General features: G+C 68.6%; 99 protein-coding genes and 3 tRNA genes. 49 read left to right on the top strand and 53 right to left on the bottom strand.

The features are described 5' to 3' along the window. Both GV790_RS16900 and GV790_RS16895 read left to right on the top strand, forming a co-directional pair. Window positions 1–801: MFS transporter (locus tag GV790_RS16900; RefSeq protein WP_163814298.1), on the top strand; the 801-nt coding region annotated here is incomplete at its 5' end. A gap of 93 nt (window positions 802–894) precedes the next feature. Beyond that, a complete protein-coding gene (locus tag GV790_RS16895; protein WP_218586428.1) occupies window positions 895–1,521 on the top strand; it encodes a helix-turn-helix domain-containing protein in 627 nt (208 codons plus the stop codon). On the opposite strand, the gene GV790_RS16890 is transcribed toward GV790_RS16895, so the two are convergent. Next, a complete protein-coding gene (locus GV790_RS16890) occupies window positions 1,503–2,078 on the bottom strand; it encodes a dihydrofolate reductase family protein (protein ID WP_163814296.1) in 576 nt (191 codons plus the stop codon). The two genes, GV790_RS16895 and GV790_RS16890, sit on opposite strands and share 19 nt — an antisense overlap. Before the next feature lie 276 nt (window positions 2,079–2,354). Here GV790_RS16890 and GV790_RS16885 point away from each other — a divergent pair, with 276 nt between their 5' ends. The 3 genes from GV790_RS16885 (at window position 2,355) to GV790_RS16875 (ending at window position 5,731) form a co-directional block, all read left to right on the top strand. Further along, window positions 2,355–3,029 (top strand): DsbA family protein, encoded by a 675-nt coding sequence (locus GV790_RS16885; RefSeq protein WP_163814295.1) that lies wholly within the window; start codon window positions 2,355–2,357, stop codon window positions 3,027–3,029. Window positions 3,030–3,142: 113 nt separating this feature from the next. Continuing rightward, the gene (locus GV790_RS16880; RefSeq protein WP_163814294.1) at window positions 3,143–4,114 is read left to right on the top strand and encodes a transporter substrate-binding domain-containing protein; all 972 of its coding nucleotides are present in this window, start codon (window positions 3,143–3,145) and stop codon (window positions 4,112–4,114) included. A gap of 12 nt (window positions 4,115–4,126) precedes the next feature. Further along, the gene (locus tag GV790_RS16875; protein WP_163814293.1) at window positions 4,127–5,731 is read left to right on the top strand and encodes a BCCT family transporter; all 1,605 of its coding nucleotides are present in this window, start codon (window positions 4,127–4,129) and stop codon (window positions 5,729–5,731) included. 65 nt (window positions 5,732–5,796) lie between these two features. On the opposite strand, the gene GV790_RS16870 is transcribed toward GV790_RS16875, so the two are convergent. Beyond that, window positions 5,797–7,386, bottom strand: a complete 1,590-nt coding sequence (locus GV790_RS16870) for a GMC family oxidoreductase (RefSeq protein ID WP_163814292.1) — start codon at window positions 7,384–7,386, stop codon at window positions 5,797–5,799. A gap of 29 nt (window positions 7,387–7,415) precedes the next feature. Further along, window positions 7,416–9,191 (bottom strand): aldehyde dehydrogenase family protein, encoded by a 1,776-nt coding sequence (locus GV790_RS16865; RefSeq protein WP_163814291.1) that lies wholly within the window; start codon window positions 9,189–9,191, stop codon window positions 7,416–7,418. 203 nt (window positions 9,192–9,394) lie between these two features. Here GV790_RS16865 and GV790_RS16860 point away from each other — a divergent pair, with 203 nt between their 5' ends. Then, on the top strand, window positions 9,395–10,603 hold the full coding sequence (locus GV790_RS16860; RefSeq protein ID WP_375139403.1) for a PucR family transcriptional regulator: 1,209 nt from the start codon (window positions 9,395–9,397) through the stop codon (window positions 10,601–10,603). A gap of 1 nt (window position 10,604) precedes the next feature. Here GV790_RS16860 and ppnP read toward each other — a convergent pair whose 3' ends face one another. Together ppnP and GV790_RS16850 are read right to left on the bottom strand one after the other, a co-directional pair. Further along, complete coding sequence (gene ppnP / locus GV790_RS16855) at window positions 10,605–10,916, bottom strand: pyrimidine/purine nucleoside phosphorylase (RefSeq protein WP_138446135.1); 312 nt, start codon at window positions 10,914–10,916, stop codon at window positions 10,605–10,607. Window positions 10,917–10,972: 56 nt separating this feature from the next. Next, window positions 10,973–11,710 (bottom strand): HD domain-containing protein, encoded by a 738-nt coding sequence (locus GV790_RS16850; protein WP_163814290.1) that lies wholly within the window; start codon window positions 11,708–11,710, stop codon window positions 10,973–10,975. A 284-nt stretch (window positions 11,711–11,994) separates the two neighbouring features. Here GV790_RS16850 and GV790_RS16845 point away from each other — a divergent pair, with 284 nt between their 5' ends. Next, complete coding sequence (locus GV790_RS16845) at window positions 11,995–12,876, top strand: universal stress protein (RefSeq protein ID WP_163814289.1); 882 nt, start codon at window positions 11,995–11,997, stop codon at window positions 12,874–12,876. A gap of 92 nt (window positions 12,877–12,968) precedes the next feature. Next, on the top strand, window positions 12,969–14,135 hold the full coding sequence (locus GV790_RS16840; RefSeq protein WP_163814288.1) for a thiolase family protein: 1,167 nt from the start codon (window positions 12,969–12,971) through the stop codon (window positions 14,133–14,135). On the opposite strand, the gene GV790_RS16835 is transcribed toward GV790_RS16840, so the two are convergent. Continuing rightward, on the bottom strand, window positions 14,136–14,720 hold the full coding sequence (locus GV790_RS16835) for a helix-turn-helix domain-containing protein (RefSeq protein WP_104897747.1): 585 nt from the start codon (window positions 14,718–14,720) through the stop codon (window positions 14,136–14,138). It lies immediately after the preceding gene. Window positions 14,721–14,811: 91 nt separating this feature from the next. On the opposite strand from GV790_RS16835, the gene GV790_RS16830 reads away from it, so the two are divergent. The 5 genes from GV790_RS16830 (at window position 14,812) to GV790_RS16810 (ending at window position 20,621) form a co-directional block, all read left to right on the top strand. Then, on the top strand, window positions 14,812–15,408 hold the full coding sequence (locus GV790_RS16830) for a class I SAM-dependent methyltransferase (RefSeq protein ID WP_163814287.1): 597 nt from the start codon (window positions 14,812–14,814) through the stop codon (window positions 15,406–15,408). Window positions 15,409–15,594: 186 nt separating this feature from the next. Beyond that, window positions 15,595–17,664 carry a CocE/NonD family hydrolase gene (locus GV790_RS16825; protein ID WP_163814286.1) on the top strand — a complete coding sequence of 690 codons (2,070 nt, stop codon included), beginning with the start codon at window positions 15,595–15,597 and terminating at the stop codon, window positions 17,662–17,664. 70 nt (window positions 17,665–17,734) lie between these two features. Further along, window positions 17,735–18,742 (top strand): adenylate/guanylate cyclase domain-containing protein, encoded by a 1,008-nt coding sequence (locus GV790_RS16820; protein ID WP_163814285.1) that lies wholly within the window; start codon window positions 17,735–17,737, stop codon window positions 18,740–18,742. Between the two features lie 71 nt (window positions 18,743–18,813). After that, window positions 18,814–19,584, top strand: a complete 771-nt coding sequence (locus GV790_RS16815) for an RluA family pseudouridine synthase (RefSeq protein ID WP_163814284.1) — start codon at window positions 18,814–18,816, stop codon at window positions 19,582–19,584. Between the two features lie 257 nt (window positions 19,585–19,841). Beyond that, entirely contained in the window at window positions 19,842–20,621 is a 780-nt protein-coding gene (locus GV790_RS16810) for a metallophosphoesterase (protein ID WP_163814283.1), read from the top strand. Between the two features lie 391 nt (window positions 20,622–21,012). Here GV790_RS16810 and GV790_RS16805 read toward each other — a convergent pair whose 3' ends face one another. The 3 genes from GV790_RS16805 to GV790_RS16795 all read right to left on the bottom strand — a co-directional run bounded on the left by GV790_RS16805 (window position 21,013) and on the right by GV790_RS16795 (window position 24,076). Next, a complete protein-coding gene (locus GV790_RS16805; RefSeq protein ID WP_163814282.1) occupies window positions 21,013–21,999 on the bottom strand; it encodes an Rpn family recombination-promoting nuclease/putative transposase in 987 nt (328 codons plus the stop codon). Between the two features lie 85 nt (window positions 22,000–22,084). Further along, window positions 22,085–23,134 carry an AraC family transcriptional regulator gene (locus tag GV790_RS16800; protein ID WP_163814281.1) on the bottom strand — a complete coding sequence of 350 codons (1,050 nt, stop codon included), beginning with the start codon at window positions 23,132–23,134 and terminating at the stop codon, window positions 22,085–22,087. Window positions 23,135–23,161: 27 nt separating this feature from the next. Then, window positions 23,162–24,076, bottom strand: a complete 915-nt coding sequence (locus tag GV790_RS16795) for a cation diffusion facilitator family transporter (RefSeq protein ID WP_280211116.1) — start codon at window positions 24,074–24,076, stop codon at window positions 23,162–23,164. 76 nt (window positions 24,077–24,152) lie between these two features. Between GV790_RS16795 and GV790_RS16790 the strand changes: the two genes are divergently transcribed. From GV790_RS16790 to GV790_RS16770, 5 genes are all read left to right on the top strand, one after another. Next, a complete protein-coding gene (locus GV790_RS16790) occupies window positions 24,153–26,255 on the top strand; it encodes an ATP-binding cassette domain-containing protein (RefSeq protein ID WP_163814310.1) in 2,103 nt (700 codons plus the stop codon). After that, complete coding sequence (locus GV790_RS16785; protein WP_163814279.1) at window positions 26,252–26,992, top strand: energy-coupling factor transporter transmembrane component T family protein; 741 nt, start codon at window positions 26,252–26,254, stop codon at window positions 26,990–26,992. Before GV790_RS16790 ends, GV790_RS16785 begins: the two co-directional genes overlap by 4 nt. Window positions 26,993–27,108: 116 nt before the next feature. Continuing rightward, entirely contained in the window at window positions 27,109–27,633 is a 525-nt protein-coding gene (locus GV790_RS16780) for a YbaB/EbfC family nucleoid-associated protein (RefSeq protein ID WP_163814278.1), read from the top strand. Next, a complete protein-coding gene (locus tag GV790_RS16775; RefSeq protein WP_163814277.1) occupies window positions 27,633–27,944 on the top strand; it encodes a WXG100 family type VII secretion target in 312 nt (103 codons plus the stop codon). The genes GV790_RS16780 and GV790_RS16775 overlap by 1 nt, the downstream gene beginning before the upstream one ends. A 234-nt stretch (window positions 27,945–28,178) precedes the next feature. Continuing rightward, window positions 28,179–28,829 carry an ammonium transporter gene (locus GV790_RS16770; RefSeq protein ID WP_163814276.1) on the top strand — a complete coding sequence of 217 codons (651 nt, stop codon included), beginning with the start codon at window positions 28,179–28,181 and terminating at the stop codon, window positions 28,827–28,829. Window positions 28,830–28,914: 85 nt separating this feature from the next. On the opposite strand, the gene GV790_RS16765 is transcribed toward GV790_RS16770, so the two are convergent. The 5 genes from GV790_RS16765 to GV790_RS16745 all read right to left on the bottom strand — a co-directional run bounded on the left by GV790_RS16765 (window position 28,915) and on the right by GV790_RS16745 (window position 33,765). Continuing rightward, window positions 28,915–29,097 (bottom strand): antitoxin, encoded by a 183-nt coding sequence (locus GV790_RS16765; protein WP_014348983.1) that lies wholly within the window; start codon window positions 29,095–29,097, stop codon window positions 28,915–28,917. A 63-nt stretch (window positions 29,098–29,160) separates the two neighbouring features. Beyond that, window positions 29,161–31,506, bottom strand: coding sequence for an ATP-dependent DNA ligase (locus GV790_RS16760; protein ID WP_163814309.1), 2,346 nt, complete (start codon window positions 31,504–31,506; stop codon window positions 29,161–29,163). 108 nt (window positions 31,507–31,614) lie between these two features. Further along, entirely contained in the window at window positions 31,615–31,860 is a 246-nt protein-coding gene (locus GV790_RS16755; RefSeq protein WP_163814275.1) for an antitoxin, read from the bottom strand. Between the two features lie 37 nt (window positions 31,861–31,897). Further along, complete coding sequence (locus GV790_RS16750) at window positions 31,898–33,040, bottom strand: MBL fold metallo-hydrolase (protein WP_375139402.1); 1,143 nt, start codon at window positions 33,038–33,040, stop codon at window positions 31,898–31,900. Continuing rightward, entirely contained in the window at window positions 33,040–33,765 is a 726-nt protein-coding gene (locus tag GV790_RS16745) for an enoyl-CoA hydratase (protein WP_163814273.1), read from the bottom strand. Before GV790_RS16745 ends, GV790_RS16750 begins: the two co-directional genes overlap by 1 nt. A 231-nt stretch (window positions 33,766–33,996) precedes the next feature. Between GV790_RS16745 and GV790_RS16740 the strand changes: the two genes are divergently transcribed. Next, window positions 33,997–35,181: an NAD(P)-binding domain-containing protein gene (locus tag GV790_RS16740; RefSeq protein ID WP_280212308.1), complete on the top strand. Its 1,185-nt coding sequence runs from the start codon at window positions 33,997–33,999 to the stop codon at window positions 35,179–35,181. A gap of 24 nt (window positions 35,182–35,205) precedes the next feature. Here GV790_RS16740 and GV790_RS16735 read toward each other — a convergent pair whose 3' ends face one another. Next, complete coding sequence (locus GV790_RS16735; protein WP_163814307.1) at window positions 35,206–36,090, bottom strand: aldo/keto reductase; 885 nt, start codon at window positions 36,088–36,090, stop codon at window positions 35,206–35,208. A gap of 70 nt (window positions 36,091–36,160) precedes the next feature. Between GV790_RS16735 and GV790_RS16730 the strand changes: the two genes are divergently transcribed. Then, window positions 36,161–36,436, top strand: coding sequence for a helix-turn-helix transcriptional regulator (locus GV790_RS16730; RefSeq protein ID WP_163814272.1), 276 nt, complete (start codon window positions 36,161–36,163; stop codon window positions 36,434–36,436). Continuing rightward, window positions 36,433–36,975, top strand: coding sequence for a hypothetical protein (locus GV790_RS16725; RefSeq protein WP_163814271.1), 543 nt, complete (start codon window positions 36,433–36,435; stop codon window positions 36,973–36,975). Before GV790_RS16730 ends, GV790_RS16725 begins: the two co-directional genes overlap by 4 nt. Before the next feature lie 91 nt (window positions 36,976–37,066). Here the strand turns inward: GV790_RS16725 and GV790_RS16720 are convergent, their stop codons facing one another. From GV790_RS16720 to GV790_RS16700, 5 genes are read right to left on the bottom strand one after another with little or no spacing between them, the layout of a single operon-like run. Beyond that, a complete protein-coding gene (locus GV790_RS16720) occupies window positions 37,067–38,674 on the bottom strand; it encodes a carboxyl transferase domain-containing protein (RefSeq protein WP_163814306.1) in 1,608 nt (535 codons plus the stop codon). Continuing rightward, complete coding sequence (locus GV790_RS16715) at window positions 38,674–39,276, bottom strand: GTP-binding protein (protein WP_171048002.1); 603 nt, start codon at window positions 39,274–39,276, stop codon at window positions 38,674–38,676. The genes GV790_RS16720 and GV790_RS16715 overlap by 1 nt, the downstream gene beginning before the upstream one ends. Further along, window positions 39,257–39,631: a DUF742 domain-containing protein gene (locus GV790_RS16710; protein WP_014981573.1), complete on the bottom strand. Its 375-nt coding sequence runs from the start codon at window positions 39,629–39,631 to the stop codon at window positions 39,257–39,259. The genes GV790_RS16715 and GV790_RS16710 overlap by 20 nt, the downstream gene beginning before the upstream one ends. Window positions 39,632–39,638: 7 nt before the next feature. Continuing rightward, window positions 39,639–40,058: a roadblock/LC7 domain-containing protein gene (locus tag GV790_RS16705; RefSeq protein WP_036533017.1), complete on the bottom strand. Its 420-nt coding sequence runs from the start codon at window positions 40,056–40,058 to the stop codon at window positions 39,639–39,641. After that, window positions 40,055–43,750: an ATP-binding protein gene (locus GV790_RS16700; RefSeq protein WP_218586427.1), complete on the bottom strand. Its 3,696-nt coding sequence runs from the start codon at window positions 43,748–43,750 to the stop codon at window positions 40,055–40,057. Before GV790_RS16700 ends, GV790_RS16705 begins: the two co-directional genes overlap by 4 nt. 317 nt (window positions 43,751–44,067) lie before the next feature. Here GV790_RS16700 and GV790_RS16695 point away from each other — a divergent pair, with 317 nt between their 5' ends. The 4 genes from GV790_RS16695 to GV790_RS16680 all read left to right on the top strand — a co-directional run bounded on the left by GV790_RS16695 (window position 44,068) and on the right by GV790_RS16680 (window position 48,878). Further along, window positions 44,068–46,140: an AMP-binding protein gene (locus GV790_RS16695; protein ID WP_163814270.1), complete on the top strand. Its 2,073-nt coding sequence runs from the start codon at window positions 44,068–44,070 to the stop codon at window positions 46,138–46,140. A gap of 108 nt (window positions 46,141–46,248) precedes the next feature. Beyond that, on the top strand, window positions 46,249–46,635 hold the full coding sequence (locus GV790_RS16690; protein ID WP_163814269.1) for a hemophore-related protein: 387 nt from the start codon (window positions 46,249–46,251) through the stop codon (window positions 46,633–46,635). A 70-nt stretch (window positions 46,636–46,705) separates the two neighbouring features. After that, window positions 46,706–47,425 (top strand): response regulator transcription factor, encoded by a 720-nt coding sequence (locus GV790_RS16685; protein ID WP_138446159.1) that lies wholly within the window; start codon window positions 46,706–46,708, stop codon window positions 47,423–47,425. A gap of 10 nt (window positions 47,426–47,435) precedes the next feature. Next, complete coding sequence (locus GV790_RS16680) at window positions 47,436–48,878, top strand: sensor histidine kinase (RefSeq protein ID WP_375139401.1); 1,443 nt, start codon at window positions 47,436–47,438, stop codon at window positions 48,876–48,878. Window positions 48,879–48,907: 29 nt separating this feature from the next. On the opposite strand, the gene GV790_RS16675 is transcribed toward GV790_RS16680, so the two are convergent. Further along, window positions 48,908–49,147 (bottom strand): DUF2530 domain-containing protein, encoded by a 240-nt coding sequence (locus GV790_RS16675; protein ID WP_163814268.1) that lies wholly within the window; start codon window positions 49,145–49,147, stop codon window positions 48,908–48,910. Window positions 49,148–49,207: 60 nt separating this feature from the next. On the opposite strand from GV790_RS16675, the gene GV790_RS16670 reads away from it, so the two are divergent. Continuing rightward, the gene (locus tag GV790_RS16670) at window positions 49,208–49,645 is read left to right on the top strand and encodes a MarR family winged helix-turn-helix transcriptional regulator (protein ID WP_163814267.1); all 438 of its coding nucleotides are present in this window, start codon (window positions 49,208–49,210) and stop codon (window positions 49,643–49,645) included. 8 nt (window positions 49,646–49,653) lie between these two features. Here GV790_RS16670 and GV790_RS16665 read toward each other — a convergent pair whose 3' ends face one another. Continuing rightward, window positions 49,654–50,070 (bottom strand): YccF domain-containing protein, encoded by a 417-nt coding sequence (locus tag GV790_RS16665; protein WP_163814266.1) that lies wholly within the window; start codon window positions 50,068–50,070, stop codon window positions 49,654–49,656. Window positions 50,071–50,135: 65 nt separating this feature from the next. Next, window positions 50,136–51,341, bottom strand: a complete 1,206-nt coding sequence (locus GV790_RS16660; protein ID WP_163814265.1) for a GNAT family N-acetyltransferase — start codon at window positions 51,339–51,341, stop codon at window positions 50,136–50,138. 94 nt (window positions 51,342–51,435) lie between these two features. Here GV790_RS16660 and GV790_RS16655 point away from each other — a divergent pair, with 94 nt between their 5' ends. Next, window positions 51,436–52,239, top strand: a complete 804-nt coding sequence (locus tag GV790_RS16655; RefSeq protein WP_163814264.1) for a TrmH family RNA methyltransferase — start codon at window positions 51,436–51,438, stop codon at window positions 52,237–52,239. Further along, window positions 52,236–52,538, top strand: coding sequence for a DUF2537 domain-containing protein (locus GV790_RS16650; RefSeq protein ID WP_163814263.1), 303 nt, complete (start codon window positions 52,236–52,238; stop codon window positions 52,536–52,538). The genes GV790_RS16655 and GV790_RS16650 overlap by 4 nt, the downstream gene beginning before the upstream one ends. 40 nt (window positions 52,539–52,578) lie before the next feature. Here GV790_RS16650 and GV790_RS16645 read toward each other — a convergent pair whose 3' ends face one another. Beyond that, window positions 52,579–53,358 carry a helix-turn-helix domain-containing protein gene (locus GV790_RS16645; RefSeq protein WP_163814262.1) on the bottom strand — a complete coding sequence of 260 codons (780 nt, stop codon included), beginning with the start codon at window positions 53,356–53,358 and terminating at the stop codon, window positions 52,579–52,581. Window positions 53,359–53,460: 102 nt separating this feature from the next. Here GV790_RS16645 and GV790_RS16640 point away from each other — a divergent pair, with 102 nt between their 5' ends. After that, window positions 53,461–54,339: an alpha/beta fold hydrolase gene (locus GV790_RS16640; protein WP_163814261.1), complete on the top strand. Its 879-nt coding sequence runs from the start codon at window positions 53,461–53,463 to the stop codon at window positions 54,337–54,339. 31 nt (window positions 54,340–54,370) lie between these two features. Here GV790_RS16640 and GV790_RS16635 read toward each other — a convergent pair whose 3' ends face one another. The 3 genes from GV790_RS16635 to serC all read right to left on the bottom strand — a co-directional run bounded on the left by GV790_RS16635 (window position 54,371) and on the right by serC (window position 57,782). Next, a complete protein-coding gene (locus tag GV790_RS16635; RefSeq protein ID WP_163814260.1) occupies window positions 54,371–55,117 on the bottom strand; it encodes a DUF6928 family protein in 747 nt (248 codons plus the stop codon). Window positions 55,118–55,305: 188 nt separating this feature from the next. Further along, window positions 55,306–56,433, bottom strand: a complete 1,128-nt coding sequence (gene sepH, locus GV790_RS16630; RefSeq protein ID WP_163814259.1) for a septation protein SepH — start codon at window positions 56,431–56,433, stop codon at window positions 55,306–55,308. A 224-nt stretch (window positions 56,434–56,657) separates the two neighbouring features. Beyond that, window positions 56,658–57,782, bottom strand: coding sequence for a phosphoserine transaminase (gene serC, locus GV790_RS16625; RefSeq protein WP_163814258.1), 1,125 nt, complete (start codon window positions 57,780–57,782; stop codon window positions 56,658–56,660). 63 nt (window positions 57,783–57,845) lie between these two features. Here serC and GV790_RS16620 point away from each other — a divergent pair, with 63 nt between their 5' ends. After that, window positions 57,846–58,631, top strand: a complete 786-nt coding sequence (locus tag GV790_RS16620) for a hypothetical protein (RefSeq protein WP_256673348.1) — start codon at window positions 57,846–57,848, stop codon at window positions 58,629–58,631. 83 nt (window positions 58,632–58,714) lie between these two features. Here the strand turns inward: GV790_RS16620 and GV790_RS16615 are convergent, their stop codons facing one another. Then, the gene (locus tag GV790_RS16615; protein WP_163814257.1) at window positions 58,715–59,842 is read right to left on the bottom strand and encodes a citrate synthase 2; all 1,128 of its coding nucleotides are present in this window, start codon (window positions 59,840–59,842) and stop codon (window positions 58,715–58,717) included. 112 nt (window positions 59,843–59,954) lie between these two features. On the opposite strand from GV790_RS16615, the gene pdxH reads away from it, so the two are divergent. The 4 genes from pdxH to GV790_RS16595 all read left to right on the top strand — a co-directional run bounded on the left by pdxH (window position 59,955) and on the right by GV790_RS16595 (window position 63,896). Next, window positions 59,955–60,674: a pyridoxamine 5'-phosphate oxidase gene (gene pdxH, locus GV790_RS16610; RefSeq protein WP_163814256.1), complete on the top strand. Its 720-nt coding sequence runs from the start codon at window positions 59,955–59,957 to the stop codon at window positions 60,672–60,674. A gap of 80 nt (window positions 60,675–60,754) precedes the next feature. Beyond that, window positions 60,755–62,038: an MFS transporter gene (locus tag GV790_RS16605; protein WP_163814255.1), complete on the top strand. Its 1,284-nt coding sequence runs from the start codon at window positions 60,755–60,757 to the stop codon at window positions 62,036–62,038. A 158-nt stretch (window positions 62,039–62,196) separates the two neighbouring features. Further along, the gene (locus GV790_RS16600) at window positions 62,197–63,498 is read left to right on the top strand and encodes a citrate synthase (RefSeq protein ID WP_104897758.1); all 1,302 of its coding nucleotides are present in this window, start codon (window positions 62,197–62,199) and stop codon (window positions 63,496–63,498) included. Window positions 63,499–63,536: 38 nt separating this feature from the next. Beyond that, complete coding sequence (locus tag GV790_RS16595) at window positions 63,537–63,896, top strand: FKBP-type peptidyl-prolyl cis-trans isomerase (RefSeq protein ID WP_104897759.1); 360 nt, start codon at window positions 63,537–63,539, stop codon at window positions 63,894–63,896. A 64-nt stretch (window positions 63,897–63,960) separates the two neighbouring features. Here GV790_RS16595 and GV790_RS16590 read toward each other — a convergent pair whose 3' ends face one another. Beyond that, window positions 63,961–64,338, bottom strand: coding sequence for a nuclear transport factor 2 family protein (locus GV790_RS16590; protein WP_163814254.1), 378 nt, complete (start codon window positions 64,336–64,338; stop codon window positions 63,961–63,963). Window positions 64,339–64,450: 112 nt separating this feature from the next. On the opposite strand from GV790_RS16590, the gene GV790_RS16585 reads away from it, so the two are divergent. Next, the gene (locus GV790_RS16585; RefSeq protein WP_163814253.1) at window positions 64,451–65,479 is read left to right on the top strand and encodes an RNA polymerase subunit sigma-70; all 1,029 of its coding nucleotides are present in this window, start codon (window positions 64,451–64,453) and stop codon (window positions 65,477–65,479) included. A 68-nt stretch (window positions 65,480–65,547) separates the two neighbouring features. On the opposite strand, the gene GV790_RS16580 is transcribed toward GV790_RS16585, so the two are convergent. Beyond that, window positions 65,548–66,714 carry a hypothetical protein gene (locus GV790_RS16580; protein WP_175585915.1) on the bottom strand — a complete coding sequence of 389 codons (1,167 nt, stop codon included), beginning with the start codon at window positions 66,712–66,714 and terminating at the stop codon, window positions 65,548–65,550. An 81-nt stretch (window positions 66,715–66,795) separates the two neighbouring features. Then, the gene (locus tag GV790_RS16575) at window positions 66,796–68,838 is read right to left on the bottom strand and encodes a neutral/alkaline ceramidase (protein WP_163814252.1); all 2,043 of its coding nucleotides are present in this window, start codon (window positions 68,836–68,838) and stop codon (window positions 66,796–66,798) included. A gap of 112 nt (window positions 68,839–68,950) precedes the next feature. Between GV790_RS16575 and GV790_RS16570 the strand changes: the two genes are divergently transcribed. Further along, window positions 68,951–69,577 carry a TetR/AcrR family transcriptional regulator gene (locus GV790_RS16570; protein WP_280211052.1) on the top strand — a complete coding sequence of 209 codons (627 nt, stop codon included), beginning with the start codon at window positions 68,951–68,953 and terminating at the stop codon, window positions 69,575–69,577. A gap of 9 nt (window positions 69,578–69,586) precedes the next feature. Here the strand turns inward: GV790_RS16570 and GV790_RS16565 are convergent, their stop codons facing one another. Both GV790_RS16565 and GV790_RS16560 read right to left on the bottom strand, forming a co-directional pair. Further along, a complete protein-coding gene (locus tag GV790_RS16565; RefSeq protein ID WP_163814251.1) occupies window positions 69,587–72,538 on the bottom strand; it encodes a sacsin N-terminal ATP-binding-like domain-containing protein in 2,952 nt (983 codons plus the stop codon). Window positions 72,539–72,585: 47 nt separating this feature from the next. Beyond that, window positions 72,586–73,674 carry a DUF3027 domain-containing protein gene (locus GV790_RS16560; RefSeq protein WP_309139008.1) on the bottom strand — a complete coding sequence of 363 codons (1,089 nt, stop codon included), beginning with the start codon at window positions 73,672–73,674 and terminating at the stop codon, window positions 72,586–72,588. A 17-nt stretch (window positions 73,675–73,691) separates the two neighbouring features. Between GV790_RS16560 and GV790_RS16555 the strand changes: the two genes are divergently transcribed. From GV790_RS16555 to GV790_RS16545, 3 genes are all read left to right on the top strand, one after another. Continuing rightward, the gene (locus GV790_RS16555; protein WP_163814250.1) at window positions 73,692–74,477 is read left to right on the top strand and encodes a glutaminyl-peptide cyclotransferase; all 786 of its coding nucleotides are present in this window, start codon (window positions 73,692–73,694) and stop codon (window positions 74,475–74,477) included. A gap of 77 nt (window positions 74,478–74,554) precedes the next feature. Further along, window positions 74,555–76,342 carry an MFS transporter gene (locus tag GV790_RS16550; RefSeq protein WP_163814249.1) on the top strand — a complete coding sequence of 596 codons (1,788 nt, stop codon included), beginning with the start codon at window positions 74,555–74,557 and terminating at the stop codon, window positions 76,340–76,342. Further along, window positions 76,339–76,848 (top strand): DUF2771 domain-containing protein, encoded by a 510-nt coding sequence (locus GV790_RS16545; RefSeq protein ID WP_163814248.1) that lies wholly within the window; start codon window positions 76,339–76,341, stop codon window positions 76,846–76,848. The genes GV790_RS16550 and GV790_RS16545 overlap by 4 nt, the downstream gene beginning before the upstream one ends. A gap of 74 nt (window positions 76,849–76,922) precedes the next feature. Here the strand turns inward: GV790_RS16545 and GV790_RS16540 are convergent, their stop codons facing one another. Further along, window positions 76,923–77,342, bottom strand: coding sequence for a cold-shock protein (locus tag GV790_RS16540; protein WP_171048022.1), 420 nt, complete (start codon window positions 77,340–77,342; stop codon window positions 76,923–76,925). A gap of 201 nt (window positions 77,343–77,543) precedes the next feature. Here GV790_RS16540 and GV790_RS16535 point away from each other — a divergent pair, with 201 nt between their 5' ends. Beyond that, complete coding sequence (locus GV790_RS16535) at window positions 77,544–77,786, top strand: hypothetical protein (RefSeq protein WP_163814247.1); 243 nt, start codon at window positions 77,544–77,546, stop codon at window positions 77,784–77,786. Window positions 77,787–78,173: 387 nt separating this feature from the next. Next, a complete protein-coding gene (locus tag GV790_RS16530; RefSeq protein ID WP_163814246.1) occupies window positions 78,174–78,812 on the top strand; it encodes a resuscitation-promoting factor Rpf1 domain-containing protein in 639 nt (212 codons plus the stop codon). Between the two features lie 254 nt (window positions 78,813–79,066). On the opposite strand, the gene GV790_RS16525 is transcribed toward GV790_RS16530, so the two are convergent. Continuing rightward, window positions 79,067–79,255, bottom strand: coding sequence for a hypothetical protein (locus GV790_RS16525; protein ID WP_163814245.1), 189 nt, complete (start codon window positions 79,253–79,255; stop codon window positions 79,067–79,069). Between the two features lie 310 nt (window positions 79,256–79,565). Here GV790_RS16525 and GV790_RS16520 point away from each other — a divergent pair, with 310 nt between their 5' ends. Further along, a complete protein-coding gene (locus GV790_RS16520; RefSeq protein WP_163814244.1) occupies window positions 79,566–81,851 on the top strand; it encodes a helicase-associated domain-containing protein in 2,286 nt (761 codons plus the stop codon). 139 nt (window positions 81,852–81,990) lie between these two features. Here the strand turns inward: GV790_RS16520 and GV790_RS16515 are convergent, their stop codons facing one another. The 5 genes from GV790_RS16515 to GV790_RS16495 form a co-directional block, all read right to left on the bottom strand. Continuing rightward, the gene (locus tag GV790_RS16515; RefSeq protein WP_163814243.1) at window positions 81,991–82,518 is read right to left on the bottom strand and encodes an LppU/SCO3897 family protein; all 528 of its coding nucleotides are present in this window, start codon (window positions 82,516–82,518) and stop codon (window positions 81,991–81,993) included. 390 nt (window positions 82,519–82,908) lie between these two features. After that, window positions 82,909–84,315, bottom strand: coding sequence for a M1 family metallopeptidase (locus GV790_RS16510; RefSeq protein WP_163814242.1), 1,407 nt, complete (start codon window positions 84,313–84,315; stop codon window positions 82,909–82,911). Between the two features lie 73 nt (window positions 84,316–84,388). After that, the gene (locus GV790_RS16505) at window positions 84,389–85,027 is read right to left on the bottom strand and encodes a LysE family translocator (protein WP_163814241.1); all 639 of its coding nucleotides are present in this window, start codon (window positions 85,025–85,027) and stop codon (window positions 84,389–84,391) included. A 27-nt stretch (window positions 85,028–85,054) separates the two neighbouring features. Further along, window positions 85,055–85,723 carry a DUF3239 domain-containing protein gene (locus GV790_RS16500; RefSeq protein ID WP_163814240.1) on the bottom strand — a complete coding sequence of 223 codons (669 nt, stop codon included), beginning with the start codon at window positions 85,721–85,723 and terminating at the stop codon, window positions 85,055–85,057. A gap of 40 nt (window positions 85,724–85,763) precedes the next feature. Further along, window positions 85,764–87,422: a DNA repair helicase XPB gene (locus GV790_RS16495; protein ID WP_163814239.1), complete on the bottom strand. Its 1,659-nt coding sequence runs from the start codon at window positions 87,420–87,422 to the stop codon at window positions 85,764–85,766. Between the two features lie 153 nt (window positions 87,423–87,575). Between GV790_RS16495 and GV790_RS16490 the strand changes: the two genes are divergently transcribed. Continuing rightward, window positions 87,576–88,220 (top strand): LysE family translocator, encoded by a 645-nt coding sequence (locus GV790_RS16490; protein WP_163814238.1) that lies wholly within the window; start codon window positions 87,576–87,578, stop codon window positions 88,218–88,220. Window positions 88,221–88,237: 17 nt separating this feature from the next. On the opposite strand, the gene GV790_RS16485 is transcribed toward GV790_RS16490, so the two are convergent. Then, window positions 88,238–89,416: a pyridoxal phosphate-dependent aminotransferase gene (locus GV790_RS16485; RefSeq protein ID WP_163814237.1), complete on the bottom strand. Its 1,179-nt coding sequence runs from the start codon at window positions 89,414–89,416 to the stop codon at window positions 88,238–88,240. Between the two features lie 200 nt (window positions 89,417–89,616). On the opposite strand from GV790_RS16485, the gene GV790_RS16480 reads away from it, so the two are divergent. Beyond that, window positions 89,617–89,820, top strand: coding sequence for a hypothetical protein (locus tag GV790_RS16480; RefSeq protein WP_138446200.1), 204 nt, complete (start codon window positions 89,617–89,619; stop codon window positions 89,818–89,820). 56 nt (window positions 89,821–89,876) lie between these two features. Here GV790_RS16480 and GV790_RS16475 read toward each other — a convergent pair whose 3' ends face one another. Beyond that, on the bottom strand, window positions 89,877–90,800 hold the full coding sequence (locus GV790_RS16475) for a sigma-70 family RNA polymerase sigma factor (protein WP_163814236.1): 924 nt from the start codon (window positions 90,798–90,800) through the stop codon (window positions 89,877–89,879). A gap of 98 nt (window positions 90,801–90,898) precedes the next feature. On the opposite strand from GV790_RS16475, the gene GV790_RS16470 reads away from it, so the two are divergent. Continuing rightward, complete coding sequence (locus GV790_RS16470) at window positions 90,899–91,501, top strand: GNAT family N-acetyltransferase (protein ID WP_163814235.1); 603 nt, start codon at window positions 90,899–90,901, stop codon at window positions 91,499–91,501. Between the two features lie 71 nt (window positions 91,502–91,572). Further along, window positions 91,573–92,109: a class I SAM-dependent methyltransferase gene (locus GV790_RS16465; protein ID WP_163814234.1), complete on the top strand. Its 537-nt coding sequence runs from the start codon at window positions 91,573–91,575 to the stop codon at window positions 92,107–92,109. Window positions 92,110–92,139: 30 nt separating this feature from the next. On the opposite strand, the gene GV790_RS16460 is transcribed toward GV790_RS16465, so the two are convergent. The 3 genes from GV790_RS16460 to GV790_RS16450 form a co-directional block, all read right to left on the bottom strand. Further along, window positions 92,140–93,231, bottom strand: coding sequence for a 3-deoxy-7-phosphoheptulonate synthase (locus GV790_RS16460; RefSeq protein WP_163814233.1), 1,092 nt, complete (start codon window positions 93,229–93,231; stop codon window positions 92,140–92,142). 255 nt (window positions 93,232–93,486) lie between these two features. After that, complete coding sequence (locus tag GV790_RS16455) at window positions 93,487–93,954, bottom strand: carboxymuconolactone decarboxylase family protein (protein WP_163814232.1); 468 nt, start codon at window positions 93,952–93,954, stop codon at window positions 93,487–93,489. Between the two features lie 89 nt (window positions 93,955–94,043). Beyond that, window positions 94,044–94,922 carry an oxidoreductase gene (locus tag GV790_RS16450; RefSeq protein WP_163814231.1) on the bottom strand — a complete coding sequence of 293 codons (879 nt, stop codon included), beginning with the start codon at window positions 94,920–94,922 and terminating at the stop codon, window positions 94,044–94,046. A gap of 170 nt (window positions 94,923–95,092) precedes the next feature. Here GV790_RS16450 and GV790_RS16445 point away from each other — a divergent pair, with 170 nt between their 5' ends. Beyond that, window positions 95,093–96,730, top strand: coding sequence for a (2,3-dihydroxybenzoyl)adenylate synthase (locus GV790_RS16445; protein WP_163814230.1), 1,638 nt, complete (start codon window positions 95,093–95,095; stop codon window positions 96,728–96,730). A gap of 157 nt (window positions 96,731–96,887) precedes the next feature. Here the strand turns inward: GV790_RS16445 and GV790_RS16440 are convergent, their stop codons facing one another. After that, window positions 96,888–98,201 (bottom strand): salicylate synthase, encoded by a 1,314-nt coding sequence (locus GV790_RS16440; protein WP_163814229.1) that lies wholly within the window; start codon window positions 98,199–98,201, stop codon window positions 96,888–96,890. A 175-nt stretch (window positions 98,202–98,376) separates the two neighbouring features. On the opposite strand from GV790_RS16440, the gene GV790_RS16435 reads away from it, so the two are divergent. Both GV790_RS16435 and GV790_RS16430 read left to right on the top strand, forming a co-directional pair. Next, complete coding sequence (locus GV790_RS16435; RefSeq protein WP_163814228.1) at window positions 98,377–100,830, top strand: glycerol-3-phosphate 1-O-acyltransferase; 2,454 nt, start codon at window positions 98,377–98,379, stop codon at window positions 100,828–100,830. Window positions 100,831–100,847: 17 nt separating this feature from the next. Then, entirely contained in the window at window positions 100,848–102,305 is a 1,458-nt protein-coding gene (locus GV790_RS16430) for an HAD-IB family hydrolase (protein ID WP_175585914.1), read from the top strand. A 109-nt stretch (window positions 102,306–102,414) separates the two neighbouring features. Here the strand turns inward: GV790_RS16430 and GV790_RS16425 are convergent, their stop codons facing one another. From GV790_RS16425 to GV790_RS16395, 7 genes are all read right to left on the bottom strand, one after another. After that, window positions 102,415–103,134 carry a polyprenol monophosphomannose synthase gene (locus tag GV790_RS16425; RefSeq protein WP_178128013.1) on the bottom strand — a complete coding sequence of 240 codons (720 nt, stop codon included), beginning with the start codon at window positions 103,132–103,134 and terminating at the stop codon, window positions 102,415–102,417. A 231-nt stretch (window positions 103,135–103,365) separates the two neighbouring features. Further along, window positions 103,366–103,551, bottom strand: coding sequence for a hypothetical protein (locus GV790_RS16420; RefSeq protein ID WP_163814226.1), 186 nt, complete (start codon window positions 103,549–103,551; stop codon window positions 103,366–103,368). Window positions 103,552–103,659: 108 nt separating this feature from the next. Next, on the bottom strand, window positions 103,660–104,970 hold the full coding sequence (locus GV790_RS31765; protein WP_218586426.1) for a trypsin-like serine peptidase: 1,311 nt from the start codon (window positions 104,968–104,970) through the stop codon (window positions 103,660–103,662). Between the two features lie 186 nt (window positions 104,971–105,156). After that, window positions 105,157–105,230 (bottom strand) — tRNA-Phe (locus tag GV790_RS16410). A 58-nt stretch (window positions 105,231–105,288) separates the two neighbouring features. Then, a tRNA-Asp gene (locus GV790_RS16405) sits at window positions 105,289–105,362 on the bottom strand. 30 nt (window positions 105,363–105,392) lie between these two features. Then, window positions 105,393–105,465: transfer RNA gene (locus GV790_RS16400), tRNA-Glu, on the bottom strand. Between the two features lie 95 nt (window positions 105,466–105,560). Further along, complete coding sequence (locus GV790_RS16395; RefSeq protein ID WP_048832707.1) at window positions 105,561–106,226, bottom strand: TetR/AcrR family transcriptional regulator; 666 nt, start codon at window positions 106,224–106,226, stop codon at window positions 105,561–105,563. Window positions 106,227–106,941: the final 715 nt, after the last annotated feature.

Raw genomic sequence — 106,941 nt, 5'->3', positions numbered from 1 at the left:
GCCGATGAACGCCACCCAGCCCCGCCGCACCACGCACCCCTCTCACGCCAAGCCCCACCGTCGCCCGAGCGGCCGACGCCCACGGCCTACCGCCGAGCCGTCGTCGCACTCAGCAGGCTGTTCACCCAGCGAAACTTCCTGGCACACGGGCTGATCGGATTCTTCTTGTTCGCCTCGTTCGGCACCCTGTGGAGCGGATATGCCGTGGCGCTGGCGGACGCACCGTGGCAGTTGAGCGAAAGCCGGATCGGACTGTTCGGCGTGGCCGGGCTGGTGGGTGCGCTCGGAGCGGCACGCGCGGGCCGGTGGGCGGATGCGGGCCGGGCGAAGTCGGTGACCGGCGCCGCGCTCGCCCTGCTGATTCTCTCGTGGGCGGCCATCGCGCAACTCCCGCACTCGCTGTGGCTGCTCGCGGTCGGCGTGGTGATACTCGATTTCGCGGTGCAGGCGGTCCACGTGAGCAATCAGCATGTGCTCACCGCCGCGTACCCGGACCGCGTCAGCAGCGTCATCGGCGCCTACATGGTGTTCTACTCCCTCGGCTCCGCCCTCGGCGCTGCCGCGACCACGGCAGTGTTCACCGCGTATGGCTGGGCGGGCTGCTGCCTGCTCGGCGCAGGATTCGCGGCGTGCGCACTCACCGTCCGGACCATCGCGGGACGGCAGGGGAAGGCGATCCGAACCCGGCGATACGAGACACCGACTCCGGGTTCGGCGAGCCCAGCGGACACCGGTGTCCCGCCACAGTCAGCCCGGAGCCTCGGCGCGGAGCAGGCCTGCGGCACGTGCCGGCCGACCTAGTATTCCCTTGTGGGACTGCTCTTCGAAACGCGCGCCTCCGATTCGCCGTGGGTCGAATCCATCTGGACGTGCCGTGCCGAGCAGGTGTCGACGATGACGTCCGTCGCGAGCGAGACCTGGGGCCTGGTGTTCTGGGAGCAGGCTGGGCAGCGATTCGCGGCGGTGACGGGGCCGGAGACGCGTACCGGGACGGCGCCGGTGCCCGAGGGTGCGGTCTTCACCGGTATTCAGTTCGCGGTCGGGACGTCGCTGCGCACCGTGGCGACATCGACGCTGCTCGACGGCGGGATCGCGCTGCCCGATGTGAGCGGCCGGACGTTCTGGCTCGACGGTGCGCATCGGGAGATACCGGGCCCCGATGACGCCGAAGCGCTCGTCGAACGGCTCGTGCAGGAGGGCGCCGTGGTGCGCGATCCGCTCGTCGCGGCCACCTTGCGGGGTGCACCGCCCGAGGTCAGCGAGCGGACGCTGGAGCGCCGGTTCCGGGCCGCGACCGGACTCACCCACGGCGCGGTCCGGCAGATCGAGCGGGCCCGCACGGCCGCGTTCCTGCTGATGACGGGCGAAGCGCCGGGCGATGTCGTCGCCAAGCTCGACTATTACGACGAACCGCATCTGGCGCGTGCGCTGCGCCGCTATGTCGGGCGCACCGCCGGGCAGCTGCGCGCCAAGGCCGGTGGCGCGATCGCCCTCGATCCCACTCAGCGCACCACGTCGTAGATCAGCTTGGTCACCCCGTTGGCGTAGCCGGCCGAATCCCGCAGCCGCAGCTGCTGCTTGTCCCGATCCGAGCGCGGGAACAGGTGTTTGCCCGCGCCGAGCAGCACCGGGAACACCAGCAGGTTGTACCGATCGATGAGTTCGGCTTCGGCGAGACGGAGGGCCAGCTCGGCGCTGCCGTGGATGAAGATGCCGCCACCGTCGGTCTGCTTCAGCTTCGCGACCTCGTCCTCGGACCGCAGGATCGTGATCGGCCCCCAGCCGTCGATCAGGGCGTCCTCGGTCAGGCTGGCGGACACGACATACTTCGGCAGGTCCCGATAGGCGGCATGGTCTTCGGAGTCGCGCCAGATCGGGGCGAAGGCCTCGTAGCTGCGGCGGCCGAACATCAGGGCCGCGGTATCGGCGAGTTCTTCGGCCTTGAGCGAGTAGGCCTCCGGGACGAATTCGGTCTGCATGACCCAGCCGCCGCTGCGGTGCCCCTCCGCCGTGCCGCCCGGCGAATCCACGACGCCGTCCAGCGACATGAAGCCCGTGTAGACGAGTTCGCGTGCCATCAATTCCTCCTGAATGTGTGCCTCGGCTTGTGCTCGACGCCAAGCCTAGGAACGGGCCGGCAGCGTTGTCTTGGACGAAACCGACACCGCGCGAGTTCCGCGGTCGACCGGGAAGTGACCGGTGGACTCGCGGCTTTCGCGCCGGGCACCGGGCCGACCGTTAGGCTGACCCGGGAATGTCCGGGCGAGCGGGGAGCATGGCAAGTGAACACCTATCCGGGCGGGTGGCAGCAGCCGCAACAGCCGCAGCAGAATCGTCGGCTTCTGGTCGTGCTCATGCCTTTTCTGGTGCTGGTGCTGGTCGCCGCCGCGGTCGGCATCGGGTTGCTGGCGCGGGGTGCGGTGACGACCGAGGTCACCGGCACAGCGACCGCGATGGCCGACGGCTCCACACCGAAGAACGTGCTGGCCGACGGTGCCGTGCGGGTCGGCGACGAGGACGCGAAGGTGACCGTCCGGGTCGTCATGGACCTGCAATGCCCCGCCTGCAAGGCCTTCGAGGAGGCCAACGGCTCGGTGCTGGAGGAGGCCGTGCGCGAGGGCACCGCCGCCGTCGAGTACAGCGTCATCACCTTCCTGGACACGATGAGTGAGACCGAATACTCCTCTCGCGCCGGAAACGCCTCGTTCTGTGTCGCCAGCAGCGGCCTGGACAATTACCAGAGCTGGCTCTCGGAAATGTATGCCAAGCAGCCCACCGAGGGCGGTGCGGGACTGCCCGACAGCGACCTGATCGATATCGCCGAATCGGCCGGATACACCGATTCCGCTGTAGCCGAATGCATTACCAACCGGCAGTACGACAGTTATCTGCGGACGAAAACCACCCGGGTGCTCGCCTCCGGCGTCAGCGGCACGCCCACCGTTTACGTCAACGGCGCGGAGGTCACCGACCGCAGCGCCCTCATGATCCAGGGTGGGCTCGCGGCGGTGATCGAGGCCGCGCGGTGAGTTAGCCGCGAACTCCCGCACGAGCCGCCGCCACGGGTGGATCATGAGGCGGACAACGTTGTCGGCGGAGGGATGGCGCAGCTATGACGCGAACCTGGTCTAGGCGACGATTCTTGCAGGTCACTGCGGCGGGAGGCGGTCTGCTCACGGTGCAGGGACTGATCGCCGGATGTGATGCGGTCGGGCTCGGGGACACGCTGGAGAAGATCAGAGACGCGGGGGTGGTCACGGTCGGGTATTCCGGCGAGCGGCCGTACGCCTACGACGACAACGGCGTCGTCGGTGCGATTCCGGCGGTCGATCGCGCGGTGTTCGAGCGGCTCGGCGTCGACCGGCTCGACGGCGTGCTGGTGCCGTTCCGCAGTTTGATCGGCGGGGTGAATTCGGGCGCCTTCGACGTGATATCGGCGGGCATGTTCGTCAACAAGGCCCGCTGCGAACAGATCGCCTTCAGTGAGCCGATCTACTGCGCGCAGTCGGCGTTGCTGGTGCGGCGAGGTAATCCGATGCGGCTCACCGATTTCGCTTCGATCGCCGGCACCGGCGCGACCGTCGCGGTACTGGCCGGCGCGGCCGAAGAGGGGTATGCGCGAGCGGCAGGCGTGCGAGACGAGAAGATCACCGTGGTCGGCGGCCAGGACGAGGGGCTCGCACGGGTCGCGCAAGCGCAGGTCGACGCCTTTGCGCTGACCGGCATTTCCTTACGCGCCATGCTCGAACGCGCCGAACAGTCCGAGCCCTCCCCCGACGGCGGCCCGGCGGAATGGGCGCGCGAGGTCGAGTTGTCACCACCGTTCACCGCCGTGGTGGACGGGAAGCCGCGCCTCGGTTGCGGCGCCGCGGGATTCCGGAAAACCGACGGCTCGCTGCGTGCGGCCTACAACGACGAATTGGCCGCGCTCCGCCGGGAAGGCCGGATACTCGAGCTCACCGCACCCTACGGATTCACCGCGGCCGAAATGCCGGATCCTTCGGTCCGGACCGACGATCTGTGCACAATCGACAGCGGCGTATCCGCGGCCCGCTGCCACGGTAATCCTCGAGCGACACCGACCCGAACGCCCAACGCAACTCACCTCGGCTGATGTGGGGAATCAATGAAAGATTCACGAGGGCAAGGACACAAACACCGGCGCGCAGGGATCGACGCACCGGTCACGATCACCGCCGCCGCACTCACCATCCTGTTCCTGATCGTCGGCGTGACGTTCTCGGACGAGATGCGGGTGGCAGGCGAACACATCTACGCGTTCATCGCCCGGCAATTCGGCTGGGTGTTCGTGCTGTCGACGGCCGGGTTCGTCTTCTTCATTCTCTATCTCGCATTCAGCAAGTACGGGCGGGTGAAACTCGGCGTGCCCGGCGACGAGCCCGCGTATTCGACGTTCTCGTGGATCGCGATGATGTTCGCCCTCGGCGTCGGTATCGGCTTGATCTTCTACGGCGCGTACGAGCCGGTGACATTGTGGGCGGAGCCGCCGCCCGGCGGGCCACAGCCGCGGACCGATTCGGCCGCCGTGGTCGCCATGCAGTATTCGATCTTCCATTGGGCGCTGCATCCGTGGGCGTTCTTCGGTGTCGCGGGCCTCGCATTCGCCTACGCGACGATCGTCAGGGGGCGTCCGTCGCTGGTCAGCGCCACCTTGAAGCCATTGATGGGCAAGGCTTCCGACGGGTTGGCCGGCCGCGGCATCGACACCTGGGTCATCGTCACCACGATGGTCGGCAATGCGGTGACCCTCGGGCTCGGCACGCTGCAGATCATCGCCGGACTCGGATTCATCTCCGATATCGAAAGCTCAACGCTGGTGCTGATCATCGTGGTCGGATTGCTCACCGCGGCGTTCATCTTCTCGGCGGTGGCGGGTGTGGACAAGGGCATCAAACGGCTCGCCGACTTCAACACGCTGCTCGCCATCGCGCTCGGGCTGTTCATCCTTGTGCTCGGACCGTTTTCGTTCATCTTCAATCTGCTGTCGCAGGCGATGGGCGGCTACATCTTCAACTTCCTGCCGATGTCATTCGAGACCGGCGCCTTCGCCGACGGACAGTGGATGCAGGACTGGACCGTCTTCTTCTGGGCTTGGGGAATCTCCTGGGCGCCCTACGTCGGTAGTTTCCTGGCGAAGATCTCCCGAGGTCGCACGATCCGCGAGTACGTCTTCGGCGTGCTGATCGCGCCGAGCCTCGCGACCATCGTCTGGTTCTCGATCCTCGGCGGCGCGGCCCTGGATCTGCAATTGAGCGGAGAACGCGATATCGCCGCCGTCGCCTCGGAGAGCGCTCAGGCGGCATTCTTCGAAGTGCTCGCGGCATTTCCGCTGTCCACCGTCACCAGTATCGCGGTGATCATTCTGGCCGGAGTGTTCTTCGTCAGCGGCGCGGACGCGGGTGCGATCGTGCTCGGCACATTCTCTTCGAAGGGCGCCGACGAGCCGAAGAAATGGCTGGTGATCGCCTGGGGGCTGCTGGTCGGCGCGGTCGCGTTGACGCTGCTGGTGGTGGGTGGGCTCGACGCCCTGCAATGGGGCGCCATCGTTGTCGCATCACCGTTCGTCTTGATCCTGGTGGCGATGTGCGTCGGGCTGGGAAAAGAGCTGCGCGCGGATGTGAAAGCCGGGCGGGTGACCATGGTGGGTAAACGCTCCGAACGGCCGCGGACCCACACCACCTCGGTACCCGGCGATGAGCGCGCGGACTGATCGGGCTACCGGCCATGGCGGGGGAACGCCGCACCCAGTCGGGGTACAGCGTTCGCCCGCACAGCTCAGTGGCCGGCGGCCTTGATGAGGTCGGCCGCCTTTTCAGCGATGACCACGGCCGGCGCGTGGGTGTGGCCGCGGATGATGGTCGGCATCACCGAGGCGTCGGCCACCCGTAGCCCCTCGACGCCGCGAACCTTCAGCTCGGGCGTGACGACACTGGCCGCGTCGGTGCCCATGCGGCAGGTGCTCGTCGGGTGGTAGAGGGTGTGTGAGTGCCAGGTGAGGGCGTCTTCGAGGGTCTGCTCGATGCTCGCCTGCTCGCGTTTGGGCTGCAGGAAGCGGCCGATCTTGGAGCCGAGCGGCGCGGAGGTGATGATGCGGTGCGCGGTGCGCAGTCCGGCCATGAGTGCGGCGCGGTCGGCGCCGTCGCTGTCGGACAGGTACTTCGGGTCCACGACCGCTTTGGCCATCGGATCACCGGAAGCCAGCGTCACGGTGCCCCGGCTGCGCGGCCGGAGCAGGATCGGACCGATCGCGATGCCGTGCCCTGGCGCCACCCCGATGCCTTCGTCGTAGAACGGGGCCGGGCCGAAGATGATCTCCAGATCGGGCAGCTCCACTTCGGGCGTGCTGCGCACGAACCCGTACGCCTCGCCCACATTGGAGGTGAGCATGCCGCGCCGCCGGACCAGGTAGTTGATCAGCTCGAGCGGCTTCTCCGCGGCGAACAGGGTGCCGGACTCGACGGCGACACCGATCAGCGAGATCAGGTGGTCGGTGAGATTGCGGCCCACCTCGGGAAGGTCGTGCACTACCGGGATACCCTGCGCGCGAAGCTGTTCGGCATCGCCGATGCCGGACAGTTGCAGCAGCTGCGGGCTGTTGATCGCACCGCCGCACAGCACCACTTCCTTACGGGCTCGCACGGTACGGGTGCCGCCACCCTGGCGGTATTCGATGCCGACGGCGCGGTTGCCCTCGAACAGCACCCGCGTCGCCTGCGCGCCGGTGATCACGGTCAGGTTCGGCCGTCTACGCGCCGGTTTCAGGTAGGCGTCGGCGGTGCTCCAGCGGGCACCGCGCTGCTGGCACACCATGGTCCTGGTGAAGCCTTCCGGCTGCGGCAGGTTGGCCCGCTCGGTTTTGAAACCGGCGTGCTCGGCCGCGGCGAGGAAGTCGGCGGTCCAGCGGCTCGGGCTGCGCTGGTGCGAGATGTGCAGCGGCCCATCCCGGCCCTCGTGGGGTTCCGCCGCACCTTCGACCGATTCGATGCGCTCGAAATACCCGACGACGTTGGCGAACGACCAGCCCTCCCCCGCTGCTCGAGCCCATTCGTCGTAGTCGGCGGCGAATCCGCGCACCCACATCATGGCGTTCATCGACGACGATCCGCCGAGCATCTTGCCGCGCGGCCAGAAGATCTGCCGGCCGCCGAGTTCGGGCTGCGGGGTGGTGAGATAGTTCCAGTCCAGATCGGTCTGGAACAGCTTGGAGAACGCGGCCGGAATGTGGACGGCCTGATTCTTGTCCTCGGGGCCCGCCTCCAGGGCGATCACCGAGTCGGACGAGCGTTCGCTGAGCCGCGCGGCGACCACCGCTCCCGAGGACCCGGTACCGACGACGACGTAATCGGCAATGCTGTTGGTGCTCATGTGTTTCTCCCGGTGTGGTGTGAGTCGGCTCAGCCGCGCAGCGCGGAGACGAAGATCGCGGGCAGACGGGTCCAGCCGGGATCGGCGCCGAATCCGGCGAGCAGCTTGCCGGTGCCCGCGGCGGTCTTGTTACCGACGAACCACGGCGGCTTCGGCGAGATCGCGAACTCCCCGTGCAGCAGCGACCGCGGAGCCGGCCGGAACGGACCGCGCACCACGGTGCGCTGCACCCGGTCGATCAGCCACGCGTTGTGCACCACACCGATACCGCTCTGGACGTCGTCGAGGGTGTGGCCGGGGAAGGCGCCCCATGCGGCGGACGGGGTCAAGAAGCCGACGCCGGTCCAGGCGTTGATCGCGATGGTGCCGTAACGCAGATCCGCGACCAATTCGTCGAAGGCCGCGCCCAGTTCGGAGATCGTCTCCGGTGCGGCGATGATGTTGACGCCGAGGGTGCCGGTGAAATCGTCGTTGGCCGTCCTGGCCGCGGCCCGGGCAAAAGTCGCTCCGGTCCCCGGTAGCTCGACCACACCGAGCACCGGCGCGAAATACTCCTCGGCCAGCAGCGGTTCCTGCGCGGACGGGTCGATCCCGGTGACGAGCACCCGCGTGCCGTCGGGGCCGAGACGTTCGGCCCGCGGATAGGACGCGAGCGCCAGGGCGACCCGGTCGTCGCTACCGGGGTAATAGGCGCGGCGAGCCGGCGCGTTCCCGAGGGCACTGCGCAGCGCGTCGAGGAACTGCTTTTTCTGCGGCCAATCGGCGGAGATGATCACCGCCTGCGACGCCACGCAGTTGTAGCCGCCGTTGTGCAGGCGCTGGGTCGCGACATGCTCGGCCTGGAACGCGATATCGGCCGAACTCCACGTGCCGGGCAGCACGATCGTCGGCGAGACACCGCCGAGTTCACTGGTGACCGGCTTGGTCAGCTTCGGCGTTCCGGCCAGTTTCCGTTCCGCGGCCTCGGCGCCGGTCCCCCACACGATCGCGTCGTGGGTCCGTGCGCTTCCGGTCATGTGCACATGCACGACGAGGTCGTGGCCGACCAGATAGCCGCCCACCTCGGCCCCGCCGGTCAGCAGCCGCACCGCGCCGAGCTCGATCAGCGGCGCGAGGATCTTGCCGAACACCGGCAGCAGCGGATCGGTGATGGGGTTGAGTTTGAGTGCCACGACCCGGTTGTGCGCGATCAACTCGTAGAGGGTGTCCAGTGGCGCGATCGAGGTGATGTTGCCCGCGCCCAGGACCGCGCCGATGCCATTGGTGCGGCGCGGATCGAGTTGGGCCAGGCCGGCATTGGCTTTCGCGGCGGCGCTGCTGACGCCGCGCTGCAACCACACCTGCGCGCTGAAGCCGTTGAGCAGCAGCGCGTCGAACGGGCTCGCGGGCAGCACGTCGACGGTGACGTGGTCGCCCGCTGCCCCGAAGGTCGCCTGCTCGAGCGGACTCTTGCCCTCGGCCAGCGCATCGAGGGTTTTCGACAACGCGCCGAGCGCAGCGGCGAACACATAGGGGCCCGACATCCATTCCTCGCCGATCAGCGGCGACGACGGCGCGAGCCCCTTGATACCGGCGGCGGCGTCCACCCACTCCTGCGCGTGCCGTCCGGTGAGCGCGCGCACCCGGTCGAGCAGTGCGCGCCGTTCCGGCAGCGGCAGCGCGGCCCATCTCTTCTCGCCCTCGACGAGCTCGGACAGGGCCGCGTCGACGGCGGCATGAGTCGATGGCGCCAGGTTCGTAACCACGTTCGGTCCTCCAGGGGATGAGCGGTCTGCGCGGGACTCCCGCAGACGAGACCGTCCCATTGTGTGACGCCGGACACTTCCGAGGCCAGGTGCGGAGGTTGCGGACCGGGCTGCCCCAGTTTGTGCTCGCGCACAAAGATCATGCCCTCGTGCGCGCGGTCATGCGAGGACAGTGCGCGTCTACTCGCACCGCTGGCGGGGTATTTGTGTCCGCGCACAAGTGGACGTGGCGCAGGACACGTGCGGGCGCGTAGGCTGCTGGCGTGAGCGCACCACCACCGATCGCCCCGACGCGCGCGCCCCGGCTCGCCCGGGAACTGCTCGCCGAGGTCGAGTCCATGGCCGACGAGCTGGTCCTCAGGATCACCGTCGCCGACCGTTCCTACGCCGACCCCGGCCTGCTCACCGCCGAGGAACTGCGCCACGCGTGCCTGGACAACCTCACCGAGATCATCAGCGCCCTGGCAGGCCGCCCCGCCCGGCTACAACCGGCGCGCGCGGTCGGACGACTCAAGGCCGAGCGCGGCGTCCCCATCGCCGCCCTGCTGCACGCGTTCCGGCTCGGCGGCCGGATGATCTGGGAGGAACTCACCGCCCGCTCCGCCACACCCGGCGATCCCGAACTGCGTGATCTCGCCACCGAACTGTGGGAACTCATCGACACCTACTCCGATACCGCGGTCGAGGCCTACCGCGAGACGGAGATCCTGCTCGCCCACGCCGATGCCCAGACCCAGAGCCGATTGATCCGCACCCTTTTCGACGACAACTCCGGCAATCCGGCCCGCGCGCTGACGGCGTTGCGGACCTTGGGGCTGCCGGAGAGCGGAACATACGCGGTCGTGTCGATCGAGCCCGACGATCCCGGTGCCGCACTGCCGGGCCATCTGGTCGCCACGATGAGAGATGCCGGGGTGCGATCGGTGTGGGATTCCCAGATCGATGCCCACGTCGGGTTACTGTGCCCGGCTTCGCCAGCGGCGATCGACAAGGCGGTGGCGAAGCTGGCCGATCTCGTCGACGGACGGATCGGCGTGAGCACGAATTTCACCAGTCCGCAAGGCATTCCGGGCGCCCTGGCCGAGGCCAGGCTGGCCGTCCGCAGCGCCCGCCCCGGCGCACGCATGGCCGTGCGCTACGGCGAGCAGCCCGTGGCGCACCTGCTGGTCATGCTGCCGGAGGCGAGCAGGCAGGCCGCCGCCCAGATCCTCGGACCGGTGCTCGGCCTGCCCGAGCCCGAGCGCGACGATCTGATCGCCGCGCTGCGCGCCTGGTACGACTGCGCCGGTTCGACCGCCGCGGCCGCCGAACAACTGCACTGCCACCGCAATACGGTGCGCTATCGCCTGCGCAAGCTGCGCGATCTCACCGGACGCGACACCACCGATCCCGTGCAGTCCGCCGAACTGCATCTGGCGCTACAGGCCGTCACCCTCCTCGGGCCCGGCCCCGCGCCGCGGACTCCGGCCTAGATCAGCCGTAGTGGCAGACGTAGTGCATGGTCTGGCGGACCTCGATGTCGAAGGAGCTGTCGCCCGGCACCGAGAACGATTCACCCGCCTTGTAGACCACGGCCTCGTCGGCGCCGGCGAAGGTGACCGCGCATTCGCCCTCGATCAGCTCCATCACCTCGGGCGCAGCGGTTCCGAAGGTCAGGGTGGCCGGCTGGATGACGCCCACCGACTTCTTGGTGCCGTCGGGCAGCTCGAGGCTGTAGCTGACGCACTTTCCGTCGAAGTAGACGTTGGCCTTCTTCGCGACGCTGACATTCTCGAACTGCGACATGATCTCTTTCCCGTGGTGAGCTGGAGGGCGTCAGCCTACTTCAGTAGATCCGCCGATCAGTCACCCCACCCGCCGGCATCGATGATCTCGTCCCAGGTCAGGTAGGGAAGGTCGGGGTTGCGCTGATGCACGACCTCGCCGGGCAGGGTGCCGGGCAGGGCCTTGCGCGGGTCGGCCAGGGCCTGGGCTTCGATGATGTCGGTGAGGGCGCGGGAACCGCCGAGCCGGGGGTAGACCGCGTGCACCTGATCGGCGTAGCCGGGTGGCAGGTCGGCGGGGCCGCCGCCGATATCGATTCCGATGCCGTCCACCGCGATCCAGATGGCGGCGGGCCTGCGGCGCCGGTAGACGGGTGAATCGCTGAATCCCGACGTGTGCGCGGCGATGGCGTCCCACACCATGTCGACGCGGCCGTCGGTGAGGCCGTTGCGTTCGAGGAATTCGGCCGCGTAATCGGCGCCGTCGACTTCGAATCGCTGGTGGCCGTTGGCGATATCGCCGAGGCCGATGTCGTGCAGGGCACAGATCAGATACATCAGCTCCTCGTCGTAGTCGGCGCCCGGCCGCAGTCCCTGCGTCTCGGCGAGGGCGCGGCCGAAGAGGAATCCCCGGATGCTGTGGTTACGCACCGGCGCGGTGAGCGCGGTGTCGATGAGTCGCTGCGCGGCCGCGGCTATCGGCGTCGATGGCAGTGCGAGCGCGGGCGGTTGCGCGGCGGCGGCCGCCCTCGACAGCGCGATGGCGGCTCCTGCCGTTGCGGCGGCGCCGAGCGCGGTACGACGTGACATTTCCATGAAAACTCCGATCCGGGTTGTCGGGTCGCTCCAGGCGAGCCCGGCCTGCGGGCTCCGCTCGGTGACCTTCAGGCATACTGAAGGCTAGCCGATGAGCTTCAGCCACGCTGAAAGATGTGACCGAACCGGCACGTTGGATGCGCAGTGTCGCGACGTGAAGCTGAACCCGCTGACCGCCTTGCCACCCCACGGCTAGGCTGAGCGCAAGCGTCACCGATGAGATCAACCGCGCCCGCCCTGGTCGGATGCTCGCCCGGTCCGGCCTCGACACCCGGAGGCCCGCCATGTCGAATCCCCGAATCATGCCCGCCGACGCTCCGATCGTGGTGGCCGTCGACGGATCGCCACAGTCCATGCACGCGGTGGCGTGGGCGGCGGCCGGCGCCGCGTCCAGGGCCAGGCCACTCGCCATCGTCGGCTCGCCGGAACTGCCTTCGGATATGCGCCCGAGTGTGCTGTTCTCCGCCGACGACATCGCCGGGTCGCGCCGCCGCGCCGAGGAGAGCCTGAGGCGCGCCGCGGAAGTGGCCGAGAAGAGTTCCGTGCCCGCGGTCTCGACCGAGTTGGTCGAGGGCCGCATCGTTCCCTACCTGCTCGCCCGCTCGGCCGATACCGTGATGATCGTCGTCGGCAGTCGCGGGCTCGGCGCGTACCGGCGCAGCCTGCTCGGCTCGGTCAGTACGGCGGTGACCAGGCACGCGAAGTGCCCGGTAGCGGTGATCCGTGATGTCTCGGCGCTGGACGTGGTGTCGGCCGCCAAGCCGGTGCTGGTCGGCGTCGACGGCACCCGCAACAGCGAGCCCGCCATCGAATTGGCCTTCGACGAGGCCTCCCGGCGCGGCGTCGGGCTGATCGCGCTGCACGCGTGGACCGATGTGACCGGCATGGACGTGCCCATGCTCGACTGGGTCGACAGCGAAGACATCGAGGCCGCGACCCTGGCCGAGGCACTGGCCGGCTATTCCGAGCGCTACCCCGACGTCGAGGTGCGGCGGGTGCTCGAACGCGATCGCCCCGCCCGGTCACTGTCGCGCGAGGCCGAGAACGCACAGCTGGTGGTGCTCGGCAGCCATGGGCGCGGCGGGTTCACCGGCATGCTGCTCGGCTCTACCTCCGAATCGGTGCTGCACTCGGTGGAATGCCCGGTGATCATCGTGCGCGCGTGAGCCTCCAGGCTGGCCGACACACGCGAATCCGTGTTAACTTACTGCGGAATGGTCATTAACTTGACCGGTCGGCCGGAAGTCAGGAGTTGGTCATGGAGACCGCGGTCATCGTCGACGTCGTACGCACCCCCTCGGGCAAGGGAAAGGCCGGTGGCGGACTGTCCGACGTGCACCCCGCCAACCTGCTGGCCGGGGCGCTCTCGGATCTACTCGGCCGCAACGACCTCGACCCAGCTCTCGTCGACGACGTGATCGGCGGCTGCGTCACCCAGAGCGGTGAGCAGGCGTTCAACATCAGCCGCACCGCGGTGCTCGCCGCCGGATTCCCGGAGTCGGTGCCCGCGACCACCGTCGACCGGCAGTGCGGATCCAGCCAGCAGGCCGCGCATTTCGCCGCGCAGGGCGTGATCTCCGGCGCCTACGACATCGCCATCGCCTGCGGTGTCGAGTCGATGAGCCGGGTGCCGATGTTCTCCAACGCCGCGGGCCAGGACGCCAACCGCGGACCCATCGCGCACCGCTATCCGGAGGGCCTTGTTCAGCAGGGCTTTTCCGCGGAACTGCTGGCCGCACGCTGGAAGCTCGATCGCGTACGCCTCGACGAGTTCGCCGCCCGCTCACACCGACTGGCCGCCGAGACCGCGGCGTCCGGCGGGTTCGACAATGAGCTCGTCACCGCCGGACGGCTGGACGCCGACGAAACCATCCGCGCCACCACCACTGTCGACAAGCTCGCCGGACTGACGCCGGCCTTCGTCGACGAGGCGTACCGGAAGCGGTTCCCGGAAATCGAATGGTCGATCACACCGGGCAATTCGTCCCCGCTGACCGACGGCGCCTCGGCCGCGCTGATCATGAGCGAGCGGATGGCGAGCAAGCTCGGATTGCGGGCGCGGGCGCGGTTCCATTCGTTCGCCGTCGTCGGCGATGATCCGCTGCTCATGCTCACCGCCGTGGTGCCCGCCACCCGCAAAGCGCTGGACAAGGCGGGGCTGAGCATCGACGACGTCGACGCCTACGAGGTGAACGAGGCCTTCGCGCCGGTGCCGCTGGTGTGGCAGCACGAACTCGGCGCCGATCCGGCCAAGCTGAATCCGCGCGGTGGCGCCATCGCCCTCGGCCATCCGCTCGGCGCGTCCGGCACCCGCATCCTGGCCACCATGGTCAATCACCTGGAGCAGACCGGCGGCCGGTGGGGCCTGCAGACCATGTGCGAGGCAGGCGGTTTGGCCAACGCCACCGTCATCGAACGGCTGTAGTCATTCGGGCCGGTAGCGGGCCCTGATGTGGAAGCGTTCGCCCTGCGGACCGTAGATGCTCAAGTACTCGACGGGGTGTTCGTCGGCATTGCCGAACCAATGCGGCAGGTGCGTGTCGAATTCGGCGACCTCGCCCGCGGTGAGGATCATGTCGCGATCGCCGAGGATCAGGCGCAGTTTGCCGTTGAGCACGTAGAGCCAGTGGTAACCCTCGTGCGTGCGCGGGTCCGGTTCGCGGTCGGCGGGGCGCCCGGCCAGGATCTGCTTCCAGGCCTGTAGCCCGCCGGGTTTGCGGGTCAGCGGGATGACGGTCTGGCCGTTGCGGGTGAACGGGCGCGCGTAGACGCGCGGATCGCCGGTCTCGGGGGCGTTCACCAGTTCGTCCAGCGGGACCTGATGGGCCTTCGCCAGCGGCAGCAACAGCTCGAGGCTCGGTTTGCGCTGCCCGGACTCCAGCCGCGAGAGCGTGCTGACCGGGATGCCGGTCAGTTCCGACAGCGCGGCCAGCGTGGTGCCGTTACGTCTGCGCAGCTCGCGCAGCCGCGGCCCCACCGCGTCGATCACCTCGTCGAAATCCCGATCCATACCGATATTGCAGTTCTGGCAAATTTGTTTGTCAAGTTCGCATGACTGCTCGCATGCTGGGCCGTACTACACCGAGGGACGGAGAAACGCGATGGACCAGCAGTTCTGGGACGAGATGTACGGCAGCAGGGACCAGCTGTTCAGCGGGCTACCCAATGATGTGCTGGTCGCCGAGGTGAGCGGTCTCGCGCCGGGGCAGGCCCTCGATGTCGGATGCGGTGAGGGCGCCGACGCGCGTTGGCTGGCCGAACAGGGGTGGCAGGTCACCGCGGTGGATGTGTCGCGGGTGGCGTTGGAGCGCGCCGCCGCGACCAGCGACGAGGTGGCATGGTCGCACGCCGATCTCACCGCGGTCCCGCCGCCTGCGGCCTCGTTCGACCTGGTCTCCGCGCACTACTTCCCCATCGAGCTGGAACCCGATCACGCCACCATCCGCGGGCTGATCGACGCGGTGTCCCCGGGCGGCACGCTGCTCGTCGTCGGCCACGATCCCGCCGACTTCCCGCCCGATCACGAGCACGGGTTCGACCCGCGCGATTACTACCAGCCCGAACAGGTCGCCGAGCTGCTCGGCGAGGAGTGGACGGTGCTGGTGAATTCGGCTCGCCCGCGCACCCGCCCGGGCCCGCCGGGAACGCACCACACCAGCGATGTGGTGCTGCGCGCTCAGCGCAAGCCGGCAAGCTGATCGGCGCCGATCCCCCGGAACCACCCGCCCGGTCGAGCCACACCGTGCACCTACCGCCGGCGTCGCGAGGCCAGTTCCTGCCATCGCAGACGGCCGGGCGAGTCATCCCCGCGTTTCCAGAGCAGATTGCTATGGTCTGGATCACATGTGCGCCGGATGCGTAAACCATGAGGCGGAGGGGTGTCGATGCGGTTGACCCGGCGGGTCCAGGGTGTGGCGGCAGCGTTCGTGATCCTGTTGACCGGCGGGGCGGCCGGGGTGGCGACGCTGACCGAGAACGCGGTCGCCTACGAGACGCCCGCACCCGCCGTCGCGCCGGACGAACTGGCACGCCAGTGGACACAAACCCACGACGGGCCGCAGCCGTACCCCGATGTGCACATCGACTGGGATGTGCCGATCACGATGAGCGACGGTGTGGTGCTCAAGGCGAACGTCTACCGGCCGATCCGCGCCGACGGCCAGGTCGAGACGGCGCCGCTGCCGACCATCGTCAACCTCACCCCGTACACGAAACTCATGACCAACCTGATCGATTCGGCTGTGTCCATGCCGGGTCTGCAGCAGTTGACGATGGACCTGGTGGGCCGGATCAACCTGTCGGGCACTCCGGTCAGCGGTTTCGAGGATCTGCTGCACGCCCTGGACGGCGGCACCATCCAGACCGTACTCGGCCTGGACCGCAAGCTGATTCGCAGCGGCTACACCCAGGTCGTCGCCGATGTGCGCGGCACCGGCTTCTCCCAAGGCACCTGGAACACCCTCGGCGCCCGCGAACAACTCGACACCCGCGAGGTGATCGATTGGGCGGCCACCCAGCCCTGGTCCAACGGCCGGATCGCGATGAGCGGCGGCTCCTATTCCGGCATCAACCAGCTGCGGGCGGCGGAGAATCCGCCGACATCGTTGCGCGCGATCTTCCCGGTGGAACCAGGCAGCGACCTCATGCGCGATGTGGTGGCGCCGGGCGGCGGCATCGGCACCACCTTCCTGCCGATGTGGCTGAACTCGGTGAACAATGCCAAACTGCTGCCCGATATCAGCTCGATGCTGAACGGCACTTTCGACTGGCGCTGGTTCAACGACCGCCGCCGCGACCCGCTCACCAACTTCGATCTGCTGGCCCAGGCCCTGCTGACACCTTCGCTGCACAACGTGCCACCCGCACTCTCGGCCGCGCTCGACGAGGACAGCGCCTTCCGGGAAGGGATCATGGGGCGTCCCGAGAAGGTCGGCGTGCCCACCTTCGTCTACGGCGGCTGGCACGACATCTTCGCCAACAGCGCCACCACCCTCTACAACGCCATCCCGCTGCCTGCCGACCAGAAGAAGCTGGTGGTCGGCGACACCTACCATGCGAATCCCGGTGCGGGAACCGGTGTTCCGGGCGCACCCGCGCGACTGGACGTCCTGCAGCGGGCGTGGTTCGACCACTGGCTCAAGGACATCGACAACGGCGTCACCGGGTTCGGCCCGGTCACCGTGTGGGAGCAGGGCGGCGGCTGGGTCACCCTCGCCGAGTTCCCGAAGCCGGGGATGACGCATCGGCGGGTCTATCTGTCCGGCGCACCCAGCGGCACCACCCGCGACAGCCTGCACGACGGCTCACTGGCGGCCGCACCCGCTCCCGAACCCACCCGCCTCACCGTCGCTCCCGGCCTCACCACCGCGTGCTCGCGCGATGCCGCGCAGGGTTCGGCGGGTATGACGGCGGTGATCGACGCCTGCGCCAAGGACTCCCGGATCGCCGAACGCAACGGGCTCACCTTCACCAGCGCCGAGATCACCGAGCCGACAGTGATTTCCGGGCCGATCAACGTCCATCTCAATACCGTGCACGACGCCGCCGACGGGTATTGGAACGTCACCGTCAACGACGTGGCGCCGGACGGGACGTCCACGGTGCTGTCCACCGGGCAGCTCACCTCCTCGCTGCGCGCCATCGACGAGGCCAAGAGCAGCCGCTCGGCCAACGGCGATCTGACCGCACCGCACAACCCGATCACCCTCGACAGCGTGCTGCCGGTGCCGCCGGGCGAGGCGATCACCCTCGATATCGCCGTCATCCCGACGCAGGCCATCCTGCAACCTGGGCATCGGCTGCGGGTGGACGTCTTCGCGGGCAATTCGCCCAAGGCGCTGGCCTTCCGGCCGATGCTCAATGCCAGCGAACTCAAACCGCAGCATCTGGTGCTGGATCCGAACGCACCGAGTTTCGTCAACCTGCCCACCGACCGGCCGATCGCCGTCCGGTGATTTCGTGTGACACCACAATGTCGTCGGAAGACCCTGCTTCGGCGGCGCCGGGACCCGTAGGGTTTCGGGCATGGTGTCGCCGGAGATGACGCAGCTGGTGCAGTCGGTGGTCGAGACATACCTGCTGGACGGCACGCGCCGCTACAACCGCGATGACGTGGCACGTCAGACCGGCGTGCCGGTCGAGGTGTCGCGCCGGTTGTGGGTCGCGCTCGGTTTCCCCGCGGGCGGCGACGAGGCGACGCTGGACTACACCGACGCCGATGTGCGCGCCATGCGCGAATTCCGGGAACTGGGCGTGCTCGCGTCGACGGATCTGCGTCAGCAGGCCGCGACCGCCCGCACCATCGGCCAGTCGATGGCCCGGCTGGCGGAATGGCAGGTGGATCTGGTGCTGGACGAGATCACCCGACGGGTCGCCGCGGCCGACCCGGACGCCGATCCGGCCGCCATCGCCCGCCGAGCCACCGAGGCGACCGTGCAGATCCTCGAGGAACTGCACGCCTACGCCTGGCGCAGGCACCTGGCCGCCGCCCTGGCCCGCTCGCTCGACGGAGCGGGCACGGCCGCCGATTCGACCAGAGAGCTCGCCGTCGGATTCGCCGATATGGTCGGCTACACCCGGCTGACCAGGCATCTGCACCCGGATGAGCTGTCCACCCTGCTGGAGGCGTTCGAATCCACCACCACCGCCGCCATCACCGAGAACGGCGGCTGGGTGATCAAGAATGTGGGCGACGAAGTCATGTTCGCCACCGAAACCGCGGTGCAGGCGGCCAGGATCGCCCTGGCCATTCAAGAAACCACCATGACCGTCGGCACCACTCCGGAACTGCGTGTCGCCCTCGCCTACGGTCCGGTGTTACAGCGGTTCGGCGACCTGTACGGATCGGTGGTGAACATCGCGGCCCGCCTGACCGGTGTGGCCCGGCCCGGCACCGTCCTCGTCGACGACGCCGCAGCCGCCGAACTCGCCGGCGAACCCGAATTCGCCATCCGGCATCTGCGCAGTGTGCGAGTGCGCGGGTTCAACCGGCTGCGGCCGCATGTGCTGCGGCGCAACGGCAAGAACCGCTGACCCGGTGAGCGTGGTACGGATCCCGCCCAGTGGCGGGGAGGCGGCGCTGACACTCCTCTAGGCTCGGCCCAGTGGATATCGACTGGCCCGACCTGCGTGAACGCTGCCGCATCGAGGAGGACGACGCGATCGTCGCGGTGAACAAACCCGCGGGAATTTCGGTGACCGGGGAACGTCACGACACCGATATCGTGCAGGCCGCGGCGGCCGTCGGCGAGACGCTGTATCCGGTGCACCGCATCGACAAGGTGACCTCCGGTGTGGTGCTGCTGGCGAAGGATCTCGCCGCGCACGGGCAGTTGACCAGGCAGTTCAACAAGCAGACCGCGCGTAAGACCTACCTCGCGATCGTCTCGACGCCCGAAGGCGACCTGCCGGACACCGGCACCATCGACCTGCCGCTGAGCGTCGGGCGGAAGAACCGGGTGCGCATCGCGGCGCCGAGGGAGCGCATTCAGGACTCCGAGGGCCGCTGGTTCGTGCACCCAGCCGACCTGCTCGATACCAAGAACTACCCCTCCACCACTCGGTTCGCGACGGTGCTGCGCGACCGCGACCACACCGTTCTCGCATTGCGCCCCGTCACCGGGCGGCGGCATCAGATCCGGGTCCACCTGGCGTGGATCGGCCACGCCATCGCCGGCGATCCCCTCTTCGACACATCGGGTGCCCACGAACGCACCTACCTGCACTCCTGGCAGCTGGCGCTGGCGGCGGATTGGCGGACGCCGCCGGAGTTGAACCTCGAGGCAGAGCCAGGCGCCGGTTTCTGGGCGCCGCTGACGGCCGAGCCGAAGGCCACGGCCGCGCTGTTGCACAGTGCCGTCGAACGGCTGGGATGACCGAGCACCTCGCCTGATCGAGGTGCGGTCAGCAGGCGTTCCTGACACAGCCGGCCGCGGTCACCAGCAGACAGCGCCGCTGCTCGCTGGGAAATCGACTGTGAGGCGCAACGCGGTCGCACGGTAACGGAAATCGTGGTGGTGAGCCTCATGACGACAACAATTCCGCTGGTCAACTAGCCTGAAACACGGCACTGCGGGAGGTGCGGTGCACTCTGTTTCGCATTGGAGCGATCCCCCAGAGAAAGCAGATGGGCATGATCCTGGTGGCTCAGGTCAGCGACACACACTTCGATCTCGGACCCCGCAACGTCGAACGCGCGGAGCGGGTCATGGCCTACCTGGCCGATCTACGCCGGCGACCCGACGCGATCCTGGTAACCGGCGACGTCACCGATTCCGGCAAAGCCGACCAGTACGCGGAAGCGCGGATCGCCCTTCAGGCCGACATCCCCGTCTACGCCCTCCCCGGCAACCACGACGATCGCGGCGCGTTCCGCGAGGTCCTGCTCGGGGTGCCGTCCTCGACCGAACCGATCAACCACGCTCACCGCGTCGGCCCGCTGACGGTCGTCCTGCTCGATTCCAGCATCCCCGGCGAACCCAGCGGTCAACTCACCGACGAGACCTACGACTGGCTGCGCGGCGTCCTCGCCGACGCCCCCGCGGGCGACCCGATCCTGCTGGCCCTGCACCATCCCCCCGCCCACCTCTACAGCCCGGTGGTCGACGAGATCGCCCTCGCCGATCCCGATCGCCTGGCCGAGCTGGTAGCCGCCGACGACCGCATCCTCGGCGTCCTCACCGGCCACGCCCACTCCGCCGCCACCACCACCTTCGCCGGCAAACCCCTGCTCGTCGCCCCGAGCACGGCGTCGGTGCTCGGCGGCGAATGGGAACTCGCCCTCCCCGACCACGTCATGGACTACGCGCCGGACCCGGCCGTCGCCCTACACGTCATCGACGAGAACCACACCCTGACAACACATTTCCGCAGCGTGCCGATGGGCGGCTGGATCGGCGTCGCGCCGTACTGAGGCAGTGGATGCCCTGCGGCCGTGATCAGCGGTGATCCAGGATCACAATCGGAATAGTCCGGTGGGGCGGCCTGCCGCTGGTAGAACCCGAAGTCAGGGAAGACCGCCACCAATCGCGGCCGCAGCGGAGATTGGCGACCTTTCTGTCCGCAGTTGCCAATCAGACGTCAGAGCGCCGCGCCGGACTGCCTCACATCGAACAAGCCCCGACTACCGTCCTCGTACGCTCCGGCGACACCACCTGGAACTTCACCCCGACCGAGTGGGCAGCCTTCACGGCCGGCATCGCTATCGGCGAATTCGCCGCCGCCTGAACGGCTTTCATACGATCACCCGGATCGCCCTTCGCGGACACCCGGCATCGCTGGGTTGTATGGACCCATGGTCCCGTTCACGCGAGCGTTTCGTCCGGGGTGCTCGCGGTCAGTACCCGCATCGTCCAGGCTCGCACCTGCGCCGGGCTGGCTGATCGGACTTTGTGGATCACCCCGGCGGGCAGCGGGCCGAATTTGGCGGTCATCTGCTCGAGTAGAGTTTCCGCGCGGCCTCGTGCTTCTCCCCGTGCTTCCCCGCGTGCCTCGATCATCTCCGCCGTCGTCACGATCGCCTCCTTCGCTCGTGGGCCGAGCCGTTCGAATACCGCCGCGATATCGGCCTCGGCGGTTTCGCTGACCGTCATGATGTAGGTCAGTACGGTCAGGTAGTCGCCAAGGGGGTCGGGCCCGGCCTCCAGGGCGTGCAGGTCTTCGAACCAGTCCAGCATATCGTTTCCCAGCGCGGTGTTCTTGGGTGCGATGCGTTGCAACACCAGCAACACCCTGGTCGCGGGGGTGAGGTCGCGGTCACGCAGCGCGGCCGGGTCGATAGCGGCGATATCGTCGAGCAGGAACCGCAACCGCGGCAGATGGGGGCCAAGGGCGTCGCGGGCGGCGGGGTCGAGATCGATCAGGTCGGCGACCTCGGTGGGGTGGGACCAGCGGGTGCCATCTGCGGCGTTGTGTACAACCAGCGGGATGATCGCCGGCAATGTGTTCGGCTTGGAGGTGCTGGGGTTCTGGGCCAGGTGTTGCCGCCAGATCGCGACCATGTATTCCAGCATCCGGAAGGCCATGAACCGGTCGCTGCTCGACTGATGTTCGACGAGCAGGTAGATGTAGGCGGGGTGCCCGTCGAGGCGAGTGCGGAACAGCAGGTCGCTGTATCGGTTGCGGAGGTCTGGCGAGACGAAGCTACCCGGCTGGAGCTGTAGAGCGGGCCAATCGATGCGAGTACTGATCTTCTCGGGGAGCACGGCACGTAGTTCGCTTGCCGCGTTCTCGGGGCGTGCCATGACCTTTCGGAAGTACGCATCGTGCGGGTTCGACCGCTGCTCCGGCATGGCCGGTGACGCTACAGCGCGGCACCGACAAATCGATGGGCTCCAGTGGGTTTCGCGTATCCGGCCAGTGCGGGTACCGATCGCATCAGACGCGGACACGTTGCCTCCGATACGCCGCGGGTGTGGTCCCCGTCCACCGTTTGAACGCGTAGATGAATGTCGATGCTTCCGCGTATCCCAGGCGAATCGCCACGTCGCTCACCGACAGTGGTGTGGTGCTGAGCATTTCCTCGGCCAGGGCGCGGCGCATTTCGTCCAGCAGTGCGCGGTAGCTGGTGCCCGCGGCGTCCAGGTGGCGACGCAGGGTGCGGGTGCTCATGTTGAGATCGCGGGCCACCGCATCGATTCCGGGTGGGGCGGCCAGGCCGTCGGTGCCGCCGTGCGGGATGAGGCGGGAGCGGACTTCGGCGGCGATGCCGGTGCGGGCGCGGCGGCGATGGACGAGATCGCGGCATTGGGCGAGGCAGATGGCGAGGGTGTGTTCGTTGGCTTGGGGGAGGGGCTGATCGAGGATGGCCGGGTCGATCGCGAACAGATTGTGCGGGCGGTCGAAGCGTGGCCGGACCACGGTGATATCGGCGATTCGATCGGCGTAATCCGGTTCTGGGAACGAGAATTCGGCCCTGATGAGCGGCAGATGGCGGCCGACGAGATCGCTCATCACCTGATGCATGGCGGTCACGTCCCGCTCGATGAGGAACTGACGCACGTCGGCGGGGACCGATTCGGCGTGCACCCACGCGATGAACTCGCTGTCGCGCAACTCGGTCGCGGGCAGGCAGAAGGTGAAGCTCAGGTCCAGGTAGCGCAGCGCGAAGGCGATGGCCTCGCCCAGCGTCGGACTGCTGATGCAGGCGAAGCCGAAGATGCCGAAGGTGGTGATCCGGTAGCGGCGGCCGACCTCGACGCCGAGCGCCGGATGGTCGGGCAGCGCCCCGACCAGGTTGCGGACCACGGTGAGCTCGGTCCGTGCGTCGATCTGGGCGTCCGGGTCGTGCAGGATCGGTTCGGTCAGCCCGGTGCCGTCGAGCATCCGTGCCACGGAAATGCCGTGCTCACCGGCGTAACCGGTGAGCAAGGCCACGCTGGCCACACCGCGCGGGAAATCCCAGTCGCGTACCGGACTGTCCACCATGGACAACAGTATGGCCGAAAGTGTCGATTACCAGGACAGCTCCGCGCACCGACGTGCGCTGTCGGGGGTTTCGACCTGGAGCGTGGCATGGCTGATGTGGAACCGCTCGGCCAGCACGTGCTGGGCGGCGCGCAGCACGTGATCGCCGCTGGCGCCGTCGGCGGTGGTGATGTGCGCGGAGGCGACCTCCATGCCGGAGGTGAGGGTCCACACGTGCAGGTCGTGCACGTCGGCCACGCCCTCGACGGCGCCGAGTTCGGCGGCGACCTGTTCGACGTCGAGTTCCTCGGGGCTGTGCTGGAACAGGATCCGCAGCGACCGCTTCGCCAGCACATAGGTGCGTGGCAGCACCCACAGGCCGATCGCGACACCGATGATCATGTCCGCGTACCGCCAGCCGGTGGTGATGGTGATGGCCGCCGACAGCAGCACGCCGAACGAGCCGATCATGTCGGCGAATACCTCGAGGTAGGCGCCGCGCACGTTCAGGCTCTCCTTGGCGCCGCTGCGCAGCAGCAGGAACGAGGCCACATTGGCCAGCAATCCGACCACGCCGACGATCAGCACCGGCCATCCCGGCACCTCCGGCGGTTCACCGACGCGGGCCAGCGCCTCGTAGAGCACATAGCCCGCCACCAGGAACAACAGCACCGCATTGGCCAACGCCGCGATCACCTCGGCCCGGTAGTAGCCGAAGGTGCGGGTGTAGGTGGGGCGGCTGCGCCGGGCCAGCAGAATGGCCGACAGCGCCATGCCGATGCCCACCACATCGGTGAGCATGTGCGCGGCATCCGACAGCAGCGCCAGCGAGCCGGTGGTGAACGCCACCGCGAACTCGACCAGCATGAATCCGATGCCGATGGCCAGCGCCAGGCCCAGCCGGCTCAGGTACTTCCCGGACGCGCTCTCCGGCGCTATCCCATGCGAATGATCATGTCCCACACCTGACAACATATGCGTACATGCGCATGGATGCAACACCCTCGATCCGGGCTGGCAGACTTGTGCCGTGAGTGATGTGTCCACCGACTCGGCCCCGCGCGGCGAACACGGCCCGTTACGGCCGATCGAGCTGGCCACCGGCGCCGTCCTCGGTGGTGTCACCGTCGGTTTGGTGACGATCGGTTCGGTGGTCCCGCTGGCCACCGCCCTGCAACTGGTCGCCGCGGTACCGCTCGGACTGCTGGCCCATCGTTACCGCTTCCGCGCCGTGGCCACCACGACCATCGCGGCCGCCCTCGTCACCTTCGTCGCCGCCGGATTGCTCCCGGCCACCGGCATGGCGGCCTCGGCCACCATCGGCGGCATCATCGGCGGGGTCAAACGCCGAGGCGGCGGCATCGTCGCCGTCCTCGGGCTGGCCGTGCTCGCCGGCCTGGCCTGGGCGGCGTTCTCGATCGGGTTCCTGCTGGTGTTCTCCCAAGCGCGCAACCTGCTGTTCGACACTATCCGCAATACCTCCGATGGTGTGAAGGATCTGGCCGGGCGGGCTCCGCAACTGGAACCCCTCGGCAATGGCGTCGCCGATGTGACCGAAGTGGTGCTGCGCTTCTGGTGGATCTACGTCGGTGGCGGCGTGCTGTTCGGCACCGTGCTCACCGCCCTCATCTCCTGGTTCGTTCTCGGATCGGTCCTGGATCGGCTGGCCTGGCTGCCCGGCACCGATCGGCTCGACGCCCCGGCCGACGACCGGCCGGTGGCGCCCCTGCCGGTGACCATGCGCGCGGCCGGCTACCGCTATCCCGGGGCCCACACCGACGCGTTGAGTGGCATCGACCTCACCGTCGACGTCGGCGAATTCGTGGCGGTGGTCGGCCACAACGGCTCCGGCAAATCGACGCTGACCCGGCTGCTGGCCGGGCTGCCGCCGTCGTCCGGCACCGTCGAGCGGCCGGGCTCGGCCGGCCTCGGCCATCTCGGCGGCACCGCACTGGTGCTGCAACGACCGGAAAGCCAGACCCTCGGCGTCCTGGTCGCCGACGACGTGGTGTGGGGGCTGCCCGCCGCACTGGCCGAACAGGTCGACGTGGAGGGGCTGCTGCGCGAGGTCGGGCTCGATGGCATGGGCGAGCGGGAAACCGCGGCGCTTTCCGGCGGCCAGCAGCAGCGGCTCGCGGTCGCGGCGGCGCTGGCGCGGCGGCCCGCGCTGCTCATCGCCGACGAAGCGACCTCGATGATCGACCCGGACGGGCGCCGCGAGCTGGTCGCCCTGCTGGCCGCACTGCCGAAACGGCACCGGATGGCCGTCGTTCTGGTGACCCACCACGAGGCCGATGCGGCCGCCGCCGATCGCGTCGTGCATCTGTCCGGTGGCCGGGCGGTGCGGCATCTGCCGGGCTGGCCCAAACCGCGCCACGATCTGCGCCGACGGCCGATGGGTGAGCCGATCATGCAGCTGCGCGATATCCGCCACACCTACAACCGGGGCACACCGTGGCAGGCGCCCGCGCTGCACGGTGTCGATTTGACGGTGCACCGCGGCGAGGCGCTGCTGGTGGTCGGCGGCAACGGCTCGGGCAAATCCACGCTGGCCTGGATCATGGCCGGGTTGATCAAGCCGAGCGGGGGCCGCTGCGAGCTGTCCGGCAAGCCCGTCAGCTCGCAGATCGGCCGGGTCGAGCTGGCGTTCCAGCATTCCCGGCTGCAACTACAGCGACAGACCGTCGGCGCCGAGATCGCCGATTGGGGCGGCCGGGCCACCGGATCCGGTGCGGTCGGGCGTGCCCTGGACGCGGTGGGCTTGGATCGTTCGCTGGCTGCCCGGTCGATCGAGGAACTCAGCGGTGGGCAGGCCAAACGCGTGGTGCTCGCCGCGATCGTGGCCAGCCGGCCGCAGGTGGTGGTGCTGGACGAGCCGCTGGCCGGGCTGGATCCGGAGGGCCGCGCCGATATCGTCGATCTGCTGGCCCGGCTGCGGGATTCGGGGCTGACGCTCATCGTGATCTCACACGACGTCGAGGATGTGGCCGCCATCTGCGACCGCACGGTGCACCTGCGCGACGGCCGGATCGCCGAATCGGTGCACGCGGCCGCGGAAACGCTGCGCCGGCCCGCCGAGACCGCGCATCCCCAGCCCCTGCCTGGCACCGCGTGGCGGATGGAGCAGGGAGGGCAGTCATGAGCCTCGTGCTGCTGCGGCAGGTCCCGGTGGACAGCCCCATCCATCGACTCTGGGCCGGAACCAAGATGATCGGGGTCTTCCTGATCAGCGTGGTGCTGATGCTGTGGCCGACCTGGCCGGTGCTCGGCATCATGACCGGATTCCTGGTGCTGGTCGGCGTGCTCGCCCGGCTGCCGCTCGGCACGCTGCCACGGCTGCCGTGGTGGTTCTGGGGGCTCGCCGCGATCGGCGGGCTGGTCAATGTGCCCGTCGGCGGCGCGGCCGTGCTGCGCTTCGCCCAGGTCCTGGTATTCAGCCTGATCTTGGTGGCCGCCTCCTTCCTCATCGCCTGGACCACCCCGATGAGCGAGATCGCGCCCGCGCTGGCCAAGCTGGGCGCGCCGCTGCGCAGGCTGCGCGTTCCGGTGGACGAGTGGGCGGTGGTCGTCGCGCTGACGTTGCGTGGCCTGCCGTTGCTGATCGACGAGATCCGGGTGCTGCACGCCGCCCGCCGCCTGCGCCCCAAAGATGATCTGCTGCACCGCGCCGCCGACAACGGGCTGATCGACATCCTGACCGCCGCCATGGCGGTATCCACCCGCCGCGCGGGCGAATTGGGTGAGGCGATCACCGCGCGCGGCGGCACCGGGCAGCTCACCGCCAACCCGGGTTCGCCCCGCCGCGCGGATGCGTTCGCCCTGCTCATCGTGGTGGCGGTATGCCTCGGTTCCGTCATGATCGACGTGCTGTTGCTGTGACAAACTGGTGGCCGATCGGCCCGGATCACAGCAGGCGGCGAATTCGATGGAACCGAACGCAGGCCGGCCGCGTCGAAATGGATATACGGACCGAGTCTGGCGAACAGGGGTAGGCGATGAATGACGACCGCGAGGCCATACGCTCGCGCAACGACGCGTTGCGCGCGCAGGTCGGCGACATGCTCGAGACCTTCGAACGGCAGCGCCAGGATCTGGCCGCCGCCCAGCAGCGCATCGCCACCGCTCAGGTCTCCGCGTGGTCGTCGGACAACCTGGTTCGGGTGACGAGCAATGCCGCAGGCATCCCGCTCGACGTGCACATCGAACCGGAAGCGTTCAAGCGGTCCACTCCCGAACGGCTGAGCCGCTCGATCACCGAGGCCGTGCAGGCCGCCGCCCGCGAAGGCGTGCAGGTGTCGCAGCAGGCCTTCGCCTCCGTCGAAGCCGCCGCCGACGATCTGCCCGACCTGCCCGATCTGGTCCCCGGCGCGCCGAGCATCCGCGACCTGGTCGACAAGCTCATCCCGGAGCCGCCGCTCGTGCAGGACGCCCCGCCGCCGCCGTCCGCGCAGGCGCCGCTGGATGACGAAGACGAAGACGAGTACTACCGCAACCGCAGCTACCTCGAGGGTGGCCGTTGATGAGTATGTTGAAAGCCGATCCGGAAGCGATCAAGGCCACCGAACCGGGGTTCCAGAGCCTGGCCACCCAGGTGGCCGATGCCCTGAGCACCCTGAAGTCCGCGCTGGATGCCGAAGGCGAATGCTGGGGCGGCGACGAAATCGGCCAGAGCTTCGCTGGTAACTACACCCCCGGCGCGGAAAAGGCCCTCACAGCGGTCGAAATTCTCAGCACCACGCTGTCCGCGATGGGCACCGGTGCCACGAATACGGCCACCTCCCTGGAGAGCCAGGACCAGGCCATCGCCGACGCGCTGGGCAAGAGCGAATAGCCGATCCATCCATCACGGTTCCCGATAGCTGTGCGCTATAACGGGCGGCAGGTTTGGTACTGACCCAAACCTGAACTGATACCCGTAAATCCATCGTGTCAAACCAGTAACCGGTTGTAACGTGACGACCGGGAGAGCTGTCCACTTGATCACAAGGCGCCGAGCGCAGGGCGGGGAAGATTCACAGCGCGCGGTGCGTTCGGTAGGGAACCTGATGAAGATGGGAACAACAGAATGATTTTCCGCAGAATCGCCGCGTTGGTGGTGCCGGTGGCGGCCGCCATCGTGGTCGGCACAGGCACCACCCATGCGCAGCCGGCCGCGGCACCCGTACCCGACATCGGCTACGAGGCGAAGCTGGTCGGCGACCGCATCATCACCACACTGACCGGGGGTACATTCGAAGTCGCCGGTAACACGGTGAGTATCAAAGACTCCGCGGGGAACACGGCCTTCACCATGCCGACGGCTTTCCGTCAGGACGGGCTGGAGTTCCCGATGCCGAGCACGGTTCGCAACGAAGGTCGCGAACTCGAGCTGACAGTCGTCAAGGACTACACGAAGGCACGTCCGGTTTCGGTCACTCCGGTGGCTTCGCTCGAGGAGAACCAGCGAGCCCAGGATGCCTTCCTTGCGCAGTTCGGAATCGCCACCGCAGTCGGTGGATTCATCGGCACGGTGATCGGCGCACTGGTGGGATTGACCGGCATCATCGGTGGACCGACCGTCATCGCCAGCGTTGTCCTCGGCGCCGCGATCGGCGGCGTCATCGGCACCATCGTTGTCGGCGGCCCCGCCCTGATCGTCGCAGGCATCGACCTCATCAACACTCTCGCTGCCCCGCCGGGCACGACCAAGTGGATGGACCAGACCGGCAGGAACTGACCTACCGGAAACCGATACGACACTGGGCCGATCGCGCACCCACGCGATCGGCCCAGTTCCGTTTGCTGATCAGGTAATTGCGCGCTCAGCCCTGCTGCTTGCGCACCGCGTTCTTCGCGGCTTCCTGCGCGGTGTCGACCTTGTCGGCGTACTTGCCACCGGTCTTCTGGTCGACGATGTCTCCGGCCTTGTCGATCACGGCATCGACCTTGTCGGCGTTCTTCGCCGCCAGGTCCATCGCCTTATCGGCCAGGTTCTTGAAATCCACGTGCACTCCTCGGGTCGAGCCGCGTTCGAATCGCGATTACCATACCCGCGCGTACGGTGCCGCTCAGTCGGAGCGGCCCAACCAGGCCGGGTGCCAGAGTCGTCCGCCGTCGGTCCAGTTCATGAAGCGGACCGTGCCGGAGATCTCCGGGGTGACCCAGGTGGCGTCCTTGGTTTCCTCGCGTGACATCTCGTTGACGAACGGGCTGGTCTTGCGGCGACGGCGCTGGAGTTTCGTGGCCAACGCGCGTATTTCGTCCTCGCTGAACCCGGTACCGACCCGGCCCACGTAGATGAGTTTGCCGTCATCGGGGATGCCGACCAGCAGTGACGCGAACGGTCGCGCCGCGCTGCCGCGAAACCCGCCGACCACGACCTGCTGGGTCTGCCAATTGCGCTGTTTGACCCAGGAGTGCCCGCGCTTACCCGGCAGGTAGACCGAATCCCTGCGCTTGGCCACCACACCCTCGGCCCCGACGTCGCGACTGGCGTTCAGCGCGTCTTCGCCGGTGCCTGCCAACTGCGGCGGCACCGACAGCGCGGGCGTGGTGGCGGCGAGGGCTTCGAGCACCCGCCGCCGGTCGCTGTAGCGTTTGCGGATCAGCGAGGTGCCGTCGAGGTAGAGCAGGTCGAAGGCGACGAGTTCGGCGCGACGGGTGTCGGCTTGCAGCAGAGCGAGATTGGCGACGCCATTGGCGTCGAACACGACCGCTTCACCGTCGAGCACCACGCGATGGCCTGCCAACTCCTCGGCGAGGGCGGCGATCTGCGGATAGCGGTCGGTGACGATATTGCCCGCGCGGCTGCGCAAGGTCGGTGTGCCGTACTCGAATTCGAGGATCAGGCGGTAGCCGTCCCACTTCGTTTCGAAGGCCCAGTCCTTCGGATCGAGGCCGGCGACCTCGCCGGTGGTGGCGAGCATCGGGGACAGGCCGCGCGGTAGTTCGGCGCCACCGGATCGTTCGCCGGGCCGATCACTACTCGCTGCGCCGCTGGACTCCGACGTGCCTGCGTCGGCCGCCGCTCGCCGGCCCTTACCCGAGCTCTCGGCCCCGTGACCGTCACCGGGCTGCTCCCGCATGAGATGCATCAACCAGTTCTTGCCACCGGTGCGGATCAGCGCGTAGCGACCGTGCAACCGCTCCCCCCGCATCACCACGATCACCTCGTCGTCGCGCCACTTCTCGGCCTCATAGGTACCCGAATCCCAGATCGTCATGGTTCCGGCGCCGTACTCGCCCTTCGGGATGGAACCGTGGAAATCGAGGTACTCGAGGGGGTGATCCTCGGTGTGGACGGCGAGGCGGTTCTCTTTGGTGTCGGTGGGCGGGCCTTTCGGTACCGCCCAGGACACCAGTACACCGTCGCGTTCCAGACGCACATCCCAGTGCAATCGCCGCGCGTGGTGTTCCTGGATGACGTACCGGTTGCCGGGGCCGGGCGTGGGCGGATGCGCGGGAACGGGTTCCGGTGTGCGCGCGGGATCACGCATGGATCGGTAGACGGCCAACGGGTCCTGGCGGGCCGCGCCGGCCTGCGAGATCGGCGGGTCGAGCCCGGCCAGCAGGTCGCCGTCGTCCTGAAAACGCGCGAGCACCTCGTCGAATCGCAGATGCCTCAGCGATTCCCGGTCCTCGATCTCCGCCCAGCTACGCGGTGCGGCGACATTCGGCTGTGTGCGCCCACGCATCGAGTACGGCGCGATCGTGGTCTTGGCCGGATTGTTCTGGCTCCAGTCCAGGAAGACCTTGCCGGTGCGCACCTTCTTCGCCATCGTCGCCGTCACCAGGTCGGGATGAATCTTCTCCAGGTTGGTGGCGACCTGTTTGGCGACAGTGGACGCGCCGCCGGGGCTGAGCACCCGATCCAACGGCACATACAGGTGAATTCCCTTGCTGCCGCTGGTCACCGGGAACGCGCGCAACCCGATCTCGGCGACCATATCGCGCACCTCGAGCGCCACGATCGCGCATTCGGCCAGGCCCACGTCCGGGCCCGGGTCCAGATCGAAGACCAGCCGGGTGGCCGGGCCCATCTGATCGCCGTCGAAACGCCATTGCGGCACATGCACTTCCAGCGACGCCTGCTGCCCGATCCAGGCCAGACCGGCTTCGGAATCGATCAGCGGATAGGTGACGGTGCGATCGGAATGCCGCATTGCGCGGCGCGGCAGCCAATCGGGCGCGTGCTCGGCGAGGTTCTTCTCGAAGAACGACGCCTCGCCGACGCCGTTGGGCCAGCGTTTCCTGGTGACCGGCCGCCCGGCCACATGCGGCAGCATGGCGGGGGCGATCGCGGTGTAGTAGGCGATGACCTCGCCTTTGGTGGTCCCCGTTTCCGGATAGAGCACCTTGTCGAGGTTGCTCAATTCGATCGTGATGGCGGGCTCGCCCGCCGCATCCCGGAACATGCGGCGCGACCCATTGTCCGCGACCCGGCGGCGGGAACCGGCGTTCATCCGGTTCCCGCCGCGCTCGGCCTGCGGACAGTCATTGCCCTGCGGGCGGTCTCGGCTCGATCAGACCTGCGGTGGCACCGGGCCGCCACCCGGCTGCTGGCCCGGCTGTTGCCCCGGCTGCTCCGGCGGCACTACCTTCTTGGCGGCTTCCTTGCCCTTCTCGATCTTGTCGGAGTACTTGCCCTTCGTCTTCTGATCGATGAACTCGCCACCCTTGTCGATGGCTTGGTTGATCTTGTCCGCATTCTTGGCCGCTGCGTCCTGCCCCTTGCCGACCAGGCCCTTCAAGGTGTCCATCAAGCTCATATGCTCTACGTCCTTCCCAGTGCCGTCGTTGAGGTGTTCACCCGATATCTTTCCACCACAACTGTCCGGACGGCAGGTCATCGGGGTCCAGCCGCTCCCCCGGCTTCGGAACGGCCACCGTGGTGCCCGCCGCCCGCGCGGCCGTCACCATCCGCTGCACCGGCTCCGACCACCCGTGGAAGGCGAGGTTGAACGTCGCCCAGTGGATCGGAACCAGCAGGCCGTGGGCGGGATCACCGGCACACAGATCGGCGTGCGCGCGGACCGCCTCTTCCGGATTCATGTGCACATCGGTCCAGCGTTCGTCGTAGGCGCCGATCGGCAGCAGCGTCAGATCGAAGGGACCGAGCGTGGTGCCGGCCTCGGCGAAGGCCTTGGTGTAGCCGGTGTCGCCGCCGAAATAGACCCGTCGGGTAGGACCGGCCAGCGACCACGACGCCCACAGCGTGGTGTTGCGGATCAGACCGCGGCCGGAGAAGTGGCGCGCCTCCACACAGGTGATCGTCAGATCCTCGCCGGCCCGGACGCGCCCCAGTTCGGACAGCGAAATCGAACCGCCCCAATCCAATTCGACGATCCGCTGATCGGGCACACCCCAGTGCCGCAGATGCGCGCCGATGCCGACGGGCACCACGAACGGTGCGCTCTGCCCGGCCACCAGCGCCCGCACAGTGGCGGCGTCGAGGTGGTCGTAATGGTCGTGGGAGATGATCACCGCGTCCACCGGCGGCAGCTCCGACAGCGGAGCGGGCACCGGATGCAGCCGGGCCGGGCCGACCAGCGGCGAGGGCGACACCCGTTCGCTCCACACCGGATCGGTGAGGATGCGGTAACCGTCCACCTCGATCAACGCCGTCGCGTGCCCGTACCAGGTGACGGCCAGATCAGCGGCCTGCGCGGGCAGCTGCGGCGTCACCAGCGGGACCGGCCGCGCCGGGCGACCGGCATGGCGCTGGGTGAGGAACGAACGCAGCAGCGACGGCGCCGCACCGGGCGCGATCTGGCTGCTCGGTTCGGTGTTGTGGAACTGGCGGTTGCGGTAGCTGGTGGCGCCGGTCGCGTACGGCTGGATCGCCGAGATCGACGCGCCCATCGCGGTGGGCAGACCCCACAGCGCCCGCGCCACCCAGGTGAGCCCGAGGGCACCCGCGGCGCCGGTGGCGATTCGTCGGATGCGCATCATCGCCCCTGGAATTTCGCGGCGCGCTTCTCTTGCCTGGCCAGCCGGCCCTCTTGCGCGTCGGCGCTGGTCCAGGCCGCTTCCAGGGCCTCACGCTGTTGCGCGTTCTCCGGATCACGGGTGCCGTCGTCGTTGAGCACCAGCTTGAGATGGCGTAGCGAGAGCGGTGCCAGTTCAGCGATGGACTTGGCCCAGGCCTGCGCGTCGGCCAGGGTGCCGATGCGGTTGGCGAATCCGAAGCCGTAGGCGTCCTCGGCCGACACCGGTTCCGCGCCGAGCAGAATGGTGCGCGCCGGGCCACCGCCGATCAGCGAGACCAGCCTGCGCACCGTCCACCGATCCACGGTGATGCCGAGCTTGGCGGCCGGAATCGCGATGTAGGAATCCGGCTCGAGGACCCGCAGATCCGAGGCGAGAGCCAGCTGCACACCCGCACCGAGGGCGGCACCATTGATCGCCGAGATCACCGGCACCGGCGCCGATTCGATGGTGTGCAGCATCTCGAGCAGCCTGTCCAGGAACTCCTCGGAGTACACCCCGCCGAGATCGGCGCCCGCGCTGAAGATCGGCCCACGGCCGGTGAGCACGATGACCCGCGCCTGCTCGGCGGCATCGATCACCGCATCACGCAGTTGCGTGACCAGCTCGATGTTCAGGGCGTTGCGGCGCTCCTCGCGCTGTAATTCGATGGTGACGACGTCACCATCGCGGCTGACACCGAGCATGCTTCCTCCCCAGCTGAACGAAATCCGACTGTTGAGTTCATGCTGCCACAGGAGCTGACACAGTCCGGTGCAGGCGCGAATGTGTGCGGTCACAGTCGGGGCGATCGACGTCTGCGGGCGCACGACTCGATCGTGGGCACCGGCGGCCGGCGTCGGCGGACCACCGGGTGCGTTTCGATCCGCGGATCGCGCGTGGCAGGACCGAGGGCGAGCATGCATACGATCGGAGCTGTGCTGTCCGATCAGACGACGTCCTCCGGCGAACGCGATGCCGACCCGCTCGCGGTCGATTACCCGATCTTGGTGATCGGTGCCGGGCAGGCCGGGTTATCCGCGGGATATCACCTGCGCAGGCGCGGGCTGGTCCCCGAACGCGATTTCCTGATCGTCGATCACGCACCGGGCCCCGGTGGCGCCTGGCAGTTCCGCTGGCCCTCGCTCACGCTGACCACGGTGAACCGGGTGCACGATCTGCCGGGGATGTCGTTCGCGGAAACCCTGCCCGACGGCTCGGAATCCGCGCCTGCCGCGACCGCCGTCCCGCATTACTACGAGCTCTACGAGAAGCGGTTCGATCTGCGGGTGCGACGGCAGGTGACGGTCAAGGTCGTCTGCGATCGCCGGCCGAGCGAAGTCGATCCACCGCACCCGGGTGCGGGCGATGGCGCCGATCGCGATGGTGTGCTCCATGTGGAAACCGATGCGGCGGGCACCATCCGGGTCCGAGGCCTGATCAATGGCACCGGCACCTGGGAGCATCCGTTCATCCCGCGTTACCCGGGGGCGGAAACCTTCGCCGGACGCCAACTACACACGCGCGACTATCAGTCGGCCGCGGAGTTCGCGGGCGAACACGTGGTCGTGGTGGGCGGCGGCATTTCCGCGGTGCAGTTGCTCGACGAGATCTCCCAGGTCACCACGACCACCTGGGTGACCCGCACGGAACCGAGGTTCCGGGAGACCCCGTTCTCCGAGGAGGACGGCAGGCGCGCGGTCGCCATCGTGGAAGACCGGGTGCGGCGCGGGTTACCACCCGGCTCGGTGGTGTCGGTAACCGGTCTGCCGCTCGACGACCGGCTGCGCGCCGCCAGGGCCCGCGGCGTGCTGCACCGGCAGCCGATGTTCGATCACATCGAGCCCGACGGTGTGCGCTGGGCCGACGGAACCTTCCAGCCCGCGCAGGTGATCCTGTGGGCGACCGGCTTCCGCAGCGCGCTCGACCATCTCGCGCCGCTGCGATTGCGCGGCCCCGGCGGCGGCATCACCATGACCGGACGGCTGGCCACGCAGGTCGCCGTCGATCCGCGTGTCCATCTCATCGGGTACGGGCCGTCGGCCAGCACCATCGGCGCCAATCGGGCCGGACGGGCGGCGGCGGTCGAGTTGACCACCTACCTGGGTATCGGCACCCGCTGAGGGGTCGCGACCGGGCGAGCGCGCCTAGTCCAGGCCGGCGGTAAACGTGGACGGGTCCGGGCCGACCCGGCCGCCGTCGTCGAGGGCGCTGATCGCCGCCATCTGCTCGCCGGACAGTTCGAAACCGAATACATCGAAGTTCGACACGATGCGCGAGGGCGTCACCGACTTCGGGATGACGATATTGCCCAGTTGCAGGTGCCAGCGAATGATCACCTGCGCCGGCGTGCGGTCGACCGCTGCGGCGATCTCGGTGATCACCTCGTTGTCGAGCAGCGTGCCCTGGCCGAGCGGGCTCCACGCCTCGGTCGCGATCGCCTGGTCGGCATGATATTTGCGCAGCTCACGCTGGGTGAGCCGGGGATGAAGCTCGATCTGGTTCACGGCGGGGATCTCGCCGGTCTCCCCGATCACCCGCTCCAGATCCGGGATCCGGAAGTTCGATACCCCGATCGAACGCACCCGGCCGTCGGCCTTGAGGGCCTTGAACGCCTTGAAGGTGTCGACGAAGCGATCCGCTGACGGCGCGGGCCAGTGGATGAGATACAGATCGAGATAGTCCAGGCCGAGCCGCTGCATGCTGGCGTCGAAGGCGCGCAGCGTGGAGTCGTAGCCCTGTTCGGAGTTCCACAGCTTGGTGGTCACATAGATCTCGTCACGGGGGATCCCGGACTGGCGGATGGCCCGGCCGGTGCCCTCCTCGTTGCCGTAGATCGCGGCGGTGTCGATGCTGCGGTACCCGGCTTCCAAGGCGGCCGTGACCACGGGAAACACATCGTCGGCCGGAACTTGGAACACCCCGAACCCGAGCTGCGGGATCACGTTCCCGTCGTTCAGCACGATCGAGGGAATGGCGCAGGTCTCGCTTCTGAAGGTCACGGATTCGACGTTAGAAGCGCCGGGGCCCATGGTCAACGAGCAGCCGGTACGTGTTGACATCGACTTGACGAACTGTTGGGTTTTTACAACACTATGTTGTGTGAGCCCAGTAAGAAGAGGGGAAACCCTCCCGATCTACAACCGGATCGCGGTGCTGCGCGCCGAGCATCAAATGAGCCGGGCCGCGCTGGCCGAGGCGGTGAACGTCAACGTGCAGACCATCGGTGCGCTCGAACGTGGCGACCACTATCCGAGCCTCGACCTGGCCCTGCGCATCTGCGATGTGTTCGAGCTGCCCGTCGAAGCCGTGTTCTCGCGCACCGAGTTCGGCCCGCTGTCGGCCGAGCTCTACCCCCGGACGAAAGGACAGTCATGACCAACGCCACCGCCGGTCTGCTCGACCGCTACCAGGAATATCGGGTCCGACGCTGGCTGGTCCAGGAGGAACGGACCGCCGGGATGCTGCCGGGTTGGCGCACGCAACGACGGCGGCGCGTGCTCGTCGTCGTCGTGATGGTGACATTGCTCGTGCTCGCGGTGGCAGGTCTGCTGTGCGCGTTCGGCGTCGACTCGGCCGCGCTGGCCACCCTGCCCGCCGCCGTGGTGTTCATGGTCGCCTGGGTGATGCTGCGTATCGCCTCCAATCGGCAAGACCACGCGCCCGAAGAGGTGCTCGACGAACTGGAGATCGCCGAGCGGAACAAGGCGCACTCGGCGGGCCTGTCGCTCACCCAGATGCTCACCCTGCCGCCGCTGATGTTCCTCATCTTCTCCGGCGCGCTCCTCCCCGAGGCCGACGCCTTCCGCACCGCCTACGCCGGCGGGGTCATGATGCTCGCGGCGCTGCTCGCGGGTGGTTGCGCACCGGCGATGATCCTCGGCTGGAACCGGCCCGACCCCGAACCCGAGGGCTGAGCCGGATGCCGAGCCTCGGCCGGACACCGCGACAGCGAGTGCGCCGGCCGGAGCTGCGGCGGTCGTGCGGCCGGGGAGCTACGGCCGGGGCTCAATCCGCTTGCGGGAGACCGAGGCGGCGATAGCGCAGGTGCCGGGCGGCCCGCAGGTCGTGCAGCGGCATCGCGCGTAGACCGGCCAACTCCGCGCCGATGGCGGCGACCATGCGACGGGCGAACTCGATGGGTTCGTCTGCCGCATCGGGCTTTTCGGCGACGATGCGGTCGACGATCCCGGCAGCTCGCAGATCGGCGGCCCGGATGCCCTGCGAACGGGCGAGTTCCGGAGCGTGCTCGGTATCGCGGTGCACGATCGCGCTCGCACCTTCCGGCGGCAGCGGGGCGAGCCAGCCGTGCGTCGCGGCGAGCACCCGGTCGGCGGGCAGCAGGGCCAGCGCGCCACCGCCGGTGCCCTGGCCGAGCAGCACCGAGATGGTCGGAGTATCCAGCGTGACGAGATCGGCGATGCAGCGCGCGATTTCCGGCGCGAGCCCGCGCTCTTCCGCCTCCTTCGACAGGGCCGCGCCGACCGTGTCGATCACCAGCACCAGCGGCACCCGCAATTCCTGAGCCAGCTGCATGCTGCGCCGCGCCTCCCGCAATGCGGCCGGCCCCATGGTGTTCTCCCCCACCTGCCCCGCCCGGTCGTGACCGAACACCACACAGGGGTGCCCACGGAAGCGCGCCAATGCCAGCACGACGGTCCGGTCGGTTTCGCCCTGGCCGGTGCCGCTGAGCGGAACCCGTTGCGTCACATGGCGTAGCAACTCACGCAACCCCGGACGATCCGGGCGCCGGGAGCTCAGCACCGACTGCCAGGCCGGATTCGTCTCCGCGGCCTCCGTACTCGACCCCTGGCCGGCCGCCGTCGGTTCGGTTGCCCTACCGATCAGTGAACCGGTGGCCGGAAATGGCGGTGCCGCATCGGGATCCGCTACTCCACTCAGCACACTCAATGCGCGATGGGCGATGCGCCGGAAGACCGAAAGCCCCACCACCCCGTCGATCACGCCGTGCCGGTACAGATTCTCCGCCGTCTGCACACCGCTCGGGAACGGCCGGTCGTAGAGCGCCTGATACACCCTCGGCCCGAGGAAACCGATCATCGCGCCGGGCTGGGCGAAGGTCATGTGACCGAGCGATCCCCACGAGGCGAACACACCGCCCATGGTGGGATCACGTAGATACACCAGATAGGGATACCCGGCCGATTTGTGCGCGGCGACGGCACCGGCGATCTTGACCATCTGCACGAAAGCGACGGTGCCCTCTTGCATCCGGGTGCCGCCGGAGGTCGGCGAGGCGATCAGCGGCAGGCCGAGTTCGGTCGCCCGTTCGACCGCGGTGACGATGCGTTCGGCCGCCGCCACACCGATCGAACCCGCGAGAAAGCCGAACTCGCAGGCGATCACGGCCACGCGGCGGCCGCGCAACAAGCCCTCACCGGTGCGCACCGATTCATCGGTACCGGCCCGTTCCGCCGCGGCGCGCAACTCGTCGCGGTAGCGCTCGGACATGCCCACCGATAGCGGCGGCTGGTCCCAGCTGCGGAACGTGCCCGCATCGAGCAGCGCCTCGAGTAGTTCGGCGGCGCAGATCCTCCCCGATCCCGCGCCGTCGCCTACCGTCGCACCGCTGCGTCGCTGCCCGCCGGCGCCGATCAATAGCCCTGCATCACCTTGCGCAGCGCGTACTCGGTGAGCGCCACCAGCGCCTGCTTGGCCGGTTCGCGGCGGCGGGCGTCGATGGACATGATCGGCACATCACCGGAGACGGCCAGCGCCTGCCTGATGTCCTCGATCGGGTATCGCGGCGCGTCGTCGAATTCGTTGAGCGCCACCAGGAACGGCAGGTTGCGCGCTTCGAAATAGTCGACGGCGGCGAAGCTGTCCTCCAGCCTGCGGGTGTCGACCAGCACCACGGCGCCGATGGCGCCGCGGATCAGGTCGTCCCACATGAACCAGAACCGGTACTGGCCCGGCGTACCGAACAGGTACAGCACCAGGTCGTCCGCGAGGCTGATCCGGCCGAAGTCCATCGCCACCGTGGTGGTCGATTTCATCGGAATGCCGGTCAGGTTATCGATTCCGGCACTCGCGTTGGTGACCAACGCTTCGGTGCGCAGCGGAACGATCTCCGAGACGGCGCCGACCAATGTCGTTTTACCCACACCGAAACCACCCGCGACCACGATCTTGGCCGAAGTCGGCTTGGCGGTACGGGTATCGACCTGCGCCGTCGAATCAAATACGCCGGAGTCCACTGAGAACCCTTTCGATCAGCTCGCGACGTTCATCGTCGCTGGAGTCGTCTTTCAATGTGGCCGAAACGCGAACATGCCCCGCTTCGATGAGATCTGCCACGAGCACACGCGCCACCCCGATGGGTATACCCAATCGAGCCGCAACTTCAGCCACAGACGGCGATTCTCTGCACAACTCCACGATGGACGTTTCGATGTTGGTCAGTTCGAACTGCCGCTCGAGGGCGACCGGATGCGATGCGACGAGGGCCTCCAGCGCGAGCTCGACCGCGGGCCGGGTTCGACCCGCGGTCAGCGAATACGGGCGGACGAGGCTGGGCTCGGCGCTCCCCACACGATGATCTTCTATGTCCATCCCACCATCAGGAACCCATCGTGACGCGTGGAGTGGCCTGAACTGTCTGGCCAACACGCTCGACCAACAACGCCATCTCGTAGCCGACCTGACCGATATCACACGAGGTGTTGGTCAGGACCGCGAGATACGAACCGTCGCCGACAGCCATCAGCAGTAGGTAGCCGTGTTCCATCTCGACCACCGACTGCAGCACCGTGCCGCCTTCGAACAGGTTCGACACACCCACCGACAGGCTCGCGAGCCCGGCGGTGACGGCCGATAGCTGTTCGGCACGATCGACCGGCAGCTGCGCGCTCGCGGCCATCAGCAGACCGTCGGCCGAGACCAGCACGGCATGGGCTACGCCAGGAACCTCGTTGGCGAAGTTCGAAACCAGCCAATCCAGCTGACGGTTCGTACCACTACCACCTAGATCGGGGTTCATCGGTCTCCTTTGTCTCCGGTTAGGTTCATTGCCTTCATTGCGCGGCCATCCCGGACGCCCTGCTGGTGACGACTCAAGCTGGACCGAATCGATTCGGGATCGCGTCTCGGTGCCCGATCCACGGCGCCGCTGACGGCGCCGGGCACGAGACGTCCGCCCGGATTACGTTGCGGCAGACCGGCTGCCGTGGTGGCTGTGGGCTTGGCTTCGCTCGCCCGCTGGGCTGCCTGCCAGCCTTCGTCACCGGGTGATTCGAAGGAGGCGGCGGTCTGGGATCGGTCCGAGTTCGGGTCCGCGAGCCAGGCCGACATCATCTCGGCGAAGATCGGCGTTCCGCCCATGACCGAGCCGCTCTCCTCGGCCGGCTGCAACCGGGTCTGGAAGAACGATGCGGTCCGCTCGGGGTTGGCGCGGTAGCTGTGCCTGCCCCGATCGCGACCGTTGTCGCCGGAACCGTTGGCATCCCCGTTCGCGGGACGACCGGCGCTGTCGCGCTGCGGCAGGCCGACGCCCGGCGCGTTCTCCACCCGCTGCGGCAGGCCGGTGCTACCCGGCTGACGCTGCGGCAGGCCGCCGGGGCCGGCCGAACGCGACGGCAGGTCGGTCTGACGCTGCGGAAGTTCGGTGGACGGGCGCTGCGGTAGATCCATCTGACGCTGGGGTAGCTCCGTGTGACGCTGGGTGACCTCCGGGCGACGCGGCGGCAGGCCCGGCTGCGCGCTGCCGTTGGCCGGAGCACCCGCGGCCGGGATCTCCCCGGACTGCGCCGCCGCGGGCTGACGCTGCGGCAAGCCGCCCGGCCCGGACTGACCGGGCGCACGCTGCGGCAGACCACCCGGGCCCGTCTCACGCTGCGCGGGACCGTTCTGGCCGGGCGCACGCTGGGGCAGACCGGTCGAACCAGCATCGCGCTGCGGGAGTCCACCGGCGGCGGGCTCACGCTGGGGCACACCGCTCGGGCCCGCCTCACGCTGCGGCAGCCCACCGGCCGACGGCTCACGCTGCGGCAAACCACCCGGGCCCGCCTCACGCTGCGGCAGTCCACCAGCCGACGGCTCACGCTGCGGCAAACCGCCCGCCGACGGCTCACGCTGCGGCACACCACCCGGGCCCGCCTCACGCTGCGGCAGACCACCGAGACCCGCCTCACGCGAGGCCAATCCGCTCTGCCCCGGCTCACGCTGCGGCAAGCCACCCGGCCCGGCCTGCCCGGGCTGACGCTGCGGCAGACCACCGGGACCACGCTGCGGCAGAGCACCGCCCGCACCCGGCTGAGCTGCCGGACCGGCCTCACGTTGCGGGAGACCGCCGGTGGGTTGCGGCACACCATTGGATCCGGGCTGACGCTGCGGCAGACCGGTGTTCGGATCGCGCGGCGGCGGGGTGGCGGCGGGCCGCTCGGCCTGCGGGCCGCCCGGCCGCGGAGGCACGGGACCGCCGGGCACGACATTGCGCTTGGGCAGGGCCGCCGCGGCGAGCTTGCCGCGCTGCGGGCCGGTGCCCTGCTGACCCGGCGCCGGGCGCAGGGTGGCACCGGACTGCTCGGCCTCACCACGCAGGCCCGAGGCCATCGCCGAGCCGGGCTGACGCTGCGGCAGTCCGCCGCCCGGGGTGGCGGGCGCACCGGCCGCGGCCGCACGCTCCTCGGCACCGGCCGGGATCGGACCGCTCACGCCGGGATCGACGGTGACCATCACGTTGCCGCCGGGAGTGCGGCTGACCGAGCGCATCTGCATCGACGACGGAGCCGACGGCCGCTGCGGACCCGCGGCCGGAGCCGGCGACGGCTGCGGAACCAGCGGACCCGAGCCGCTCTTGTCGAGGACGATCAGGCCGACCGGAACGTGCACGGTCACCGTGACGCCGGGATCGCGCGCGGTGTCGAAGGTCGGGCGCAGCCGCACGGTGAGCCCGTGCCGCTCGGCCAGGCGGCCGACGACGAACAGACCCATGTGGCGGGCGGTGTCGGGGCCGGGCTCGGCGGTGGTCTCCAGCCTGCGGTTGATCTCGGCCATCTCCGTAGGCGGCATACCGATACCGCGGTCGGCGACCTCGATGAGCAGGCCCTGATCGTGCGCCTGGGCGAAGGTGAACTTCACATCGGTTTCCGGCGGCGAGGCCCGCAGCGCGTTGTCGAGCAGCTCGGCGAACAGATGCGCGAGGTCGGAGGCGGCCGGTTCCTTCAGCGAACCGCGCGGGGTGGCGCCCAGCTTGACCCGCTCGTAGTCCTCGACCTCGGAGATCGCGGCGCGCAGCACGTCGGCGATCTCGACCGGCGCGGACTTGGCCCTGCGCTGTTTGGTGCCGGCCAGAATCAGCAGGTTGTCGCCGTTTCGGCGCATGCGCGCAGCGAGATGGTCCAGCCGGAAGAGGTTCTCCAGCAGGCGCGGGTCCTTCTCGTCGTACTCCATCGCTTCGATCAGCGTGAGCTGGTGATCGACCAGCGACTTGGAGCGGCGAGCCAGGGTCTCGAACATGTCGTTGACCTGGGTACGCATCTGCGCCTGATCACTGGCCAGGCGCAGCGCCTGGCCGTGGATGTCGTCGACGGCGCGGGCCAGCTGACCGATCTCCTCCTCGGAGCGGATCGGCATCGGCTCCAGCGGCACTTCCTCCGGCGAGGCGCCGTTACGCAGCTGGGCGACCTCGTGCGGCAGGTCGCTCTCGGCGACGCGCAGCGCGGCCAGGCGCAGCCGGTGCAGCGGCACGATCATCGACCGCGCCACGAACACCGCGAGCAACAGCGCGGCGAGGATGGTCAGCAGCACCACGACGCTGTACATGATGGCGTCGGCGCGGGCGTTGTCGGCCAGGTCGCGCACGCCGCCGACGATGTCGTCGGTGGCCATCGCGACCAGCGCCTCGGTGGTATCGAGGCTGGAAAGGATCGACTGGCGGGCCTCACCGAGCGGCAGCTGTCCGGCTTGCGCCTCCGGGCCCTGGATCATCGCCGCGCGGGTCTCGACACCCGTGCGCAGGTCGTTGATATTGCGGTCCTCGGGCGGGAATCGCTGGGCCAGCAGGTTCAGCAGTGCGCGCTCGGTGTTGTTGGCGACCAGATAGGTCTGCAGACCGGTCTCCCGATCGCGCAGGTAGTCGGCGACGCCGACGATCTCGCCGACCATGGACGCGCGGGTGTTGAGCGAGTCGACCAGGCGCAGTTTGGCCGCGTCGATCACCGGGTCGCTGACCTGCGCCACGATCTGTTCCACCGAGCGCACACCGTTGCCGCGATAGCGGTCGATCTCCACGGCGGCCTCGGCGGGCGACAGCGGCGTCGGGGTGAGCCCCTGCGCGCGCACCTGCTTGGCCTGACCGATCATCTCTTCCAGCGGCTGCTGCGCACTCGGCAGATCGGCGAGTTCACCGATCGCGCCTTCAGCGGCGGCGATCGCCTTGTCCAGATCGACCAGGTTCTCCTCGGTGACCAGCGATCGGCCACCGATATTGATGACCTGCGAACCCGCGACGGTCGACGTCGCGGCACTCAGGCCGGTGACAACCGGAATGACCTCGACGTTGTCGGCGGCGGAGGCCAGCCGATTGGCCTCGCTCCACTCGGACGAAATCTTGGACACGCCGAGTCCGACCGCGACCGCCAGCGGTACGGCGAGGACCGCCGTAACCTTCCAGCGCAGGTCCCAGTTGCTGAGCGCCCAGCGCTTTCTGCCGGACCTAGCGGCGTCACGCATCTCCCACTCACTTTCCAAACTGGCCCCAGCCACGCGCCATCAGCGGAACCTCCACAATCGCATGCTGGCTCGACAGACAGTGCTGGCCGAGATCTGCGGCTGGCCGAGAAATTGCGTCTACGACGGACCGAATAAGTGACATCAGATTCTAACGGATCAATAACTTCTTGGTTGACCCCGCATCGGCACTCGCCCAGTGACCAGCCCGTTCCAGGCAAAACCAAAGGTCGCGGCACCCACCCGGGCGTCGCGTGAAGTCTGCCACAATCGTGCTGATCTATCGAGGCGGGCATCGAAGCGAGGCTAGGGAGCACGGGTTGAACGCGAGGAACGAGTACCGACCGGTCTATCAGACCAGCCTCGTCGATCCCGCCGAGTTCTGGGCCCATGCTGCCACCGCCGTCGACTGGGAGGTACCCCCTGAGCAGGTGATCGACACCACGGCCAAGCCCGCGGCCCGGTGGTTCCCCGACGCCACCCTCAACACCTCGTTCAACGCGCTCGACCGGCACGTGCGTGAACTGCCGGAAGGTTCCGAGGGCACCGGCGGCCGCGCCGACCAACCCGCCCTTATATACGACTCGGCTATGACTGGCAACAGGGGGGTATACACCTACGCCGAGCTGTTGACCGAAGTGTCACGGTTCGCCGGCGCGATGTCACGACTCGGTGTCACCAGGGGCGACCGCGTCGTGATCTATCTGCCGATGATTCCCGAGGCCGTGATCGCCATGCTGGCCTGCGCGCGGATCGGGGCGGTGCATTCGGTGGTCTTCGGTGGGTTCGCCGCGCCCGAACTGGCCGCCCGGATCGACGACGCCGAGCCGGTGCTCATCGTCACCGCCTCCGGTGGACTGGAGCCGGGCCGGCGCATCGAGTACCCGCCGATCGTCATGCAGGCGCTCGACCTGGCCCGGACCACGGCGCCGCGCAACGTCATCGTCAAACAGCGCGCCGCCTTCCCGACGATCCCGTTCCCGGCACCGCAGCCCGCCACCGAATCGCTGCCGAGTTCGGCCGAGACCGTGGCCGCGCGCTGGATGGACTGGGACGAGGCGGTGCGCGATGCGCCGCTCGCCGAACCGGTGACCGTCGCGGCGACCGATCCGCTCTACATTCTCTACACCTCCGGCACCACCGGCCGCCCCAAGGGCGTGGTCCGCGACAACGGCGGGCACGCGGTGGCGCTGTGCTGGTCGATGCGCAATATCTACGACGTCGGCCCCGGCCAGGTGATGTGGGCGGCCTCCGATGTGGGCTGGGTGGTCGGCCACTCCTATATCGTCTACGCCCCGCTGCTGGTCGGCGCCACCACGCTGCTGTACGAGGGCAAGCCGATCGGCACCCCGGACGCCGGCGCCTACTGGCGGGTGGTCGCCGAATACGGGGTGCACGTGCTGTTCACCGCGCCGACCGCGTTGCGCGCCATCCGCCGCGCCGATCCCGACGCCACGCTGGCCCACAGCTACGACCTGTCCTCGCTGCGGGCGCTATTCTGCGCAGGCGAGCGGCTCGACCCGACGACCTACGAGTGGGCCGTCGACACCCTGCTCGCCGAGCGGCCGGACTGCCCGGTGGTCGACCACTGGTGGCAGACCGAAACCGGCTGGCCCATCTGCGCCAACCCACTGGGGCTGCAACAGTTGCCGATCAAGCCGGGCTCGGCGTCGGTGCCGGTGCCGGGTTATCGGCTGCGCGTCCTGGACTCCAACGGCAATCCGGTGGCGGCCAACGTCGAGGGCAATATCGTCATCGGCCTGCCGTTGCCGCCGGGTGCGCTCAGCGGACTGTGGCGCGACGACGAGCGGTACAAGCGCTCCTACCTCTCGGCCTATCCCGGCCACTACCTCACCGGCGACTCCGGCTATTTCGACGACGACGGCTATCTGTTCGTGCTCGGCCGCAGCGACGATGTGATCAATATGGCCGGGCATCGGCTGTCGGCGGGCAGCATCGAAGCCGCGATCGCCGGACACGAAGCGGTGGCCGAATGCGCGGTGATCGGCCTGCCCGATGAACTCAAGGGGCAGCGGCCGATCGCGTATGTGGTGCTCAAGACCGGCGTCGAGGTGGACAAGGAGCAGCTGCGCGAGGAATTGATCCAGCGGGTGCGCGAACAGATCGGCGCTATCGCCACCCTGCACGACGCGGTGGTGGTGGCCGGGCTGCCGAAGACCCGCTCGGGCAAGATCCTGCGCAAGACCATCCGCCAGATCACCGCGGGTGAGGAATACGAGGTGCCGTCCACCATCGAGGATCCGGCCGTGCTGGTGGCGCTGGAGGATCAGATTCTGGCCGCCCAGCCCGAACTGTTCACCAGCCGCCAGGGCAATAAGGACGGCAACGGCAACGGCGAAGTCGTGCCGGATTCGAATCCCGTCGCCCCGTAACGGATCTGCCTCGGCTCCTCAGAGTTTTCACAGGAACGGTTCACACGGATGCCAGCCCGGGACAATACGGTCGAGGCGTCCGTCACCGATCTTGTAGGAGGCAGCAATATGAAACGTTTTCGTGGCAGGGCCACCGTCGCGGCACTCACCGTGGCCGGGGCCGCCACCGTGACCGCCTTCCTCAGCCCCGCGGTCGCCTCCGCGGGCCCGATGGAGCTGGCGGCGCCGCTGCTGGAATCGGAGTGTTCGTTCGCCCAGGTCGACGCCGCCCTGCACGATCAGGCGCCGCAGCTGGCCGCGATGCTGGACGCCAACCCCGAGGTCAAGGCGGAACTGCAGGCCAAGTTCGAACAGCCGGTCGAGCAGCGCCGCGCCGAACTCCAGCGCTACCTCGACGAGAACCCCGAGGCCGCCCAGCAGGCCGAGAACGATCCGCGCGCCGCGGGCCTGAGCCAGACCATTCAGAAGGTCGCCGACACCTGCAAGAACTACTGAGCGCAGCGGTGCTCACGCCGACCGGCCCGGTGAGCGTCGTGACCGGGCCGCACCGGGAAACGACGGCAGAATGAACGACGTGAGCGCCGATCGCACGACAAACCCGACCGTCCTCGTCGTCGATGACGACGAGGACGTGCTCGCCTCGGTGGAGCGCGGGCTGCGCCTGTCCGGCTTCCAGGTCCTGGTGGCCCGCGACGGTGGCGCGGCCCTGCGCGCCGTCAACGAGCACTCCCCCGACGCCATCGTGCTCGATATGAACATGCCGGTGCTCGACGGCGCCGGTGTGGTGACCGCGCTGCGCGCCATGGGCAACGAGGTGCCGATCTGTGTGCTCAGCGCCCGCAGTTCGGTGGACGACCGGATCGCCGGACTGGAATCGGGCGCCGACGACTACCTGGTGAAGCCGTTCGTGCTGGCCGAATTGGTGGCGCGGATCAAGGCGCTGCTGCGCCGCCGCACCGACACCCCCGCCGCGTCCACCCCGGGCGCGGTCACCGTCGGGCCGCTGGAAGTGGATGTCGCCGGGTACCGGGCTCTGCTGCACGGCCGCGAAATAGACCTCACCAAGCGGGAATTCGAGCTGCTGTCCACGCTGGCCCGCAATGCCGGTGTGGTGCTGAGCCGCGAGCGGCTGCTCGAACTGGTGTGGGGGTACGACTTCGCCGCCGACACCAATGTGGTGGACGTGTTCGTCGGATATCTGCGGCGCAAGCTCGAAGTGGAAGGGACACCGCGGTTGTTGCACACCATTCGCGGTGTCGGTTTCGTGCTGCGGGCGCCGAAATGAGCGGGCGGTTGTGAGCGCCGCGGACACGCCCGGCTCCTCGGATGCGGCCGCGCGGCCGGTCGGCGCAGGCCCGCCCGATCGACGGGCCGCCGCTGCCGGATCGCGCCGGCGGCGGTCCTACTCATTGCGCACCAGGGTCGCGGGCGCGGCGGCAGCCGGTGCGATCCTCATCATCACGATCCTCAGCGTCATCACCTTGCAGGCGATCGAGCGCGTCAATGTCGAGCAGACCGATCAACAGCTCACGCTCGCATCCCGTTTGGTGCTGATCGACCCGGTGATCGCGGTCGGACTGGTCAATCTCATCGGCCCGAACGAGAACCTGGCGCTCACCGTCCGCGACAACGGCGAGCTCACCGCCACCACCGCGATCGAACTGCCCGACCTGCCGACGGGATCGCACACCGTCACCGTGGACGGCGCGTCGTATCGGGTGCTCACCACCACCGAGAACCAGCAGGCCGGACGGACCGTCTCACTGGGCATCCCGAACGCCGACGCCGCCCGCGCCACCGCGCAGCAGCAGCGGTGGGTGCTGGCAGGCGGGCTGGTGGCCATCGCGGCCGCGGCCGGGCTCGGCTGGCTGTTCGGCGGGCGCGCGGTGCGGCCCATCGTCGATCTCACCCGTCAGGTGGGGGCGCGCAGCGGCTACCGCGATCCCGAGCATCCGCCGCAACCGGTGGACGGTTCCGGTGTGCTCGAAGCCGAGCAACTCGCCGATGCCGTCAACACGATGCTCTCGCGGGTCGATCAGGCGCAGGGCGAAACCGCCGCGGCCCTGGAGACCGCCCGCGATTTCGCCGCCGTCTCCGCGCACGAACTGCGCACCCCGCTCACCGCCATGCGCACCGACCTCGAGGTGTTGCGCACCCTCGACCTGGACGAGACTCAGCGCGCCGAAATCCTCGACGACCTGCATCGCAGCCAAGGCCGGGTGGAAGCGACGCTGTCGGCGCTGGAACGGCTGGCCTCCGGCGACCTCACTCACGAACGCGACCACGTCGATACCGATGTCGGCGATCTGTGCGATCAGGCCGCGCACGACGCGATGCGCCACTTCCCCGGTCTCACCGTTCGCATCGACACCGGCGCCGAGCTCGTCACCCGCGGCCTGCCGGCGGGCCTGCGCCTGGCCGTGGACAATGCGCTGGCCAACTCCGTCAAACACGGCGGCGCCACCGAGGCCCTGGTCTCCGCGCATCGCGCACCCAACGGCCACATCATCGTCTCCATCGACGACAACGGCCGGGGCATCCCGGTCCAGGAACGTCAGGCCGTGTTCGACCGCTTCTACCGGGGCACCCAGGCCACCAAGGGCGGTTCGGGGCTCGGGTTGGCGCTGGTCGCGCAACAGGCCCAATTGCACGGCGGGCAGGCGTATTTCGACGACGGCACACTCGGCGGAGTGCGGTTGGTGCTGGATCTGCCGGCACGACCGGCGCGCACCGGCTAGCCCACACCCGATGTCCGCGGGCAGCGGGCTCAGAGCCCGGTCTGCGCGCCCTTGTCGCCGCGGCGGGCGCCCCGGCGCTGGATGACGAAGATCGTGTATCCGAGCAACCCGACCGCTAGTCCCATCAGGCAGACCGGACGCGCGGTCTCCCAACGGTCTCCGCTCGCCCAGACCACGAGCGTGGCCAGCGCCCACAGCGCGCAGCCGACCGCGAGGACCGGCCGTGGGTCGGTGAGTCGAGGCGGAATCTGCGGCACCTGCTGGGTCACAGGGCTCAGCCTAGGCGAACATGCGTGAACTCCGGGCACGGTCCCGTATCGTGCTCAACTGTGACAACGCCATCGGATGTTCGAGAGCTCGCGGGTGAGCTGTCGCTGGCGGTCGTGCGTTTGACGCGGCATCTGCGCGGGCGACGGACCGATTCGCAGATCTCGCTGACCCAACTGTCGGTGCTGGCCACCCTGCACCGCGACGGCGCCATGACCCCGGGTGCGCTCGCGGCGCGCGAACGGGTGCAGCCGCCGTCGATGACCAGGGTCATCGCCTCGCTCACCGATCTCGGCCTGGTGGCGCGCGAACCGCATCCCACCGACGGCAGGCAGATCATCGTGTCGCTGTCACCGGCGGGCCGTGCGCTGATCGCCGATGAGGCAAGTGCCCGCGAAGCCTGGATGACCGACCAGCTGTCCACCCTCACGCCGGACCAGCTCGATGTGCTGGCGCGGGCGGTCACCATCATGAAGCAGATCGTCGCCGAATCCGAATAACGCAGCACTCAGGACGAGTAGCGGTAGTTCGGGGCGAACGCCTGGTCCGAATCGACGATGTCCTTGCCGAGCGGGAACAGCGCCAGCGGAATCAGCTTGAGGTTGGCCCAGCCGAACGGGATTCCGATGATCGAGACGAACAGCGGAATGCTGGTGAGCAGATGACCGAGCGCCAGCCACCAGCCCGCGACCACGAACCAGATGATGTTGCCGATCAGCGATCCCGCGCCTGCGCCCGGCTTGTCCACGGTGGTGCGGCCGAACGGCCACAGCACGTAGGCGGCGTTGCGGAGCGCGGCGATGCCGAACGGGATGGTGATGATCAGGATGAAGCAGATCACCGCGGCCAGCAGGTAACCGAGCGCCATCCAGAACCCGGCCAGGATCAGCCAGAGGATATTGAGCACGAGCCGGACCACCTGCATGACTCCAGCATGCCAGGACCGGCCCGGATCGCGCATCCGATCGGGCCGGCCGATGGCTGCGGCGGTCAGAAGAACCAGCCGATTTCGGCGTCGCGATCGGTGGCGAAGGCCTGTTCCAGCGCACGCACCAGCCCGGAGTTCTTGGCCCGCAACCGGTTCGCCGCGGCGAAGGCGCGCGGTGAGTGTGCGCCGAGGTACATGCTGCCGAGCACGTCGATGCCCAGTTCCAGATCCGCGTCGCGATCGGTCGGCGCACATTCGGCCAGGCCGTCGCGGACCCGCAGCGCGAAGGTGCCGCCCGCCGCGCGGAACGGGTCGTGTACCGAGAGCACCACGTCCAGGTCGGAGGCGTAGGCGCGGGCCGAGAGCGCGGCCGGAATATCCATGAGCCGCAACCAGAGTCCGTCGTAGCGGCCGGTGGTGCGGACCCGACGCGGATCGGTGAGCAGGTAGGGCAGCGGATCGTCGTCGGTGACCACGGCCTCGATCCGGTCGATCAGATCGAGGCCGAGCAGCGCGCGCCACAGCGCCGCGTGCGCCTCGGTGGTCACCGCGCGCAGTTCGACCACCTCGGCCACCGAGCCGTCGGTGCCGTGCCGGTAGCGGTAGAGCGCGTAGCCGTCGGGATGCAGCAGGGCGAACAGGTCGGTGCCGCCGCCGCGGAACCGTTCGGGATCGACGAAACGGATCGCCCAGGCCGCCTCGGGGCGGACCTGAGCGCCGGGAACGAGCCTGCGCCAGCGGTCGTAGACGGCCTTGACGCGCTCCTGCGCGGCGGACAGCGGGACCAGCTCGACCCCACCCGGATCGGGGACCATCGGCAGGAACGCCGCGCCCCGCCGGTCCACCCGGATGCTCTTCTCGACCACGGTCGGCCCGTAACCGAAGCGGCCGTAGATGCCGCCCTCGCTGGCGGTGAACATGGTCAGTGGCAGCCCGGCGGCCTCGGTGCGGCGATGCTGCTCGGTGTACATCGCGCGCAGGATGCCGCGGCGCCGATGCGTCGGCGCCACCGCGACCCCCGCGATTCCGGTGACGTCCACCGCGCGGCCGCCGGGGACGGTGAGGGTCATCGTGGTGGACTGGGTGTGCCCGACGACCCGGCCACCGACCTCGGCGACCAGGGCCTGTTCCGGCGGGAAGATGCGCGGGATCTGTTCGTTCTCCACAGCCGAGGTCCTGGTGGCGAAGCAGACCTCGAGCAGCAGCAGGATCGCGGCGCCGTCGGCCGGACGTGCCGAGCGGATGACGATGTCGTCGTGGATGGCCATGCCTCGAACGATGGCACCGCCGTGCCGGATGCGCACCCGATTTTCCGTCGGGCCGCCTCCGCCGCGGCGGCCGGGGATTGGCAGGATGTCGGCTGTGGCGGTGGTTGTGGATATCGACGACGTGGACGATCCACGGGTCGACGACTTCCGGGATCTGAAGTCGGTCGATCGCAGGCCCGACCGTCCCGGTGGCAAGGGTCTGGTGATCGCCGAGGGCACCGTGGTGGTGCGGCGGATGCTGGATTCGCCGTTCCGGCCGCACGCGCTGCTGGGCACCGGCAAGCGGCTGGCGGAACTGGCCGAGGATCTCGCCGACGTCGACGCGCCCTACTACCGCGCCACGGCCGAGGTCATGGCCGAGGTGGTCGGCTTCCATCTCAATCGCGGTGTGCTCGCCGTCGCGCATCGATTGCCCGAACGCACCCTGGACGAGGTGCTGGCCGGTGCGCGCACGGTCGCCGTGCTCGAGGGCGTCAACGATCACGAGAACCTCGGCTCGATGTTCCGCAATGCCGCCGGTCTCGGCGCCGACGCGATCCTGTTCGGTGAGCGCTGCGCCGATCCGCTGTATCGGCGGGCGGTCCGGGTGTCGATGGGGCATGTGCTGCGGGTCCCGTTCGCGCGGGTGCCGGACTGGCCCGGCGGCCTGGACCTGCTGCGCCGCGAAGGTTTTCAGATCATCGCGTTGACCCCCGACCCGGCGGCGGTGAACCTGGCGACGGCCATGACCGGCGATCGAGTGGCGCTGCTGCTCGGCGCCGAGGGCCCAGGGTTGACCGAAGCGGCCATGGCGGCCACCGACCTTCGCGCCCGCATCCCGATGAGCCCCGGCACCGATTCGCTGAATGTGGCGACCGCGGCCGCGATGGCGTTCTATGAACGGGTGAGGACGACATGAGCGATCTGTCGAGCAACCGCTACGACCCGTACCACGACTGCCAGGATCCCACCCCGTGGGCGGCGGGCATCACGGTGACGGTGCTGGTCGCGGTGCTGACGACGGTCGCGGTCTACGCCTTCGGCGCGGCGCTGGCCGAGGTGCATCCGCTGTTGTCGGTGGGGGTGAACGTGGTCGCGGTCGGTGGTGTGGCGCCGACGGCGTGGCGCTGGCGTAGCGCGCCGGTCACCCGCTGGGTGCTCGCGGGTGGGGCCATCGGGGTGCTGGTGGCCTGGCTCGGGTTGCTGCTCGGCGTCTGAGAGCCGGGCGGTTGGTGAAGGCCGAGCGGATGAGGGCGCGTCAGTCGGCGTCGTCGATGATGCGCACCTCGCTGCCGACGCCGAGGAAGGCGGTCGGCGTCAGCCCGAACATCGCACGGAACACGTCGCTGAAATGCGACGGCGAGGCGAAACCCGCATCGGCCGCGGCCCTGGTCAGATCGTGGCCCGCGGCATAGGCGCGGCCCACCCGCAGCATCCTGGCCCACTGCACGTAGCGGCGGAAGCTGGTGCCGGTCTGCTCGGCGAACGTGCGCAGGAAATGTGAGGTGGACAGTCCGGCGAGACCGGCACTTTCCGCGGCGCGGTGGGGCCGGGCCGGGTCGGCGCGGATCGCTGCGGCGATGGCGGCGATCCGCGGATCACGCACCGCGGGCACCGGAATGCTCGCCAGCTCGAGCAGCTGTTCCACCTCGGGCTCGGGGTCGTCGCACAGCGCGATGATGTCGGCCTCGCACACCTGGTCGGCCGAATAGTCGCCGATCGAACGCGTCATCCCACCCAGGCATCGCGCCATCCGCGCCGAAGTCGGATCGAAGAAGCAGAACAACATTCGCCCCCGGCTCTCGACCAGATGGTGCGTCACCCTGGCCCGGAACAGGAAGCTGCGCGCGGTGATATCGGGCCCGTCCGCGACCCGCACCCGGAACGGCGCGTCCACCCCGACACCCAGCGAGGCGATGGCGGTGGAATGCGCGGCCAGCCCCAGGCTCGGCCCGAGGTAGACCGCATGCCCCGGCCGGATCCACAGCTTCGCGGTGGCGGTATCGGAGCACGTTTCCGGAAGTGCCGACCGTGTCATGGGCGCGACGATACCGGGACGACGATGCGCACGGCGGCACCTCAGCCGGCACCGAACCCGCGGCAGCACCGCCGGGACCAGCGACGACGAGCAGGAGGCGGGATGACCACCGACCGAACCGAACCGGTAACGAACCCAACGGCGATCGCGCTCCGCGACATCACCGTGGACGGCGCCCGCCTGCACTACGCCGAGGCCGGCACCGGAGATCCGCTGGTCTTGCTGCACGGCTGGCCGGAAAACCACCTCGCCTGGGAACACCAGCTCGAACCGCTGTCGCGGCTGCGCCGGGTGATCGCGCCGGACTGGTTCGGCTGGGGCGAATCCACCCGTGGTCCGGGGTGGAACTGCGACTACGACAGCGAGGTCGACCGGATCGCCCGGATGCTGGACGCGCTGGGCCTGGACCGCGTCGATTTCGCCTGCCACGACTACGGCGGCTTCCTCGGGCTCGGTTTCGTGCAGCGTCATCCCGACCGGGTCCGCCGTTTCGCCATTCTCAACTCCCGCGCGCAGGGCACCTTCACCCCGGCGTTCTACCTACTGTTCGGGCTGTTCACGGTGGCCGCGCGGCACCGGCTGCTGCGGCCACTGCTCACCACCGCGCCGATCTACTGGGTGCACCGCCTCGGGATGCACGGCTACCTGCGCAACGGCACCTTCGACACCGAGCGGCTCGACCACTACCTGGCCATGCTGCGCACCCCGCGGGGCCGGCGCGAGTACGCGCATTTCTGGGCGGGATACGAAGTGCGGGACCGCCCGGAACTCGCGATCGGGCTGGCCGAGATCACCTGCCCGACCACGATCATCTGGGGTACTCGCGAACCCGCCATACCGTCGGCCACCGCCGAACAACTCGCCCGCGATATCGACGGTGCCGAACTGGTGCGCATCGACGCCGATCATTTCCTGATGGAGCAGCGCCCGGCCGAGGTGACCGACGCATTGCGGCGTTGGTTGCGGCGGCCGGCCCCCTGACTCGGCTCGTTCACCCCGCCCTCGGCGCGGCTCAGCCGACCGGATCGCCGCGGCGCAACCACGACAGCAGCCCGCGCCGCGGCTTCCCGTTCGCGATATGCGGCCGGCCGTCGCCGTCGAGCGCCGCCGGATCGGGCGCCTGCCCCTTCGGGTACAGCGTGAACCCGCACACCGAGATGTCCCCGGGCAGCAGCGCGCCCTCGGCGGCCGGTGCGCGGTAATGGAACCCGAGCCATTCGTGGTTGGCGGCATCGGCGAAATCGGGCGGGTCGAACGGCAGGGTCTGTGGGTCGGGCATGTCGCCCACCTGCAACCGCACCGGATGCTCACCCGCCCAGTACGGACGCTCCCACACCAGCGGCAGGCCTTCGTCTTCCAGGATGTGCACACGATTGGCGCTGAACGCGCGCCGGAATTCACCACGCTCCCAATGCGCGAACGAACCCCAGCGATGCCCGGTATCGAACGCGATGAGATAGGTGTGCTCGGAGGCCAGCGGCCGGATCAGCGGCGTGGGCAACGCGGTCGGCCGCACCCGCGCCACCTGCGGCGAACACACCACGGTCACACCGGGATAGCAGCCGATGTACACCTCGTCGGCATCGGGACCGGCGCAGCCGCCGAGTGTGCCCACCATGATCGGCACCACGTCGTGGTCGGGATGCAGCTGCTCGGCCAGCGCACGCGCGGCCTCGGGGTCGGAATCGTGATCCTCGCGCAGCACCGCCTGTGGATCTGGTGCGTCGACGTACCAGAGCGACGAAGCCTTGGACAGCATTTTCGGCACCTCCCGAGTTGCACGAAAAGAGCTCCGCGAACTTCGGGCAATGCCCGGTGCGTCGAACGCGTTCCCGGCACCGCCCGCGCCGACCGAGGCCGACGACACACCGAAAAATCTACCTGCACCGGCCGCGTCATACCGCGGCTTCGCCGGTTATGACATTCGCCTACCTGCGCCGACGCGGCTCAGTGACCGGAGCTGCGGACCCCGAGCAGCACGTCTTCCCACGACGGCATCGGCGCCTTGCCGCGCTTGGTGCGGGCGGGCTTGGCGGCCTTGGCCGGAGCGGGCTTGGCATCGGTGGCGGCTTCGCCTGCCTCCGGCTCGGCCGATTCGGTTGCCGCCGCCGGCACCTCGACGGTGCTCGCGGCCGCGCGCTCCGCGACCGGCTCGACCCGGGCGGTGGTTTCGGCCGTGACCTCGGCGTCGGCGCGCGCCGCAGGCTCGGCATCGACCCGGCCGCCGGCGGCAGGTGCCTTAGGACCGGTCGCGGCCGCACCGGTGGCCGAACCACCGGCCGCCGGAATCGAACCCGTGGTCGACGCCGCGGCGGGCAGGGCGGTGGTGCCGCCGGCGGCGACGGCCCGCTGCCCGTAGTACTCCTCCAGCACGGGCTGATTCTGCGGCAGCGCGGCACTTTCGCGCGGCTGCCGCGGCTCGGCGGGCGGCTCGACCGGGGCCGGGGCCTGCGGCTCCTCCGGCAGGATCGTCGCGAGCCCGCGCAGCGCGCGCCCGAAATCGGGATCGATCAGATCGGCGGCGGGATCATCGAGCGGGGAAACGGTGCCACCGTGCGCATCCGGCTGGTAACGCCAATGCGCGGCGATCTCCGAACGCCCGTTCTGCCACTGCAGCTGGGCGACCCAGAATCCCTTCTCGTCTTTCCAGGCATCCCATTCGGCGTTTTCCAGGGTGTGCCCGCGCGCGGTGAACGCGGCGGTGACGACGTCGATGAGGATTTCGACCGCGGGACCGTCGGGCCGCACCGGATGCGCCTTCTGCGCCAGTTCCGCGGCGCGTGCGCGCTCGAGCAGCACCGGGTAGGCGAAACGTTCGACACGGCTGGCCGGCATGCCGGATTCTTCGGTGACCTGGGCTACGGAGGCACCGGCGCGGATACGGGCCTGGATATCGCGTGGTCGCATAGTCGCTTCCATTTCGATCTCGATCTGGCCGAATCGGGCAAGGTCTCCGCGGGCAGCGGCACGCAGTTTGTCATCGGCGGGAAGCCGGAATTTCTGGCCGCTTTCGGTGTCCACACAGACGATATGGGCGGAATCGGGCGTCACGCCGATCACTCGAAGTTCACGCACCGTTACCTCCTTATCGCGTCGGCTCGCGACACCGCCCACGTTCTGGAACAGTAGTGCACTTCTGTAAATCCCGCCGCAAGACACGCGGCATCGAAATCTACCCCTAGCGCACCGCGCACGGCTAATCTGCTCTATTCCGTTGCGAACCAAGCAGTTTCCCCCGCTTGACAAAAAGAGAACCCGCCACGCGTTCGGCGCGGCGGGTTCTCGCTGGTCTCAGGTGGTCAGCTCAGCTTTTCCACGACCCAGTCGACGGCCTTGGTCAGCTGGGTGACGTCGTCGGGATCGATGGCCGGGAACATGCCGATCCGCAGCTGGTTACGGCCGAGCTTGCGGTAGGGCTCGGTGTCGACGATGCCGTTGGCGCGCAGCACCTTGGCGACCGCGGCGGCGTCCACCGAATCGGCGAAATCAATGGTGCCGACGACCTGCGAACGGTGCGCGGGATCGGTGACGTACGGGGTGGCGTATTCGCTCGATTCGGCCCACGAGTACAGCCGCGAGGACGAATCCAGGGTCCGCTTGACCGCCCAATCCAGGCCGCCGTTGCCGTTGAGCCATTCGATCTGGTCGGCGAACAGCAGCAGGGTGGCCAGCGCCGGGGTGTTGTAGGTCTGGTCCTTGGTGCTGTTGTCGATGGCGATCGGCAGCGACAGGAAGTCCGGGGTCCAGCGACCCGAGGACTTGATCTCCTCGACGCGGGCCAGTGCGGCCGGGCTCATCAGCGCGACCCACAGGCCACCGTCGGCGGCGAAGCACTTCTGCGGGGCGAAGTAGTAGACGTCGGCGTCGGTGATGGTGACCGGAAGGCCGCCGGCGCCGGAGGTGGCGTCGATGGCGATGAGCGCGTTCTCCGAACCGGCCGGACGCTGCACCGGGATGGACACACCGGTGGAGGTCTCGTTGTGGGCCCAGCCGATCAGGTCGGCCGAGGGGTCGGCGACCGGTTCCGGCGCGCTGCCCGGCTCGGCCGAGACCACGATCGGATCGCCGATGAAGGGGTTGTTCTTGGCCACCGAGGCGAACTTCGAGCTGAACTCACCGTTGGTCAGGTGCAGCGAACGCTCGCGGATCAGGCCGAAGGCCGCCGCGTCCCAGAACGCGGTGGTGCCGCCGTTGCCGAGCACGACCTCGTAGCCGTCGGGCAGCGAGAACAGCTCGCGCAGACCCGAGCGCACCCGCGCCACCACATCCTTGACCGGCTTCTGCCGATGCGAGGTACCGAACACCGAGGCGCCCACCTCGACCAGGGACCGCAGCTGCTCCGGTCGCACCTTGGAGGGGCCGCAACCGAAACGTCCGTCGGCAGGCTTGAGGTCGTCGGGAATGGTCGGGAACGCACTGGTCATGGCGAACAGCGTAGTCGCGGTATCGCTGTGGTGTGTACCACCCTCCGGCTAACCTGAACCCTCATGAGCATGCTGTCGGCAAACTCCGGGCGGCGATCACGCGGTGGGTATGGCATCCGGTCGGCGCCGGCCGGGCGGTGGCGCCGCCGGCGCGGGCCACGGGGTGTCGTCGCGGCGGGGGCCCGGCGTTCGGGGATCGGCCTGTGGCTGCTCGGCATCGGGCTGGCGGTGGCGAGCCTGCGTCCGCGGCTGCGCTGGCGCATCGGCCCGCAGGCGGGCGTTCTGCCCGGTTCGGCGCGGCGCGAGCTGCTGCTGCGCGGCACCCACGGCACCGCCACCGTGCTCGGTGTGCGACCGCGCCGCAGGGAGGCCGGGCACGTGTTCTGGGTGCGGGTACAGCTGGACGGTGAGCCGCCCTACGAGACCAGGGTGCGCCAGCGGGTGCGGGAGGAGGACCTGGACCGGATGCGTCCGGGCGACGTCGTCTGCTGCCGGGTCGACCCGGGCGACCGCGAGCGCGTGGTGCTGCAGGTGTCCGATGACGCCGGGCCGGGCCGGGTCGGCATCGCGAAGATCTTGGCCGACGGCCGCCGCGCCCAGGCGACCGTGCTCGCGGCGACGCCCATGGCCGCCGACTACTCCGGCCGCGACGATCCGCTACTGCGGCTCGACCTGGAACTACAGGCCTGGGACGAGCCCGCGCCCTGGCGGGTGCGGCTGGTGCAGCCGGTGCCGCTGTCCGCGATCGGCCTGGTGGATCTCGGCAAACGGCTCGAAGTCGCGTTCTTCACCGTCGACCGGGGTGAGTCGGTCGCCGTCGATTGGGAGGCGTCCCTGGCCGAGCGGTAGCCGGGCCGACTGCTGCGGCCGCGTTGCCCCGCTACGGAACCGGACTGCTCGACGAACAGCACCGGCTCCGCGACCGGAGGGATTCAGCTGTGCGAGATGGACGCCCAGCCCGCGACCTCGTCGGGCTTACGCGGCCCCGGGCCGGTGTAGATGGCGGCCGGGCGCACCAGCTTGCCGAGTTGCTTCTGCTCCAAGATGTGCGCGCACCAGCCCGCGGTCCGGCCGCAGGTGAACATGGCGGGCATCATGTGCGCGGGCACCTCGGCGAAATCGAGGATGACCGCGGCCCAGAACTCCACGTTGGTCTCGATGGCACGGTCCGGGCGACGCTCGCGCAGCTCGGCGAGCGCGGCCTGCTCCAGCGCGGCGGCCACCTCGAAACGCGGGGCGTTCAGCCGCTGGGCGGTGCTGCGCAGCACCCGGGCCCGCGGGTCCTCGGCCCGGTAGACCCGGTGCCCGAAGCCCATCAGCTTCTCCTTGCGATCGAGGATGCCCTTGACCAGCGCGCGGGCGTCGCCGGTGCGCTCGACCTCCTCGATCATCGGCAGCACGCGTGCGGGCGCGCCGCCGTGCAGCGGTCCGGACATGGCGCCGATCGCCCCCGACAGCGAGGCCGCCACGTCCGCGCCGGTGGAGGCGATCACGCGCGCGGTGAAGGTGGAGGCGTTCATGCCGTGTTCGGCGGCCGAGACCCAGTAGGCGTCGATGGCCTCGGTGTGCCGCGGATCCGGGTCGCCCTTCCAGCGGGTCATGAACCGCTCGGTGACCGTGGTGCACTCGTCGATCTTCTGCTGCGGGACGGCGGGCTGGTAGATGCCGCGCGCCGACTGCGCCACATAGGACAGCGCCATCACCGAGGCGCGCGCCAGGTTCTCCCGCGCGGTCTCGTCGTCGATGTCCAGCAGCGGCTCGTAGCCCCAGATCGGGGCGAGCATGGCCAGGCCGGCCTGCACGTCGACCCGGACGTCGCCGGTGTGCACCGGGAGCGGGAACGGCTCGGCGGGCGGCAGGCCGCGGCCGAACTCGCCGTCGACCAGCAGCGCCCAGGCGTCACCGAAGGTCACCCGGTTGGCGACCAGATCTTCGATATCCACACCGCGGTAGCGCAGCGCGCCACCGTCTTTGTCGGGTTCGGCGATATCGGTGGTGAACGCGACGACACCCTCGAGACCGCTGACGAAATCCGGGGGAACCGCGGGGCTGGTAGTCATGTGGTGACTCTCCTTGCACGTCGGGTCGCATGGCTCGCGGTGCACGGTGGTCGCGGCACATGCCGATCACCAAAACCTTAGCCCCTAGCTACTGCGGAGTAACGTCTGCCCCATGCGTGACCTGGACAATTCCTACCCGGATCTCGCCGCCATGCGCGTCGACTACGGTGCCGGGCCCTTCGACAGCGAGGGCGCCCCCGGTACCGGCGCCCGCGATGCCGATCTGGACGAGAACTGGCTGGCAGGCGGCTGGGAACCGTTGCTGCGGCACTGGATCGAGCAGGCCACCGCGGTCGGTATCGCCGAACCGAACGCCATGGTGCTCGCCACCGTCGCACTCGCCGCCGACGGCACACCGCGTCCGGTCGCGCGCACGGTGCTGTGTAAAGGGCTCTCCCCCGAAGGTGTGACTTTCTACACGAATTACGACTCGGCAAAGGGGACGCAACTGGCCGCGGTGCCGTTCGCGGCGGCCACCTTCGTCTGGCCCGCGCTGGGCAGACAGGTGCATCTGCGGGGGCCGGTGCAGCGGGTATCGGCCGAGACCACGGCGGTCTACTGGCGTTCGCGCCCGCGCGACTCCCAGCTCAGTGCTTGGGCCTCGCGTCAGTCCAGGCCGATCGCCTCACGAGCCGAACTCGATCGCGCACTGGCCGAGACCACGGCACGCTTCGCCGGGGTCGACGAGATTCCGGTACCGCCGCACTGGGGCGGATATCTGCTGCGCCCCGATGAGGTCGAGTTCTGGCAGGGACGGCAGGGGCGGTTGCACAACCGCATCCGGGTGAACGTCGACGGCGACACCATGACGGTTCAGCGTCTACAACCCTGATCCCCGGACGGGCAATGCATCCAATCATGTGATGAATAAGGTCTGGCCGGATCGGGTCCGGCTCGCATAATCTGCGGCCGGTGAGAGTGCTCGCCGACACCAGGCCGCTGCGCGACCCGAACTACCGCAGGCTGTGGACCTCCGGCATCGTCACCACGATCGGTGCCCAGCTCTCGGTCGTCGCGGTGCCGACCCAGATCTTCCAGCTCACCGGCAGTTCCGGCTACGTCGGATTGGCCGGCCTGTTCGGGCTGGTACCGCTGATCGTGTTCGGACTGTGGGGCGGCGCCCTCGCCGATGTGATGGACCGCCGCACGCTGCTGCTGATCACCAACGCCGGCACCGGGCTCACCGCGCTCGCCTTCTGGATCCAGGCCGCGAGCGGCGCGGGCAATGTCTGGCTGGTGCTCGGCCTGTTCGCGGTGCAGCAGGCCTTCTTCGCCGTCAACCAGCCGACCCGCAGTGCGACCATTCCCCGGTTGCTGCCGGAAAGCCAACTGGCCGCGGCGAATTCGCTGTCGATGACGGTCACCCAGTTCGGCGCCATCGCCGGGCCGGTGCTCGCGGGCGCGCTCATCCCACTGATCGGGCTGTCCACGCTGTACCTGATCGACGCCATCGCGCTGCTGGTGACGCTGTGGGCCGTGTGGCGGTTGCCGTCGCTGCCGCCCACCGGTTCGGTCCGCAGCGCGGGCCTGCGCACGGTGTTCGACGGCTTCGCCTACCTGGCCACCCAGCGGATCCTGCTCGCCTCGTTCGCCGTCGACATCATCGCCATGGTGTTCGGGATGCCACGCGCGCTGTTCCCGCAGATCGCGCACGAGACCTTCGGCGATCCGGCCACCGGCGGCGTCGCGCTCGGACTGTTGTTCGCGTCCATGTCGGCGGGCGCGGTACTCGGTGGGGTGTTCTCCGGGTGGATTCCGCGGGTGCGCAGGCAAGGGCTCGCGGTGATCGTGTGCATCGCGCTGTGGGGGTTGGCGATGGTGGGCTTCGGGGTCGCGGTCGGGTTCACCGGGCACGGCCTCGGCGTCGCCGCCGGGCTGTGGATCGCGCTGGCCTGCTCGGCCTTCGGCGGTGCGGTGGACATGGTCTCGGCCGCGTTGCGGATGACGATGTTGCAGACCGTGGCGACCGACGAAATGCGCGGCAGGCTGCAGGGAGTGTTCATCGTCGTGGTCGCGGGCGGCCCGCGAATCGGTGATGTTGCGCACGGTTTCGCCGCGGCGAGCCTGGGTACCGCCGTAGCCGCCGCCGGCGGTGGCGTGCTGGTGGTGGTCGGTGTGGTGCTCGCGGCGCTGGCCTTCCCGGCCTTCGTGCGGTACCGGGTGGGCCGGTCAGCGGCCGAACCGGTGCCGGCGTGAGCACCAGCGCCTCACCGCCCGGCGGTACGTTTGTGAGATCGTGCGGTGGGCACCCTCCTGCCCGTGCCCGGCGAAGCAGCGACTAGCGTCATGGTCAAGCGCACCGCCGTGCCGACCGCACCCGGTGCCGACGGTCATAGCCTGAGAGGGATCCTTCCGTGCCCGAGAATCACATCAACGACGCCAAGCCGGTGCTGACGTACCCCGGTGGCGAATACCCCATGACGATCGCCGAGGCCTCCGAGGGCAACGACGGCATCGATCTGGGCAAGCTGCTGGCGAGCACGGGATACACCACCTACGATCCCGGCTTCGTCAACACCGCCTCCACCAAGTCGGCCATCACCTACATCGACGGCGAGGCGGGCATCCTGCGCTACCGCGGATACCCGATCGACCAGCTGGCCGAGCGCTCGACCTTCATCGAGGTGAGCTACCTGCTCATCTACGGCGAGCTACCGACCCAGGCCCAGCTCGAGTCGTTCACCGACAAGATCCGCCGCCACACCCTGCTGCACGAGGATCTCAAGCGCTTCTTCGACGGCTTCCCGCGCAACGCGCACCCGATGCCGGTGCTGTCCTCCGCGGTCAACGCGCTGTCGGCCTACTACCAGGATTCGCTGGACCCGCGCGACCCCGAGCAGGTCGAGCTGTCCACCATCCGCCTGCTGGCCAAGCTGCCGACCATCGCGGCCTACTCGTACAAGAAGTCGGTCGGCCAGCCGTTCCTCTACCCGGACAACTCGCTGAGCCTGGTGGAGAACTTCCTGCGGATGACCTTCGGCTTCCCGGCCGAGCCCTACGAGGTCGACCCGGAGATCGCCGCCGCGCTGGACATGCTGCTGATCCTGCACGCCGATCACGAGCAGAACTGCTCCACCTCCACCGTGCGCCTGGTCGGCTCCTCCGACGCCAACCTGTTCACCTCGGTATCCGGTGGCATCAACGCGCTGTGGGGCCCGCTGCACGGCGGCGCCAACCAGGCCGTGCTGGAGATGCTCGACGACATCAAGGCCCAGGGCGGCGACGTCAAGGAGTTCATCCGCAAGGTCAAGAACAAGGAAGACGGCGTGAAGCTCATGGGCTTCGGGCACCGCGTCTACCGCAACTACGATCCGCGCGCGGCCATCGCCAAGAAGCACGCCGACGCCATCCTGGCCAAGCTGGGCGGCGACGACGAGCTGTTCGATATCGCCAAGGCGCTGGAAGAGGCCGCCCTGACCGACGATTACTTCGTCGAGCGCCGCCTGTACCCGAACGTCGACTTCTACACCGGCGTCATCTACAAGGCCATGGGCTTCCCGACCCGCATGTTCACCGTGCTGTTCGCCATGGGCCGGCTGCCCGGCTGGATCGCGCACTGGCGGGAAATGCACAGCGAGCCGCTCAAGATCGGCCGTCCGCGCCAGATCTACACCGGTTACGGTGCGCGCGATTACCACGAGATCACCAACCGCTAGAGCCGACGAAGAACCCACATATCGAAGGGGATATGCGAATGAGCAAGCCGGAGATCGAATTCCAGTCGGGCCCCGCGCCCACCGAGCTCGTCATCAAGGACATCACCGTCGGTGACGGCGCGGAAGCGGTGCCCGGCGGCACCGTCGAGGTGCATTACGTGGGCGTCGAATTCGACACCGGCGAGGAGTTCGACTCGTCGTGGAACCGCGGCGAATCGCTCACCTTCCCGCTGCGTGGCCTGATCCAGGGCTGGCAGGACGGTATCCCGGGGATGCGGGTCGGCGGACGCCGTCAGCTCACCATTCCGCCGGAGTTGGCCTACGGCCCCGCCGGTGCGGGCCACAAGCTCTCCGGCAAGACCCTGGTCTTCGTCATCGATCTGCTGGACGCCAAGTAATCCCGGCCTCCCGACTGCGGCCCGCACTCCTCGAGTGCGGGCCGCAGTGCTGTTGCGGCCGAGATCAGGACGCCGGATCCGCTGCGGCAGCGGCGGCGGCCTCGAACGGGGCGCGGTCGAAGATGATCCGGATGTGGGTGATCCGGCCGTCGGCGACGGTGTAGAGCTCCGCGCCGGGGGCATGCGGCACCGGGATGGTTGTGGTGTCGTACATCAACATCGCGGTGGCGTCGTCGCCGAATGCGCCGAGCAGCCGCGAGCTCGTCATGATCTGGCTGAACGGTTCCATGAAGGCACGGAACTCGGTCAGGCCGGTGATCTGCCCGGACGGCGCCTCGCAGACGAGGTCGTCGGCCAGGTAGGTGATGGCACGGTCGAAGTCGTGGCCGGTCCAGGCGCGGTGGTAGTCCAGCGCGGTCTGCAAGGCACTGCTCGTGGTCATGATGTCCTTCCGGGTCGGTGGGCCGCCTGCTGCCGCCCGCACAGGTACCGACACCGCCGCGACGGAGAACGGAACGCGGCGGGCGAATCTGCCCGGATGGCACGATGGCCGGGTGGAGCAGACCCTCCTGGAACGGGCCCGCGCCGGTGACGAACGGGCCTTCGATGAGCTGACCGCGCCCTACCGGCGGGAACTGCTGGTGCACTGCTACCGAATGCTCGGATCGCTGACCGACGCCGAGGACACCCTCCAGGAATCCCTGCTCGCGGCCTGGCGTGGTCTGCCGGACTTCGAACAGCGCTCCTCGCTGCGCACCTGGCTGTATCGGATCACGACCAACCGCTGCCTCAACGCGCTGCGCGCGGCGCGGCGCCGCCCACCCGAACCGATACCGCCGTTCCAGCCGCCGGAACCGACCCGCCGGGATTCGATCACCTGGCTGCAACCGGCCCCCGACGACGTGCTCGCGCGGGTGGTGGACCCGGCTCCTGGGCCGGAGGCGAACCAGCAGGCGCGGGCCACGGTCGAGCTCACCTTCGTCGCCGCGCTGCAACGACTTCCGCCGCTGCACACCGCGATCCTCGTGCTGCGCGATGTGCTCGGGTTCCCGACCGCCGAGGTCGCCGATCTCCTCGACAGCACTCCGACGGTGGTCAAAGGCACGCTGCAACGGGCGCGAGCCGCCCTGCACCGGGAACGCGGCAGCCTGGAACGGACCCGGCCCGGCTCGGCCACCGAACAGTCGCTCGCACAACGTTTCGCGCGGGCCTACCTCGCGGGCGACGTGGACGGTGTCGTAGCCCTGTTGACCGACGACGCCTGGCTCACCATGCCGCCCGCGCGGCACGAATACCACGGCCCTGCGGCCATCGCCGCCTTCCTGCGCACCTCGTTCGGCTACCGCGGCCGCCGTCGTGCGCACCTGCGGGCGACGACGGCCAATACCCAGCCCGCCTTCGCCACCTATCTCGACGATCCCATGGAACCCTTCGCGTTCCCCGCCGGGCTGATCGTGCTGACCTGCGCGGGTGAACGGATCGTCGCGATCACCAGGTTCCATCTGGATGCCCTCTACCCGCGTTTCGGCATGCCCGACCGGCTGCCGATGCCGACGGGGATCGACGACGGCGGCGGCCGTTGATCGTTTCCGCGCCCTAGGTGCGCGTGCACCGGCCGAGGGCAGCGAGCCGGAAGCCGGGCCGGAATTGCTCACTCGCGCACGATCTCCACCGGATCGGTGAGCGCGAGCGCGACCGCCGACTGCTGCGCCTTACCGCGCTGCGGGAGGGCGGCGAGCGCCTTGCCGGTCTGGGTGTTCAGGTTGGTGACGATGCCCTGGAGCTGGCCGATGCCGGTTTCGATCATGCCGATGGCGGCCAGCAGTTGCGCACCGCCCTGCTCGGCGAGCTGCGGCAGGGATTCGGCGAGCTGGGCACCCTGGGCCAATTGGTCGCTCGCGCCCGTCAATCGAGCCACCACGGTGCGCAGCAAGGTGCCGAGATCGGTGTTCGGGTCGACGGCGGCGCCGGTCAGCTCGCCGAGGCCGGTCAGCTGTGCACCCGCCTGACCGGAGACGTCACGCAGCGCTTGCAGCTTGTTGATCACATCGGCCACCTGCGGGTCGCCGGAGAACGGCAGCCCACGCAGCAGCGGCAAGATCTGATCGAGCCCCGTGCTCATCGTGTTCGCCGTCTGCTGCACCTGCGCGATGGTCAGATTCGTCGAATCGAGGGCGGCGGCAAGCTGTTCGGCTTGGGCGGCGGCACCGTCGACGGTGCTGTTCAGCAGCTCGATCGCCGAGGTCAGCTGTGCGGAGCCGTTCTTGGCCATATCGAGGAAGCCGAGCAGCTGATCGGCGCCCGCGGTGAACTGATTCGCCCCGGCTGCCGCGGCGTTCACACCCGCGTTCAACAGCTGCGCGCTGAACTGCACACTCGTCATCTCCGAGCGGGCGGCGGCCGTCGCGGACAACGCCGCCTCCACTCCCACGGCACCGATCCGTTGGGTCACCGTCGACACGGCCCCGTCGACCAGCTCACCATCGGCGCCCGCATGGGTGGCCACGGTGACCTGCGCGCGCCGCGGCTGGGGCCCCGCCAAGGTGCCCATCGACTCCGTCAGATCGGCGGGCAAGGTGATGACGGCGGCGTAGTCGTCGAGATCGGCCTCGCCCGCCGCGAGAACCGTCCACTCGTAGTCACCGACCTGCTGCACCGCCTGCGCCACCCGCTCCCCCGTCGGCCCGGAATCGGCGTTCACCAGGGCGATTCCGGTGGGCGCCGCCGATGTACGAGCGCAGGCGGCGAATCCGCCCACCGACCCGGCAGCGACGACGACAGCAGCGAGAAGTGCCCAACGGGCCCGTTGTCCGATCACACCGCGACGCTAGGACCCGAGTATGGCGTTCGGCCTGGTGGTTCTCTGAGGTTTCGGTAAGGGTCTCGCGGCGACGCCCGATCAGGCGATATCGAATTCGTCGCTGGTGCCGGTGATCGGGGTCAGCGATCCGTCGCCACCGAGACGATCGGCGAAATGCTGGAACCGGTAGCGGCCGGGGGTGGCGTCGGCCGGGATGTCCCAGGTGAAGCGGGCGAGGGAGATGCCGGGTCCGGGTGAGCGCCAGTGGAATCGCACCGCCCATTCGCCTTCGTTGGCCACCCGTTCCCATCGGCCGGATGCCGTGCGGCGCTGCACTTCGAGGAAGGTGCCGTTGCGGCGCGGGTTGTGCTTGGGGTGGGCGGAGACGAACTCGACCTCGACGCGGGTGCCGGGCGACGCCGTCGCGGCCGGTTGCACCAGGACGTCGCCGAAAGCGCGCCCGAGCGGCGTCGCATCGGGGCCGGGGGCGGGCACGAAGTTCGGCTGGAGGGCGGAGACGTCGCGCGGTGCCGGCCCGCGCGCGATCGACTGACGGGCCGCGAATGCCGTTGCCAGCCGGGTGAATTCCTGCTGGTAGGCGCAGAGGGTGTAGCGCCCGTACAGGGTGGAGGCACCCTCGTACTGCTGGGCGGCGTATTCCTCCGGTGTGGTCACGTACTCGTGGTAGGCGTTGGCGTAGCCCTGCATCAGCACCTGCTCGACGTCGACCCCGAGCGCGTCGGCGACGGCGCGGCGCACCCGCAGCCCGGACACGATGGTGAACTCACCACCGGCCGCCGCCAGGTACAGCTCGCCGATGCGCACCAACTGGATCGGCACCACATTCGGCACCCACGGCACCGGAGGCAGCAGCCCGAGCGGAGCGGCGATCGCTTTGGGCGCCTGTGCGTCGGCCAGCCACGCCGGGGCCGGCGTGCCCGGATCGCCGAGTGCGGCGACGAACGGGTTGGTGACGCCCTCCGGGATCGGGCCACCCGGCAGGCCGGGCCCGTCCTCCACACTGCCCGCGATGAGCGAAACCCCCGCGGCGGCAGGCGCGGTCCGCTTGGGCAGGCCGTCCGGGGTGAAGCGGCCGTCGACGGCGATATCTGCCAGATCGATGTAGCACAGCATGGCGTCCACCGGACCGCCGATCGAGGTCGCCGCCGCCAGCGCGGATTTCGCGGCGCGATACTGCCGGTCACCGATGATGCGCGTGTTCTCGAATTCGTCGTCGGTCGGCCCCGAGCCGGGACGCAGATTCAGATTCGGCGACATATCACCGGCATTGGTCTGCGCGAAGGCGGCGATGAAATCGGCACGCCCGTCCAGGTAGCGCACGCCGTGCTCGGTGTGTTCGAAGCTGAACGAGGCGTAACCCTTGTTATCGGAACTGATCAGCCGATTCTCATTGGTCATCGAGGTGTTATGGGTGGCGAACCAGGTGATGGCACCGATCTCGCGCCCGCCTTTGCGCAACGACAGCACCGTCACCGCCGGATCGATGGCGTCCGGGAAATACCGCTTATCGGCCTCGGGATTGCGGTCGAACGCGATCCTGGACCGGTTGACGCTGGCATCGCGCAACTGCGCGCGGCCGATGGCCAGCGAACCCGGACCCAGATCGGCGTGCGCGGCGGCGATGGCCTCGACGATGCCCTGTACCTCGGCGTCGTAGACCTGCTGCTGGAAACCGAGGATCGACAGGTTGTAGGCGTAGTCGTGGCTGGACCCGCCGCAGGTGGCGTGCGAATGCGTCGAGGTCAGCAGCACGTTCTGCTCGGTGTAGAGATCGCCGAAGCGTTCGGCGAGTGCGAGCAGCACCCCGCGGTGCACGGATTGGAAGATCATGCCGTTGTCGGCGACCACGAACACGACCCTGCGCCCGCCCGCACCGATGATGAATGCCCTGGCCCGTGGCCGCAGGTGAATGCCGGCGGTGGTCTGTTCCAGCTGGGAGTAGCCCATCATGCCGCATTCGGCGGCCGGTCCGGTGATGTCGGACAGGCCGGCGCCGATCTCGTACTCGCCGGGCGCGGCACCCGCCGTTGCCGCGAAGACGCCCGATAGTCCGGGCATCGCCGCGAGGGCCGCCGAGCCGACCGCGCTCCGGGCGAGCAGCGTCCTGCGGGTTACCGACATCACAGACTCCCTTCGATCTTTGGCAGCGAACCACAGATCTGGACAGGCGTCCAGTACGAATTTTCGGGTCGGCGAATTGACTGTTCGCGCTGCGAGCGCTTAACTCGCTCAGGTGTCCTCCCGATTGAGCGTCGAAGAACGACGGGCCCACCTTATCGAGGCCGCGATCGGCCTTGCCGAGAAAAAGGGTGTGGCGGGCGTGACCACGCGCGATGTCGCGCAAGCGGCAGGCGTCTCGCTCGGTGTGGTGCATTACTGTTTCGAAAACAAGGACGCGCTGATGACCGAGCTGGTCAAAGCGCTATCGATGGAATTGCGCGATTCCGTCGACGCCAATGAAACGGTCTGGCAGGAAGCCGGAACCGGAAAAGCGGCACTGCAAACTTTGGTGCGCAACGGTCTGGAACTGATGTGGCTCAACATCGAAGCCACACCGGAACGTCAGCTGCTCACCTACGAGACCACCACCTACGCGCTGCGCGAGGGCGAGCAGACGCCGGCGAAATTGGCGATCGCGCGGGAACAGTACGCGTTCAACGATTCCACCGTCGCCGATATCCTCGACCACGCCCGCGATGCCACGTCCACGCAGTGGACGGTGCCGGTGCAGACCCTGTCCCGGTTCACCCTCAGCGTGATCGACGGGATCGTGCTGCGCTGGCTGGTGGACAACGACAGCGAAAGCGTGCGCACGCAGCTGGATGTGCTCAGCGAGATGCTCAGCACCTACGCGAAATAGCGGCCGGGATCAGTCCGGGGCCTGCGGGTTTCGGATGTGGGTCGTATCGCCGTCGCGCCACCAGGCGACCTCGGCCGTACGCTGCACCGCACCGGAGAGCCGCACGCGCAGCTCATCGTGCACGATCAGGTCGCCATCGTCCTCGGGCAGGCCGAACAACTGCCGCAGCACCACGCCCATCGGCTCGTTCGACCAGGTACTCGCACGACCGGTGCCGATCACCTCGGCCGTGACGACTTCGGAGACCAGCGGCAGATCCAGCAGGGTCGCCAGGGCGGGCGCCGATTCCACCGCGCCCACCACCAGGCGTCGCGGCGGAATCGCCAGGCCGAACCACGGCTGATCCAGCACCATCGCCTCGCCCGGGTCCACCGTCTCACCCGACAAGGCCCGCACCAGGTCGGGAAGTTCGAGCTCGGTGAGGTCGAGATGTTCCTCCGCGGCCGCGAGCAGGGCGTGAGTGCGGGCTGCGACCTGCGGGGACGGGGTTTTCGCCGGGTCCGCCAATGCCGCGAGCAGGGCTTCGGCCAGCTCGGGGGTGATCGACGCGGGGTCGGCGAGGACCGCGCGCAGGGCGTCGATCTCGGCGCGGGCGAAACCGGGTGCGCTGAATTCGGGGAGCAGACCGGCGAATTCGGGTTCGCCGGGATGACGCAGAACGCCGAGCGGAGTGCCGTCGATGTGGGCGTAGCGACGCAGCCACCACGCCGTGTAGCCGTTCGGATCGGCCAGCAGCGGGCGGGTGCGCTCGCCTGCGGCCAGCTGACGCAGGGCTCGCGGCCAGGCGGCGTCGTCGACCAGATCCAGATCGCGCACGGCGATCAGTTCGGGCGGATCCTCGGACAGCCCTGCCCACCAGGCCTCTTCGTCCGGCAGATCGTGATCGGGTCCGGTCGGATCGGTCTCGCTGACGATCGCGAAATCCCAGCCGACACCCACCGCGCGTAAGGCCTCGGGACCGTGATCATCGACCAACCGCTGGTCGACCGTGCCGAACGGAGAATCGGCGACCAGCACCGCACGCAGTGGCGCACCGGGCAGCAACAGCTCGTCGGCTGGGCGCAATTCGCCCGTGTCATCCGGCAATTCGAGCAGGCCGAGCCAGGAGGGCAGCTGCGCCGGATCCGCCGTTGCGGCCAGCCGCAGCACCGCATCGGTGGTGTCGGGATCGCCCGGATGGTCCTCGAGTTCGGCGCGCAACCCGGGATCGGAGAGCAGATCGCGCGCCGTCGCCTGCCGCGCGCCCAACCGCGACAGCAGCGGATGCGCGGCCTCCGGATGAATCAATCGCGCCCAGTGCACCGGGATCGGCGCGGGCAGTTCGTCATCGAGAACGGCCGTGCGCGGGCCGGTGACCAGGCGCCCGTCGGCCAGCGGGACGGCGAGTGCACCGAGTTCCTCGACGGCGAGCGGATCGGTGACGTACGGCTCGAGCGCCGCGTACAGGCCGTGCCACCAGGACGGCGCCCGATCCAGTCCACCCGACAGCTCGGCCAAGCGGGCCAAACCGATTCGGTGCACGTCCAGCACGGACAGCGCTTCGGCATGCGGGCCACCCGAGAGTTCCGGGATCACCAAGGGGCCGAGGATATCGGCGAGGAGGGTGGCCAGTTCGGGGCTGAGATCGGGGAAGACGCTGGCTCGGGTCGGGACCGCGTCCGAGCCATCGGCCCGCAGCTCGCCGGGCAGATCGAATCGCTGTCCGGCGGCCGGATCGTCGTCGGCGAGGACGTCGTGATCGAGGCGCGGCGCGGCACCGGGACTCGGATTCCGACCCCGCTCCGGGGCCTCCCCGCCGACAGAAGTGGACCGGTCGGCATCGGGCAGGTCGGGTTCGCTGAAGGCTTCGAGCTCGGCACGCGAGGCGGGCGTAGGGCGGGATTCCTGGCCGGTGGGAGCGATGACCGGAAGCCAGGAGTGGGTCTGGAGTTCGCGGATGACGGCTTCGCGGAGCAGCCCGTCGGCCTCGCTGCGGGCGAACCCCGGGACAGGAACCAGCGTGAGACGATCGCGTGGCGGCAGGGCGCGCGCGAAATCCGCATAGCCGGCGGCCAGTTCCGTCACGTGAGCGCCGGGGAGCAGGCGGCGGCGGTCGGGTTGCATGGCGATATCGGCGATGAGCAGGGCCGGGAGCGACAGCTCCTCGTCGGAGCGGGTCGGCGCGCGCAGGACGTCGGGCGCGACGCGCATCGGCCTGCCGTCGCGCACCGGCAACAGCCAGCGCGCGCGATCGGTGCGGAACTGCCACCAGCGCTGGTCCAGATCAGGGCCGATGATTCGCAATTCCTGCAGACGGCGCGCCGAATCGCTTGTGGTGCTGCTGAATTCGTCGCCGCCGACGCGGATGCCGCTGAGTGCGGGGAGCTCGAGAAGCAGGTCGGCGGCCTCGGATCGCATGGCGGCCAGCAAGGCCTGCGGGTCGACGTCATCGCGCAGTCGCAGTACGACCTCGGTATCGAAACCCGCGGCGGGCCCGGTGGAACTCGGCCACACCAACCGCAGTGCCGGCGGCCGCCAGTGATCACCGGCCGTGCGCCCGCTGTCGCCGGGCACCGCGATGACGTTCTGATGCAGTGCGTCCAGCGTCTCGGCGCGCGAGAAACGAAGGGAACCCGTGGTCGAGCGGATCTCGATCTCCTCGCTCACCGTCAGCACCGCCGTGAACCCGACACCGAACCGTCCCACGGTGGCCGCCGGATCGGACTTGCCCGACGCGCGCAACGCCGTCAGCGCATGAACGCCGGACAGGTCCAGCGGCGCACCGGTATTCGCGATATGCAGAGTTCCCTCGTCCGACCAGACCGCGAGCCGACCGGCAGTGCCCGCCTTCGCCGCGGCATCGGCGGCGTTCTGCGCCAACTCCGTCAGCAGCCGGTCGCGATACCCGGCCCGCACCAGATCGGCCTCGGTCGCCGCGTCCTCACGCAACCGCGTCGGCGAATCCCGCCAGGCCGCGAGCACACCGGCACGCAGGGACGCCGTATCGAACGGATCGTCGGCCGCCGGCCTCAGCTCAGCGCCGATGACCCGGACTCCGGCTGGGCGTCCGTGGCCGGGCGATCAGCGGCCTGCGCCGACTCGGAATCCCCAGTGCCATTGGACGATTCAGGTTGCGGAGCCGATGCGCTGGACCGCTCTGCCTCGGCGAGAGTCGAGGCGCCCCGGTCGACATCCGACCCGGCTGCTTCGGTCACCACGTCCGAGGGGCCGGACCCAGTGGCTACCTCCGCGTCGTCAGGAGCCTGCTCTGTCACAGCGCTGCCGGCAGCATGGTCTCCGGCACTTGCCTCGGTCTGCTCGGCCGAGGCCGAATCTCCGGAGGCCGCATCGCCCTCGCCGGTCGCGCGCAGCGATTCCGTCGGAACGAGGTCCACCGCGGCGTCGTCGTATGCCTCGTACAGCGGCGAGCCCGCACCGCTGGGCACCGTGACGTCGGAGTGCGCGCCGCACCCGTATTCGGTGTGCACGACATGTCCGTCGGCGCCCATCGCGTTACCGCAGACCCCGAACGCGGCACGCAGCGCACCGGCGAGCGGAAGATAGAAACCGCAGGTGCCGCAGGTCCCCGGCGCGGCCTTGGCCATCTCGGTATCGGGGCCGAACTCGGTGTACCAGCGCTGCGCGGCCTCCTCGCGGCCCTCGAGGCTGAGCACCTGGGAACGACCAAGACCCACCTGGTAGGCCACCTCGTCGACCTCGGGATCGCCGGTGGCGGTGTAGCCGGGGGCCAGGCGCGGGTCGTTCGGCGGCGGGGCCAGCAGATCGCCGGGAGCCAGGTCGCCGGGGCGCACCCGTTGATCCCACGGCACGAATTCGGGCGCGATCAACGCGTCCGGGCCGGGCAGCAGGGCCGATTCGCTGACCGTCGGATGGTCCGCGCCCGGCGGGGCCGCCACCACGACCGCCCACTGCCAGCCGCGATAGCCGGCCAGGGTGGCCTCGAAGCGATGTGTTGCCGCGTTGTCGTCCTCGGCGGACACACCAAGATGCGCACCGACCCCGGATGGCTCCAGCTCGAGGAGCGCACGACGGGCAAGCTCGACGGCGTCGGCCAGGACGGGCCGCACGCCGGAGTCCGAAACAGAAACTGCGCTCACGGCCTACATTTTGCCGTATGGAGACCGATCGGCGTTCGCTGGCCGTCGCTGCCCTGCTCTGCCTGCTCACCTCGGCCGGGTGCGCGCGCGCCGATGACCCGGCAGATCAGGCGCCACACCTGGTCGTGGAGGTGCTCGGCACGGCCCCGCACGACCCGCGCGCCTTCACCCAGGGCTTGCAGATCGCCGACGGGGTGCTCTACGAGAGCACCGGGATGTCCGGCGATTCGGGTGTGCGCGCGGTCGACCGCGCCACCGGCGCCGAACTCGCCGCCGCCGAACTTCCGGCACCGCTGTTCGGTGAGGGCATCGCGGTCACCGACGACACACTCTGGCAGCTCACCTGGAAAGACGGCATCGCCTTCGCCCGCGACCCGGCCACGCTGGCCGAGCGCGGGCAGGTGTCCTACGAGGGCGAAGGCTGGGGTCTGTGCGCCCGTGCCGGGCAGCTGGTGATGAGCGACGGCTCGGCCACGCTGACCTTCCGCGACCCGGTGACCTTCGCCCGCACCGGATCGGTCGACCTGATCGGCCGCGGATCGGCGCGCCTGAACGAACTGGAGTGCGCGGCCGATGGCTCGGTCTACGCCAACAACTGGCCCACCGACGAAATCCTGCGCATCGACCCCGGCACCGGCGAGATCCTCGCCACCATCGACGCCTCCGGCCTGCTCCCGCCGCGCGAACGCGCCGGCACCGACGTCCTCAACGGCATCACCCAGATCCCCGGCACCGACCGCTTCCTACTCACCGGCAAGTACTGGCCAACCATGTTCGAGGTGCGTTTCGTCCCCGCCCCGTAGGCGAACCACGTCACTTTCGGCGGATTCGCCGGAGCGTGCGTGAACCTCACCGGCCGTTGTGCGCCAGAATTGACGTTGTGACTACTCCCAGCGATCCCCCCGGTCCCGATCGCGGTCGGTGGGACGGCGAAGAGTACCCACCGTACGAGCGGCACCCCGGTTTCGATCGATATCCGCCACCCAACGCGCCACGGCGACGTCGGCCGTTGCCGCCGCTACCGCCGGATCATCCAGGCACCACGCCGCCGCCGACCCGCCCGCTGACGGAGGTCGAGCGCGACCCGGGCCGCGGCCGGTTCACGCGGTCGATGCGCAAAGAACAGCCACGCCGGGTCGACGATCGTCGCCAGGAGGCGCCCGAGGACGAGGCCGGCCGCGTCGACGATCGCCGGGTCCCGCGCAAACTCACCGTCACACGGGTCGCCGCGCTGCGCGGTAAGGAGCTGACCGAGAAGGGGTTCGCCACCTTCCAGCGTGCGGCCAAGGCCGACGGTGCCGACAAGTCGGGTCTGACCGCGCTCACCTACGCGACGATGACGAACTTCGCCTTGGACGCCGCGATCGCGGTCGCCCTGGCCAACACGTTGTTCTTCGCCAGCGCGACCGCCGAGAGCAAGACCAAGGTCGCGCTGTACCTGCTGATCACCATCGCCCCGTTCGCGGTGATCGCGCCGCTGATCGGGCCCGCGCTGGACCGTCTGCAGCGTGGCCGCAGGCTCGCCCTCGCGTCATCGTTCGCGGTGCGCGCGGTGCTGGCGGTGGTGCTCATCGTCGACTTCGACACCTGGGCGTTGTATCCGCTGGCGCTGTGCATGATGGTGCTGAGCAAATCGTTCGCCGTGCTCAAGAGCGCGGTGACGCCGCGTGTACTGCCACCGGGGATAGATCTGGTCCGAACCAACTCCCGGCTGACGGTGTTCGGTCTGGTCGGCGGCACCATGGGCGCCGGCGCGATCGCCGCGCTCGCGGCCGCGGCCTTCGGCTCGACCGGCGCGCTGGTGCTCGCGGTCGCCATCGCCTGCGCGGGCACCTATCTGAGCCTGCGCATTCCGCGCTGGGTCGAAATCACCGAGGGCGAAGTGCCCGCCACCCTGAGCTATCACAGCGACGACCCCGATACCGAGGTCATCCCGTCCGGCAAGAAGTCCGCGGTGCCCGCCCGCAAACGCCGTCAACCGCTGGGCCGCTCGGTGGTGACCGGGCTCTGGGGCAACAGCAGCATCCGCGTGCTCACCGGCTTCCTCACCTTCTATGTGGCCTTCGTCGCCAAGGCCACCGAGCATCGTCCGGTGCAGCAGGCGGCCATGCTGGGTGTGGTCGGCGCGGCCGCCGCCATCGGCAATTTCGCCGGTAATGCCAGCGGCGCCAGGATCAAACTGGGCAGGCCCTCGCTCATCGTGGTCAACTGCACGGCCGCCTGCGCGGTGGTCGCGTTGTTCGCGGTTTTCGCCGACAATCTGCTCGGTGCGGCGGTGGCGGCGCTGGTCGCCGCCGGTGCCAGCGCGCTGGCCAAGGTGTCGCTGGACGCCTCGATCCAGGACGATCTGCCGCCGGAGTCGATCGCGTCCGGGTTCGGGCGTTCGGAGACGGTGCTCCAGCTCAGCTGGGTGGTCGGCGGCGCCGCCGGGGTACTGCTGCCGACCGACTACTGGAAGGGTTTCGCGGTGGTCTCGGTGATCTTGGTGGCGGGCCTGGTCCAGACTGTGGTGAGTTATCGCGGACATTCGCTGCTGCCGGGCCTCGGCGGCAATCGGCCCCAGCACGCCGAGCAGGTGGTACCGCACCACAGCACCGCCGACAGCCAAGGCAGCACCCGCCGCAACGGCCGGACCGCCGATATCAGACGAGGAGATCCCATCCGGTGAGCAAACCCAACGCCCGCACCATCGTCGCGCTGTTCACCGTCGGTGTACTCGTGCTGTCCGCCGCCTTCGTCGGTGTGCTGACGGTGCTCGTACGTAACGCCGACGAGCACGACCCGGAGATCACCGCGTACGCGCACGGCCGCACGGTCACCGTGCCGCCGTTCATGTACTGCACGGTGCGGATGGAGCACTGCCGCTACGGCGAGACCGTGAGCCTCGACGTGCCGCCGGGCTATCCCCTGCAACTGTCGCTGCCCAACGAGATCGCCGATGCGCCCTGGCTGATCCAGCAGGTGTACGCGCTGCCCTCGGGCGAGGAGATCGCCAAGGTGCGCAGGCACACCGAGTTCCCCGACGGAGTGCGCGCGATCACCGTCGAGTCGCAGCCCGAACCGGACCTACGCCTGGTCGGGGTGGAGATGCAGCTGCCGATCCTCGCGCGCGACGAGACCGGCGCCGAGTTCTACGTGCCGCATGCGGCATGGTCGATCAGGACCGCCGAGTAAACACCCCGAACAGCAGTACGGTCGCGAGCATCGAGGATGCCCGCGACCGTTCGCGTTCGCCCGGACTACGCCGCTCAGTGATCGAGTTCGCGGGCGACGGCCCGGACGACCTCGGAGATCCGCTGCGCGGTCTTGCGATCGGGGTACTTGCCCTTGCGCAGATCGGGCTGCACCTTGGCCTCGAGCAAGGTGATCATGTCCTCGACCATGCCGTGCAGCTCATCGGGGGAATGCCTGCGCGCGGCGGGCTCCTTGCGGGCGGCCCGCTCCTGACCCTGACGCACCGACGGCGGAGCCTCGAGCAACTTGAGGCTCAGCGCCTGCGGCCCACGACGGCCCGCGGCCATCCCGAACTCCACGCGCTGCCCCGGTTTGAGGGTCTCGATGCCTTGGGGCAGCGCGGAAGAGCGGACGTAGACGTCCTCACCCTCGTCCTGGGAAAGGAAGCCGAAGCCCTTTTCGACGTCGTACCACTTCACCCTGCCGGTCGGCACTGCGCTCACCCGTTCATCATTCGAAACCCGGACCCTTGCGGCCCGGGCACATTTCCATCTTCGAAGCACCCGCGCGGCGGCGCCGCGATCAGGTCTTGCCCTTGTGCGAAAGAACGCGCCCCACAGGTATGCAGGACGCGCATTGCCGTCGAGTCTACCCCGGTGCCCTCCGCGTAAGCACATCAGTTTTACGGTGCAGCGGTGACGAACACTCCCTCGCAGCCGCCGCCGGGCCGTGCGCCGCGCCGGCGTGGTGACTGGTTGCTCCAGCTCGCGCTCGGTGTCTTCACGATCGGCCTACTGGCGATCGTCGCCATTTTCCTGACGCACATCCTCAGCGACTCGGCGCCGGGGCTGTGGCTGTATCTGCTGGCGATGCTCACGCCGATCGGCTTCGTCCTGGCGCTGGTGTTCACTCTGCGCTCCGGACGACGAGCCAGGTGACATCAACTAGTTACCCAGGGCAATCGTTACCCAATCCGGACTGTGATCCTCATCACATAACGGCCAGATAACGGAACGTTCTTGCACCCGCCGCCCCCACCGCGCAACGCGCCTAGCTGCACAGAGGGGTCTATGCCCGCTCGAGACCGGTCCGAGACCCCCGCGTACACGCCGGTTACCAAATGGTGATTTTTCGCGAGGTTCGTCGTACCGTCTTACCCAGCCGGGACACCCGGCAACCAACCACCGGCCCGCCGCACCGAACCTCACCCCGCGGGTACCGGACCCCCGACGGAATTGAGGGGTGAGGGCGGGACGGACGACCTCTCAGTCCGAACCCGAGCGAGAGCGCCTCGCAGGTGCGTACGAGAGGAAGACGAACCCGATATGAGTGGACGCCATCGCAAGCCAACCTCCACCGGGCGCACCGTAGCCAAGGTCGCCGTCACCGGCGCCATCATGGGCACCGCAGGTGTGGCCTTCGCCGGAAACGCCAGCGCGGCACCCGACTCCGACTGGGATCGACTCGCGCAGTGTGAGGCCGGGGGTAACTGGGCGATCAACACCGGCAACGGTTACCAAGGCGGACTTCAGTTCTCCCCGAGCACCTGGAAGGCCCACGGTGGCGGCCAGTACGCGGCCACCGCCGACCAGGCCACCCGTGAACAGCAGATCGCGGTCGCCGAGAAGGTGCTCGCCTCTCAGGGCTGGGGCGCGTGGCCCTCCTGCTCGGCCTCGCTCGGCCTGAGCAGCGCTCCCACCCCCCGTTCGGCTCCCGCCGAGGCCGAGAGCCCGCGCTGGCAGCCGACCCCGCAGCAGCAGGCCGCGCCGCAGCAGGCGGCCGCCGACAGCAGCCAGCAGGTCTTCGACGCCGTCGACCGCGCCATCGCGGTGGTGCAGGCGCAGGGCGTCCAGGTGCCGCAGCAGGCGCTGGATGTGTTCAACGCCGCCAAGGCCAACGGCACCAAGCTCGACCCGGCCGTCGTGAACTTCTTCGAGGCGAACAAGGGTCTGCTCCCCTCCTGACCCGAGTCTCTACGACTGTGGCCCCGCATCCGATCGGATGCGGGGCCACAGTCGTTGTTTCGGGGCCTCGGCCGTTTCCCGTGCGGCGGGGTAGGTTCCGAGGATGCGGCCGCGAATCGTATTCCGGCTCAGCTACACACCGGCACCGATACGCGGGCATGCGTCAGCGCCAGTGGAGCGAGGGGCATCGCCGGATGCGATGAACTACGACCGGAGCGGCGCCCACGATCCGTCGCCGGACGCGGGCGCGCGGCTCAGCGGTTGATAACGGTGTGCGGGTGGACGTACGGCAGCTTGTCGGCGGCCACCGGGAATTCGGTGTCCTCGCCGAACGGGGACAGGTTGCCGGAGCGCGAGGACGACAGCTCGGTCACCGCATGCTCACCGTCGGCCACCTGCGGCCAGCCGTTGTCGACATAAGGCTTCTTCGATTTGTTCACCACGCGCCCATTCTGGCATGTGACCGCCGCGAGCCGGCACATGGTCGGCGTGGAACCGGACACGTCGGGCGCTCACCCGCCTTGTCGGGACGAGGCAGCGACACCCGCGAGACAACGGCACTTGCCCACAAGACACGACCCCGCCCGCAAAACAACGGCATCCACCCCCCAAGACACCGACACCCGCCCGGCAGTGATGCGGCACCCGCCCGGGCAGGAGTGCGGGCGGACACATACGGACCGCACAGCTGCATGGCCGACTGCACCGCTCCTGCTCCGGCGGCATCCGGCAGCGCATCGTAGGCTGAATCCGATGACCGGTACCGACTCTCTGGCCGACTGGCTCGGCGCCCGCAGCGATGCCGAGCTGGTGTCGCTGCTCGAGCTGCGGCCCGATCTGGCGGTGCCGCTGCCCTCCTCGATGACGGTGCTCGCCGCCCGCGCCGAACAGCGGGCCTCGGTGCTGCGCGCCGCCGACGAGCTCGACACCCTCGAGTTCGCCATCATCGAGACCCTGGCCGTGCGGGCCGCCTCGGCGCAGCCGCCGTTGACCCGTCGCGAATTGAAGAAGCTGCTGCGCGACCGGGTGAAGGCCGCACCGGTCGACGCGGCGTTGCGGCGGCTCACCGAGCGGGCCCTGATCTGGTCCGACGGTGATGCCCTGCGCGTGGTTCCCGCCGCGGCGGAGGCGCTTCCGTGGCCGATGGGCAGCACCACCGAACTGCCGGACGCGCTGACCGAACCGGAGGTCACTGCCGCGCTGGCCGAGATCTCCCCCGCCGAACGGGCTTTGCTGGGCAAGTTGGCCGCCACCGGTCCGCGCGGGCGCACCAAGGACGCCGCCCCCGGCACCCCGCCCGACCGTCCGGTGCAGCAGTTGCTGAGCCGGCGACTGCTGCGCCCACTGGATGCGGAGACCGTCGAACTGCCGCTCACCGTCGCCCAGGTGTTGCGCGGCGAGCCCGTCACCGATCCGCACGCGCTCACCCCGCCGGCGCCTGCCACCACCGCCCATGCGCCGGATGAGGTGAACGCGGTGTCCGCCGGTGAGGTCGGTGAACTGCTGCGCCACTGCGCGAGCGTGCTCGAGGTCCTCGGCCAGGCACCGGCACCCGCCCTGCGCGCGGGCGGTCTCGGGGTGCGCGAGACCCGCCGGATCGCCAAGCACACCGGCACCGACGAACAGCGCACCGGCCTGCTGATCGAACTGCTGGCGGCCGCCAAGCTGATCGACCGCGGACTGCCGGATCCGCCGCCGGATATCGAGAGCACCGACGATTTCTGGGCCCCCACCCCCGCCGCCGACTCCTGGCTGGAAGCGCCACCGGCCCGGCGCTGGGTGACGCTGGCACAGGCCTGGCTGGAATCGGATCGGGTGCCGTGGATGATCGGCATGCGCGATGCCAACGACAAACCGCTGGCCGCTCTGGCCCATGAACTGCGCACCCCGCACGCGATCCGCGACCGGCGCGCGATGCTCGAGGTGCTGGCGGAGCTGCCCGCGGGCACCGCACTGGAACCGTCCGGCGCCGCGCGCCTGCTGGCCTGGCGGGCACCGCGCTGGCGCAGGCATTTCCGGCTCGAAGCGGTCGAGCGCACCTTCGGGGAGGCGGCGGCGCTCGGGATCATCGGTCGTGGCGCGCTGAGCGACCCCGGACGGGCGCTGCTGTCTGAGCAGCCCGACAGTGCCGGTGCGGCGGAAGCGGCGATGGAGCAGGCGCTGCCGGATCCGGTGGATCACGTCCTGGTGCAAGCGGATCTGACGGTGATCGCACCCGGTCCGCTCACGGCGGATCTGCAGAGCCGGATCGCGCTGGTCGCCGATGTCGAATCAGCGGGCGCGGCCACCGTGTACCGGATCGGAGAGACCTCGGTGCGGCGGGCGCTCGACGCCGGGCTCACCGCCGCCGAACTACACGGGCTGTTCAGCAGGCACTCGCGCACCCCGATCCCGCAGGCGCTGACCTACCTGATCGACGATGTGGCGCGGCGCCACGGTCAGCTGCGGGCCGGCATGGCGCAGTCGTTCGTGCGCAGCGATGATCCGGCGCTGCTGACCCAGGTGCTGAACGCGCCGGTGGCCGCCGAGCTCGCCTTGCGCGCGATCGCCCCGACGGTCGCCATCTCGCAGGCCCCGCTGGGCGAACTGCTGGACCGATTGCGGGCCGCGGGTTTCGCACCGGCCGGGGAGGATTCGGCGGGCATGATCGTGGATCTGCGGCGGCGCGGCGCGCGCATCGCGGTGCGCCCCCATGCGCGGCAGGCATATCGGCCGGTGCCGCCGAGCACCGAACAACTGGAACTGCTGGTGCGGGAACTGCGCGCCGGTGAGCGGGCGGCCGCGGCCCGGTCGACGCAGTCGGTGCGCCCCGACGGCACCCGCACCGGCACCGCCGCCACGCTGGCCCTGCTGCAACTGGCCGCGCGCGGGCGCCGGGCGGTGAACATCGGTTACGTCGACGCCGCGGGTACCGCCATTCAGCGGGTGGTCGAGCCGGTGCGGATCGGTAACGGTCAGCTCGACGCGGTGGATCCGGTCACCGGCGCGGTCCGGCACTTCACGCTGCACCGGATCGCGTCGGTCGCGCTGCTCGATTAGACGGGGCGGTCCAGTCCGTCCTGCTGGCTCGGGCCAGGTAGACGCAACGCGAGCTTCGCTGAAACGGATCGGTTCGTGGTCCCACCGAAACAGCAAGGGCCGTGCCGGAATGGCACGGCCCCGCTCGAAGTGGCGCTGATCAGGCTTTGGGGTCGCCGAGGCAGAAGGTGGTCTTGGGATCGGCCACCGTGATGAACTTGTTGGCATCGGCGCCGCACAGCAGTTCGTCGACCTGACCGTCGATGCGCTGAATCACCCGGAAGCTGGCTTCGGGAGAGGCGCAATCGGCGAAGCTGTAGCCGGAGAGCATGCTGTCGGCGTAGCAGCTACCCTGCTTGAAATTGGGCGCAAGGCACAGGAACGCGGTGGTCCCGCCGTTGAGGGTCTCCTCGTAGGAGGTGTAGTCCTCGGCGCATTCGGTCTTGGTGTCATAGGTCTGGACGACCTTGTAGACGGCCTTGTCCGATGAGCAATCCACCGGCTCGGTCTCGGAGTCGACCGCCGAACTACTGATGACGTTGATGCACTCACCGACCTCGGATTTGGCCGTGTCGGACTTGCCCGCATCCTCGAACATCGAACATCCGGTCACCGCGACCGCCAGCGCGACCGCTGCGACGAAAGCGAGCATGATGCGCGCCAGCAGCCGCGTTCCTGGGAACTTCACGTGAAAACCTCTCTCACCGAAGCGTTCACTGGATCATGAACGCGCGGGTGAGGATACCCGCACGATCATGACGGGCGCATCTGGTCGGCCGACGGAGACCGAGGTCAGTAGATGCTGGAGAAGCCGAGAATCGACAGGGCGAGGATGCTCGGGAGCAGTCGGCCGAGCATTTGGAAACCGAAATAATTCATCAGTAGTGCCTTCCACATTCCGCCCACGTAATGGACGTACGTCCAATCCGAACACTGAGTCGGTGCCGGACGGCGCGTTGTTACGCCCACAGAGTATGGACTGCCCGACCGATCGCCGCGACCGCTGCGATCACCCCGCCTGAGCTCAATATTCCTGCCCGCCAGTGACTCTGGTCACATGGCGGCGTGTGTGCGCCACTCAGGCCCTGAGGTCGCCGGGGAACAGGTACTCGTCCGGCGGCGGCGCGGCCTGATCGAGCCACGCGGCGAAGAAACCACTCAGATTGGTCGCGGACTTGGACTGGATGAAGTCGCGGAACTGGGGCATCGAGGCGTTGCCGTAAGCCTTGACGGTGGCGAACTCGCGCAGCGCGGCGAAGAAGACGTCATCGCCGATGAGCTTGCGCAGCGCGTGCAGAAACAGCGGGCCCCGGTAGTAGACGGAGGTGAATTCGTTTCCGGCACCGGGGTTTTGCAGCGGGATGTCCCAGAAGTGCGGCATCGTCGAGGCCTGCGCCACGGTGTCGCGGTACATCGCGTCGACGTCGGCGCCTTCCATCCGCTCGGGCCACAGATAGTCGGCGGTGTAGCTGGCGAGGCATTCGTTGAGACAGATATCGGCCCAGCTGTACACCGAGACCGAATCGCCCCACCACTGGTGCGCGATCTCGTGCACCACGGTGTTCAGGTCCGTCCACGGCGCGTAGATCGGGCGGGTCTGGGTCTCCAGCGAGAACGACAGCTCCGCGTCGACGTAGATGCCACCGGATGTATCGAACGGATATGGGCCGTACAGGGATTCGGAGAAATCGAGGATCTCCGGCAGCCGCTGCTCGTGTTCGCGGTTGCCCGCGGCGCCGGGAGCGAAGGCGCTCAGCAGCGGGGTTCCGTCGGCGCGGCGCTGTTCGAGGTAGGTGAACTTGTCGATGGCGATGGTCGTCAGGTAGCCGAGGATCGGCTGGCGCGCCTCCCAGCTCACCGTGCGCGAGCCGGCGCGGACCTCGTCGCGGGTCCGGATTCCGTTGGAGACCACGTCCCATTCGGCGGGCACGGTGGCGTGCAGGGTGAAGGTGGCCTTGTCGCGGGGAGTGTCGTTGAGCGGGTACCAGCTGGTGGCCGAATGCGGTTCACCGACGACGAAGGCGCCGCCGCTGGGGGCGAAGGTCCAGCCCGAGCCCGCTGACTCCGCTGCCTGCCCCGCGTAATCGACCGTCACCGTGAACGGCAATCCGGGCAGCAGCGGCAGCCAAGGACGCACGGTCAGTTCGTGTTCGCCGTTGCGGTCGAAACCGGCGGGGATGTTGTTCACCGTCACCCGCTGCACCGGCGGCCCGGCGAAATCCAGGTTGAACGAGGTGAGGGCCTGGGTGGCGGTGGCGTCGATGCGCGTGGAGCCGGTGAGCTGCCTGGCGACGGGTTCATAGCCGATGCCGACCTCGTAATGGCGCACGTCGTAGCCGCCGTTGCCGTCCAGCGGGTAGTAGGGATCGCCGAGTCCTGGTGCGCCGGCCAGCGGATCGCCGGCGGACTGCGCGCCCGCTGGGCTCGCGAGCCCGAGCAGCAGCGCCACCGCCACCGCGACGGCCGATACGCCGGACAACCTCATACGAACCCACACCCCTCGTTCGACACCGCACCACCCGGCACCGGTGCACCGGCCCCGTTGGATGGTAGTCGCCTCAGCCGGAGGTTCCGCTCAACGCCACCGACGCGCCGAGCCCGACGATCATCGCGCCGCCCGCACCGCCGATCGCCTCCAACCGCCGCGGCGAGCGCGCGAACCAGTTGCGCGCGGCGGCCGCCGTCAGCGCCCACGCACTGTCACTGACCAAGGCGATCGCCAAGAACACGGTGCCGAGCACGAGGAACTGCACCGGCAGTGGCCCGGACGCCGGATCGGCGAAATGCGGGAGCACCGCCGCGAAGAAGACGATCGCCTTCGGATTGGTGATCCCGACGACGAAACTCTGCCGGAACACCCGCGAGTCGCCGAACCGGCCGACCTCACCGCCGATCGCGGCGCGCAGACTCTTGCGTTCGCGGATGGCCTGGATCCCGAGATGGATCAGATAGAGCGCCCCGAAGACCTTCACCAGCGTCAACGCCATCGCCGAGGCGGTCAGCAGGGTGCCGAGGCCCACCGCTACCAGCACCAGGGCCACCTGAACCCCGGCGCAGTGCCCGAGCACCGAGATCAGTGCCGGGCGGCGGCCGAGCGCCAGCGCACGTCCGATGGTGAACAACACCCCGGGGCCGGGAATGACGACGATCACGGTGGCGGCGATGGCGAATGCCAGCAGGTTGGCGGCCGGAACCATGCGCTCAGTTTAGGGCCGGCGACCGGCTCAGGAGCCGAGATCGCCCGGCAGCTGCTGCGGATCCAGCAGCAACCGTTTGGCCGAGCTGCGGCGAACCTTGTCGGCCAGGGCGAGATTGTCCGACAGCAGCCGCCACTCCACCTCGCTGATGGCGGCGCGGGCCCGTTCGATGACGTTGCCGTCGCGGGTCCCCCAGGCGATGGGCATGGCGTTGACCGCCTGACGCAGTTCACCGACCGCCCGGGCGGCGTGATCGCCGCGCACGGCGACCGAGGGCACCCGCTCCCCCGCCTTGGCCTCATGTCCGGGCAGCGCCCGCACCTTGCGCACCACCAGCGCGTACCGGGTCTCGCTGGAGTCGGGGCGGGCGACGTTCACCAACGCGAGCAGCACCATCCCACTCGGGTAGGTGTGCGAGACGACGGCCGGTACCAGCTCACCCTCGGCATACAGCTTGTCGATGCGGGAGCGGCGCGGCGCCCACAGCACCACCCACAGTGCGGTGACCGCGCCCAGCGCCGAGGCCACCGCAAGTAGATAGGACCAGGGATGGTTCAACCACACCAGATAGCCGGTGACGGCCGCCGCGACCGCGGCGGCGATCACCGCACTGATGCGCAACCGGCGCAGATCCGCGACAACTTCGTTGACCGCATGGGCATGGCTGCGGTCCACCACGAATTCGAAGCGTCGCACGTCTCATTCCTAGCACAGTTTGTGGAGGTGGTGCCTCCGCTTATCCGACGGCCGGCCCGAGCAAGTCGTCAGCATCGGTGATGCGATAGGCATACCCCTGTTCGGCCAGGAAACGCTGACGATGCGCCGCGTACTCCGCGTCGAGCGTGTCGCGCGCGACCACCGAATAGAAATGCGCCTGACCCCCGTCCTGCTTGGGACGCAGCAGCCGACCGAGTCGCTGCGCCTCCTCCTGCCTGGACCCGAAGGTACCCGAAACCTGCACCGCGACCGAGGCTTCGGGCAGGTCGATGGAGAAGTTGGCGACCTTGCTCACCACCAGCACCGGGATCTCGCCGCGCCGGAAGGCGTCGAAAAGCGCTTCGCGCTCTTTGTTTCTCGTCGATCCCTGGATGATCGGCGCGTCCAGCGCCGCGCCCAGTTCTTCCAGCTGTTCGAGATAGGCGCCGATCACCAGCGTCGGCGCGTCCTTGTGCCTGGCCAGGATGGATTCGACGACGGCGATCTTGGTGTGCGCGGTGGAGCAGAGTTTGTAGCGTTCCTCGGGTTCGGCGGTGGCGTAGGCCATGCGCTCGGCATCGGTGAGCGTCACGCGCACCTCGATGCAATCGGCTGGTGCGATCCAGCCCTGCGCCTCGATGTCCTTCCACGGCGCGTCATAGCGTTTCGGGCCGATCAGCGAGAACACATCGCCCTCGCGGCCGTCCTCGCGCACCAGGGTGGCGGTGAGCCCCAGCCGACGACGCGATTGCAGGTCGGCCGTCATCCGGAACACCGGGGCGGGCAGCAGATGGACCTCGTCGTAGATGACCAGGCCCCAATCGCGGCTGTCGAACAGTTCCAGATGCTTGTACTCGCCCTTGGTACGCCGGGTGATCACCTGGTAGGTGGCGATGGTGACCGGCCGGATCTCCTTGCGTTCACCGGAGTACTCGCCGATCTCGTCCTCGGTGAGCGAGGTGCGCGCCAGCAGCTCGCGCCGCCACTGCCGCCCGGCCACGGTATTGGTGACCAGGATCAGCGTGGTGGCCTTCGCGCGCGCCATGGCCGCGGCACCGACCATGGTCTTGCCCGCACCACACGGCAGCACCACCACACCCGAGCCACCGGCCCAGAACGAATCGGCCGCCATCTCCTGGTAGTCGCGCAGATGCCAGGCACCGCCGGTGTAATCGAGATCGATCGGATGCGCCTCGCCGTCGACGTATCCGGCCAGATCCTCGGCGGGCCAGCCGATCTTGAGCAACATCTGCTTGATGTGGCCGCGTTCGGACGGATGCACGATCACCGTGTCGTCGTCGATGCGTTCACCGAGCATCGGTGCGATCTTCTTGTGCCGCAGCACCTCCTCCAGCACCGCGCGATCCAGGCTCACCAGGGTGAGCCCGTGCGCTGGATGCTTCACCAGCTGCAACCGGCCGTACCTGGCCATGGTGTCGACGATGTCGACCAGCAGCGGCTGCGGCACCGCGTAGCGGGAGAAATTGACCAGCGCGTCGACCACCTGCTCGGCGTCGTGCCCGGCGGCGCGAGCATTCCACAGGGCCAGCGGGGTGACCCGGTAGGTGTGCACATGCTCGGGCGCGCGCTCCAACTCGGCAAAGGGCGCGATGGCCTGACGCGCCGCGTCGGCCAGTTCGTGATCGACCTCGAGCAGCAGCGTCTTGTCACTCTGAACGATTAGTGGACCTTCGGCCACCGGTGCCTCCTGTGATCTGCTCCCACCCATTGTTCCCGAACCCACCGACACACCCCCGCGACGACGGTACTCCCTGCTCATCGACGGTGAGCGGACCACCGGCGGCCAACTGGACCGAGACGAACGGGCGCCACGCACGCGAAGATCGACCACATGATCGAGATCGCTGCGATGACGGGTGTGGCGGCGGCCGCGCTCGGCATGGTGCTCACCCCCGGACCCAACATGATGTATCTGGTCTCGCGGACCGTGTCGCAGGGCAGGCGCGCCGGGCTGGTGTCGCTGACCGGCGTCGCGGCCGGGTTCGGGGTGTACCTGCTGGCCGCGGTCGCGGGCATCACGGCGGTGTTCGCGGTGGTCCCCGGCTTGTACCTGGCGTTGAAGCTGGCCGGCGCCGCCTACCTGCTGTGGCTGGCCTGGCAGGCGCTGCGCCCCGGCGGTGTGTCGGTATTCACGCCGGCCGCGCTGCCCGCCGATCCGGTCCGGCGGCTGTTCACCATGGGCCTGGTCACCAATCTGCTGAATCCGAAGATCGCGATCATGTACATGGCGCTGATCCCGCAGTTCGTGCATCCCGGCCCGACGCCGGTCTGGGTGCAGAGCCTGTGCCTCGGCGCGATCCAGATCAGCGTCGCGTTGACGGTCAACGCGCTGATCGTGCTCGGCGCCGGGCAGGTCGCCGCGTTCTTCACCGCACGGCCGGTCTGGGTGCGGATGCAGCGCTACGTCATGGGGAGCGCGCTGGCCGGGATCGCGGCCGTCGTGGCCACCGATCGGGCGCGGCCGGTCGCGGCCTGATCCGGACGCGTTCGGCGTCAGCCGATGGGCGCGCCGACGCGTAACCGACGCACGCCTTCATCCAGGGTCTCGTCGCGCTTGCAGAAAGTGAAGCGCACCAGATGCTTCCACTGCTCGGGATGGTCGGTGAACACGCTGACCGGAACCGCGACCACGCCGAGCCGGGTGGGCAGCTCGCGGCAGAATGCGAGGCCGTCGGTGGCGCCGAAGGGGCGGATATCGCCGCAGACGAAATAGCCACCGGCACTGGAGTAGACGTGGAAGCCGGTGTCGGCCAAGGCCGAGGACAGCCGTAACCGCCGGTCCGACAGCGAACTGCGCAGTGCGGCGACCCACTCGAGTTCCTCGGTGAGCGCGTGCGCGACGGCGGGCTGGAACGGGCCGCCCGCCACGAACGTCATGAACTGCTTGGCGGCGAGCACTCCGTCGATCAATTCCGGTGCGGCACAGACCCAGCCCGTCTTCCACCCGGTGACGCTGAACGTCTTGGCCGCACTCGACACCACGAGTGTGCGCTGCCGCATCCCCGGCAGAGTGGCCAGGCTGATGTGCTCGGCGTCGTCGAAGACCAGGTGTTCATAGACTTCGTCGGCCAGCACCAGCAGATCGTGCTCGCAGGCGAGCTCCGCGATGGCGGTGAGGTCGTGTCGATCGAGCACGGCGCCGGTGGGGTTGTGCGGCGAGTTCACCATGATCATCCGGGTTTTCGAGGTGATCGCGGCACGCAGACTGTCCAGGTCCAGCACGAATCGGTCGCCGTCGGCGACGAGCCTGGCGGTGCGCCGCTGCGCGCCCGCGAGCGCAACGGCAGCGGCATAGGAGTCGTAGTAGGGCTCGATCAGCACCACTTCCTGGCCTGGCTCCACCAGGCCGAGCACCGCCGCACTGATCGCCTCGGTCGCGCCGACGGTGACCAGGACCTCGGATTCCGGGTCGTATTCGGTGCCGTAGCGGCGTGCCCGGTCGGCCGCGACGGCCCTGCGCAGCACCGGCATGCCCCGGCCCGGCGGGTATTGGTTGAGACCGTCGGCGATGGCCTGCCTTGCCACCTCGAGCATGCCCGCGGGGCCGTCGGAATCGGGGAAGCCCTGGCCGAGGTTGATCGCGTCGTGCCGGACCGCGAGTTCGGTCATCTCGGCGAAGATCGTGGCGCCGAAGGGCCGCAGGCGGGCGACGGTCGCTGGTTGCTGGCGCATATCGCCGAGCCTAGAGCGCGGCGAAATCCCGCCAGAATTAGCCCGCGAATCGCTAGCGTTGCCACCAGATAGCGAACGGCTATGTTTCACATTTATTTTTCGACTTCTACCTGCATGGTTGTGCGTTGTCCCATAGGCAGCTAGCCTCGCCGTGTTCTATTTCACAGCCCGCCACGGCGGGTATCTCGAAAGGGGCGTCTATGGCCTCATACCTCGACCTGATAGCGAATCCGGCCGCGTCGGAGGTCGCCGGATTCCTATTGGGTCAGCTTCGCGACGTAGCCCATGACCTGATCGCGGGCTTCGGCTCCTCGACCCCCGACTGGGGTCTTGGATCGTCGACCGGCGATCACAGCACCGGTTCCTCGACCGGCGACTGGTTCACCGGCTCGGCTACGCCGTAGCGCAGAACCCGTCGGGCCGGGATGCGCGGCCCGGTCCGGCGGGGGCGCTCGCCCGCTCAGCCGACGCGGATGCCCCCGAGTTTGTCCGGATTGGCGATATCGTAAGTGCCCCAAACCAATCCATCGCGCACCGTGAATCCGACCACCCGCCGCGGTGTCCCCGGATAGCGGCCCTCCCCCGCCTGCTCCGGCACCAGCGCTCCCAGCTGGCCGTTGACCGCGACGATTTCCATGCTGCGCAGCAGCTCTTCCCCCACCTCGGCCATGCCGTACTTGTGCAGCAGCCCGACGAAGAACCTGGCGATCTTGTCCGCTCCGTGCAGCACATTGACCGCCGTCGACGTGGTGCCGTTGGCGTCGCCGATCATCACCGCGTCCGGATGCAGCGCTGCCGTCACCGCCTGCACATCACCCGTCATCAGCGCCTCGAGCAGGCGCTGCACCGCGGCGGCATGATCGTCGTCGGCGACCGGCTCCGGAGCCCGCGACACCGACTTGCGAGCGCGCACGGCCAGCTGACGGGCCGCGTCCGGGGTGATCTCCAGAATGTCGGCGATCTCGTCGAAGGGCACCGAAAGCCCGTCGTGCAGTACGAACGCCACCCGCTGGGCCGGAGTCAGCGAATCCAGCACCACCATGGCGGCGAACCGGAATTCCTGCCTGCGCACCACCGCTTCCAGCGGATCGGGCGTGCTCGACGCGCCGACCGCGGTGACCACCGGCTCCGGCAGCCACTGCCCCACATAGCTTTCCCGCCGGGCGGCCGCGCTGCGCAAGCGGTCCAGGCAGATTCGGCTCACCACCGTCGTCAGCCAGGCCCGCAGGTCCTCGATCTCGGACTGCCTGGCACCGGCCAGCCGCAGCCAGCTCTCCTGCACCGCGTCCTCGGCATCGGCCACACTGCCGGTCAATCGGTAGCCGACCGACAGCAGATGCGACCGATGCGATTCGAACAGGTCTGCGAGCAATGCGGCTACCACCAGTCGGAGTCTACGGACCGTGGATCATCCACCCGCGCCGCCCTCACCTCCCGGAAAACCCGATGAACCGACCGGCGGGTCCGTGCCACCATGAGGCGATGGAGGAGCGGACACTCACCGATGGCACCGTCTGGTTGTCGCGACCGCGCCGGACCGATATCGACACCATCGTGACCCTGTGCCAGGAGCCGTCAGTGGGCGAATGGGTCACGATTCCGCTGCCGTACGGGCGTTCCGACGCGGAAACCTTCCTCGATGAGATGGCCGACCCCGGTTGGGCGGCCCGCAGTCCGACCTGGGCGATTCGCGAAGCGGAGGGCAAGCCGGTCATCGGGATGATCGCGCTCGGCGAACGGGACGAGTCGGCCGCCGAGATCGGATTCTGGCTGGGATCGGAGTTCCGGGGTAAGGGCCTGATGTCGCGCGCGGTGCGGTTGGTCTGCGCATTCGGCTTCGATCCCGAGGGGCTGGGCCTGATCAGGATCAGCTGGCGCGCCTTCGTCGGCAACTATGCCTCGGCTGCGGTGGTGCGTCGCAACGGGTTCCACTACGAGGGCACCGACCGGTTGGGCGGCCTGCAGCGTGGCATCCGACGTGACAGCTGGCTGGGTGCGCGGCTGGTCACCGACCCGCCCGGCCCGGCTTTCGACTGGCCTGCGCACATCGCGGATGCGGATCATTCGGAGACACGTAATCGGTAACGGCCCATGTTTGTGGCGCATCGAGCGAAATTCGTGGCGGCCGACTCGGTCTGCCGCGTAGTTTCACCGGTATGGCCCACGAGGCGCGATTCCGGTGGTTCCGCGAGATCATCGATCCCGCCCCGGGCGATCGCCTGCTCGAGATCGGTCCCGGGTCCAGCGATTCGCTCGCGGTGCTGGCCGAACAGCTGGACACCGGCTTCATCGTCGGCATCGACCGCTCCGCCACCGCCGTCGCGCGGGCGGCGAAACGGCATGCGGCGCTGATCGAATCCGGGCGGGTCCGGGTGCGTCAACTCGCACTCGAGGAGCTGACCGCCGCGCACGCAGCCGAGTTGGCGCCGGGCGGGTTCGACAAGATCCTCGCGGTCAATGTGAATGTGTTCTGGACCCGCGATCCCGCCACGGAACTGGCGGTGCTGCGCGAATCCCTGGCGCCCGGCGGTGCGCTGCACCTGTTCTACGGCTACGGCCAGCCCGGCGAACACACCTCGACGGCGCCTGCGGACCCTCCGCGCAATCTGATCGACCATCTGACCGGGGCGGGCTTCGACGTCGGCACGGTCACCTCGGGTGAGCTGCTCGGCGTCATCGCCACGCCCCAGTAGATCGTCTCGATCACCGCGGACCTCGGCAGTTCAGCGCTCGCGGCGGCGGGCGACGGCCTCGGCCAGCCGGTCCAGCTGGGCGGCGGTGGTGTTCCAGTCGATGCAGGCGTCGGTGATGGACTGGCCGTAGGTGAGTTCCTCGGCGTGGCCGAGGGTCAGGTCCTGGCGACCGGCCTCGATGAAGCTCTCCAGCATCACACCGACTACGCCGGGCTCACCGGCCGAAAGCCGGTCGGCGATATCGGTGACCACGTCGACCTGCTTGTTGTGGTCCTTGTTGCTGTTGCCGTGGCTGGCGTCGACGACGATGCGCTTGGGCAGCGACGCCTTCTCCAATCGCAGGCAGGCCTCGGCGACCGAGGCGGCGTCGTAGTTCGGGCCGGTGCTGCCGCCGCGCAGGATGACGTGGCAGTCCGGGTTGCCGGTGGTGCGGATCAGCGCCGCACGTCCGTCGAGGTCGGTACCGGGGAAGACGTGGCTGGCCGCGGCCGCGCGCACGCCGTCGACGGCGACCTGCACGTCACCGTCGGTGCCGTTCTTGATGCCGACCGGCATGGACAGCGCGCTGCTCAGCTGACGATGCACCTGGCTGGCCGCGGTGCGGGCGCCGATCGCGCCGTAGGAGACCAGATCCGCGATGTACTGCGGGGTGATCGGATCGAGGAACTCACACGCCACCGGCAGGCCGAGCGCGGTGATGTCGGTGAGCAGTTTGCGGCCGATGCCGAGCCCGGTGTTGACGTCGAAGCTGCCGTCCAGGTGCGGATCGTTGATCAGACCCTTCCAGCCGAGGGTGGTGCGCGGCTTCTCGAAGTACACCCGCATCACCACGTGCAGCCGGTCGTCCAGTTCGGCGGCCTTGGCGGCCAGGCGGCGCGCGTAGTCGAGCGCGGCGGCCGGATCGTGCACCGAGCACGGTCCGACGATCACCATCAGGCGGTCGTCGTCGCCGTTGAGCACGTCGACGGTGGCCTTGCGGCCGGCGCGGACGGTGTCGGCGAGTTCGTCGGTGATGGCGTGCACAAGGCGAACCTCAGCTGGGGACCGTAACGGGCTCACGCTGAGGGTGCGCTGATCGTCGAGATCGGAATGGCGGGAATCGACGTCTACTGCGGTGGTCATCGTGGGGTTGGTTCCTTTTCTCCAGGCCGACCCACGGTGGTGAACCCCGTCGAGCCGGTCATCATCCGGCTCGGGGTGGGAATCTGGTCAGCGCGCGCGGTTGCCGCAGACCGGCCCACCCAGGGCCGGCTTGCTAAACCAGAAATACACGCGCTGCACGGAAGGCACGCTACCACGGGATGAATGGCCGGTGCCCGCCCGGGCGGTGTGCGGTAGCGCGTTGTGAGCAGCCACACACCGCCCCGGGACCGCACATCAGAAACTGCCGGGAACGTAACTGCCGGCCGGGGTGTGGGCGATGGCGTTCATCCGGTTCCAGGCGTTGATCGCCGCGATGGCCGCGATCAGGCCGCCGATCTGGTTGTCGTCGTAGTACTTACGCACGAGCTCCCAGGTCTGATCGCTGATGGCGCCGCCGTCGGCGAGGCGGGTGGCCTCTTCGGCGAGGGTGAGTGCGGCACGCTCCTCCTCGGTGAACACGGTGGCCTCGCGCCAGGCGGCGACCAGGTTGATGCGCGTGGGGTCTTCACCGGCGTGCGCGGCGTCCTTGGTGTGCATGTCGACGCAGAAGCTGCATCCGTTGATCTGGCTGGCGCGGATCTTGACCAGTTCGTAGGTGGCCGGCGCCAGACCGGAGTCGTCGATGACCTTGCTCGCGGTGACCAGTCGCTTGGCGAAGCTGGCGGCGATCGGGTTGGCCTGGAGGTTCATACGCGGTTCCATTGTCGGTGCCCTTTCGGTGAATTCGTTGGCTTCACCGAGACGACGACGCGGCACCGGGCAGGTGTGACATGGGCCGATCGTGAACTGGGTCACACCGAGAAGTCGTAGCTGACCCCGGTCAGTTCTTCGGACAGTTTCCACAGGCCACGGGCGGTTTCCTGATCCCTGGATCGGGCGTTCGACCCCGCTCGGCCCGGATGTCCGCGCATGCCACGGAATCCGGTCGGGCCGTAATAGCCACCCGGTTCGACATCGGCGGTGGCCGCGTACAGCTCGGGCAGCGCACCCATCTCGGCGCTCTGCGCGAACAGCCGATTGCCCAGCGACATCACGAGGTCCTGAATCGACTCGGTGTGCGACTGGAGTTCGGTGGCCGCGTATCCGGGATGGGCGGCCACCGAGCGTTTCGACCAGCCGGCCGCGGTCAGCCTGCGTTGCAGTTCGTAGGCGAACAGCAGGTTGGCCAACTTGGCCTGCCCGTAGGCCGGCCAGCGGCGGTATTTGCGGCGCTGCCAGTTGAGATCGTCGAGGTCGATGACGCCGAGCCGGTGCATATCGCTCGACACCGTGACGACCCGATCGGAGATGCGTCCGAGCAGCAGACCGGTGAGCGCGAAATGGCCGAGATGATTTGTGCCGATCTGCATCTCGAAGCCGTCGGCGGTGCGGGCGTACGGTACGGCCATTACGCCCGCGTTGTTGATGAGGACGTCGACCCGGTCGACGGACGCCGCGAACTCCCGCACGGAGGACAGGTCGGCGAGATCGAGCCTGCGCACCTCGGCGAGCGGACCGATCTCCTCGGCGACCACGCGACCCTTGTCGATATTGCGACAGGCGAGCACCACCCGGGCACCCGCACCGGCCAGGGCCCGTGCGGCGACGGCGCCGAGTCCGCTGTTGGCGCCGGTGACGATGACGGTCCGGCCCTGCTGATCGGGGATGTCGGAGACGCTCCAGCCAGTCATGCGGCGAGTCTACTGGCGGTCGGCCGTGGGCGGCGGTCGAGAAGCGGCCGACTTCGCGGTCCGGCGCCGACACCCCACCCGCCTGAGATAGGGTTGCCTTACCTACATAACTGAACCAGTTTCGCGCACGCACTTATCCCCGAACCGCCCATCCCGCTTGTGAGGCAGACGTGAGTTCCACTTCCACCGCATCCGGCACCCACCGCGACGGCTACGTGCCGTTTTCCGAGGCCGACGCCGACCAGTACCGCGCCGCGGGATACTGGTCCGGACGCACCCTGGCCGGTCTGCTGCGCGACACCGCCCAGCGGCATCCGGCCCGGACCGCGCTGATCGGCGAGCGCTCGCTCACCTACGCCGAGCTCGACGCCGAAGCCGATCGGATGGCGCACGGCCTGCTCGCGCTCGGCCTCACACCGGGCGACCGGGTGGTGGTCCAGCTGCCCAATGTCGCCGAATTCCTGACGGTGCTGTTCGGTGTGCTGCGCGCGGGCATCATCCCGGTGCTCACGCTGCCGGCGCATCGTCGCGCCGAGATCGAGCACCTGGCCAGCCTGTCCGGCGCGGTCGCGTACGTGATCGCCGATCAGGCAGGCGATTTCGACTATCGCGAACTGGCCGCGACGGTCCGCGCGAACGTTCCTGGTCTGCGGCACGTGCTCGTGCTCGGCGATCCCGGCGAGTTCACCGCCGTGGATTCGATTCCGGCGCTGGGCGATACCCGTGCGGCCGATGGCGCGAGCCTGCCCGAGATCGACGCCTCCGACATCGCGCTGATGCTCGTTTCGGGTGGCACCACCGGGTTGCCGAAGCTGATCGCCCGCACCCACGACGATTACGTGTACAACGCGACAGCGAGCGCACAGGTCTGCGAACTCACCGAAGACGACGTCTACCTGGCGACCCTGCCCGCCGCGCACAACTTCCCGCTGGCCTGCCCCGGCATCCTCGGCACCGTCAGTGTGGGCGGCGCGGTGGGGTTCGTCGCCGACCCGAGCCCGGAGAACGCCTTCGCGATCATCCAGCAGCACCGCGTGACGGTGACCGCGGTGGTCCCGCCGCTGGCCCAGCTGTGGTGTGCGGCAGTGGAATGGGAAGAGCCCGATCTGAGTTCGCTGCGGCTGCTCCAGGTGGGCGGGGCGAAGCTGGCCGAGGTCAATGCCCGCGATGTCGCGCCTGCGCTCGGCGTGAAGTTGCAGCAGGTGTTCGGCATGGCCGAGGGCCTGCTGAACTACACCCGCCTCGACGATTCCGACGAGCTGATCTGCACCACCCAGGGCCGCCCGCTCTCCCCCGCCGATATCGTGCGCGTGGTCGACGCCGAAGGCAACGAGGTGGCGCCGGGCGAGGAGGGTGAGCTGCTCACCAAGGGCCCGTACACGATTCGCGGCTACTACCGCGCCCCCGAGCACAATGCCCGCGCCTTCACCCCCGACGGCTTCTACCGCAGCGGTGACCTGGTGCGCAAGCTGCCCAGCGGACATCTGGTGGTCTCGGGCCGGATCAAGGACGTGATCAACCGCGGCGGCGAGAACATCTCCTGCGATGAACTCGAGGAGCACCTGCTCGCCCATCCGGCCGTCCGGCATGCCGCCGCCGTCGGCCTGCCCGATCCGAGCCTGGGCGAGAAGGTGTGCGCGGTACTGGTGGTGAATGGGCAGATGCCGACGCTGGTGGAGATCAAGACCTTCCTCACCGAGCGCGGCCTTGCCACCTACAAGCTGCCCGATGTACTGCGTCAGGCCGAGACCCTGCCCGTAACTGCGGTCGGCAAGATCGACAAGAAGGCGCTGCAAGCCGAGGGCTGATCCCCGCGGCGCCGGGACCGCTCGCCGGTACGCCGCAGCGGTGCCGCAGGGCACCGCCGCGGCTGTCCGGCAGGCCATCGCTCCGCCACCGGCGAACGACCGAGGGCCGTGCGGCAATCACCGCACGGCCCTCGTCGTGTCGTTATTCGGCTTCGATCTACGCCTTGACGACGTAGGGCGCGATGCTGCCGAGCTTCTCGCAGGTCTCCTCGAACTCACGCTCGGGCCGCGACTGGCCGACGACACCAGCACCGGCGCGCAGCCACGCGCCCTCGGTGGTCTGATACACCGCGCGCAGCACCAGCGTGGCCTCCAGCGCACCGGTGGGCGACACCGTCACCACCGCACCGGAATACAGTCCGCGCGGATCGTGATCGAGCCGGAACACCGAATCGACCCCGGCCCGCTTGGGGATGCCGGAGGCGGTCACCGACGGGAACAGCACCTCCAGCGCGTCCCAGCTGGACCGGTCCGCGGCCAGCCGTCCGCGCACGGTGGAGGCCAGATGCTGCACACTGCCGCGCTCACGCACCGCCATGAAATCCGAGACGGCGGGAGTACCCGGATCCGCGACCGCGGCGATCTCGGCGAAGGAGGTCTGCACGGAGATCGCGTGCTCGACGATCTCCTTGGGATCGGCGAGCAGGTCGGCGCGGGCGGCCAGGTCGATCTGATCGCCGAGGCCGAAGGCCCTGGTGCCGGCGAGCGGTTCGGTGGTGACGACCCGGTCCTCGTCGACGGAGGCGACCAATTCCGGGCTGAAACCGGCAGCCTCCAGACCGCCCAATCGCAGCAGGAACGACCGCGCCGGAGTGTTGTTGGCCCGGCCGAGCCGGTAGGTGGCCGGAACGTCGACAGCGAAGGGCAGATCGACCTTCCGCGACAGGATGACCTTCTGGTACTGCCCGGCGTTGATCTCGGCAATGGCCTCGGCGACCCGGCCCTGATAGCCGGTGGGGTCGACCCGGATGTCGACCGGATGCGGCACCGGCAGGTCAAGGCCCTGCGAGCCGGCGATCAGCTCGTGGATGACGTCGGTCTCGGCGTCGGTGGCACCGCTGATTCGCACACCGGCCTCACCGACGACGACCTCGATCCGCGGAATCATCAGATGTACCAGCGAGGTTCGCGGCCGCAGATGCGCGGTGGCGCCCAGCGACCAGGCACAGAATTCGAAGCCGATCCAGCCGTAGGCGTTGCGGCCTTCCAGCGGCAGCGTGCCGAGCGCTCGGTCGACGACGGCGGCCGGGCTGCCCTCCCACGCGCTGGCGGTGGTCTCGCCGTTCCAGCTGACCCGCAGTTCCTCCACGTCCAGCTCGACGCCACCGATCGGGTCCGCGGCGAACACCCATTCCCCCGGGCGTTCGTACATGACGAACTCGCCGAACCGTTCATCGGCCGCCAGCCGGGACATCGCTGCCGCCGGATCGGTCACATACTCAACGCGCGAGCGCTCGTCCGTCGTCGACAACGATCCTCCAAGGTTATGCTGACCTAACTTTGATAGGTAAGGTTAGCATTACCTGTACCGGACGATACTGTGCCCGCAACCACAGCGGGGAAGAGACTCTCGGTCCGGAGTTCCTGCGCGGATCCCGCTGGCGGGCTTGAATAGAGGGATCGTCGTTTCAGCGGAGGGACCACACATGATCGATCGCGGCGGCGCACCGGCCCGCAGCTCGGATGAGCCGGCCATCGGCTCGGTGGTCGCCCTGGTCGAGGCGAGCTCCCGGGTGGAACGCGAACTGGTCGGCGCCTGGCTGGCCGACGGCGGCCTCACCGCCGAACTGGGCACCGACGCACCCGTCACTCAGATCGACCTCGACGCCGATGCCATCGCCGACCGATTGACCGGCCGCACCGACAATCCGCTGGTGGTTCCGGTCCGAGTGCTCTGGCTGCCGCCCGAACGCGAGGGCGTTCGCCGCACCACCTTCGCCGATCTGGCCACGCTCACCAATCCGCGCAAACCGCATCGGCTGGCCCAGCGCAGGCTGGTGCGCCGCGAGCCGGACCGCCATGTCGTGCTCACCGGCCGTCCGGCCCGGCTCAGCGAGCTGCGCGCCAATAATCCCGAGGCGGCGGCGCTGGATATCGCGGGCACCTCGGAGCCGTTCGCGCGCGCGATCCTGCGCGCGGGTGTGCTCGCATTGGAACGCGCCGAACGCACCGTCATCGGCGATCGGTACAAGGTTCCGCGGCTGGTGGCCGAGGAGATCCTCGATTCGCCGGACTTCCTGCGCAGGCTCGATCTCATCGCCGACCGGATCGGCGCGAGCAGACACGAGGTGTATCGCAGGGCCGAGAAGTCGCTGCATGAGCTGGTCGCCGCGCAGAGCAGGCTGGTCTCGGATCTGTTCACCCAGGCCATGCGGCCGGTGCACGCCTCGACCTGGAAGGTGGACTGCGACGAATCCGGCCTCGACGCCCTGCGTGATCTCAACCGCCGCTACCCGCTGGTGTTCCTGCCCTCGCACCGCTCCTACGTCGACGCCTTCGTCCTCGGTGATGTGCTCGCCCGCAATGATTTCCCGCCCAACCACGTCATCGGCGGGGCCAACCTGCGCTTCTGGCCGATGGGGCCGATCGCCCGGCGTACCGGCACGATCTTCATCCGGCGCAGCTTCGGCGACGATGAGGTCTACAAGGCCGTCGTCGAGGAGTACTTCGGCTACCTGCTGGCCAAACGGTTCAACCTGGAATGGTATTTCGAGGGCGGACGTACCCGCACCGGCAAACTGCGCCCACCGCGCTACGGCCTGCTGAATTATCTGGCCGCCGCCGTGCGCTGGAACCGCATCGACGACGTGATGCTGGTGCCGGTGTCGATCACCTACGAACGCCTCAACGAGCTCGGCGCCATCGCCAGCGAACAATCGGGCGGCAAGAAGAAACCCGAGGGCTTGGCGTGGCTGGCCAGATATGTGCGCAGCCAGCAACATTCGGCCGGCCACGTCTACGTGCGGTTCGGCGCGCCGCTATCGGCGCGGGAGCGGCTGGCCGCGCACGGCGACCCGCTCACCGCGCCGCCGCTGTCGATTCCGCTGCACCGTGCCGACGGCACCGCGCCGCCTATCATCGACGCCGGCGACGAGGTGGGCGAGCTGGAACGTAAAGCGGTGCAGCGGCTGGCGTTCGAGATAGCCGTCGGCATCAACGAGGTCACCCCGATCACCGTCAACGCGCTGGCCACCCTCGCCCTGCTCGGCGTGCACGAACGCGCGCTCACCCTGCGCGAAGTGTGCGATCTGCTGGCGCCGGTGCTCGATTACATCGAGCGCCGCGATCTGCCGCGCGGTGAGGTGGCGGCGCTGCGCGATGAGCAGAGCCTCGAGGTGGTGCTGGAGCAGTTGTCGCTGGCCAAGGTGGTCACGGTGTATCGCGGCGGGCTGGAGCCGGTCTACTCCATCGAATCCGGGGCCTATCTGGAGGCCGCGTTCTACCGCAACAGCGCCGTGCACTGGTTCGTCAACCGGGCGATCGTGGAACTGTCGATCCTGGCGGCGGTCGACAAGGCCACCCAGGAACTCGACGACGGCGCCGACACCGACCCACTGCGCACCGGCTGGGAAGAGGCCTTCCGACTACGTGACCTGCTCAAATTCGAGTTCTTCTTCCCCGAACGCAACGAGTTCTCCGAGCAGCTGACCGCCGAGATGCTACTGATCGACCCGGACTGGAACCACCGCACCAGAGACACCCTGAGCGTGGAGATCCTGGCCCAGCTCACCGCCTCCGGCTTCATGATGGCCCACCGGGTGCTGCGCTCGTTCTTCGACGCCCAGCTGGTGGTGGCCGAGCGGCTGGCCGATCGCGGCGATGCGGCGATCGAGGACCGCAAACAGTTCATCGACGAATGCGTCGCGGTGGGTAAGCAGATGCTGTTGCAGCAGCGGCTGCACAGCCCCGAATCGGTCTCGACCGAATTGTTCACCAGTGCACTCAAATTGGCCGCCAACTACGATCTGGTCGAACCCGACGATGCCACCGGGTTGGCCGACCGTCGTGCCGAATTCGCCGAACGGCTGCGCGTCATCGGAATCCGGATCGCGCGCGCCGCGGCGCTCGATCCGTCCAATCTCCCGGTCTCGGAGCGATAGTGGGCAGCGAGGAGCGGATGAGCGCGCTGGAACTGGATGCCGCGCATTCCGATATCGAGTCGGTGCTGGCCGCGATCCGGGTCGGGCCGCAGGGGCCGGGTGTCGCGGCGGTGTTCGAGCTGGGTGGCGTCGTGCTCGACGGATTCGAGTCCGCGCCGTCGCATCGCCCGTTGCCTCGGCGCAGCGGCGATCGCGACCAGCAGCTGGCCCGGGTGCTGCTCGACGGTATCCGCGCTCACCCGGACGACGGTTCGCACGGCCGGTTTCTCGGCGCAGCTGCCCAGGCGCTGGCCGGCTCGACCGAATCCGATCTCGACGAGATCGGTGCCAGGCTGTTCAGACGCACGCTCTACGGGCGCATCCATCCGGAGGCGTGGCGGCTGATCCGGGCTCACCGAGCGGCCGGGCATACCGTCGTCCTGGTCTCCTCCGGCACCCGGTTCACCCTCGAACCGGTCGCGGCCGCCCTCGGCATCGAGCACACCCTCTGCACCCGGATGGCCACCAAGGACGGCGTGCTGACCGGATATCCCGAAGGCCGGGCCCTCTGGCGCTCGGGGAAGGCCGAGGCGATCCGAGAGTTCGCCGCCGCGTCCGGTATCGAACTGCGCACCAGCTTCGCCTATGCCGCCGACGGCACCGACCTGCCGACCTTGTCGTCGGTGGGATTTCCGATCGCGGTGAATCCCGATCCGGCACTGTCTGTCACCTGCGCCGAAAAGGACTGGCCCGCGCTCTCCTTTCGCCCGCGCCGTCCGGCGCGCCGCGTGGACATCGCCCGCACGGTCGCGGGCTTCGCCGCCCTCATCGCCGGTGCGATCACCGGAGTCCTGGTGAAGTCCTACACCCGCGACCGCAGGTCGATGGCCGACGCCCTGATGAAGTTCGGCACCGGCGCCACCCTGCGCGCCACCGGAGTCCGGTTGCGGGTCACCGGCGAGCACAATGCCCGTTCGCCGCGGCCTGCGGTGTTCGTCTTCAATCATCAGAGCCAGTACGACGTGATCGTCGTCCCGGCCGTGCTCGGCGGCGGGGTCACCGGCATCGGGAAAAAGGAGCTGACCAAGAATCCGGTGTTCGGGCCGCTGATGCGGTTCGTCGGCGTCACCTTCATCGACCGTACCGATACCGCTCGCGCCAAGGCGTCGCTCGAACCGGTGGTGCACACCTTGCGCGATGGGCTGTCCATCGCGGTGGCGCCGGAGGGCACCCGCTCCTTCACGCCCGAAGTGGGCCCGTTCAAGAAGGGCGCGTTCCATATCGCGATCCAGGCGGGGGTGCCGGTGATTCCGGTGGTGATCCGCAATGCGGGCGAGGTGTCGTGGCGCGATTCGATGGTGGTGCGTCCGGGTGTGGTGGATGTGGCGGTGCTGGATCCGATCGACGTCAGCGGGTGGGATCCGGCGAATATGCATGACGACGTGGAGCGGGTGCGTCAGCTGTTCATCGATACGTTGCTCGACTGGCCGGAGTAGGCCCCAGGCGCTCATCGCGGCCACTGCCCGCGCCATCCAGGCTCGGTCATACCCGACTACGGCCCGCATCCTGGTGGGATGCGGGCCGTTCGCCGAATTGTGGCGCGGGTCAGACCGCGCGGCCGAAGAGCAGCTTCCACGGCATGAGCGCCGATTCCAGCTGCACCTTGAGGCTCATCTTGGAGGCGCCGAGGGTGCGTTCCTCGAAGCGGATGGGCACCTCGGCGATGGTGATGCCCTTCTTGACGGTGCGGTAGTTCATCTCGACCTGGAACGAGTAGCCGTTGCTGCGGATCGAGCCGACGTCGATGGCGCGCAGGGTGTCGGCCTTCCAGGCCTTGAAGCCCGCGGTGGCGTCCTTGACGCCCAAGCGCAGGATCAGGTTGACGTAGAAGTTCGCCCAAGCCGAGAGGGCCTTGCGGTACCACTTCCATTCCTCGGCGGTGGAGCCGCCGGGCACGTAGCGCGAGCCGAGCACGACTCCGGCGTCGGTGCTGGTGAGCTTGTCCAGCATGGCCGGGATGACTTCGGCGGGGTGGGAGAGATCGGCGTCCATCTGGATCACCACGTCGGCGCCTTCGTCGAGGGCGCGGGTGATGCCCGCGATGTAGGCGCGGCCGAGGCCGTCCTTCTCGGTGCGGTGCAGTACGCCTACGACGTTGGGGAGTTCGGCGGCGAGCTTGTCGGCGACTTCGCCGGTGCCGTCCGGCGAGTTGTCGTCCACGACGAGCACGTGCAGGTCGGCCACCGGTAGCGCGGTCAGCCGTTCCACCGCAACGGGCAGATTTTCGCGCTCGTTGTAGGTCGGCACAACAACGGTAACCCTCAAGGGTCGCCCTCCCTGCTCACCTGGTCGCGCCCGGGAACCCGTACGCAGGCCGCGAGCGATCGTCTGATTTCTCGTGAACGGTAGCTGATCCGCCTCCCCGCGAATTCAGCGCACCAGGCCCACACTCTGCCATCTCACCGCGCCCGACGCACATCCGGTGATCTTGCGAACACCACCGTTCACCCGAATGCGTTTGCCGCCCAGCCCCCGCCCGCCTGTTCTGGACCTCGCTCAGTTACCTCCGTCACGCCACTGCTGGTCCCGCGCGTCCTCGGCGGCATTGCGTTCCCGCACGATCTCCAACGCCCGCTCCGCCGTCGCCTGATCCGGAAACGGCCCGAGCCGATCCGCAAACCAGCACCGTTTCCCCTGCTCGGCCCGCTTGTGCTTGAGGCAGTAATACCAGGAATCAGCCATACCCCCAGCATTCCACCGAGCCTGCCGGCCGACATCGGAAATGAGCCGACCATCCGCGCCGATTCGCGCCCGATCACTCCCGGGAGTGATCGGGCGAACACTTCCGGACTACGGAAAGCTTGCGATCGCCTCGCGCACCAACCGAGTGAGATCGCTGCCACCCGAGCACCAGTTCTCCTCGCCCGACAACACGATCTCGCCGACAGCCGCGGCGACGGCGACGACGTAGGGCCCGTCCGTCCAGAACCCGAACATGGGACTACCGGACTGCCTCGGCCTGAAATCTGCGGCGGTCGTCATCGCCCGGCCACTGCCGTAGTCCCACTCATCCTCGTCCATCTTCTTGTCCCGCTGGAAGTAGGGAAACGTGGCGGCTGCCCCGGTCGGGATGTCGCCGGCGTATCCGATATTCCACCAGACGTTTTCGTCGTCCCATGAGCTGTCGTAGGTCCGCACGCCCAAAGAGCCGAACCGATCCCCGAGCCGCTGGTCGGTCACCAAGACCGCGTAATCCTCGTCGATCGTGGAATAGGTGGGATCGCTGGTGAGCTTGGTGAAGGCCATCCGCCGGAACGTTCGTGCGGTGGCCTGGATCGCCGAACCCGCGCGGTGCACTTGAATCACCTCGGCCGGGCCACCCCAGTCGACGACGTGGCTCGCGGTGAGAACATGCCGAGGCCCGACGATGACTCCCGATCCGGCCGCCACCCGGCCCTGGATGTGGCATACGCAGACCCACGGGTACCTGAGGTCGCTGTAGATGTTGCGGTCGTCCGGCGGATAGATGATCAAGGGCTTGAACGGCACACCACGGAGTTCCAGCCGTGGCGGCCGCGGTCGTGGCGGGGCCTTCGGACGCAGCGTCGACCCCACCCAGTCCGGTCGTTGCGGTTGTATCGGATCATCGGCACCCATGCCCTTGTCGATGAACACCGCCTTGGCGTCTCCCGGATCCGCAAGGTCCGACCAGAGCGCGGAAAGATTTTCCGGCACGTCGGCTTCTTCAGCAGCCTCGAAAGTCTCCAGTTGATCGCGTAGTTCGGCCCAAGTCAGCGGCCGGTCCGACTCTGACGTTGTGCCTTCGCTGTCGTACGACATCACGTCACCTTCCTGCGTTTTTCTGATCCCGACCTGGAAGAGGATCTGCGGGTAGACGGCGGCGAACTGCCTTCGCCCGCTGGCATCACTCGCATCGCCACCGATGACCGGGTTTCGAGGCCGGACTCGTCGCGGCCTGCTCGAGCGGGCATTCCAGATGCCGGCCAGGGACATCTGGGCGTTGCTGTCGTTGAAGAACCCGCGGCGCGCACGGCGACGCGATGACCAGGGCACCAGCCCGCCCCAACGGACACAGCGGCGTAATCTAGCCACCTTCAGGTTCGGAATGACGATGGTGTCGCCGTCCACGGTTTCGAGCACCGCTTGAACTGGGCCCTCACGCCCGGACCGAAATCGTCGAGCTGCGCAAATAGCGCGCTACAGAAAAATTGTTCGAGCGAGACCCGATTTTGTCAAGATACCTGAGCGCCAAAAGCGTTACTGGGCCTGCGCATGACCACGAGCCGAAAAATCCCCTAGCCGAGTCCTCAGCCAGGGGGGATGGAGTGGCCAGGGCCGGGATCGAACCGGCGACCTTCCGCTTTTCAGGCGGACGCTCGTACCAACTGAGCTACCTGGCCGCAGGCACCCGAACGGAATGCCATACGTGAAACGCCGGATTTCTCCGGCGTTTACTTGCGACCCTGACGGGACTCGAACCCGCGACCTCCGCCGTGACAGGGCGGCGCGCTAACCAACTGCGCCACAGGGCCTTGCTCTACTGCTCCACAGTCCGAAGACTGTACCCCCTACGGGATTCGAACCCGCGCTACCGCCTTGAAAGGGCGGCGTCCTAGGCCGCTAGACGAAGGGGGCTCGTCCCGGATTTCTCCGGACCGGCTTTACAACGGCTGTCCGTTGGGAGCTCGCATAGCTTATGACAAGGTTGCGAGGTTTCCCAAACCGGCTGGTCAGAGGGCTAAACCGAGCTCTTCCAGGCGAGCGCCCGCGCGCCAGCCCTCACGCCGGAATCGCTCCACCCATTCCGGGGTGGACATGGATTCGATCACCACTTCGAGCGCCTCCTGGAAGCGGGAGCGCAGATCGACCCCGTTGCCGAACAGGTCGATGAAGTAGCGCTGGCCGGCCAGCGCGGCCGCGAGGGTGCGGGCGAAGCGGTCGGGGTCGGCGTCGGCACGCAGCTGCCCTTGTTCGATCGCGCGCACGGCGAGCGCGCGGGTGGCGCGCGCGATGATGCGGCCGCCGCCGTTGGGGACCTCGCGATAGAAGTCGGGCTCGATGATGAGTCGGAATTCGGCCTGCACGATGATGTCGTGCTCGAGCCGAAGCGCGATCTCGTCGAGCATGCCGTGCATGACGTCGAGCGGGCCGAGATCGGTGCGGGCGAGCCAGCGATCGGCCGAGAACCGATATCGATCGAGTGCGGTGTCGAGGACCGCCCTGGCCAGATCTTCCTTGGAATCGAAATGGAAGTACATGGCGCCCTTGGTGGCTCGCGATCCTTCCAGTATGCGGTTGAGCGATGCGGCGGCGTAGCCGCTCTTGCCGAACTCAACGGCGGCGGACCTGATTATCGCCGCACGTGTCCGGCGGGCCCGCTCTTGCTGCCGTGCCATCTTCGAAACGCCTCCGAAGCCTTGTGGAGCCCAAGGGGTTCCACCCCGGCGGGCTCCTTCGCCGCCAAAGCGAGCCCGAATGGAAACAGGCTATTGGCGCGAATTTATGAGTTTTATCAACACTTACAACAGGGTTTTCGCCCCGGATACAGACTTTTGGTACGAAAACTAGGCGAGAAACCCGAAACACACCGACTGGTATAATTTTCCTGCCCGGGTGCGCCGCAGGGGGTGCGCATCCGGGCTTTTTCGTCGTCGCGCTTTCCGTCGTCCCCGATTTGCCTCCTGGCGGCGTCAACTCATGGGAAGCCCCGAATTCACCGATTCGCCACGGTACCCGGAATTGTCACCCGACACGCGGCAAACCGTAAGAGTGAGGTTGCCGGCGAGGCCGACTCCGGCCGCAGCTAACATCACGCAACAACTAGGATGGACCGGCGGATACCGAATCGGCAAGCGACACAGCGTCGTTGGAGTATTCGGCTACCGTGTTCCGCACCCGGAATCCATTACACCCGCCACCGCCGCAGACATCGACCGCCCAGCGTGCGCGGGTATCCAAACTCCTTGGTATGCAACATGTTTGAATGATATATCGCCGCTCCGAGCACAGCCAAGGCCACCCTTGCCCCGCCCCGGCGTTAGCCGACCAGGTGATCTTGTGCGGTATCACTCAGATGGAGCGTGCGGTGGCGAGGTCCGCGAACTCCGGCCC

The sequence above is a fragment of the Nocardia cyriacigeorgica genome (assembly GCF_010858045.1).
Taxonomy (GTDB): domain Bacteria; phylum Actinomycetota; class Actinomycetes; order Mycobacteriales; family Mycobacteriaceae; genus Nocardia; species Nocardia cyriacigeorgica_E.
This window is presented reverse-complemented; position numbering and strand designations above follow the sequence as displayed.

Bases quoted from the DNA above. Each gene is read 5' to 3' on its own strand.
- GV790_RS16895 (WP_218586428.1), top strand. From the start codon at position 895: ATGACGTCCGTCGCGAGCGAGACCTGGGGCCTGGTGTTCTGGGAGCAG.
- GV790_RS16890 (WP_163814296.1), bottom strand. From the start codon at position 2,078: ATGGCACGCGAACTCGTCTACACGGGCTTCATGTCGCTGGACGGCGTC.
- GV790_RS16885 (WP_163814295.1), top strand. From the start codon at position 2,355: ATGCCTTTTCTGGTGCTGGTGCTGGTCGCCGCCGCGGTCGGCATCGGG.
- GV790_RS16875 (WP_163814293.1), top strand. From the start codon at position 4,127: ATGAAAGATTCACGAGGGCAAGGACACAAACACCGGCGCGCAGGGATC.
- GV790_RS16870 (WP_163814292.1), bottom strand. From the start codon at position 7,386: ATGAGCACCAACAGCATTGCCGATTACGTCGTCGTCGGTACCGGGTCC.
- GV790_RS16865 (WP_163814291.1), bottom strand. From the start codon at position 9,191: ATGGGACGGTCTCGTCTGCGGGAGTCCCGCGCAGACCGCTCATCCCCT.
- ppnP (WP_138446135.1), bottom strand. From the start codon at position 10,916: ATGTCGCAGTTCGAGAATGTCAGCGTCGCGAAGAAGGCCAACGTCTAC.
- GV790_RS16850 (WP_163814290.1), bottom strand. From the start codon at position 11,710: ATGGAAATGTCACGTCGTACCGCGCTCGGCGCCGCCGCAACGGCAGGA.
- GV790_RS16845 (WP_163814289.1), top strand. From the start codon at position 11,995: ATGTCGAATCCCCGAATCATGCCCGCCGACGCTCCGATCGTGGTGGCC.
- GV790_RS16840 (WP_163814288.1), top strand. From the start codon at position 12,969: ATGGAGACCGCGGTCATCGTCGACGTCGTACGCACCCCCTCGGGCAAG.
- GV790_RS16835 (WP_104897747.1), bottom strand. From the start codon at position 14,720: ATGGATCGGGATTTCGACGAGGTGATCGACGCGGTGGGGCCGCGGCTG.
- GV790_RS16830 (WP_163814287.1), top strand. From the start codon at position 14,812: ATGGACCAGCAGTTCTGGGACGAGATGTACGGCAGCAGGGACCAGCTG.
- GV790_RS16825 (WP_163814286.1), top strand. From the start codon at position 15,595: ATGCGGTTGACCCGGCGGGTCCAGGGTGTGGCGGCAGCGTTCGTGATC.
- GV790_RS16820 (WP_163814285.1), top strand. From the start codon at position 17,735: ATGGTGTCGCCGGAGATGACGCAGCTGGTGCAGTCGGTGGTCGAGACA.
- GV790_RS16810 (WP_163814283.1), top strand. From the start codon at position 19,842: ATGATCCTGGTGGCTCAGGTCAGCGACACACACTTCGATCTCGGACCC.
- GV790_RS16805 (WP_163814282.1), bottom strand. From the start codon at position 21,999: ATGCCGGAGCAGCGGTCGAACCCGCACGATGCGTACTTCCGAAAGGTC.
- GV790_RS16800 (WP_163814281.1), bottom strand. From the start codon at position 23,134: ATGGTGGACAGTCCGGTACGCGACTGGGATTTCCCGCGCGGTGTGGCC.
- GV790_RS16785 (WP_163814279.1), top strand. From the start codon at position 26,252: ATGAGCCTCGTGCTGCTGCGGCAGGTCCCGGTGGACAGCCCCATCCAT.
- GV790_RS16780 (WP_163814278.1), top strand. From the start codon at position 27,109: ATGAATGACGACCGCGAGGCCATACGCTCGCGCAACGACGCGTTGCGC.
- GV790_RS16775 (WP_163814277.1), top strand. From the start codon at position 27,633: ATGAGTATGTTGAAAGCCGATCCGGAAGCGATCAAGGCCACCGAACCG.
- GV790_RS16770 (WP_163814276.1), top strand. From the start codon at position 28,179: ATGATTTTCCGCAGAATCGCCGCGTTGGTGGTGCCGGTGGCGGCCGCC.
- GV790_RS16760 (WP_163814309.1), bottom strand. From the start codon at position 31,506: ATGTTCCGGGATGCGGCGGGCGAGCCCGCCATCACGATCGAATTGAGC.
- GV790_RS16755 (WP_163814275.1), bottom strand. From the start codon at position 31,860: ATGAGCTTGATGGACACCTTGAAGGGCCTGGTCGGCAAGGGGCAGGAC.
- GV790_RS16750 (WP_375139402.1), bottom strand. From the start codon at position 33,040: ATGCGCATCCGACGAATCGCCACCGGCGCCGCGGGTGCCCTCGGGCTC.
- GV790_RS16745 (WP_163814273.1), bottom strand. From the start codon at position 33,765: ATGCTCGGTGTCAGCCGCGATGGTGACGTCGTCACCATCGAATTACAG.
- GV790_RS16735 (WP_163814307.1), bottom strand. From the start codon at position 36,090: ATGGGCCCCGGCGCTTCTAACGTCGAATCCGTGACCTTCAGAAGCGAG.
- GV790_RS16725 (WP_163814271.1), top strand. From the start codon at position 36,433: ATGACCAACGCCACCGCCGGTCTGCTCGACCGCTACCAGGAATATCGG.
- GV790_RS16710 (WP_014981573.1), bottom strand. From the start codon at position 39,631: ATGGACATAGAAGATCATCGTGTGGGGAGCGCCGAGCCCAGCCTCGTC.
- GV790_RS16705 (WP_036533017.1), bottom strand. From the start codon at position 40,058: ATGAACCCCGATCTAGGTGGTAGTGGTACGAACCGTCAGCTGGATTGG.
- GV790_RS16700 (WP_218586427.1), bottom strand. From the start codon at position 43,750: ATGCGTGACGCCGCTAGGTCCGGCAGAAAGCGCTGGGCGCTCAGCAAC.
- GV790_RS16690 (WP_163814269.1), top strand. From the start codon at position 46,249: ATGAAACGTTTTCGTGGCAGGGCCACCGTCGCGGCACTCACCGTGGCC.
- GV790_RS16685 (WP_138446159.1), top strand. From the start codon at position 46,706: ATGAACGACGTGAGCGCCGATCGCACGACAAACCCGACCGTCCTCGTC.
- GV790_RS16665 (WP_163814266.1), bottom strand. From the start codon at position 50,070: ATGCAGGTGGTCCGGCTCGTGCTCAATATCCTCTGGCTGATCCTGGCC.
- GV790_RS16660 (WP_163814265.1), bottom strand. From the start codon at position 51,341: ATGGCCATCCACGACGACATCGTCATCCGCTCGGCACGTCCGGCCGAC.
- GV790_RS16650 (WP_163814263.1), top strand. From the start codon at position 52,236: ATGAGCGATCTGTCGAGCAACCGCTACGACCCGTACCACGACTGCCAG.
- GV790_RS16645 (WP_163814262.1), bottom strand. From the start codon at position 53,358: ATGACACGGTCGGCACTTCCGGAAACGTGCTCCGATACCGCCACCGCG.
- GV790_RS16640 (WP_163814261.1), top strand. From the start codon at position 53,461: ATGACCACCGACCGAACCGAACCGGTAACGAACCCAACGGCGATCGCG.
- GV790_RS16635 (WP_163814260.1), bottom strand. From the start codon at position 55,117: ATGCTGTCCAAGGCTTCGTCGCTCTGGTACGTCGACGCACCAGATCCA.
- serC (WP_163814258.1), bottom strand. From the start codon at position 57,782: ATGACCAGTGCGTTCCCGACCATTCCCGACGACCTCAAGCCTGCCGAC.
- GV790_RS16620 (WP_256673348.1), top strand. From the start codon at position 57,846: ATGAGCATGCTGTCGGCAAACTCCGGGCGGCGATCACGCGGTGGGTAT.
- GV790_RS16615 (WP_163814257.1), bottom strand. From the start codon at position 59,842: ATGACTACCAGCCCCGCGGTTCCCCCGGATTTCGTCAGCGGTCTCGAG.
- pdxH (WP_163814256.1), top strand. From the start codon at position 59,955: ATGCGTGACCTGGACAATTCCTACCCGGATCTCGCCGCCATGCGCGTC.
- GV790_RS16595 (WP_104897759.1), top strand. From the start codon at position 63,537: ATGAGCAAGCCGGAGATCGAATTCCAGTCGGGCCCCGCGCCCACCGAG.
- GV790_RS16590 (WP_163814254.1), bottom strand. From the start codon at position 64,338: ATGACCACGAGCAGTGCCTTGCAGACCGCGCTGGACTACCACCGCGCC.
- GV790_RS16575 (WP_163814252.1), bottom strand. From the start codon at position 68,838: ATGTCGGTAACCCGCAGGACGCTGCTCGCCCGGAGCGCGGTCGGCTCG.
- GV790_RS16555 (WP_163814250.1), top strand. From the start codon at position 73,692: ATGGAGACCGATCGGCGTTCGCTGGCCGTCGCTGCCCTGCTCTGCCTG.
- GV790_RS16530 (WP_163814246.1), top strand. From the start codon at position 78,174: ATGAGTGGACGCCATCGCAAGCCAACCTCCACCGGGCGCACCGTAGCC.
- GV790_RS16520 (WP_163814244.1), top strand. From the start codon at position 79,566: ATGACCGGTACCGACTCTCTGGCCGACTGGCTCGGCGCCCGCAGCGAT.
- GV790_RS16510 (WP_163814242.1), bottom strand. From the start codon at position 84,315: ATGAGGTTGTCCGGCGTATCGGCCGTCGCGGTGGCGGTGGCGCTGCTG.
- GV790_RS16505 (WP_163814241.1), bottom strand. From the start codon at position 85,027: ATGGTTCCGGCCGCCAACCTGCTGGCATTCGCCATCGCCGCCACCGTG.
- GV790_RS16490 (WP_163814238.1), top strand. From the start codon at position 87,576: ATGATCGAGATCGCTGCGATGACGGGTGTGGCGGCGGCCGCGCTCGGC.
- GV790_RS16485 (WP_163814237.1), bottom strand. From the start codon at position 89,416: ATGCGCCAGCAACCAGCGACCGTCGCCCGCCTGCGGCCCTTCGGCGCC.
- GV790_RS16480 (WP_138446200.1), top strand. From the start codon at position 89,617: ATGGCCTCATACCTCGACCTGATAGCGAATCCGGCCGCGTCGGAGGTC.
- GV790_RS16470 (WP_163814235.1), top strand. From the start codon at position 90,899: ATGGAGGAGCGGACACTCACCGATGGCACCGTCTGGTTGTCGCGACCG.
- GV790_RS16465 (WP_163814234.1), top strand. From the start codon at position 91,573: ATGGCCCACGAGGCGCGATTCCGGTGGTTCCGCGAGATCATCGATCCC.
- GV790_RS16460 (WP_163814233.1), bottom strand. From the start codon at position 93,231: ATGACCACCGCAGTAGACGTCGATTCCCGCCATTCCGATCTCGACGAT.
- GV790_RS16455 (WP_163814232.1), bottom strand. From the start codon at position 93,954: ATGGAACCGCGTATGAACCTCCAGGCCAACCCGATCGCCGCCAGCTTC.
- GV790_RS16450 (WP_163814231.1), bottom strand. From the start codon at position 94,922: ATGACTGGCTGGAGCGTCTCCGACATCCCCGATCAGCAGGGCCGGACC.
- GV790_RS16435 (WP_163814228.1), top strand. From the start codon at position 98,377: ATGATCGATCGCGGCGGCGCACCGGCCCGCAGCTCGGATGAGCCGGCC.
- GV790_RS16430 (WP_175585914.1), top strand. From the start codon at position 100,848: ATGAGCGCGCTGGAACTGGATGCCGCGCATTCCGATATCGAGTCGGTG.
- GV790_RS16420 (WP_163814226.1), bottom strand. From the start codon at position 103,551: ATGGCTGATTCCTGGTATTACTGCCTCAAGCACAAGCGGGCCGAGCAG.
- GV790_RS16395 (WP_048832707.1), bottom strand. From the start codon at position 106,226: ATGGCACGGCAGCAAGAGCGGGCCCGCCGGACACGTGCGGCGATAATC.